This window comes from Nocardia sp. CC213A (assembly GCF_030766805.1).
GTDB lineage: Bacteria > Actinomycetota > Actinomycetes > Mycobacteriales > Mycobacteriaceae > Nocardia > Nocardia otitidiscaviarum.
Genome location: NZ_JASFXA010000005.1, coordinates 112629 through 225851, shown reverse-complemented (window position 1 = coordinate 225851; position 113223 = coordinate 112629). Strand labels below are relative to the sequence as shown.

General features: G+C 69.0%; 107 protein-coding genes, 6 tRNA genes and 3 pseudogenes (2 of these 116 running past the window's edge). 72 read left to right on the top strand and 44 right to left on the bottom strand.

Going from position 1 to position 113223, the window contains the following annotated elements; genetic code table 11:
• From QJS31_RS11860 to QJS31_RS11850, 3 genes are all read left to right on the top strand, one after another.
• Positions 1-813 carry the 3' portion of a TrkH family potassium uptake protein gene (locus QJS31_RS11860; protein ID WP_282779938.1) on the top strand. The gene continues 567 nt to the left of window position 1, outside the view, so only the last 813 of its 1380 coding nucleotides appear in the window; the start codon falls outside the window, past its left edge; the stop codon is at positions 811-813.
• Positions 806-1492 (top strand): TrkA family potassium uptake protein, encoded by a 687-nt coding sequence (locus QJS31_RS11855; protein ID WP_282779940.1) that lies wholly within the window; start codon positions 806-808, stop codon positions 1490-1492. Before QJS31_RS11860 ends, QJS31_RS11855 begins: the two co-directional genes overlap by 8 nt.
• A 65-nt stretch (positions 1493-1557) precedes the next feature.
• Entirely contained in the window at positions 1558-1977 is a 420-nt protein-coding gene (locus QJS31_RS11850; protein WP_306356690.1) for a VOC family protein, read from the top strand.
• Between the two features lie 101 nt (positions 1978-2078).
• Here the strand turns inward: QJS31_RS11850 and QJS31_RS11845 are convergent, their stop codons facing one another.
• The gene (locus QJS31_RS11845; RefSeq protein WP_282779943.1) at positions 2079-3326 is read right to left on the bottom strand and encodes a TMEM143 family protein; all 1248 of its coding nucleotides are present in this window, start codon (positions 3324-3326) and stop codon (positions 2079-2081) included.
• 413 nt (positions 3327-3739) lie between these two features.
• Between QJS31_RS11845 and QJS31_RS11840 the strand changes: the two genes are divergently transcribed.
• Both QJS31_RS11840 and QJS31_RS11835 read left to right on the top strand, forming a co-directional pair.
• Entirely contained in the window at positions 3740-4186 is a 447-nt protein-coding gene (locus QJS31_RS11840) for a hypothetical protein (protein ID WP_282779945.1), read from the top strand.
• 458 nt (positions 4187-4644) lie between these two features.
• On the top strand, positions 4645-5658 hold the full coding sequence (locus QJS31_RS11835; RefSeq protein WP_282779947.1) for a helix-turn-helix transcriptional regulator: 1014 nt from the start codon (positions 4645-4647) through the stop codon (positions 5656-5658).
• Positions 5659-5663: 5 nt separating this feature from the next.
• Here QJS31_RS11835 and QJS31_RS11830 read toward each other — a convergent pair whose 3' ends face one another.
• From QJS31_RS11830 to QJS31_RS11810, 5 genes are all read right to left on the bottom strand, one after another.
• Positions 5664-8045, bottom strand: coding sequence for an excinuclease ABC subunit UvrA (locus tag QJS31_RS11830; protein ID WP_282779949.1), 2382 nt, complete (start codon positions 8043-8045; stop codon positions 5664-5666).
• Between the two features lie 37 nt (positions 8046-8082).
• A complete protein-coding gene (locus QJS31_RS11825; protein WP_282779951.1) occupies positions 8083-8496 on the bottom strand; it encodes a VOC family protein in 414 nt (137 codons plus the stop codon).
• 14 nt (positions 8497-8510) lie between these two features.
• Positions 8511-8948, bottom strand: a complete 438-nt coding sequence (locus QJS31_RS11820) for a helix-turn-helix transcriptional regulator (RefSeq protein WP_282779952.1) — start codon at positions 8946-8948, stop codon at positions 8511-8513.
• Positions 8949-9032: 84 nt separating this feature from the next.
• Positions 9033-9104, bottom strand: a tRNA-Val gene (locus tag QJS31_RS11815).
• Positions 9105-9117: 13 nt separating this feature from the next.
• A tRNA-Gly gene (locus tag QJS31_RS11810) sits at positions 9118-9190 on the bottom strand.
• Positions 9191-9417: 227 nt separating this feature from the next.
• Here QJS31_RS11810 and QJS31_RS11805 point away from each other — a divergent pair.
• Positions 9418-11499, top strand: coding sequence for a hypothetical protein (locus QJS31_RS11805; RefSeq protein WP_306356689.1), 2082 nt, complete (start codon positions 9418-9420; stop codon positions 11497-11499).
• 51 nt (positions 11500-11550) lie between these two features.
• A complete protein-coding gene (locus tag QJS31_RS11800; protein WP_306356688.1) occupies positions 11551-12297 on the top strand; it encodes an SDR family NAD(P)-dependent oxidoreductase in 747 nt (248 codons plus the stop codon).
• Position 12298: 1 nt separating this feature from the next.
• Here QJS31_RS11800 and QJS31_RS11795 read toward each other — a convergent pair whose 3' ends face one another.
• Together QJS31_RS11795 and QJS31_RS11790 are read right to left on the bottom strand one after the other, a co-directional pair.
• Complete coding sequence (locus QJS31_RS11795; protein ID WP_306356687.1) at positions 12299-12496, bottom strand: hypothetical protein; 198 nt, start codon at positions 12494-12496, stop codon at positions 12299-12301.
• Between the two features lie 225 nt (positions 12497-12721).
• Positions 12722-13399, bottom strand: coding sequence for a TetR/AcrR family transcriptional regulator (locus QJS31_RS11790; RefSeq protein WP_306356686.1), 678 nt, complete (start codon positions 13397-13399; stop codon positions 12722-12724).
• Positions 13400-13548: 149 nt separating this feature from the next.
• Between QJS31_RS11790 and QJS31_RS11785 the strand changes: the two genes are divergently transcribed.
• Positions 13549-14634 (top strand): trans-acting enoyl reductase family protein, encoded by a 1086-nt coding sequence (locus QJS31_RS11785; RefSeq protein WP_306356685.1) that lies wholly within the window; start codon positions 13549-13551, stop codon positions 14632-14634.
• A 55-nt stretch (positions 14635-14689) separates the two neighbouring features.
• Here QJS31_RS11785 and QJS31_RS11780 read toward each other — a convergent pair.
• The 3 genes from QJS31_RS11780 to QJS31_RS11770 all read right to left on the bottom strand — a co-directional run bounded on the left by QJS31_RS11780 (position 14690) and on the right by QJS31_RS11770 (position 14955).
• Positions 14690-14764: transfer RNA gene (locus tag QJS31_RS11780), tRNA-Val, on the bottom strand.
• A 24-nt stretch (positions 14765-14788) separates the two neighbouring features.
• Positions 14789-14859 (bottom strand) — tRNA-Cys (locus QJS31_RS11775).
• 23 nt (positions 14860-14882) lie between these two features.
• A tRNA-Gly gene (locus QJS31_RS11770) sits at positions 14883-14955 on the bottom strand.
• 383 nt (positions 14956-15338) lie between these two features.
• On the opposite strand from QJS31_RS11770, the gene QJS31_RS11765 reads away from it, so the two are divergent.
• A tRNA-Val gene (locus QJS31_RS11765) sits at positions 15339-15410 on the top strand.
• A 92-nt stretch (positions 15411-15502) separates the two neighbouring features.
• Positions 15503-15859, top strand: a complete 357-nt coding sequence (locus tag QJS31_RS11760) for a hypothetical protein (protein WP_306356684.1) — start codon at positions 15503-15505, stop codon at positions 15857-15859.
• A 1-nt stretch (position 15860) separates the two neighbouring features.
• Here QJS31_RS11760 and QJS31_RS11755 read toward each other — a convergent pair whose 3' ends face one another.
• Positions 15861-16211, bottom strand: coding sequence for a cupin domain-containing protein (locus QJS31_RS11755; protein ID WP_039819129.1), 351 nt, complete (start codon positions 16209-16211; stop codon positions 15861-15863).
• Between the two features lie 5 nt (positions 16212-16216).
• Positions 16217-16585, bottom strand: a complete 369-nt coding sequence (locus tag QJS31_RS11750) for a nuclear transport factor 2 family protein (RefSeq protein WP_282785158.1) — start codon at positions 16583-16585, stop codon at positions 16217-16219.
• 146 nt (positions 16586-16731) lie between these two features.
• Here QJS31_RS11750 and QJS31_RS11745 point away from each other — a divergent pair, with 146 nt between their 5' ends.
• The 3 genes from QJS31_RS11745 to QJS31_RS11735 are packed head-to-tail and all read left to right on the top strand — an operon-like array spanning position 16732 to position 21061.
• A complete protein-coding gene (locus QJS31_RS11745; protein WP_306356683.1) occupies positions 16732-20148 on the top strand; it encodes an AAA family ATPase in 3417 nt (1138 codons plus the stop codon).
• On the top strand, positions 20132-20563 hold the full coding sequence (locus QJS31_RS11740) for an SRPBCC family protein (RefSeq protein ID WP_282785160.1): 432 nt from the start codon (positions 20132-20134) through the stop codon (positions 20561-20563). The genes QJS31_RS11745 and QJS31_RS11740 overlap by 17 nt, the downstream gene beginning before the upstream one ends.
• Positions 20564-20572: 9 nt before the next feature.
• The gene (locus QJS31_RS11735; protein WP_282785161.1) at positions 20573-21061 is read left to right on the top strand and encodes a hypothetical protein; all 489 of its coding nucleotides are present in this window, start codon (positions 20573-20575) and stop codon (positions 21059-21061) included.
• A 581-nt stretch (positions 21062-21642) separates the two neighbouring features.
• Here QJS31_RS11735 and QJS31_RS11730 read toward each other — a convergent pair.
• On the bottom strand, positions 21643-22539 hold the full coding sequence (locus QJS31_RS11730) for an enoyl-CoA hydratase-related protein (protein ID WP_282785162.1): 897 nt from the start codon (positions 22537-22539) through the stop codon (positions 21643-21645).
• Between the two features lie 235 nt (positions 22540-22774).
• Here QJS31_RS11730 and QJS31_RS11725 point away from each other — a divergent pair, with 235 nt between their 5' ends.
• Entirely contained in the window at positions 22775-24061 is a 1287-nt protein-coding gene (locus QJS31_RS11725; protein WP_306356682.1) for a hypothetical protein, read from the top strand.
• Between the two features lie 19 nt (positions 24062-24080).
• On the opposite strand, the gene QJS31_RS11720 is transcribed toward QJS31_RS11725, so the two are convergent.
• Positions 24081-24977, bottom strand: a complete 897-nt coding sequence (locus QJS31_RS11720) for an alpha/beta fold hydrolase (protein WP_306356681.1) — start codon at positions 24975-24977, stop codon at positions 24081-24083.
• Between the two features lie 168 nt (positions 24978-25145).
• On the opposite strand from QJS31_RS11720, the gene QJS31_RS11715 reads away from it, so the two are divergent.
• The 3 genes from QJS31_RS11715 to QJS31_RS11705 all read left to right on the top strand — a co-directional run bounded on the left by QJS31_RS11715 (position 25146) and on the right by QJS31_RS11705 (position 28829).
• Positions 25146-25685, top strand: a complete 540-nt coding sequence (locus QJS31_RS11715; RefSeq protein WP_282786179.1) for a hypothetical protein — start codon at positions 25146-25148, stop codon at positions 25683-25685.
• Positions 25686-25758: 73 nt separating this feature from the next.
• Positions 25759-27423: a bifunctional 3'-5' exonuclease/DNA polymerase gene (locus QJS31_RS11710; RefSeq protein WP_306356680.1), complete on the top strand. Its 1665-nt coding sequence runs from the start codon at positions 25759-25761 to the stop codon at positions 27421-27423.
• Positions 27424-27527: 104 nt separating this feature from the next.
• Positions 27528-28829, top strand: a complete 1302-nt coding sequence (locus QJS31_RS11705) for a TerD family protein (RefSeq protein WP_282785521.1) — start codon at positions 27528-27530, stop codon at positions 28827-28829.
• 7 nt (positions 28830-28836) lie between these two features.
• Here QJS31_RS11705 and QJS31_RS11700 read toward each other — a convergent pair whose 3' ends face one another.
• Entirely contained in the window at positions 28837-29220 is a 384-nt protein-coding gene (locus QJS31_RS11700; protein ID WP_306356679.1) for a hypothetical protein, read from the bottom strand.
• Positions 29221-29485: 265 nt separating this feature from the next.
• Between QJS31_RS11700 and QJS31_RS11695 the strand changes: the two genes are divergently transcribed.
• On the top strand, positions 29486-30100 hold the full coding sequence (locus tag QJS31_RS11695; protein WP_143981646.1) for a cutinase family protein: 615 nt from the start codon (positions 29486-29488) through the stop codon (positions 30098-30100).
• A 19-nt stretch (positions 30101-30119) separates the two neighbouring features.
• Here the strand turns inward: QJS31_RS11695 and QJS31_RS11690 are convergent, their stop codons facing one another.
• Positions 30120-30587, bottom strand: a complete 468-nt coding sequence (locus QJS31_RS11690; RefSeq protein ID WP_282785519.1) for a hypothetical protein — start codon at positions 30585-30587, stop codon at positions 30120-30122.
• A gap of 263 nt (positions 30588-30850) precedes the next feature.
• On the opposite strand from QJS31_RS11690, the gene QJS31_RS11685 reads away from it, so the two are divergent.
• Both QJS31_RS11685 and QJS31_RS11680 read left to right on the top strand, forming a co-directional pair.
• Complete coding sequence (locus QJS31_RS11685) at positions 30851-32092, top strand: cytochrome P450 (protein ID WP_306356678.1); 1242 nt, start codon at positions 30851-30853, stop codon at positions 32090-32092.
• Positions 32093-32169: 77 nt separating this feature from the next.
• Positions 32170-32652 (top strand): GtrA family protein, encoded by a 483-nt coding sequence (locus tag QJS31_RS11680; RefSeq protein ID WP_282785517.1) that lies wholly within the window; start codon positions 32170-32172, stop codon positions 32650-32652.
• A gap of 5 nt (positions 32653-32657) precedes the next feature.
• Here the strand turns inward: QJS31_RS11680 and QJS31_RS11675 are convergent, their stop codons facing one another.
• From QJS31_RS11675 to QJS31_RS11665, 3 genes are read right to left on the bottom strand one after another with little or no spacing between them, the layout of a single operon-like run.
• Positions 32658-35003, bottom strand: a complete 2346-nt coding sequence (locus QJS31_RS11675) for an FtsX-like permease family protein (protein WP_306356677.1) — start codon at positions 35001-35003, stop codon at positions 32658-32660.
• Between the two features lie 6 nt (positions 35004-35009).
• Positions 35010-35756 (bottom strand): ABC transporter ATP-binding protein, encoded by a 747-nt coding sequence (locus QJS31_RS11670; protein ID WP_306356676.1) that lies wholly within the window; start codon positions 35754-35756, stop codon positions 35010-35012.
• On the bottom strand, positions 35722-36336 hold the full coding sequence (locus QJS31_RS11665) for a TetR/AcrR family transcriptional regulator (protein ID WP_306356675.1): 615 nt from the start codon (positions 36334-36336) through the stop codon (positions 35722-35724). Before QJS31_RS11665 ends, QJS31_RS11670 begins: the two co-directional genes overlap by 35 nt.
• Before the next feature lie 159 nt (positions 36337-36495).
• Between QJS31_RS11665 and ligD the strand changes: the two genes are divergently transcribed.
• Positions 36496-37458, top strand: coding sequence for a non-homologous end-joining DNA ligase (gene ligD / locus QJS31_RS11660; protein ID WP_306356674.1), 963 nt, complete (start codon positions 36496-36498; stop codon positions 37456-37458).
• A gap of 33 nt (positions 37459-37491) precedes the next feature.
• Here the strand turns inward: ligD and QJS31_RS11655 are convergent, their stop codons facing one another.
• Complete coding sequence (locus QJS31_RS11655) at positions 37492-37800, bottom strand: MerR family transcriptional regulator (protein ID WP_282786136.1); 309 nt, start codon at positions 37798-37800, stop codon at positions 37492-37494.
• A 163-nt stretch (positions 37801-37963) separates the two neighbouring features.
• On the opposite strand from QJS31_RS11655, the gene QJS31_RS11650 reads away from it, so the two are divergent.
• The gene (locus QJS31_RS11650; protein ID WP_029924201.1) at positions 37964-38386 is read left to right on the top strand and encodes an Hsp20/alpha crystallin family protein; all 423 of its coding nucleotides are present in this window, start codon (positions 37964-37966) and stop codon (positions 38384-38386) included.
• Positions 38387-38601: 215 nt separating this feature from the next.
• Here QJS31_RS11650 and QJS31_RS11645 read toward each other — a convergent pair whose 3' ends face one another.
• Entirely contained in the window at positions 38602-39813 is a 1212-nt protein-coding gene (locus QJS31_RS11645; protein WP_372341544.1) for an Ig-like domain-containing protein, read from the bottom strand.
• A gap of 239 nt (positions 39814-40052) precedes the next feature.
• On the opposite strand from QJS31_RS11645, the gene QJS31_RS11640 reads away from it, so the two are divergent.
• The 3 genes from QJS31_RS11640 to QJS31_RS11630 are packed head-to-tail and all read left to right on the top strand — an operon-like array spanning position 40053 to position 46111.
• Positions 40053-44405, top strand: a complete 4353-nt coding sequence (locus QJS31_RS11640; RefSeq protein WP_306356672.1) for an amino acid adenylation domain-containing protein — start codon at positions 40053-40055, stop codon at positions 44403-44405.
• Positions 44402-45100: a DUF6875 domain-containing protein gene (locus tag QJS31_RS11635; protein WP_282782737.1), complete on the top strand. Its 699-nt coding sequence runs from the start codon at positions 44402-44404 to the stop codon at positions 45098-45100. The genes QJS31_RS11640 and QJS31_RS11635 overlap by 4 nt, the downstream gene beginning before the upstream one ends.
• A 39-nt stretch (positions 45101-45139) precedes the next feature.
• Positions 45140-46111, top strand: a complete 972-nt coding sequence (locus tag QJS31_RS11630) for an alpha/beta hydrolase family protein (RefSeq protein ID WP_029924209.1) — start codon at positions 45140-45142, stop codon at positions 46109-46111.
• Positions 46112-46124: 13 nt separating this feature from the next.
• Here QJS31_RS11630 and QJS31_RS11625 read toward each other — a convergent pair whose 3' ends face one another.
• The gene (locus QJS31_RS11625) at positions 46125-47639 is read right to left on the bottom strand and encodes an MFS transporter (protein WP_306356671.1); all 1515 of its coding nucleotides are present in this window, start codon (positions 47637-47639) and stop codon (positions 46125-46127) included.
• Between the two features lie 171 nt (positions 47640-47810).
• Between QJS31_RS11625 and QJS31_RS11620 the strand changes: the two are divergent.
• From QJS31_RS11620 to trpA, 4 genes and pseudogenes are all read left to right on the top strand, one after another.
• Positions 47811-48533 (top strand): annotated as a pseudogene (locus tag QJS31_RS11620) (M23 family metallopeptidase); the annotation flags it as partial.
• Positions 48534-48576: 43 nt separating this feature from the next.
• Positions 48577-48741 (top strand): tryptophan biosynthesis modulator TrpM, encoded by a 165-nt coding sequence (gene trpM, locus QJS31_RS11615; RefSeq protein WP_186000522.1) that lies wholly within the window; start codon positions 48577-48579, stop codon positions 48739-48741.
• Between the two features lie 134 nt (positions 48742-48875).
• Positions 48876-50114, top strand: coding sequence for a tryptophan synthase subunit beta (gene trpB, locus QJS31_RS11610; protein ID WP_282782731.1), 1239 nt, complete (start codon positions 48876-48878; stop codon positions 50112-50114).
• A complete protein-coding gene (trpA, locus tag QJS31_RS11605) occupies positions 50111-50920 on the top strand; it encodes a tryptophan synthase subunit alpha (RefSeq protein WP_306356669.1) in 810 nt (269 codons plus the stop codon). The genes trpB and trpA overlap by 4 nt, the downstream gene beginning before the upstream one ends.
• A 468-nt stretch (positions 50921-51388) precedes the next feature.
• On the opposite strand, the gene QJS31_RS11600 is transcribed toward trpA, so the two are convergent.
• Positions 51389-52213 (bottom strand): universal stress protein, encoded by an 825-nt coding sequence (locus QJS31_RS11600; RefSeq protein ID WP_306356668.1) that lies wholly within the window; start codon positions 52211-52213, stop codon positions 51389-51391.
• Positions 52214-52425: 212 nt separating this feature from the next.
• On the opposite strand from QJS31_RS11600, the gene QJS31_RS11595 reads away from it, so the two are divergent.
• Entirely contained in the window at positions 52426-52797 is a 372-nt protein-coding gene (locus QJS31_RS11595) for a hypothetical protein (protein WP_282782725.1), read from the top strand.
• Between the two features lie 97 nt (positions 52798-52894).
• Here the strand turns inward: QJS31_RS11595 and QJS31_RS11590 are convergent.
• A pseudogene (locus tag QJS31_RS11590) lies at positions 52895-53548 on the bottom strand (DUF4389 domain-containing protein); the annotation flags it as partial.
• A gap of 101 nt (positions 53549-53649) precedes the next feature.
• Positions 53650-54579 carry a ribose-phosphate pyrophosphokinase gene (locus QJS31_RS11585; protein ID WP_282782723.1) on the bottom strand — a complete coding sequence of 310 codons (930 nt, stop codon included), beginning with the start codon at positions 54577-54579 and terminating at the stop codon, positions 53650-53652.
• Between the two features lie 385 nt (positions 54580-54964).
• Here QJS31_RS11585 and QJS31_RS11580 point away from each other — a divergent pair, with 385 nt between their 5' ends.
• From QJS31_RS11580 to QJS31_RS11570, 3 genes are all read left to right on the top strand, one after another.
• Entirely contained in the window at positions 54965-57175 is a 2211-nt protein-coding gene (locus QJS31_RS11580) for a SulP family inorganic anion transporter (RefSeq protein ID WP_306356667.1), read from the top strand.
• 202 nt (positions 57176-57377) lie between these two features.
• A complete protein-coding gene (locus tag QJS31_RS11575; protein ID WP_282786355.1) occupies positions 57378-59579 on the top strand; it encodes a bifunctional SulP family inorganic anion transporter/carbonic anhydrase in 2202 nt (733 codons plus the stop codon).
• 138 nt (positions 59580-59717) lie between these two features.
• Positions 59718-61337 carry an HNH endonuclease signature motif containing protein gene (locus QJS31_RS11570; RefSeq protein ID WP_306356666.1) on the top strand — a complete coding sequence of 540 codons (1620 nt, stop codon included), beginning with the start codon at positions 59718-59720 and terminating at the stop codon, positions 61335-61337.
• A gap of 434 nt (positions 61338-61771) precedes the next feature.
• On the opposite strand, the gene eutC is transcribed toward QJS31_RS11570, so the two are convergent.
• The 6 genes from eutC to QJS31_RS11540 all read right to left on the bottom strand — a co-directional run bounded on the left by eutC (position 61772) and on the right by QJS31_RS11540 (position 69025).
• Positions 61772-62596 (bottom strand): ethanolamine ammonia-lyase subunit EutC, encoded by an 825-nt coding sequence (gene eutC / locus QJS31_RS11565; protein ID WP_372341548.1) that lies wholly within the window; start codon positions 62594-62596, stop codon positions 61772-61774.
• A 158-nt stretch (positions 62597-62754) separates the two neighbouring features.
• Positions 62755-64167 (bottom strand): ethanolamine ammonia-lyase subunit EutB, encoded by a 1413-nt coding sequence (locus QJS31_RS11560; protein WP_282781488.1) that lies wholly within the window; start codon positions 64165-64167, stop codon positions 62755-62757.
• Positions 64164-65606: an ethanolamine permease gene (eat, locus tag QJS31_RS11555; RefSeq protein WP_306356664.1), complete on the bottom strand. Its 1443-nt coding sequence runs from the start codon at positions 65604-65606 to the stop codon at positions 64164-64166. Before eat ends, QJS31_RS11560 begins: the two co-directional genes overlap by 4 nt.
• A 37-nt stretch (positions 65607-65643) precedes the next feature.
• Positions 65644-66177: a DUF779 domain-containing protein gene (locus tag QJS31_RS11550; protein ID WP_282781485.1), complete on the bottom strand. Its 534-nt coding sequence runs from the start codon at positions 66175-66177 to the stop codon at positions 65644-65646.
• Entirely contained in the window at positions 66177-67700 is a 1524-nt protein-coding gene (gene adh, locus QJS31_RS11545) for an aldehyde dehydrogenase (RefSeq protein ID WP_282781484.1), read from the bottom strand. The genes QJS31_RS11550 and adh overlap by 1 nt, the downstream gene beginning before the upstream one ends.
• Before the next feature lie 92 nt (positions 67701-67792).
• On the bottom strand, positions 67793-69025 hold the full coding sequence (locus QJS31_RS11540; RefSeq protein ID WP_306356785.1) for a helix-turn-helix domain-containing protein: 1233 nt from the start codon (positions 69023-69025) through the stop codon (positions 67793-67795).
• A 290-nt stretch (positions 69026-69315) separates the two neighbouring features.
• Between QJS31_RS11540 and QJS31_RS11535 the strand changes: the two genes are divergently transcribed.
• From QJS31_RS11535 to QJS31_RS11500, 8 genes and pseudogenes are all read left to right on the top strand, one after another.
• On the top strand, positions 69316-69744 hold the full coding sequence (locus tag QJS31_RS11535; protein ID WP_306356663.1) for a TIGR02611 family protein: 429 nt from the start codon (positions 69316-69318) through the stop codon (positions 69742-69744).
• On the top strand, positions 69711-70535 hold the full coding sequence (locus QJS31_RS11530; protein ID WP_306356662.1) for a (2Fe-2S)-binding protein: 825 nt from the start codon (positions 69711-69713) through the stop codon (positions 70533-70535). Before QJS31_RS11535 ends, QJS31_RS11530 begins: the two co-directional genes overlap by 34 nt.
• A gap of 600 nt (positions 70536-71135) precedes the next feature.
• A complete protein-coding gene (gene thrS / locus QJS31_RS11525) occupies positions 71136-73193 on the top strand; it encodes a threonine--tRNA ligase (RefSeq protein ID WP_306356661.1) in 2058 nt (685 codons plus the stop codon).
• A gap of 26 nt (positions 73194-73219) precedes the next feature.
• On the top strand, positions 73220-73813 hold the full coding sequence (locus QJS31_RS11520; protein ID WP_029924231.1) for an HIT domain-containing protein: 594 nt from the start codon (positions 73220-73222) through the stop codon (positions 73811-73813).
• 1 nt (position 73814) lies between these two features.
• On the top strand, positions 73815-74486 hold the full coding sequence (pgsA, locus tag QJS31_RS11515; RefSeq protein ID WP_282781476.1) for a phosphatidylinositol phosphate synthase: 672 nt from the start codon (positions 73815-73817) through the stop codon (positions 74484-74486).
• A pseudogene (locus tag QJS31_RS11510) lies at positions 74483-75418 on the top strand (phosphatidylinositol mannoside acyltransferase); the annotation flags it as partial. The gene pgsA and the pseudogene QJS31_RS11510, both read left to right, overlap by 4 nt.
• Before the next feature lie 287 nt (positions 75419-75705).
• Complete coding sequence (locus tag QJS31_RS11505) at positions 75706-76830, top strand: glycosyltransferase family 4 protein (RefSeq protein WP_029924234.1); 1125 nt, start codon at positions 75706-75708, stop codon at positions 76828-76830.
• Positions 76830-77873: an NUDIX hydrolase gene (locus QJS31_RS11500; RefSeq protein ID WP_306356784.1), complete on the top strand. Its 1044-nt coding sequence runs from the start codon at positions 76830-76832 to the stop codon at positions 77871-77873. Before QJS31_RS11505 ends, QJS31_RS11500 begins: the two co-directional genes overlap by 1 nt.
• A gap of 66 nt (positions 77874-77939) precedes the next feature.
• On the opposite strand, the gene QJS31_RS11495 is transcribed toward QJS31_RS11500, so the two are convergent.
• Positions 77940-79217, bottom strand: coding sequence for a hypothetical protein (locus tag QJS31_RS11495; RefSeq protein WP_306356660.1), 1278 nt, complete (start codon positions 79215-79217; stop codon positions 77940-77942).
• 189 nt (positions 79218-79406) lie between these two features.
• Here QJS31_RS11495 and QJS31_RS11490 point away from each other — a divergent pair, with 189 nt between their 5' ends.
• On the top strand, positions 79407-80114 hold the full coding sequence (locus QJS31_RS11490) for an EthD domain-containing protein (protein ID WP_282782788.1): 708 nt from the start codon (positions 79407-79409) through the stop codon (positions 80112-80114).
• A gap of 241 nt (positions 80115-80355) precedes the next feature.
• Positions 80356-80823, top strand: coding sequence for a transglycosylase SLT domain-containing protein (locus QJS31_RS11485; RefSeq protein ID WP_221937838.1), 468 nt, complete (start codon positions 80356-80358; stop codon positions 80821-80823).
• A 170-nt stretch (positions 80824-80993) separates the two neighbouring features.
• Here QJS31_RS11485 and QJS31_RS11480 read toward each other — a convergent pair whose 3' ends face one another.
• Entirely contained in the window at positions 80994-82133 is a 1140-nt protein-coding gene (locus QJS31_RS11480; protein ID WP_306356659.1) for an acyl-CoA dehydrogenase family protein, read from the bottom strand.
• Between the two features lie 80 nt (positions 82134-82213).
• Here QJS31_RS11480 and QJS31_RS11475 point away from each other — a divergent pair, with 80 nt between their 5' ends.
• The 4 genes from QJS31_RS11475 to QJS31_RS11460 all read left to right on the top strand — a co-directional run bounded on the left by QJS31_RS11475 (position 82214) and on the right by QJS31_RS11460 (position 85018).
• On the top strand, positions 82214-82663 hold the full coding sequence (locus QJS31_RS11475; protein WP_306356658.1) for a helix-turn-helix domain-containing protein: 450 nt from the start codon (positions 82214-82216) through the stop codon (positions 82661-82663).
• 32 nt (positions 82664-82695) lie between these two features.
• Positions 82696-82893: an SCP2 sterol-binding domain-containing protein gene (locus QJS31_RS11470; RefSeq protein ID WP_306356657.1), complete on the top strand. Its 198-nt coding sequence runs from the start codon at positions 82696-82698 to the stop codon at positions 82891-82893.
• 131 nt (positions 82894-83024) lie between these two features.
• Positions 83025-83942 carry a pyridoxal 5'-phosphate synthase lyase subunit PdxS gene (gene pdxS, locus QJS31_RS11465; RefSeq protein ID WP_029924241.1) on the top strand — a complete coding sequence of 306 codons (918 nt, stop codon included), beginning with the start codon at positions 83025-83027 and terminating at the stop codon, positions 83940-83942.
• 227 nt (positions 83943-84169) lie between these two features.
• On the top strand, positions 84170-85018 hold the full coding sequence (locus QJS31_RS11460; protein WP_306356656.1) for an MHYT domain-containing protein: 849 nt from the start codon (positions 84170-84172) through the stop codon (positions 85016-85018).
• A gap of 18 nt (positions 85019-85036) precedes the next feature.
• Here the strand turns inward: QJS31_RS11460 and QJS31_RS11455 are convergent, their stop codons facing one another.
• The 3 genes from QJS31_RS11455 to QJS31_RS11445 form a co-directional block, all read right to left on the bottom strand.
• Positions 85037-85894, bottom strand: coding sequence for a hypothetical protein (locus QJS31_RS11455; RefSeq protein ID WP_306356655.1), 858 nt, complete (start codon positions 85892-85894; stop codon positions 85037-85039).
• Between the two features lie 113 nt (positions 85895-86007).
• Positions 86008-86568 (bottom strand): hypothetical protein, encoded by a 561-nt coding sequence (locus QJS31_RS11450; protein ID WP_306356654.1) that lies wholly within the window; start codon positions 86566-86568, stop codon positions 86008-86010.
• Positions 86532-86837 carry a helix-turn-helix domain-containing protein gene (locus QJS31_RS11445; RefSeq protein ID WP_306356653.1) on the bottom strand — a complete coding sequence of 102 codons (306 nt, stop codon included), beginning with the start codon at positions 86835-86837 and terminating at the stop codon, positions 86532-86534. Before QJS31_RS11445 ends, QJS31_RS11450 begins: the two co-directional genes overlap by 37 nt.
• A gap of 88 nt (positions 86838-86925) precedes the next feature.
• Between QJS31_RS11445 and QJS31_RS11440 the strand changes: the two genes are divergently transcribed.
• Positions 86926-87357 (top strand): SgcJ/EcaC family oxidoreductase, encoded by a 432-nt coding sequence (locus QJS31_RS11440; RefSeq protein ID WP_306356652.1) that lies wholly within the window; start codon positions 86926-86928, stop codon positions 87355-87357.
• 44 nt (positions 87358-87401) lie between these two features.
• A complete protein-coding gene (locus QJS31_RS11435) occupies positions 87402-87812 on the top strand; it encodes a hypothetical protein (protein WP_282782772.1) in 411 nt (136 codons plus the stop codon).
• A 30-nt stretch (positions 87813-87842) separates the two neighbouring features.
• On the opposite strand, the gene QJS31_RS11430 is transcribed toward QJS31_RS11435, so the two are convergent.
• Together QJS31_RS11430 and QJS31_RS11425 are read right to left on the bottom strand one after the other, a co-directional pair.
• Positions 87843-88673: a methyltransferase domain-containing protein gene (locus QJS31_RS11430; RefSeq protein ID WP_306356651.1), complete on the bottom strand. Its 831-nt coding sequence runs from the start codon at positions 88671-88673 to the stop codon at positions 87843-87845.
• Positions 88670-88894 (bottom strand): hypothetical protein, encoded by a 225-nt coding sequence (locus QJS31_RS11425; protein WP_306356650.1) that lies wholly within the window; start codon positions 88892-88894, stop codon positions 88670-88672. The genes QJS31_RS11430 and QJS31_RS11425 overlap by 4 nt, the downstream gene beginning before the upstream one ends.
• Before the next feature lie 82 nt (positions 88895-88976).
• On the opposite strand from QJS31_RS11425, the gene QJS31_RS11420 reads away from it, so the two are divergent.
• Together QJS31_RS11420 and QJS31_RS11415 are read left to right on the top strand one after the other, a co-directional pair.
• Entirely contained in the window at positions 88977-89537 is a 561-nt protein-coding gene (locus QJS31_RS11420; protein WP_306356649.1) for a class I SAM-dependent methyltransferase, read from the top strand.
• A gap of 44 nt (positions 89538-89581) precedes the next feature.
• Positions 89582-90720 (top strand): IS3 family transposase gene (locus QJS31_RS11415; protein ID WP_306356648.1). Its coding sequence is split into 2 segments (ribosomal slippage): positions 89582-89866 and positions 89869-90720, totalling 1137 coding nucleotides; the frame shifts between segments, so codons are not numbered across the junction.
• Positions 90721-91090: 370 nt separating this feature from the next.
• Here the strand turns inward: QJS31_RS11415 and QJS31_RS11410 are convergent.
• A complete protein-coding gene (locus QJS31_RS11410; RefSeq protein WP_306356647.1) occupies positions 91091-91675 on the bottom strand; it encodes a hypothetical protein in 585 nt (194 codons plus the stop codon).
• 241 nt (positions 91676-91916) lie between these two features.
• Here QJS31_RS11410 and QJS31_RS11405 point away from each other — a divergent pair, with 241 nt between their 5' ends.
• The 6 genes from QJS31_RS11405 (at position 91917) to QJS31_RS11380 (ending at position 97548) form a co-directional block, all read left to right on the top strand.
• Positions 91917-93710 carry a hypothetical protein gene (locus QJS31_RS11405; RefSeq protein ID WP_306356646.1) on the top strand — a complete coding sequence of 598 codons (1794 nt, stop codon included), beginning with the start codon at positions 91917-91919 and terminating at the stop codon, positions 93708-93710.
• On the top strand, positions 93707-94639 hold the full coding sequence (locus QJS31_RS11400) for a hypothetical protein (RefSeq protein WP_306356645.1): 933 nt from the start codon (positions 93707-93709) through the stop codon (positions 94637-94639). Before QJS31_RS11405 ends, QJS31_RS11400 begins: the two co-directional genes overlap by 4 nt.
• 84 nt (positions 94640-94723) lie before the next feature.
• Entirely contained in the window at positions 94724-95308 is a 585-nt protein-coding gene (locus QJS31_RS11395) for a hypothetical protein (RefSeq protein ID WP_306356644.1), read from the top strand.
• Entirely contained in the window at positions 95292-96185 is an 894-nt protein-coding gene (locus tag QJS31_RS11390) for a hypothetical protein (RefSeq protein ID WP_306356643.1), read from the top strand. The genes QJS31_RS11395 and QJS31_RS11390 overlap by 17 nt, the downstream gene beginning before the upstream one ends.
• 10 nt (positions 96186-96195) lie before the next feature.
• The gene (locus tag QJS31_RS11385) at positions 96196-96693 is read left to right on the top strand and encodes a hypothetical protein (protein ID WP_306356642.1); all 498 of its coding nucleotides are present in this window, start codon (positions 96196-96198) and stop codon (positions 96691-96693) included.
• Positions 96694-96885: 192 nt separating this feature from the next.
• Positions 96886-97548: a hypothetical protein gene (locus QJS31_RS11380; RefSeq protein ID WP_306356641.1), complete on the top strand. Its 663-nt coding sequence runs from the start codon at positions 96886-96888 to the stop codon at positions 97546-97548.
• A gap of 28 nt (positions 97549-97576) precedes the next feature.
• Here QJS31_RS11380 and QJS31_RS11375 read toward each other — a convergent pair whose 3' ends face one another.
• Positions 97577-98668: a hypothetical protein gene (locus QJS31_RS11375; RefSeq protein WP_306356640.1), complete on the bottom strand. Its 1092-nt coding sequence runs from the start codon at positions 98666-98668 to the stop codon at positions 97577-97579.
• Positions 98669-98987: 319 nt separating this feature from the next.
• On the opposite strand from QJS31_RS11375, the gene QJS31_RS11370 reads away from it, so the two are divergent.
• A complete protein-coding gene (locus QJS31_RS11370; RefSeq protein ID WP_306356639.1) occupies positions 98988-99593 on the top strand; it encodes a hypothetical protein in 606 nt (201 codons plus the stop codon).
• Positions 99594-99739: 146 nt separating this feature from the next.
• Entirely contained in the window at positions 99740-100588 is an 849-nt protein-coding gene (locus QJS31_RS11365; RefSeq protein WP_306356638.1) for a hypothetical protein, read from the top strand.
• Positions 100589-100736: 148 nt separating this feature from the next.
• Here QJS31_RS11365 and QJS31_RS11360 read toward each other — a convergent pair whose 3' ends face one another.
• Positions 100737-101573: a class I SAM-dependent methyltransferase gene (locus QJS31_RS11360; protein WP_306356637.1), complete on the bottom strand. Its 837-nt coding sequence runs from the start codon at positions 101571-101573 to the stop codon at positions 100737-100739.
• A 602-nt stretch (positions 101574-102175) separates the two neighbouring features.
• On the opposite strand from QJS31_RS11360, the gene QJS31_RS11355 reads away from it, so the two are divergent.
• From QJS31_RS11355 to QJS31_RS11310, 10 genes are all read left to right on the top strand, one after another.
• Positions 102176-102808, top strand: coding sequence for an MspA family porin (locus QJS31_RS11355; protein ID WP_306356636.1), 633 nt, complete (start codon positions 102176-102178; stop codon positions 102806-102808).
• Positions 102809-102879: 71 nt separating this feature from the next.
• Entirely contained in the window at positions 102880-103167 is a 288-nt protein-coding gene (locus QJS31_RS11350) for a hypothetical protein (RefSeq protein WP_306356635.1), read from the top strand.
• 977 nt (positions 103168-104144) lie between these two features.
• Positions 104145-104927 carry a hypothetical protein gene (locus QJS31_RS11345; RefSeq protein ID WP_306356634.1) on the top strand — a complete coding sequence of 261 codons (783 nt, stop codon included), beginning with the start codon at positions 104145-104147 and terminating at the stop codon, positions 104925-104927.
• A 77-nt stretch (positions 104928-105004) separates the two neighbouring features.
• On the top strand, positions 105005-105523 hold the full coding sequence (locus QJS31_RS11340; protein WP_306356633.1) for a hypothetical protein: 519 nt from the start codon (positions 105005-105007) through the stop codon (positions 105521-105523).
• 37 nt (positions 105524-105560) lie between these two features.
• Positions 105561-106352 (top strand): hypothetical protein, encoded by a 792-nt coding sequence (locus QJS31_RS11335; RefSeq protein ID WP_306356632.1) that lies wholly within the window; start codon positions 105561-105563, stop codon positions 106350-106352.
• A gap of 26 nt (positions 106353-106378) precedes the next feature.
• Positions 106379-106747, top strand: a complete 369-nt coding sequence (locus tag QJS31_RS11330) for a hypothetical protein (RefSeq protein ID WP_306356631.1) — start codon at positions 106379-106381, stop codon at positions 106745-106747.
• 189 nt (positions 106748-106936) lie between these two features.
• On the top strand, positions 106937-107845 hold the full coding sequence (locus QJS31_RS11325) for an IS5 family transposase (RefSeq protein ID WP_306356630.1): 909 nt from the start codon (positions 106937-106939) through the stop codon (positions 107843-107845).
• 527 nt (positions 107846-108372) lie between these two features.
• Positions 108373-108594, top strand: coding sequence for a hypothetical protein (locus QJS31_RS11320; RefSeq protein ID WP_306356629.1), 222 nt, complete (start codon positions 108373-108375; stop codon positions 108592-108594).
• A 159-nt stretch (positions 108595-108753) separates the two neighbouring features.
• A complete protein-coding gene (locus QJS31_RS11315) occupies positions 108754-108912 on the top strand; it encodes a hypothetical protein (protein WP_306356628.1) in 159 nt (52 codons plus the stop codon).
• Between the two features lie 257 nt (positions 108913-109169).
• On the top strand, positions 109170-109778 hold the full coding sequence (locus QJS31_RS11310) for a hypothetical protein (RefSeq protein WP_306356627.1): 609 nt from the start codon (positions 109170-109172) through the stop codon (positions 109776-109778).
• 366 nt (positions 109779-110144) lie between these two features.
• Here the strand turns inward: QJS31_RS11310 and QJS31_RS11305 are convergent, their stop codons facing one another.
• Both QJS31_RS11305 and QJS31_RS11300 read right to left on the bottom strand, forming a co-directional pair.
• Positions 110145-110366, bottom strand: coding sequence for a hypothetical protein (locus QJS31_RS11305; RefSeq protein ID WP_306356626.1), 222 nt, complete (start codon positions 110364-110366; stop codon positions 110145-110147).
• A 252-nt stretch (positions 110367-110618) separates the two neighbouring features.
• A complete protein-coding gene (locus QJS31_RS11300) occupies positions 110619-111230 on the bottom strand; it encodes a hypothetical protein (protein ID WP_306356625.1) in 612 nt (203 codons plus the stop codon).
• Positions 111231-111315: 85 nt separating this feature from the next.
• On the opposite strand from QJS31_RS11300, the gene QJS31_RS11295 reads away from it, so the two are divergent.
• The 3 genes in view from QJS31_RS11295 to QJS31_RS11285 are tightly spaced (at most 53 nt apart) and all read left to right on the top strand, a layout consistent with a single transcriptional unit that may run on beyond the window.
• Positions 111316-112164: an acyl-CoA thioesterase II gene (locus QJS31_RS11295; protein WP_029924251.1), complete on the top strand. Its 849-nt coding sequence runs from the start codon at positions 111316-111318 to the stop codon at positions 112162-112164.
• 46 nt (positions 112165-112210) lie between these two features.
• Positions 112211-112834, top strand: a complete 624-nt coding sequence (gene pdxT / locus QJS31_RS11290; protein ID WP_029924252.1) for a pyridoxal 5'-phosphate synthase glutaminase subunit PdxT — start codon at positions 112211-112213, stop codon at positions 112832-112834.
• Positions 112835-112887: 53 nt separating this feature from the next.
• Positions 112888-113223: the beginning of a YebC/PmpR family DNA-binding transcriptional regulator gene (locus tag QJS31_RS11285; protein ID WP_306356624.1), read on the top strand. Its footprint extends 420 nt past the window's final position; the window shows 336 of its 756 coding nt (coding positions 1-336); it begins with the start codon at positions 112888-112890; its stop codon lies beyond the right edge, outside the window.

Sequence of the window (113223 nt, the reverse complement as noted above, 5' to 3'; positions counted from 1 at the left end):
AATCTCGTCGGCCAGGCCACGGACTTCTGGATCATCGGGCCGATCATGATCGCGTTCGTGCTCGGCGGCATCGGCTTCCCGGTGGTGTTCGAGGTGTCGCGGGCGATGCGCTCGCGGCTGCGGGGCGTCCGAGTTCCGGGATGGTCGCTGCACACCAAGATCACCGTGCTGACCTATGCCGGTCTGCTCGCCGTCGGTGTCGTGCTGGTGACAGCACTGGAATGGACCAACCCTCGAACCCTCGGTCCACTGGCGCTGCCGGGCAAACTGCTCGCGGGGGTGTTTCACGGCGCATCCCCGCGTACCGCGGGCTTCAACTCCGTGGATGTCGGTGCGCTGCACCCCACCACGCTGCTTGTCAATGACGCGCTGATGTTCATCGGCGGCGGCAGCGCGGGCACGGCGGGCGGAATCAAGGTGACCACCTTCGCGCTGCTGGCGTTCGTGGTGTACGCCGAGGTGCGCGGCCAGCCGACCGTGCACGTGATGGGACGGCGGCTGGCCGCCACCGTGCAGCGGCAGGCGATCACGGTCGCGCTGCTGAGCCTCGGCGTCGTGCTGATCTCGACCATGACGCTGCTGCGGCTGTCGCATCTGCCGCTCGACGACGTACTGTTCGAGGTCACCTCGGCGTTCGGCACCGTGGGGTTGTCCACCGGCATCACCGCCGACCTGCCGACCACCGGGCATCTGCTACTGATCGGCCTGATGTTCATCGGCCGTGTCGGTCCGATCACCCTGGCGTCCGCCCTCGCGCTGCGCGAGCACGAACGCCGCTACGAGCTACCGGAGGAGCGACCCATCGTTGGCTAGGACACCATTCACCAAGGCCCCCAAACACCCCGGCACCAGGGTCGTCGTCATCGGACTGGGACGGTTCGGCGGCTCACTGGCTCGCGAACTGGTCGTACACGGCTCCGAGGTGCTGGCCATCGACTCCGATCCGCGCCTGGTGCAGAACTACTCCGACGAACTCACCCACGTCGCGGTCGCCGACACCACCGATATCGGTGCACTGGAACAGCTCGGCGTCCCGGACTTCCCGCACGCGGTGGTCGGCATCGGCACCGATCTGGAAGCGAGCATTCTCACCACCTCGCTGCTCGTCGATTTCAAGATCCCGCGCATCTGGGCCAAGGCCACCAGCCGCCAGCACGGCCGCATCCTCGAGCGCATCGGCGCGCATCACGTGGTGCTGCCGGAATTCGATATGGGCGAACGCATCGCGCACCTGGTGACCGGGCGCATGCTCGACTACATCGAATTCGACGAGGACTACGCCATGGTGCGCACCACCGCTCCGCGCGCGGCGATCGGGATGACGCTCACCGAGAGCGGTCTGCGGCAGCAGTTCGACGTGACGGTCGTCGCCATCAAGCGTCGCGGCGGCGAATTCACCTATGCCACGCCGGATACCGTGGTGATGGACGGCGATCAGCTCATCGTGTCCGGCAGTATCGCCGATGTCGAATCGTTCGCGGATCTCGTCTGAGCGCTCCCACGGCCGAGCCGTCCGAAGAAGCGAGGCTGTCGGTGCCCGGCGCTAGGGTACGGCCCATGGGATACGAATTTCAGGTGGTCGTCGATTGCGCCGATCCGCACACCCAGGCCGACTGGTGGGCGGAGGCGCTGGGGTGGGAGGTCGAACCCCAGGACGAGGACTTCATTCGCACCATGGTCGCGCAGGGGCATGCCTCGGCGGACGACACCACGACGCATCGGGGAAAGCTGGTCTGGAAGATCGGGACGGCCATTCGGCATCCGGAGCGGCCCCGGGTGCTGTTCCAGCTCGTACCCGAGGCCAAGACGGTGAAGAACCGACTACACCTCGATATCCGGGTGGGGGACGAGCGGCGAGCGGCCGAGGTGGAGCGGCTGACCGAACTCGGCGCGAAGCCGCTGCACGAGGGGCGGCAGGGGCCGTTCGCCTGGGTCACCATGGCCGACCCCGAGGACAACGAGTTCTGCGTGGCCTGAACTCCGCGGCCCGGGCCTCCGGGGCCTGAATTCTGGGCTGCCCGGGAGATCCGGGCTGCCCGACCGATGTCGGAAGGCCCGACCGAGACCCGCTCGTTCACCTATCGGTTCTGTGTGCCCGGTGTGCCCGACGCTGGCGTGTGGAAGCGAAACAGATTGTCCCAGCGATGATCCAACCGCTGTTTCGCCTCCGGCAGTGACACCACCCCGAGGGCTCCACCCTCGCCCTCGGTGAGCAACTCCAGCTCCCGCAGTTTGCGCAGCCCGTCGGAGACCTCGTAGTCGAAGGTGGTCCGCCAGTGCTTGCGGAACCACTCCTCGATGCGCCGGTCCAGTTCCGCCGCGGTCAGCGGGCGCTCGGCGGTGCTCAGGAAGTGATAGGCGAGCAGCGCCTCCTTGACCTCCGAATCCTCCGCCGCCCCCAGCAGGTGGTGGAAGACGCCCGCGTCATTGTCCAGATTGCGGAAGTAGAGGTGCTCCGACAGCGTCTTCATGAGCTTGATCTTGCGGTTCTTGAACTTGGAGAATTGGCGCACCAGATATCCGCCGAAGGCCGCCAGTCCGGCCCCGAGCGTGACCAGCGCGGTCTGATCGAGCGTGACCGATTCGTCGCGGAGTCCGAGCCAGAAGGCCAGCAGCAGCACCAGCAGTCCCATCGAGGCGATCAGCTTGGTGACCACGACGATGATCCCGGAGACCACCGCGGGCACCCCGATGAGCAGTTTGTCCAGCGGTCGCATACGTACGCGCACGCTCGGATACAGCATCTCCAGATCATTGCGCGGCACATCCTGGAACAGTTTCAACAGCACACCGCCGGAGGGCTGCCCGTCGTCGGCCTGCTCGCGCTCGGTGAACGCGATATACACCAGCACCTTGGCGTAGCTGGTGAATTCGACCGTGCGCCGCCGCAACCCGTACAGCGACTTCACCCGTTCGGTTTTGCGTGCCTCGCCGCGCCGGAAGAACAGCACCGTGTCGATATTCTCGTCCTCCACCTCCAGCCGCACCTTCACCAGCGACTGTTCGGCGAAGGCCCGCTCGATCTCGGCCTCGTCGATGCGCGTGAAATTGGCCGCCTCCGCCAGTGCGATGAGCTCCCGCTCCACCCGCTGCCGCGCCGCCGCCCGCTCCGGCGGGGTCGCGGTCCGAATCACCCGCATATCCTCGGCCGGATCGACCAGCTGATACGCGTCCAGCACCGCATCGCCGCGCTCGTGGAACGAGTAGTGGACCAGGGCCGCCAGTAATCGGGCGAACTCCAGGAAGGACTCCCGCTCGGTCTCGGGCACCTCGTCGGCGCACAGCGAGATGACCGCGCTCTTGCGAAACGGCAGAAAGTGTTCCATCGGCAACTCCTCTCGGCGGGCGCACCCGTCGGCTTCAACCCTAGGGGGCGGCCCCCGCCTCCCGTGCGGGACCGGTGACCGCGAAACGGCTTCGAGCGCACCGGTGTGCGCACCGGTCGGGTCCGTCTGGGGTGCGGGCGGTTTGCCGCGTCGCGGCCCGTTTTGCGGAATCTCCGGCGCGCCGGTGCCCGAATAGCTGTCGTGGACGCCCGCGGTGCCCGTTCTCGGCGGCGAACCCGCTCGGCTCGCGCCCGATCCCGCGCCGCGACGGCGCCGACGACCTGCGCCGCGACGGCCGCCGCAATCGGTCAGGAATCGAGAAGCGCTGCTCTCCGGGCCATAGCTAGCGTCGACTTCGGAACATCCGCCCGCGAGTGCCGCGGCGGCGTGGCTCGAACGGAGAGGAGACCACCATGACCAGGAGTATCCGGATCAGGCAGGCACACCGGTGGCTAGCCGTCACCTTCGTGGCGACCACCGTCGTCACCGTGATCGGATTGGCGGTGGGCGGCCCCGAATGGCTGTCCTACCTGCCGCTGCCGCCGCTCGCCGTACTGGCGTTCTCCGGTCTGTACCTGCTGGTGTCGTCGTATACGAGCGCCCGTCGCGGTGCCGCGCCGCGCCCGGTCGGCTGGGTGCGGGGACAGCGGGTGCGGCAGGCGCACCGCTGGTCGGCGGTCGTTTTCACGGTGACCGTGCTCGCCACCTTCGTCGCCCTCGCGCCGGAGGAACCCATCGTATGGGTCTCCTACCTGCCGCTGATCCCGCTGGCAGCCCTGCTCGTCACCGGGTCCACCATGCTGGTGCGATGGTGGCGCGCCCGCTCGGTCCCGCTCCAGAACGCGAACCGACAGACGTAGCACGACCTCCCGGAGATCGAATCCGAGTTCGGCGGCGCGTAGCGTGGCCGTCTCCATGGCGAGCTCGGCGTCCACCGCCGTGGGATCGCTGAGTGTCTCGTCGACAACCATGGCGCTGATCGCCTGTTCGCGTGACAGGGCGAAGCCTGGCAGCCAACTCACCGTCCACCTACCCGGCTCGGTCTCCCGGGCGAACTCGGGTGTTCGGTCACTGCTTATCAGCGGCCCGATTATCCGGAGTGTCATCGTATTTCACCTCTCGCGTAGGTGCTCGATTCGACGGTACGAGCGATGAATTACCCCGATCAATCGAAATGACTGCTGTCACTTGCCATTTGCCCGACCAGTTCGACCCCGCCCGGGCATCGGTGTGAATCATGGGATGTCTGGTGGCATTTCGTGGCACGAACTAGGCTGACATGACACACCCTGGGCGGCACGGGCAGGGGAGGGGCGCGATGCTGGCGAATCCGGAGGGCGACGCCATCGGCGACGTGGTCCGCCGTCTGCGCAAGGACCGGGGTTTCACCCAGGCGACCCTGGCGGCCAAGGTCGGATGTTCGCGCAGCCTCATCCAGCAGATCGAGAACGGTTCCCGGATACCGCAGCTGTCGCTGCGCGAACGGCTCAGCCTGGCGCTGGGTGCGGCGCTGCCCGCACCCGGACGCGCAGCCACCGCCCGGGCCGTCGACAATCGGCACGACGCGCTGCGTATGCGCTTCAACGTGCTCCTCGGCGAGGATGTCGAAGCCGTCGAACGGGGTCTGCGCCTGACTCGGAGCCTGATCGAGGCCGCTCGCGCGGGGGCGGCCTGTCAGCCCCTGCGCGAGATCGCCGAACGTCAACTCGAACGCGCGGAAGACGTGCTCGCGCAGGTGCCCTCGCACAGCGCCATGGTGTGGGAGTGGAATACGGTGAGCGACTGGAGCGCCATCGTCACCCACGCCACCCGTTCGGTGCGTATCATCCACTCCGCGACACTCGGTTCCATCGGCGGTGACGTCGGCGAGGACTACCACGACGTCCTGCTGCACCTGGCGAGCCGCACCGGTTCCGCCCGGGTGGACATCCGGCGCATGTACGTCCTGGACGATGTCGCCGACGTCTGGCCCTACGCGGACAAGCTCTGGCGGCTGGTGCGTGCCGGGGTCGAGAATGTCGTGGTCAAGCGCGAGCACGCCAGCAATGCCTCCGGCCTGCTGCTGGTCGACGACCGCTACGTGGTGGCGGGCGAATACGACTATGCCCGCGAAACCCGGGTCGCCAGCCGCATTTCGGGCCTCGAACACGATGTGCGCTTCGCCGAGCGCCGGTTCGAACGGCTCTACCGGCTCAAGGGCACCCGCTCGGCCTTCGTGGTGAACGCGCTGATGCTGCGACCACCGCTCGCCGACTTCGAGGACCTCGACGACGGGAACTGTCGCACCCTGTTCCGTGAGGTCCTCGAAGCTGCATGGGAGCAGCTGCCCTGACGGGGTCAGGCTCCCACGTACTCCGCGAGGTGCTGACCGGTCAGTGTGGAGCGGTTGGCCACCAGATCGGCGGGCGTGCCCTCGAAGACGATCGTGCCGCCGTCGTGGCCCGCGCCCGGTCCGAGGTCGATGATCCAGTCGGCGTGCGCCATCACCGCTTGGTGATGCTCGATGACGATCACCGACTTGCCGGATTCCACCAGCTTGTCGAGCAGTCCGAGCAGCTGCTCCACATCGGCGAGATGCAGGCCGGTGGTGGGCTCGTCGAGGACGTACACCCCACCCTTGTCGGCCATGTGGGTGGCCAGCTTGAGCCGCTGCCGCTCACCGCCGGACAGTGTGGTCAGCGGCTGCCCGATGGTCAGATAACCGAGCCCGACATCGGCGAGCCGCCGCAGGATCGCATGCGCGGCAGGGGTTTTGGCCTCGCCGTCGCCGAAGAATTCCACGGCCTCGGTCACCGGCATGGCCAGCACCTCGCTGATGTCCTTGCCGCCCAGGGTGTATTCGAGCACCTCCGCCATGAACCGCTTGCCCTCGCACACCTCACAGGTGGTGGCGACCCCGGCCATGATGCCCAGATCGGAGTAGACCACGCCCGCGCCGTTGCAATTCGGGCACGCGCCTTCGGAATTGGAGCTGAACAGTGCGGGCTTGACGCCGTTGGCCTTCGCGAACGCCTTGCGGATCGGCTCCAGCAGCCCGGTGTAGGTCGCCGGATTGCTGCGCCGCGAACCGCGAATGGGCGTCTGGTCCACCGCCACCACGCCGTCGGAGCCGGGAATGGAGCCGTGGATCAGCGAACTCTTGCCGGATCCGGCCACGCCGGTGACTACACAGAGCACGCCGAGCGGGACATCGACGGAGACATCGCGCAGATTGTTGGTCTTGGCATGGCGAATCTTCCACGCCCCGTTCGGTTCCCGTACCTCGCTCTTGAGCGTGGCGCGGTCGTCGAAGTGCCGCCCGGTAATGGTCCCGCTGGTGCGCAGCTTGTCGACGGTGCCCTCGAAGCAGATGGCGCCGCCCGCCGCACCCGCGCCCGGACCGAGGTCCACCACATGGTCGCCGATGGCGATGGTCTCCGGCTTGTGCTCGACGACCAGGACCGTATTGCCCTTGTCCCGCAGTCGCAGCAGCAGATCGTTCATGCGCTGGATGTCGTGCGGATGCAGTCCGGCGGTGGGTTCGTCGAACACATAGGTGACATCGGTGAGCGAGGAGCCGAGGTGGCGAATCATCTTGACGCGCTGCGCCTCACCGCCCGACAGCGTGCCCGAGGGCCGGTTCAGCGACAGATAGCCGAGCCCGATCTCCACGAACGAGTCGAGCGTGTGCCGCAGCGCGTCCAGCAGCGGCTGCACCGACGGTTCCCGCAGTCCGCCGACCCATTCGGCGAGATCGCTGATCTGCATGGCGCACGCGTCGGCGATATTGACCTTGCCGATCTTCGACGAGCGCGCCTCGGCGCTGAGCCGGGTGCCGTCGCAGTCCGGACAGGTCTGGAAGGTCACCGCCCGTTCCACGAACGCGCGCACATGCGACTGCAAGGAGTCGACGTCCTTGGCCAGCATGGTCTTGCGCATTTTGGTGATGATGCCCTCGTAGGTGAGGTTGATGCCCTCGACCTTGATCTTGGTGGGCTCCTTGTAGAGCAGATCGTTGAGTTCACGCTTGGTGAACTTCCTGATCGGTTTGTCCATATCGAAGAATCCGGAGCCGCTGAAGATGCGGCCGTACCAGCCGTCCATGCTGTAGCCCGGGACGGTCAGCGCGCCCCCGTTGAGCGATTTGCTGTCGTCGTAGAGCTGGGTCAGGTCGATGTCGTTGACCGACCCGCGCCCCTCGCAGCGCGGGCACATCCCGCCGGTGATGCTGAAGCTGCGCCGCTCCCGGACCTGCTGGCCGCCCTTCTCCACCGTGACCGCGCCCGCCCCGCTGATGGAGGCCACATTGAAGGAGAACGCCTGCGGGGAACCGATATGCGGTTTGCCGAGTCGGCTGAACAGAATGCGCAGCATGGCATTGGCGTCGGTGGCGGTACCGACCGTGGAGCGGGGGTCGGAGCCCATCCGCTCCTGGTCGACGATGATGGCGGTGGTCAGACCGTCCAGCACGTCCACGTCAGGTCGCGCCTGGGTCGGCATGAAGCCCTGGATGAAGGTGCTGTAGGTCTCGTTGATGAGCCGCCGCGACTCCGCGGCGATGGTGTCGAACACCAGCGAGCTCTTGCCCGAGCCCGATACGCCGGTGAACACGGTCAACCGGCGCTTGGGGATCTCGACGCTGACGTCCTTCAGGTTGTTCTCCCGCGCGCCGACCACCCGGATCAGATCGTGGGTGTCGGCCGCGTGCGCGGGCGACCGCGTGTCCGTCTTCTTGGCCATAGCTCGTGGTGTCTTCCTCTTGTTCGTCGGACGGCTCTCAGTCCAGCTGCTTGATGCGGACCATATTGCCCGCGGGGTCGCGGAAGGCGCAGTCCCGAACCCCGTACGGCTGGTCGGTCGGTTCCTGCACCACCTCGGCGGCGTCGCTGGCCTGCAATTTCTCGAAGACGCCGTCGAGGTCGCGGGTGGCCAGATTGATCCCGGCGTAGGTGCCCTTGGCCATCATCTCGGCGATGACGCGCCGCTCGTCGTCGGTGATGCCGGGATCGGCGGCCGGGGGATGCAGCACGATCGCGACATCGGGCTGACCGGCCGGGCCGACGGTGATCCAGCGCATGCCCTCGTAGCCGACGTCGTTGCGGACCTCGAAGCCGAGGGTGTCCCGGTAGAACGCCAGCGCGGCGTCCGGATCGTCCTGGGGCAGATAGGAGGCATTGATGCTGATGTCCATGCTGATCACGGTAGTTACCGGCCGCCGGTCGAGGCTTCTCGATTCCTGATCGGTCTGGTGATCTGCTTGGCCACGCAGGCCGGGATGCCGGCCGCCTCGTTCGCGGCCTCCCGCTTGTACACGCTGGGCGGCATTCCGACCAGTTCGGTGAACCGGGTGCTGAACGTGCCCAGCGAGGAGCACCCCACCTCGAAGCAGACCTCGGTGACGCTCAGATCGCCGCGCCGCAGCAGCGCCATGGCGCGTTCGATCCGCCGCGTCATCAGATACGAGTAGGGCGACTCGCCGTAGGCGGCCCGGAACCGGCGGCTGAGATGTCCCGCCGACATGTGCGCGTCCCGGGCGAGTCGTTCGACATCCAGGGGTTGGGCGTACTCCCGGTCGATCCGGTCCCGGACGCGCCGCAATACCGCGAGGTCGCGTAGCCGCTGCTGCTCGGGTCTGCTGGTCACTCCGCAGATCGTCCCATATCGCCGGATCGGCGGGGTGCGCTGGCGTGGCGCGTGTTGCGGCAGCGACGTCCGTGACCACTTCGGTGCGCGATACTGGGATTGAACCAGTGACCTCTTCCGTGTCAGGGAAGCGCTCTCCCGCTGAGCTAATCGCGCGGGACCCCCACAGAGCGGATGACGGGATTCGAACCCGCGACCCTCACCTTGGCAAGGTGATGCGCTACCAGCTGCGCTACATCCGCACGTCCGGTGGCTTTCGGCTCCGGCTCGCGAGGAAGAACCATAGCCACAACACCGTGAAGACTCCAAATCGGGCTGGTCTGCGGCCCCTCGACCGGGTATTTCGTGCGTTTGTGCCCGTTTGTCCGTTGTGGCACAGTCGGTTCCCGAAGCAGGGTGGTGTGAAGGGAGGGGCGGCTCGGGGATGGCATCGGACCCGTCGCAGCCAACAGGGCAGGGATTCTTCTCGGTGACCGGCACGTCCGGTGACGTCTACTTCGTCGCGGGTGACCCGTACGGCACGGCGGGCGGGCGGTCGCGGCTGTTCCGGTGCCGCGACCGACACGGCCGCGAACGCGTCTACAAGCTGTACGGTACGGCCGTCACCGATGCGCACGCCATCGGATGGGCGGCCCGCGCAGCGCATTTCGGCCGCGAGATCGTGCTCCCGGCGGAACGACGCGGGGGAGTGGCGGCCACCCCCGAGAGCTCGATCGGCTGGCCGCTCGACCTGGTCCGACGCGACGGGGACCTGCTGGGCGCGATCCTGCCGCTGACCCCCGGCGAATTCCTCGAACCCGACGGATCGCCGCTGACCCTGCACCGGCTGTGCCTGGCCGGACAACAACCGCCGGACGCGTATTACCGTGTCGCCGTGGCGATTCGGATCTGCGAGATCGCCACCGCGCTCGAGGAGCGCGATCTCGTCCACGGTGCGCTGTTCCCGCGGAATCTGCTCTGGAGCCGTTTTCAGCCGCACGTCTACCTGCTCGAATGCGATGGCCTGCGGTACGGGCGGGTGTCCGCCCCCGAGGGTATCCTGCTCGAGAAGTGGTGCGATCCAAGGCTTCTCACCGGCACGATCGCGGGACCCGACCGCTTCAGCGACCGGTTCGGTGTGGCCGCGCTGCTGTACCGCTGCCTCTTTCTCGCCACGGACGCTCCCGCTCGCGTCCGCGGCGGCTGGCGGGGGCCGTCGAGCTTCCCGTCCGAACTCGACCCCCGCCTGCGCTCGCTGTTCGACCGAGCCTTCATCGACCCCGCCGCCTCCGACGACCGTCCCCGCGCCAGTGAGTGGCTGGACGCACTCCAGGACACCTATCTGCTGGGCGACGGCTCGTTCTACAACCAAGCCGCGGTGGCGGTGCTCGACCGGCACACCCAGCGCTGTCGCACGGAGGATGCCGTGGGCACGGTCGACGCGGGATCGTCCGCGGGGGAGGTTTCCGATCGGACCGCCCGTGCCGGACGATCCGACGGGTCCGCCGCTCGCGATGTGGGCGCGGGCGCTGACCCGATGGCCGGCACGACCGCCACCGCTGCTGTCACCACGACCGCACGGCAGGCCGGGGCGGGCGCGGCCACCACGCGGGTCGTGGATTCCCCGAGGATCGATGCGACGCGTGGCCCGGCCGCGTCCGATGAGTCGCACGATCCGGGCGCGGTCGATGGTCCGCACGATCCGACTACGCCTGCCGCGCCACGCGTTCCAGCCGCGCCACGCGATCCGTTCGCGGCCGACGAGCCATACGGTTCGTCCGCGGCGCGCTCACCGCTGGAACCCGCCTGGCCGGTGGACCCGCATCGGCCCGCGCCGACACCCGCTGTGGCCCCGATGAATACCGGCTCTCGCCTCGCGGCGGTGCTGGCCGTGGTCGCACTGGCCGTCGCGGGCATCGCGCTCGTCGCCGTCACCCTGCGCGATACCACCGCGCCCGACCTGGCATCATCGGCCACCAGTCAGCAGGCCCTCGCCCCCGAGGCCCGCGCTTCGGCCACCACGGCCCCGGCGTTCGACTGGGGCACGCTGCACTCGGCCACCACCGACACCACCCCGTTCACGTCGGAAGCGCTCCTGCCGCACTCCTTCCGCGACGCCATGAACGTCGAGTACACGTTGCGCGCGGGCGGTGTCCAGGACTGCATCACCACGGAGATGTCGCAGAATGTCAAAGACATTCTGGCGCAGTACAACTGCACCCACATGGTCGCGGGCTCCTACGTCGACCACTCCAATCAGATCCTGGTCTCGGTGAACGTGCTCGCCCTGCCCACCAGCTCCGCCGCCGACAGCCTCTACGAGACCATGAAGGGCCAGATCCAGGACTGGGCGGTCTGGTGCCCGCAGCAGGGCCCCGGCGCATCGGTCTGCGACAGCTACATCGGTGCCGCCACCCGCAGTGGCTGGGGCTCCAAGAGCTACCGTTACGTCTACAAATCCACGGCCCTCTACATCAACCTGACCGAGGACACCGATATCACCGACTGGCTCGACGCCGCCGCCGAGGCCGCTGTCTCCGAGGCGGGGCCGGAGAACTACTGGCCCCGCTGACCCGAGCGCACCGTATTGGCTGACGGTCCGCCCGCCTGACAGGGTGGGGCCATGGTGAACGAGAGTCGTGGCGTGTTGGTGACGGGTGCTTCGCGGGGGATCGGCCGGGCGGTGGCGTCGGCCTTCGCCGCGCAGGGCGACCAGGTGGCGGTGCACTACTCCGCGCGTCGCGAGGACGCGGAGGCGACGCTGCGGCACCTGCCCGGGGAGGGACACACGCTGATCGGCGGTGACCTCGGCACGGCCGACGGCGCCGAGGCGATCGTGACGGCGGCGGTCGAGGCGCTCGGCACGGTGCACGTGCTGGTCAACAATGCGGCCGTGAATATCGCCCACCCGCTGGCGGAGACGGATTACGCGGACTGGCAGCGGATCTGGCGGCAGACCGTGGACGTGAACCTGCTCGGCACCGCGAATGTGTCGTACCAGGTGGCTCGGCACATGATCGATCGCGGTATCGCCGGGACCATTGTGAACATCGGTTCCCGCGGGGCCTTCCGCGGCGAACCCGACCACCCGGCCTACGGTGCCAGCAAGGCGGCCGTGCACGCGCTCGGACAGTCGCTGGCGGTGTCACTGGCCCCGCACGGTATCCGCGTGGCCTCGGTCGCTCCGGGTTTCGTCGCCACCGAGCGCGTCGCCGACCGGGTCACCGACGCGGTACGGGCGCAGAGCCCCTTCGGCCGCGTCGGCACCCCGGATGAAATCGCTTCCGCTGTCCGCTATCTCGCCTCGCCGGATGCCGCGTGGACCTCCGGCGCGGTACTGGACGTCAACGGAGCGTCCTACCTGCGCTGAGCTAGCGCTTGTCCCGCAGTCCCAGGTCATGCGCCTTCGCCCGCACCGCCCCGAGGACGAGATGTCCGCTCTCGGTGATCAGTTCCTGCACCTCGGCGGCGGTCCGGCTCGCGGCGTCGGCCCCGACCCTGGACAGCCGCCGACCGCTGCGCCGCCCCACCCGGGACAGCTCCCGCGCCAACTCCCCGAACCCGCTCATCGAATCCGCACCTCCATTATCGAGCTGGTGAACGAGTGTTCCCTCACGGCTGATGGCCGCATGATCGAACAACCTCCACCAGTAGAAACATTCGCCATGTCAACGCATGTTGAGAGTACGTCTGTTCACTGCTCGGTGCCAACCAGGCGATGAGTGGCGGGGCAACCGGAGTCGCGTGGGCAGCCGGGGCGGCGGCCGGTCATTCGTGCGACGGGTCCGCCGGAATCAGTTCGCGGCCTCGCGATGTCGTATCAGCGGCACTCCCGACAGGCCCTGTGCGCACAGTTTCGCCGTCAGGTCGATCGCGTGGGACTTGGGAATCGGCCGGTCGGTGTCGAGCCACTGCCGCGCGGTGAACCGGCAGATTCCCACCAGGCCGGCCGCCAGCACGCGGACCCGAGCCACATCCGCCCCGAGGTCGCGGGTCAACAGCCCCGCGACCGCCATGACACAGTTGTCGATGGCGTGGTCGACGCGCACGCGCACCTCCGGCTCGCTCGGCACCTCGGTTTCGAACACCATGCGGAACCCGTCGGGGTCGCTGTCGATGAAATCGAAGTAGACCGCGACCGCGGACCGGGTGCGGGTCCGATTGTCGCCGGGAGCGGTCAGCGCGGAGCGAATGTCGTCGACCAATCGGTCCAGTCGCGACTGGATCACCGCGAGGTACAGGTCGATCTTGCTCGGAAAGTGTTTGTACACGGTGGGTTTGCTTATCCCCGCGTCGTCGGCGATCTCGTCCATCTGGGCCGCGTGGTACCCGCGACGGCCGAAGATCCCGGACGCCGCCGCCAGCACCCGCAGGCGCTGCGCCGCCCGCTCCGCCCGCTGATCCGCACCGAGGCGCGGACGGTCCTGCCCGTGCGGCGGCCCAGCGCACTCCCTGCTCACCGACTGTGTCATCTCACCTCCGCAAACGCACCGACCTCGCCTATCGGCATCCGTGAGAGCCTGGCGGCATTGTTGGCGACATGTCAACAAGATGTGAGCAATCTGTCGCAGCGTGCTAGACATGCACCCTGGACGCCGAACGGAAAAGCAGGTGGCAGCCGATGCCGAAGATCGTCGTGTTCGGGGCGACCGGGTACACCGGACGCCTGACCGCCGAAGCCCTGATCGCACAGGGTGATTCACCGGTGCTGGCCGGACGTGATGCTGCCGCGCTGGCGACGCTCGCCGCAGAACTCGGCGGCGCGGCGACCGCCGTCGCCGATGTCGCCGACCCCGCCGCGGTGACCGCCCTGCTCGAGCGTGGCGACGTGCTCGTGACGACGGTCGGGCCGTTCCTGCGCTACGGCAGTCCGGCCCTGGCCGCCGCGCTGGCCGCCGGAGCCCACTACCTCGACTCCACCGGCGAGGGCCCGTTCGTCCGCACCGTGTTCGACCACGACGAGCAGGCCCGCGCCGCGGGGGTGGCACTGCTGACCGCGCTCGGATTCGATTACGTCCCAGGCAATCTGGCCGCCGGACTGGCGCTGCGTGATGCCCCCTCGGCGGTGCGCGTCGACGTCGGCTACTTCATGGACGGCCCCGTCACCAGCGGTGGCACTCGCGCCTCGGTGGCCGGGATGCTCTTCGAGCGCGCCTTCGCCCTGCGCGACGGCAAGGTCGTCACCGAACCCGCCGCCGCGCACCTGCGCGACTTCGACGTCGCTGGAAAACCCCGCACCGCCGTCTCCATTCCCGGCTCCGAGCACTTCGCCCTGCCGCGCACCCACCCGAACCTGCGCTCGATCGACGTCTTCCTCGGCCTGCCGCCGGTCGCCGCCCACGGCCTGCGGATCGGTTCGAGACTCGCCGCCACCGCGGCGCGACTACCGCCGCTGAAACACGGACTCGAATCCGCACTGGCGCGAATCGTCAAGGGCTCCACCGGAGGCCCCGACGCCCGCACCCGCGCCCGCACCCGCGGCTGGGCCGTCGCCGAAGCCTACGACGCCTCCGACCACCTCCTGGCCTCGGTCACCCTCACCGGCGGCGACCCCTACGAATTCACCGCCCACCTGCTGGCCTGGGCCGCACACGCGGCCCTGAACGGCGGCCTGCTCACCACCGGCGCTCTGGGCCCGGTCGAGGCATTCGGCCTGGACGCCTTGCACGCCGCCGTCGACGAAGCCGGTTGGACCCGCATGGGCTGATGGGTGCACGACAGCAGAAAGGCCCGGTGAAAACCGGGCCTGATCTGGTATTTCTTGGTGCGCGATACTGGGATTGAACCAGTGACCTCTTCCGTGTCAGGGAAGCGCTCTCCCGCTGAGCTAATCGCGCGAGTCTTGTCTCTTCACGAAGAAGAGGCGGCGACGGGAATCGAACCCGTGTGCACGGCTTTGCAGGCCGTTGCCTCACCACTCGGCCACACCGCCAAGCAGGCCGTGTTGGCCTCTCGAGCGGATGACGGGATTCGAACCCGCGACCCTCACCTTGGCAAGGTGATGCGCTACCAGCTGCGCTACATCCGCATGTCACCTCGGGCGCCTCTCGGCTGTCCCGCTGACGAGAGAGAACATTAGCCGACAATCGGCGTCGGCAACAAATCGCCTGGTAGGAGGGGGTGAAACCGAACTACACAGGTGTAGTTCACACGCCCGCAAACGCGCCGCCACACGGTGCTCGCCCACCCGGTGTCCGGCGGTCACCGAACCATGCGAGGCTCCCCCCATCGCACCGCCGGTCGCCCTACCGGCGACACCCCGGGCGAGTCCCCTGCCGCCCCGGTCGAACCCACCTTTTATGCCCATATGCACGCGATTTGGTGTGACGCCGGGGGAGCGTGTTAATGTTCTGTCTCGTTCGGAGCGGCACGAAAAAGCCGAGACGAACAGCCGCTCCGGCGGCGAGCTACGGTTCTATAGCTCAGTGGGAGAGCACTCGCCTCACACGCGAGGGGTCGCTGGTTCGAACCCAGCTAGAACCACCCTAGAAGAAGCCGCAGGTCACTGACCTGCGGCTTCTTCTGTTCTCTGGCGGCGATGCGAAGCCGGTGTCCTCGCGCTGTACCGCACCCGCGTGGCGGAGGCGGGGCAGTGGAACGCGCTGGCGCCGTGGGACGGGTCGCGCACCGCGAGCGGTTCGCATCCGCGCCCCGGCCCGATCGCCGGTACCGGCCGGATTCGCGTCGCCACCTATGGGATGCACGGCAGGCCGACGAACTCGGACCGCGTAGCGACGCGGGCGCGCCCGCCGAACGGTGGGCAGCCGAGGCGCGCATTCTGCTCGATCGGCCAGACCCCGTGGCCGACGGCCAAGCCCTCGTGCCGGACCGTGGTATGCCTGTTCCGGCGTGACACCGCCCGGCGGTCCAATGACTCCGACAATGCTCCCGGCGGCCCGCCCGCCTGGGCGCGGGTCGTCGAGATCGGTTGAGCTACTTGGCGTAATCGCTCGCGCCCCACCAGTCGACGAGGATCACCTCCTCGTCGCCGACCACCCAGGCGTCGTGCCCGGAGGGCAGTGCGGTGACCTGTCCGGGCCCGGCGTCGAATTCGGTGCCGTCGGCCATCTGAATGTGGATCGTGCCCGCCACGTGGTATTGGAAGTGCGGGGCCAGGCACCAGTCCGTGCCCGCGACCGGCTTGACATGCTCGGACCACCGCCAGCCGGGTCGCAGGACGAGCCTGCCGATTTCCCGGCCGCCGACCTTCAGGATCTCGGCCCGGCCGTATTCGAAGGCGCGCACCTCGTCGGGTGCGGCGAAATCACGATGTTCGGTGTTCATCACGCTCACTGATCCCATGCTTGGACGCCGGTCTCCCGGATGATGTGGCCGTCGGCGAGATCCAGGGTGGCCGCGCACAGCACCCGGGTGCCGTCCGGGTACCGGCAGGACTCGAAGAAGTTCACCGTCACCCCGTCGGTGACGGCGTGCTGGATCTCATGTGTCATCTCCCGCCCGCACACATCGTCCAGATAGGCCCCGATCTGGTCGCGGCCGCGCAGGACGAGCGGGTGGCTCGGCGGATTGTTCTGGTCGATGAGCCGGATCTCCGCGTCCTCGGCGTAGAGCGCGCGCAATCCCGCCGCATCGCGCTCCTCGATGCTGCGGCGGAATTCGTCGAGATCGAATCCCCGGGCGGCTTCGGTGCTGCTCATGATGCCCCTCTTCTTGGTGTTATCGCTGGCGGAGAAAGTGTGCGCGGCTTCCGTCAAATGCCCGTCAACCCCGGTCCGGCAGCACGTCGGGGGTTGCCAGCGCGGTGCCGGGAGCAGAGACTGAAGTCTCGCGGAGAGGCTGCGCGATGCTGCGGATACAGGTCCTCGGCCCACTGCGGGTCGAACTCGACGGAAGATCGGTGGAACTGCCGGATCGGCGGCAACGCGTGTGTGCCCTGCTGGCCTGGCTCGCCGTCCACCCCGGCCCGCATCACCGTTCGCGCCTGGCGGGCGAGTTCTGGCCGGAGGTCCCGGAAGCCAATGCGCGAGCCAGCCTCCGCAGCGCGGTGTGGGCGTTGCGAGCCGCCCTGGGTCCGGCGGGCGTTTGCCTCGAAGCGGACCGCGACACCGTGCGCCTCGGCGGCGACCCATGGGTTGACCTCGCGGAGTTCGATCGTTTGGCTGCCTCCGGTGATTGCGTCGCGGCTGTGGACCTGTGCCGTGGCGAACTGCTGGCCGGATGGCACGAGGACTGGGTCCTCGAGCTGCGCACCGAGCACGCTCGTCGGCTGGCCGCGGCGCTGGGCGACCTGGCCGCTCGCGCCGAGGCCGGTATCAGGACCGGGCCTGTGACCGGGACCAGGGATGAATCCGGGACCGAGACAGAGCCCGGGGCCGAGGGAAGTGTGCGAGCCGCCATCGGCTGGGCCCGTCGGCGTGTCGACCTCGACCCGGCGAACGAATGCGCCGGACGGGAGCTGATCCGGCTCCTCTGCCTCGCCGGGGACGAGCAGGGTGCGATAGCGGCCTACGCACGTCTGCGACGGGCATTGAGCACGGAACTGGACTTGCGCCCCTCCGCCGAGACGACAGCCCTCATCCACCGGCTCCGTCCACACGAACCGGTGCTCGCCCCGTGGACCACGCCTGTGCAGCCTCGGCCGGAGTTCATCGGCCGCGCTCGTGAACTGGAGCGACTGCGAAAGTGTCTGGCACGCACCGAAACCGGCCTCGGCCTAGTCGCCACCATCACGGGCGAGGGCGGCATAGGCAAGACAGCGCTGACCGAGGAGATACTGGACGCCGCAGCACATCACGGCGCCCGGACCGCGGGCGGTGCGGCCGGTGGCCCCGGCGGAATGCCCTTCGAGGTGTGGTCGGGACTGTTGACCGACCTGCTCGCCGCTACCGGCCCGCTACCGTCGGACGCACCCTGGGCCGCCGATCTGGCCCGCTTGGTCCCCGCCGTAGCACCCCGAGCTCCCGCCGTCGGACCGGAGCACGATCGCATCCGCCTGTTCGAAGCGGTGATCGCCCTGCTGGGCACCCTGTCCGCGCGCCACCCGCTGGCGCTCGCCCTGGAGGACCTGCACCTCGCCGACCCCTCCAGTCTGGACCTCCTGGGCTACGTGACCCGTCGAATCACCCGCCTGCCAATTCTTTTCGTCCTCACTCGCCGTCGTCTCCCGCCGAGCCCGCGCGCCGAGGCAGTACTGGGCGCACTCCGCGCGAAGGGCGCCCTGGCGGCCGAAATAGAGCTGGGACCAATGGATTCCGCTGAGATCCGCGCCCTAGCGCAGCTCACCGCGGCCCGGACCGCGACCGGGATGCCCGCCGCCCACACTCGGGTCGAATCGATCGCCGCGACAGGCCCCGCCGAGACGACGGCCTACCGGACTCCCACCGAGCCGGCCACGGTAATCGCTGTGGCTGAGCTGTCCTCCGCACCTGATCCGGCTGAGCGGGGTGGCGCGCTGAGCCCGGCGCAGCTGGCGGGTGTCGTCGCGGTGGCGGGTGGCAGCCCGCTGCTCGCTGTGGCTGCCGCGCGGCAGTTCGTCCTCGGCAACGAAGGTTTCGCCACGGATCTGCGTGCTGCGACTCGGGCGGAGTTGGCGCGATTGAGCGGGTCCGCTCGGCTGTTCGTGGAGCTGGTGGCGGTGGCCGGGCACGATGTGGGTCGCGCGGAGATCGTGCGCCTGCCCGCGCTGGGCGATGCGGATCGCGCTGCCACCGAGGCCCTGGGGTCGGGGCTGTTACGAATTCGGGAGGGAGCCATCGGGTTTCGGCATGAGCGGCTGCGGGTGGCGGTGTACGAGGATATCGCCGAACCGCTGCGGGCCCGGATGCACGAGGATCTGGCCGCCGCGTTGCGGGTACGGGGCGTGCCGGGCACACGGCGGGCTGCCGAGATCGCGGGACATCTGCGCAAGGCCGGTCGTGATGATCTGGCGGTCGGCCACCTTGTCCACGCGGCCGCCGAAGCCCGTGCGATGGCGGCACTCGCCGAGGCTGCCGGCTTTCTCCGTGAGGCACTCGAGGTGGAGCCAGACAATCCTGACGCGTTGATCGAATTGGGTGAGGTGGAGGCGTGGCGCGGGCGATTGGATGCCTCCGATGCCGCGTTCGACCGGGCGCTGCGGCTTCTCTCGCCGCAGGACACCGGCGCGCTGGTCGCCGCCTGGCTACGGCGCGGAATGTGGTTGCGCGGCGGTATCTGTCATCCGCGTGAGTCGCGGCGTTCCTACCGCGCGGCACTGGATCTGCTCGAGCGCGAACCGGATCCGGATCCCACCATCCGGGCCGCGGTGCTGGCGGGACTGGCGTGGGCCGAATCGGTGGCTGGCGACCCGGGTGCGGTCGCCGAACTGCTCAGGGCGGTGGGCGAGCTCACGGAGGGGAGAGCCATCGGTGACCTGCTCTCCCATGACGTGGAGATCGCACGCGCGCACGCTCTGCTGCGTGCCGGTCGGTTCACCGAGAGTTTCGGCCCGCTGCTGGACGCGGCGGCCGCGGCGGACCGGGCGGGGCGACCCGATCTGGCGTACAGCTGCCTGATCAATGCGGCGGGTGCGGCGGCGTGTGCCGGAAAGTTCGAGCGGGCACTGGATTTCGCCGATCGGTGCCTGTCGCTGGTGGTGCCGAACGACCTGCTGCGACTGGTCGTCTATACCCAGTCCGGTCGCTGCGCGCTGCTGCTACGGCTCGACCGGATGCCTGAAGCCCGTGCGGCGCTGGACGGTGCGGCGGCGGCAGCGGAACGTCTCGGTAGCGCGGACCTGGCGGGACTTGTGCTGCACGATCGGGGACTGCTGGCTCAGGCGTGCGGGGATCCGGACGAGGCCATCGCCCAGTTCCGGCGGGCGCTGAATTCCGACGCGCCGATCAGCCGAGCGCTGACCAGGCTACGCTGCGCCGAAATGCTCACCCGCACGGGAGATCTCACGGCGGCGGAGAAAGAGCTCCGTGAGGTCGCCCTGGAACCCGTGACGGCGGGCGACTTTCCGGACCTCCTGGTGGCGCGGATGCAGCGCATCCAGGGCCTGATCGCCCTCGCCCGTGATGATCGGGGGCTGGCCGTGACGCGCCTGCGGCAGGCGAAGCGTGCCTGGCGGCGGCGCGTGGATGCGGGAAGCCTTACCGGGGAACGCTATTCGGCGGCCATCGTCGATCTGGGCCGTCCACCGCTGGCCGCCTTCGTGGAGCCCGAACGTGAGCTCGCCCTCGTGCTCGCGGACCTGTCATCCTTCGACGCTGCCGGGAGCGACCATGCCGAGCTTCGATGACCACGCGCACAGCGCCGCCGCTCCAGAGGATGTCTGGCAGCTGCTCTACGACCCCGGCCGGTTCCCCGAATGGTGGGCGGGCATCGGATCCGTCGATCCCGCACCGGATACCCAGCCGGACCGATACACCATGTACCCCGACGGCTATCCCGACTTCCCGATGCCCCAGACGCTGCGCACCGACCGGCACGACCGCCGCGTGATCATATCCTGTCTGATCTCGGACCTGCGCTTCGAGTGGCGCCTGGTGCCCGCACCTTCCGGCACCGACATACACGTCCACGTCGAGCTGCCGGACACCGAGGCCGCCCGGCTGGAGACCCAGCGAAGGATCGTCCGGGATTCGGTGTCCGCCTTGGCCGCACTCGCGGCAGGCGGGCACCACTCCGCCGGGTCTGCCTCGCCGCGCGCCTAGCGTTGCGTCGTGGCCGATTCCTGCTTTCTCATCCGGTCGCACCATCCAGTGGAACTCGGTGGCGTCATCCATGGCGTACGCGTTGTCCGGGCACTGCGTCCCCATCCACATGCCGATATCGCACCGAGGCCGTGGATGACGTCGTGGCTCAGCGCGCCCGCGGGACCGATGTACCGGATCGTCCGCTTCGGTGAGCAGGCGTCGGGCGGCACCGAGTGCGGCCGCTTGTCGGCCGCGGGCCAGCCAGGGCAGCGCCAGTCCGGGCTGCGGCTCGTGGCCGCACGCCAGCGCGTCGTGATAGGCGTGGTCGGCCTCGTCGTAGGCGCCGTGCATGCGCATCAGTTGGCCGCGGTGCACGGCGCACTGGCCGGTGAACATCACCAGGCCGGGCTGATCGGCACACCAGGTGGTCAATGCGAGCGTCCACGTCTCGGCCCGGCCGAAGTCCGAGATCTCTTGGCACGCCTCGATCATCGCGCAATAGATGTGGCCGACTAACATCGTCGACACGCCGCCGGTGGTAATGCAGATCATCGCCTCTTCCAGCAGCGCCAGCCCTCTCGAACGCGACCGGAGTACAGGGCCAATCTGCCCTGGCCACAGTCCCATCGCGGTCAGGTCCGGTTCGGCGAAGCGGTGTCCGTAGTCGGTGACCTCGTCGGCGCATCGGGCGGCGGCGAACTCGCCCGCGAAGCGATGGCGGAACATCTCCGCGACCAGGACGTAGCCGTCCTCGACCACATCGTCCGGCACCTCCGCCAGCAGCCGCCGCGCTCTGGTCACCCAACCGCCCCCGATTACGGACTCCCCGGTGAACAACAGGGTCTGTGCCAGCCAGAATGCGGAGCGGACCGCCTCCAGCCGATCGCCCGAATCCAGATTCAGCTGGTAGGCGCGCTGCAACGCGTGGACGCAGTCATCGGTGCGACCCGTCGGATACGCCGCTGTCGCCAGGCGTGCGAAATCGTCGCCGTCGACGCTATGGGTGCACCGCCCCGTCGCACATCGGCCGATCCACCCATTCCCCATCCCACTCGGCATGGGTGGATGTGCGCAGGTGACGTGCTCAGTGGGCCGCGCTACCGGTCCAACCAGGCGGCCAGGTCCGGTAGGTCGGTGGCGGCGACCCCGGTGAATCGGGGTGGGCGCTTCTCCAGGAAGGAGGAGATGCCTTCGGCCAGATCGGGACTGGTGGAGGCGTGCGGGATCGTCTTCTTGTCGAGGTCGAAGGCCGCTTCGGGGCTGCCGTGGGCGGCCATGGCCACCAGGGCCCGGCGGATGACGGCGGCGGAGTTCGGAGCGATGGCGACGGCCAGTTCTCGGGCGAGTGCGTAGGCGGCGGGCAGGAGGTCGTCGGGGGAGTGCACGCTGGTGACCAGGCCGGCGGCGTGCGCCTCCTGGGCGCTGAAGACGCGGCCGGTGAGCATCCACTCCTTGGCTTTGGCCAGGCCGACCAGTTGCGGCAGGAACCAGGTCGAGCCGCCCTCGGGGAAGAGGCCGCGGCGGGCGAAGACGAAGCCGAATCGAGCGTTCTCGCTGGCCAGTCGGAAGTCCGCGGCGAGCGTCATGGAGATGCCGACGCCCACCGCCGGACCCGGGAACGCCACGATCACCGGCTTGTTCGAATTCGTCATGGGCCGCACCACCCGCGTAGCCGGCTCGTCCCAGTCCGGCGCGCTGTGGTCGCCGATCGACGGCTCGGCGAAATCCATTCCGACGCAGAAGTATTCACCCTCCGCGGTGAGAACGACCACCCGCACCGCATCGTCTCGGTCCGCAGCCGTCAGCGCCGCGCCCAGCTCATCGGCCATGGTGAGCGTGAAGCCGTTGCGGGCGTGCGGGCGGGCGAGCGTAATGGTCGCGACGGCCTCCTCGACCGCATAGGTGATCGTCGAATACGTCGTCTCGCCGCCGAAGCGTCGGCCGTCGTCGGCCATATCGAGTTCTCCCGCCGTAGGTGAGTAGATGAAGCTCAAAGATTCTCAATCCGTCACGGCGGGGTCAATACGTGGTCGTGGGTTCCGCTCGACGCCGCGCGTCGGATGCCCGGATGAGTCGTTCGCTCCTGCCCACGGTGCACGGCGTTGGATATCGTGTTGCGGACTGGTTAGCCGTTGAATTGCTGACGCGGTGCAGTGGGATCGTCACAGCAGCGTGAGGGTTCGCGAGACGTAGTCGAGATGAGGGATTGTGCCTTACGGGGGACGAGTGGTGGCGGCCGTTATCGGTGTGCTGTGCGGTGCCTGGGCGGGGTACGGCGTGCAGCGCACGGTGGGTGCCGGGTGGAGATCGGTCGCGGGCGGTCAGGGGAGTGCTGCGATTACCGCGGCCGTGGTCTGTGCCCTGACCGCGCTGGTGGCCGTGTGGTTGTTCGGGTGGGGGCGGGTCCGGTACGCGGTGGTGTTCGGGACGGGGCTGGGCGGGGTAGCCGTGCTGTGCGCCGTGGCGGCGTTGCCGGCTCCGGACGAGTGGGACGAGTTTCCGATCGCGTTCGGGGCGGGGCTCGGGGCGCTGATCGTGCCGGCGGTAGTGCTCGGGTCGGCGCGGATCTGGTTCTTCGGTGCCCTGATAGCGGCCGTGGTGCTGGGTTACCAGGTGGACAATCTCGTCGATTCCGAACGCTATCGGTACCGCGATTTTCCGTCGGCGGTGGGTGCGAACGGACAGTCGTGGCAGTTGCTGGTGGCGCTCGTGCTGGTCGGTGCGTTGCTGGCGGCGATGTGGTGGTGGCGTGGTGAACGCGTCGAACCGCAGGTTTCGGGTCCGTCGGTGGCGGTAGGCGTCGGACTGGCGGTCGCGGCGCTACTGGTCGTGCGGTGGTGGGCCGGAACGGGATGGCTGCCGTGGGCGGCGGCCGCGCTGGCGGTGGCGGTGTGCGTGGCGGGTACCCGGTGGCTGTCGGGGCGGTCGGCCGTGGCGCTGGCGGTCATGACGGCCGCGGCGGCTTTGGTGGTCGTCGATCCCGGATGGGATCGGGGGCCGTCGGCCGCCGGGCTCGCCGTGGGCTGCGCCGCGGTGGTCGTCGGCCTCACCGCTGGCTGGCGGGTGGGGCGACCGGCGCTCGCGATCGGAGTATGCGCCGTGGCGGCCGTGGGCGCCGCGCTGTCCCAGCTCTCCGACCTCGGTTGGGTGCGGCTCGGCGCCGGTGCGCTGGTGCTGTTCGCCATCGCGATGGCCGGTGCGTCCGTCCTACCCGCGGAACCCGCACTGCTCGCGGGCTGGTCCGTGCTGCCGATGCTGGCAGCGCTGACGGCGCGTGAACTGTCGTCGCGAGCAGACGCGGAGTCGATTCCCACGGTGACCGACTGGGCGTACCGGCCGGATGTCTACCCGCCGTCGGGGACCGTGGCGGAGTCGTCGCATACCCTCATCGCTTGGGCGGTTACGCCACCGCCGCCGTTCGTCCCGCGTCCGGGTCTGGTCGTCCCCGGCCTGATCGTCGCGGCCGCGTGTACGGCGTGTGCGGTCTGGCTGGCGCGTCGTGACAGCGTGTCATGAGGCAGTGACCGGTCCCGGCCTACGGTGAGTCGTCGCCGCTCCTGTTCGCCTCGAAATGCTCGACCAGCAGCCGAGTCACGGCCTCGGGTGCCTCATCGGGAATCCAATGGGAGACCCCGGGCAGCACCTCGAGGCGGAAGGGGCCGTCCACGTAGCGGCTCGACAGTTTCGGGCCGGTGGCTAGGACGGCGGTGTCGCCGTCGCTCCAGACCTGGAGGGTGGGGATGGTGACGCGGGCGCGGAGGCGGCCGGGGGCGGAGAAGGGCATGCCGCGGTACCAGTGCAGGCCGCCGCGGGCGATTGTCCTGTCGCGCAGGCGGTTTCCGTCGCGCCGGGCGACATCGGCCGGTTGGCCGGTGCGTTCCAGCATGCGGCGGAACAGGGGGGTGCGGACCATCAGTTCCGGGAGCAGGGGGAGCTGGAAGACGTACATGTACCAGGAGGCCAGGGCTTGGCGGCTGGTGAGCATGGCGCGCAGGAAAGCGGTCGGGTGCGGGACGGAAAGGGCGGTGAGAGAACGCATTCGGTGTTGCCCGTCGGTGGCTGCGGCCCAGGCGGCGGCCGCGCCCCAGTCGTGGCCGACCACGTGCACCGGCCGTCCGATCGCGTCGGCCATGGTCAGCACGTCCCGGGCCAGTTCGTCGAGTCGATAGGACCAGCGCCAGCGGGGTGCGGCGGTGGGGCTGGCGCCGCGCATGTTCGGCGAGAAGGTGCGGTAGCCATGCCGATTCAGGGCGGCGGCCACCGCGTCCCAGCTGCGGGAGTCCTGCGGCCAGCCGTGCAGCAGCAGGACCGGGTCGCCGTCGAGCGGACCGGAATCGGTGACGGGAAAGGTCAGGCCGTCGCGGTGGAAGGCGGTGATGCGGCGCGGGCTGTCGTCCTGGTCGCGTGCGGATGGGTCGGCGGCGGTCGACATGTGCACCTCCTCGTGCTCACGGTATTGACGTAACAGCGTGTCACATCAATTGGGATCGCACTACCCGTACCCCGATTGCGCGCCGGATCGTCGCTGCCTAATCTCGAATCAGACGATGTTGAAGCCGCTCTTGTTCGATCAACGATGATCTCCAGAGAGGTGTGGGACATGTCGACTCTTCGAGGTTCGCTCATCGCCGCGCTCGCGGCGGGTTTCTCGGTCGCCGGGGTGTGCGCCGGCGGCATCGCATCGGCCCAGCCGGAACTCGACAGCGGCGGCTGCACGGCGGGCTCGATCGCCTGGCAGGCGAACGGACCGGGGATCACGGGCAGCTCCCAGGCACCGGTGGCCAGCAATGTCGGCGGCCACCTGGTGGGCTGCTACGGGGCTCCCGACGATATCGGTGTCGGAACCATCATCGGCACCACGTTCGAACCGGCCGCGACCTGTTACGGCAGTCGCGGTGGACGTGCCGATCTGCTCGTCATCTGGGACAACGGAGTGAACAGCCATGTGATCGGCTCCTGGGAGTGGACGCTTGGTCAGCAGGCGACCAATCATCTGAAGATCGTCGGCGGCCTGGGGTCGGGCAAGATGCTGCAGGTCGTGACCGCGCCTCCGGAGGTGAGTCCGGCGGCCGTCACCGGCTGCATCATGGGCGGCTATCGCGGCGGCAGCTACCAGGTGCTCAGCGTGAAGGTGCTCTGAACCGACGCGCCGCCGAGCCCGTCCCCACGGTGGACGGGTGAAGGATGTCCGTGCCCGGTGCGAGACTCTGACCATGCGATGGGCGGTGGCGGAGTCCGGTGACGGCGGGGCGCGTCTGTGTCCGCTGGGTCCGGATGGCCGACCCGCGGGTCCGGTGGTACACGAGCCCGCACTGGCCGATGCGGTGCGCTCGCGCCCGGAGGTACAGCGCTGGGTATGGCGATCCACCGGCGAGATCTATCGGCGTCTGCTCGCTGCGGGCGTGCGTGTCGAACGCTGCTACGACGTGGAGGCCGCCGAGGCGGTGCTGATCGGGCACGAGGAGGGGCAGTCGGGTCAGGCGCGCTCCCTGGCGGCCGCCTGGGCGCGGTTGCACGGGCTGCCGGTGCCGCCGGACGCGCCCGCCCGCGCCGCCGACACCGAGCCCACCCTGTTCGACTCGGGTCCGGTGCCGCTCCCGCCCGGCGCCGACGAGTTGACGGCGTTGCTGGAGGTCTACGCGGGGCAGGTGGCCCGGGTGGCGCGGACCGAGCACCCGGAACGGATGTGGCTGCTGCTCGCCGCCGAATCGGCGGGCATGCTGGTGGCCGCGGAGATGTCCCGCGCGGGCATACCGTGGCGGGCCGATATCCACCGTGAACTACTCGATTCGATGCTGGGCGAACGCATCTCGGGCGGGACGGAACCGCGGCGCATGGCCGAGCTGGCCGATGCCGTGTCGCGGGCCTTCGGCGCGCGGGTCCGGCCGGACCTGCCCCAGGACATCATCCGGGCCTTCGGCCGTGCCGGAATCTCACTGTCCTCCACCAGGAAATGGGAGCTCCAGGAGATCGACCATCCGGCGGTCGCGCCGCTACTGGCCTACAAATCGCTGTATCGCCTGTACACCGCGCACGGCTGGTCCTGGATCGACCAGTGGGTGCGTGACGGCCGCTTCCGGCCCGAATATCTGCCCGGCGGCACGGTGACCGGTCGCTGGACCACCAATGGCGGTGGTGCGCTGCAGATTCCGAAGGTGATCCGGCCCGCCATCCGCGCCGATCCGGGCTGGCGGCTGGTGGTCGCCGACGTGGATCAGATGGAACCGCGGGTGCTCGCCGCGATCTCGCGCGATCCGGGACTGATGGAGGTGGCCGGTCGCGACGAGGACATGTACGCGGATCTGGCGGCCCGCGCCTTCGGCGGCGACCGCGCCCAGGCGAAACTCGCCATGCTGGGCGCGCTCTACGGCCAGACCTCCGGGGACGCCCTCACCCATATCGCCGAACTCCGCCGCCGCTATCCGGCCGCCATGGCGTACGTCGACAATGCGGCCCATGCCGGTGTGGAGGGCCGCCTGGTGCGCACCTGGCTCGGCCGCACCTGCCCGCCCGCCGCCGCCATCGACCACGAGACCGACGCCGAGCGGGACCGGTCCGGCGGATACGGCGGTAGCGCCGCCGCCCGCGCCCGCGGCCGCTTCACCCGCAATTTCGTCGTGCAGGGCAGTGCCGCCGACTGGACGCTGCTCGTCCTCGCGGGTCTGCGGCACAGCATGCACCGCGCGGGGCTGCGCGCGGAACTGGTCTTCTTCCAGCACGACGAGGTGATCGTGCACTGTCCGGAGGAGGAGGCGGCGACGGTCGCCACGGCGATCACCGAGGCGGCGGACACCGCGGGCCGGATCGCGTTCGGCCGCACCCCGGTGCGCTTTCCGTTCACCACGGCGGTGGTGGAGTGCTACGGCGACGCCAAATGAGGGGGAGGGACCTCCTCGTGGGCGACGGCCGGCGTCGCGTCGGTGGTACTCCACGGTGCCGGGGGCGATGGGCGGCCGGATCGTATATGTTGACTGCCGTGGGGATGATGAAGGGGGCCAATGTAGCGGTCCCGGCGAACACGGTGCGGGTCGAACTGGGATGGCAAGCGGGCCAGGGTGTTCCGGATGCCGACGCGTCAGCGCTGCTGCTGGTGGGCGGAAAGGTCCGCTCCGACGCCGATTTCGTGTTCTACAACCAGCCCGCGCACCCGTCCGGGGCGGTTCGGCACGAGGGCAAGCAGCAGGGGCCGACGGTGCTGGATGTGCTGTCGGTGCGGCTGGCGCAGGTCGAGCCGCAGATCGAGACCATCGTGCTCGCGGCTTCCACGACCGGCGGGACCTTCCGGCAGTTCCGCGGCCTGTACGTGCGGGTGCTCGATGCCGCGAACGGCGCGGAACTGGCGCGTTTCGACAGCGCGGACGCCACCACCGAGACCGCCTTCGTACTCGGTGAGCTGTACCGGCGGCAGGGTGCCTGGAAATTCCGGGCGGTCGGACAGGGGTACGACTCCGGATTGGCGGGATTGGCAACGGATTTCGGCATCTCCGTCGATGACGAACCCGCCCCCGCGCCGCCGCATACGCCGCAGCGGCACACACCGCCGCAGCCTCCGCAGCAGTACGTGCCACCGCCGCCCGCGCCCCATCAGCCCACGCCGCCGCCCCAGCAGCAGTTCGCGCCGCCCCCACGCCAACACACCCCGCCACCGGTTCCGGTCAACCTGACCAAAATATCCCTGACCAAGGAAGCCCCCAGCGTCTCGCTCACCAAATCGGGTGTCACCGGCGGCACCATGCGGGTCAACCTGAACTGGACCACCGCCCGTGGCGCTGGCCTGTTCGGCCGCAAACGCAACAGCCTGGACCTGGATCTGTGCTGCTTCTACGAATTGATCAACGGCGCGATCGGTTCCGTGCGCGCGCTGGACCGACGCTTCGGCGACCTGCACAACCCGCCGTTCATCCGACTTGACCAGGACGACCGCACCGGTTCCAGCGCCACCGGTGAAAACCTCGACATCAACCTGGATTTCACCAAATTCTTCCGCCGCATCCTGGTGTTCACCTCGATCTACGAGGGCGCCAGGGATTTTCGGGGCGTGCAGGCGACCGCGACCCTGTACCCGGTCAACAGCGCCCCGATCGAGATGACCTTGGACGGCTGCGTCGACGATTCCCGCGACGCGGTCCTCGCGGTCATCGAGAACATGAACGGCGAACTGGTGGTCCGTCGCGAGTGCGCCTTCATCCGCCCGCCGGCCGGGCAGCCGGGGGCGGGTGTCGCCGAGATCGCCCGACTCTACAACTGGGGCTTCGACATCCGGGCCGGACGCGGCAAGGACTGAACGACCATCACGGGGTGTCGAGCACGCTGGCGGGCACCCCGTAGGGCAGGAAGCGCACCCGGCGGCGAGCGTCGGTGTTGTCGCGGTGCGCGCGCAGGGCCTCGAGTTCATTGGGGAACACCTGGTCCACCCGTGCCCCGCCGTCTTCCTCGATGGTGTAGATGGCCCACACTCCGCTGCCGGTCTCGCCGGTGGTCTCGCCCTCCGGCTGCGGCGGCCGGTGCCGCTGTGGCGCGACGAACTGGCCCAGCAGGGATGTCAGCGGATTCGCGCTGGTGCGGTCGAGGTACTCCGACGCCTTGTCGAGCAGGTCGCGGATTTCGATGCCCGCCTCCCGCAGGGCGCGTTCGAAGTCTTCCGGATCGACCCCGAAGGGCCCGTTGTTCGCCATCGCATCTACTCCTGGGGGACGAATTCGGCGCTACGCCCTCAGTGTCCTCGCGCGGCGCGGTCCGCGCCAGGGAGCCCGGCCCGGAAAATGTCCGGCAAGTCCGGACCCGGATGGGGCCGACGGCCCGCGACATCGCGTAATGGCATCGGAGCGCGCGGCCTGTGTAACCGTTGTGCCAGGAATCAAGAACACCAGCAATTTCCGGGTACCCGGGGCTGAAGCCGGGCCGGACCCGGAGACCTGACAATTTCAGAAAGTTACGACCATGCGTAGAGCAACGGCGCTCTTCGCCGCATTACTGCTGGCATTTTTCCTTTCCATCGCACACCCGATGAGCCCGACCGCGCACGCCGATCCCTGCGGCGGCGACTGGGCCATCGGAATCGGCGGCCTCGGGGACAACACATCGTCGGTGTTCGTCCCGTTCGTGAATCAGCCCGTCGGTTACAACTCGCTCGACCCGATGTCGGGGTTGAACGAACTCGACCGGCTGTTCTGGTCGCATCGCAATCAGTGCCCGGGTGACCACATCCGGCTCATCGGACACAGCGAGGGCGCGGGCATCCTGCACGCCTGGGTCACCGCGCATCAGGATGTCGGCAATGCCAATGCCATTCTGCTGTCCGATCCGAAACGGGCTCCCGGCCCCGGGTGGGGCGGATTGTCGTCGACTCCCGGCAGCGGCATCGTCGGATATCCGCTGGCCGGTGTCGACGATTGGTTCGGCGGCTTCCCGGTGCTGACGGTGTGCAACCGTGACGACCAGATCTGCGATACCTCCGCGGGTTGGTGGGGCTACCTCTTCGGTGGCGCGCACAGTCGTTACGATTTCAACGTGTGGAATTACGGCCCTTGGGATTCCGGCGTCTGGTACCGGTAATCGGTAGCGGTCATGGGGATCAGTAGCCATGCGGCACCGGTCCCCATTGACTGAATCCATGCCCCATCGAGGTGCACACGGCCGCACCCGTGAAAGTGATTTGGCAGGTCGCCCCGGCATGGGTGACCGACATCCTCGGGTCGTGAAAGTTCACCGCCGCGAGTCGCGGCAGCGGCGGATTCCCGCCGGGCAGCGTATGACTGCCATGGGAGTTCCATTGGGGATGCGCGGGCCACATGACGGAATCGATGACGATGGCGGGCACATGGGGCAGCGGAATCTGCATACCGGCGAAGAGCACGTTCATCGACGCGGCCGGAACCTCCAGGTCACAGCCCACGGCGCCGGTCGAGCGGATCGAACAGTGCCACCCGCCCATGGCGAAATACGCGGTGTCCCCGACCAGTATCGGGCCGGGCGCGCGCTCGGCGTGGGCCGCGCCCGCGCCGAACACGCAGACGACGAGTCCGAGAATTACTCCGCACATTCGTGCGGCGGCAACCTTCGCAGCCGTGCACACCGGCTTCTCCCTGTGATGCGCAGTGGATATCAGGCCCGTTCGACCATAGCCAGAAACTATCACTATACGGCGGAAAGGCGGGTTTTCCGCCTAGGGGGCTTGCACGAAAAATCCTCGCCGATTTCGGCACATTCGGGCAACCGCGTCGGTAGGGTGGCCCCGGTCCGCGTCCAGGATATGCGGTGTTCGGCAGCAGTGAGGTGTCGTGCGCCACAGGGAGCCACTTGTCGATGTCAGATTCGCTGCCCGTCCATCCGTCGCATACCGCGCCGTTCGAGGTGGTCGGCCCGCGTGTACCGCTATACGCTCCGGAATTCGCCGCCGACCCGCATCGGGCCTACCGGGAGATGCGACAGCAGTTCGGGGCGATGGCGCCCGTCGAATTGGCCCCGGGCATACCCGCCACCCTGGTGCTCGGATATCGCACGGCGGTGCGGATTTTCAATGATCCGGACCGTTTTCCGGCCGATCCGCGGATATGGCAGGAGCGCGTGCCCGCCGACTGTCCGGTACTGCCGATGATGCAGTGGCGGCCCAATGCCCTGCGCAATGCCGGTGTCGCGCACGCGCGCTACCGGCAGGCCAATACAGCGGGCCTGGCCGGTATCGACCAGTTCGCGCTGCCGGGCATCGTGGAGCAGATCGCGGTACCGCTCATCAATGAGATCTGCGTGGCGGGTGCGGCGGATCTGGTGCGCGACTATGCCTTCCCGCTGGCATTCGACGTGCTCAACCATCTGCTCGGCTGTCCGGTCGATATCGCCGCACAGGCGGCCGAGGGTCTGCGCGCCATCTTCGAGGGCATCGGCGCGGACCGCGGCAACGGCATGCTCGTGGACGCCCTGTCGCGCCTGGCCCGGCAGAAGCGGGCGCAGCCCGGCGACGACATCACCACCCGGCTGCTGCGCCACCCCGCCGACCTCAGCGATATCGAGATGGTGCATCAACTGGCCACGCTCTACGGCGCGGGCATCGAGCCGCAGCAGAATCTGATCGTCAACGCGCTCTTGCTGATTCTGCTCGACGGCCGATTCGGCGGGGACGTGCTCGGCGGCAGTCTGTCCACCCGCGACGCCCTGGACGAGGTGCTGTTCGACGATCCGCCGATGGCCAACTTCTGCATCAGCTTTCCGCGGCAGCCCGTTGTACTCGACAATGTCTGGCTGCCCGCGCATCAGCCGGTCGTCATCAGCATGGCGGCCTGCAACACCGATCCGGAGATCCGCTCCGGGCAGCTCGCGGGCAACCGCTCCCATCTGGCCTTCGGTGCGGGTCCGCACGCCTGCCCCGCCAGCTCGCTGGCGTACCTGATCGCCCAGGAGGCCATCGACCAGCTCCTCGACGCCCTCCCGGACATCCGCTTGGCGGTGCCGTCGGATGAACTGTCCTGGCGGCCCGGCCCGTTCCACCGCGCCCTGACCGCTCTCCCGGTCACCTTCACGCCCGCCCCGCCGCTGCCGGAGCCCTGGTAGTCGGGCACCACCGAGCGCACAACCGCTGTTGGCCTCGTGATCACCCGGTCGCCACCTGCCGCTGACACCGTGAACGGGTGCGGATCGACATCCCGGCGGCGCGGCCCAGCGACTCGGCCCCGGTGCGGTGGTTTCACCGGGTGAGCTGGGGTGTGGCCGCCCGCCTGCCGTTCGGGCTGGCCCGCGTGGTGCCCCCGACCTTCGTCGGCTACCTGCTGGTGAGCGCCTGCACCTTCACCCTCGACCTGCTGCTGATCACCGCCCTGCACACGGGCTGGGGCCTGCCGCTGCCGATCTCGGTCACCCTCGGGTACGTTACGGCGTTCGCCACCAGCTTCTTGTTGAACCGGGTGCTCAACTTCTCCTCGCACGCCCCCGTCGGCCCCCAGCTGGCCGTCTACATCGTGGTGGTCACGGTGAACTATCTGGTCTTCATCCTGGGCGTGACCAGCGGTCTGGCGGCCCTCGGCGTGGAATACCACCTGGCCCGCATGGTCGGCGGCCTCGGCGAGGGCCTCTACCTGTACGCCTGCATGCGCTGGTTGGTCTTTCGCCGGTGACGCGGCTACTGGGCGCGTTCGCGCACGACGCGCGCGACGTCGATGCCGCGCACCATGCGGGTGCCCGGTAGCTGGGACAGTGCCGACGCGGCCAGCACCGCCGCGATCGCGAGCAGCGGAGCCGTCCAGCCCATGGCGAGTTCGATATCGAACATGTCGCTGTCGAAGGAGTTCAGGAAGGCCCGGGCGGACAGCAGACCGGCGGCCAGGCCGAGGGGGACGGCGAGGGCCGTGGCGGCCAGATTCTCCAGGGCGAGCATGGCGGTGATGCGGCGGGCGGGGACGCCGGTGGCGCGCAGGGTGGCGAGTTCGGTGGTGCGCTCGGTGAAGCTGACCGTCATGGTCACGTAGATGACGGTGAAGGCCAGCACGGCACCCAGGACCAGCATGACGATGACGAAAATCCAGAACAGGCCCAGGAATTGGTCGAACTGGGCTTGCAGGGCGTGGGTGTCGGTATAGGCCGTGACGCCGGGCATGCCGGTGACGGCCGCGCGCACCGCGTCGCGATCGGCGTCGGGGGCGAAGCGCAGCAGATACCCCTGCATGCCGGTGCCACCGATCCGTTCCGCGGTGTCGGTGCCGGCATAGGCGAAGGTGCCCAGCGGCTCGTCGACCAGCCCGGCCAGCCGGATATCCTGTGGTGCGCCGAAAGCCGGTGTGACGGTGAGGGTGTCGCCCACCGCGACGTCCAGGCGGTCGGCGAGCGCGCTCCCGGCGACCAGGCCGTCGGCGGGCAGGCCGGGAGCACCCGCGGCGGTGCGGAAGCCGTGCATGGTGGTGTCGGGCGGCAGACCGTTGAGTGCGGTCGAGTACGAATTCCCGTGGGCCGACAGCGTTACCGGCGTGACGCTGCCAGCCTCCACCGCGACGACGCCGGGTACTGCCGCCAGTTCGTCCGCCAGCCGCGGGTCGCGGCCGTCCACCAGTACGGTGGCGTCCTGCAATTCGATGACATCGAATTGCAGGTGCAGCACATTGCGCATGCTGGTGATCATCCCGACGGAGGTCAGGATCAGTACCAGCGCCAGCACGGTGCCGGTCATGGTGGCCAGGGTGCGGCGGCGGCCACGCGCCATGGAGCGCACGGCCATCCGGACGACCACGGGTATCCGGGTCCATCGGGCCGACAGTCGCGCGACCGCCCCCGGACGCGTGGGCACGCCGCCGTCACCGCGCATGGCCTGCGCGGGTGCGGTGCGCGCCGCCGCGACGGCGGGTGCGAGCGCCGCGAGCAGCCCGGCCAGCAACCCCAGCGCCAATCCGATGGCGGCCGTGCCGATCCGGTGCTCGACCACGGTGTCCGGAATGCCGATGGTGGAGGTGTAGGCCGAGGTCACCGCCGAGGTGGCCACGAATCCGCCGAGCACGCCGAGCACCGCGCCCGCGACCGTGATGGCGACGCCGTAGGTGACGTAGTGGCCGACGACGGTGCGCCGCCGCGCGCCCATGGCCAGCATGGTGCCGATGATCGGGCGCTCGGTCTGCACCAGCCGGGTGACGAGGATGTACTCCGCGATGGCGGCGGCGGTCAGGAACAGCGCGGGAAAGCCGACAGCGATGCTGGAGAAGCCGGAAAGATCTTCGCGCAGAGCGGCATTGGAGGGCTGCTCGGATTGCGGTTCGATCGCCGTGGCCCCGGCCGCACGCAGTGCGGCGGTGACCCGGTCCCGCTCGGCCTCGGTCGCGGAGTCCGACATCTCCACCAGGACCTGGTTCGGGCCCGGCTGTCCGGTCAGGGCGAGGGCCCGGGATTGCGGTGCGAAGGCGACGGCGAACGAGTGCGGATCGGCCAGCACCTCCTGGCGGCTGCGGGCGGGCCACAGGTATTCCGCCGAGCGGGCGACTCCGCTGACGGTGACCGACTGCCAGGAGTCGCCGTCGAAGATCCGGAAGCTGTCGCCCGCAGCGAGCCCGAAGGTGTCGGCGGCGTGGTGTTCGATGACCACCTCGGGACGGTCGGGGTTCGGCAGGGTGCCGCTGGTCAGGTCGATCTCGTCGACCGCCGGTGCGCCGGGTGCGGCCAAGCCGGTGACGCGGCCGAGCAGTTTGGTGTCGCCGATGGTGAACGGCACGTCGGCCTGGGTGCGGACCATCACCCGGTCGACGCCGTCCAGGCCGCGTACGGCCGCCGCCAGCGCCTCCGGATCACCCCCGCTGGCGGTGTAATCGGCCAGGTGCAGCCGGTCGTAGGTGTGGTTGTAGGAGGTTTCCAGGTTGCGGAACGAGTCGTAGCTGGCGATGAACAGCAGCACGCCCAGCAGCACCGTGATGGCGATGGCGACGACCTGCGCGGGCCGCCGCCGCAACTCGCGACGAATCTTTTTGAACAGCACCGGATGTCGCAGCATGAGCGGTCACCACCGAATCGTCGCGGCGTCGGCGGGCTCGGGATTGGGGTCGCTGGCGACCACCCGCCCGTCCCGCATGCGCACGATCCGGTCCGCGATGGCGGCGGCGGCCTCGTTGTGCGTCACCATGACCACGCCGCGGCCCGCTCGGCTGGTCTGCTGTAGGACCGCCAGCACCTCGCGGCCGGTGGCGACATCCAGTGCGCCCGTAGGCTCGTCGGCCAGCAGCAGGTCCGGATCGGTGGCCAGGGCGCGGGCGACCGACACCCGCTGCTGCTGTCCGCCCGACAGCTGCGCCGGGAAGTGGTCGGCGCGCTCGCCCAGTCCGACCGACGCCAGCAGATCCGGAACCGCACGGCGGTCGCCGCGCCCGGTCAGTTCGATGATGACTTCGACGTTCTCGCGGGCGGTGAGGCTCGGGATGAGGTTGAAGAACTGGAACACGAATCCGATGTGGTCGCGCCGGAATTCGCCCAGCGAGGCGGGGTGGTGTCGCGAGATGTCCTGTCCGGCAACCTCGATGGTGCCGGTATCGGCGGTCTCGATTCCGCCCGCGATATTGAGCAGGGTGGTCTTGCCGGAGCCGCTGGCCCCGAGCACCGCCACCAGTTCGCCGGGTGCGATGTCGAGGTCGACATCGGTCAGGGCGTGTACGGCGGCCTCGCCGCTGCCGTAGGTCTTGCCGACCCCGCGCAGACGGATGCCGCCGCGCCGAGCATCAGTCGTCGGGTGCGCTGTCGTGTTGTCGGACATGGGAAGTCCCCTCGTCGTCGGTGAGTCCCGCGGCGCGCAGCAGCGGACCCGTCAGATCCACGGCGGCCAGCGTGGGGTCGATCAGGCGGTGCAGCACCAGGCCGTCGAGCAGCGCCAGCACCACGGCGGCGGTGGCTTCCGGATCGCCGGTGCCGGGCTGGGTGCGGAACCAGTTCGTGAGCCCGGCGCGGGCCTGCGCGACGAAGCGGCCGAGTTCGTCGCGCAGGCGCGGGTGCCGGGTGGCGGCCAGCATCATCTCGCTCAGGGCCACCATCGAGGGATCGGTCGCCGAATACGTGCCGACCGCGGCGAGCACGCGCCGCATCCCCGCCGGGCCGTCCGCCTCGGCCAATCGTGCCATCACGCCGTCGTATTCGGCGCGGGCCACGTCCAGGGCCGATTCGATCAGCAGATCGGTGACCGACGGGAAGTGGTAGTGCACCAGGCCGGGGCGTACGCCCGCGCGGTCGGCCACCATCCGGGTGGTCACCGCGCCCCAGCCGCGTTCGACGATCAGTTCCACCGCGGCCGTCATCAGCCGAGCGCGCGTCTGCCGGCCCTGTTCGATCGCCGTTGCCATGTATCCCCGAGACGTTGTCGAGTTTGGTCGTTTGCCTTGGGCGTTCGCCCAAATTACCACATCCCCGTGTCGTCCGGGAAATACCCGATCGTCGCGCCGGAATGCCGAGCGGCCGTGTTACGGCACGCGGCGGGGCGATTCGCCCGTTATGGTCGGACGGTGGCCAGCAAGTCGACACCCGCCGTGGAGTTGACGGTGGGCGCGCACACGGTGCGCGTATCGAATCCGGATCGGGTGTACTTCCCCGAGACCGGCGCGACCAAGCTCGACCTGGTGCGGTACTACCTGAGCGTGGGCGACGGCATCGTCAACGCGCTGCGGGACCGGCCGTGCATGCTGCACCGCTTTCCCAAGGGCCTGCCGGGCGGAAAGGTGCACCAGAAACGGCTGCCGGGCGGCGCCCCGGATTGGATTCCCACCGTGCGGCTGTACTTTCCGCGCTACGGCCGCAGCGCCGACGAACTGTGCGTCGAGAAGCTGGCCGACGTGATCTGGGCGGTGCAGATGTCGACCGTCGAGTTCCATCCCTGGAACTCCCGGCGCTTCGACACCGAACTGCCCGACGAATGGCGGATCGACCTGGATCCCATGCCGGACTGTCCGTGGTCGCGGGTGCGCCGGGTGGCCGGTGTCGTGCACGAGATACTCGACGAACTCAGCGCGGTCGGCTGGCCGAAGACCTCCGGCGGCAAGGGATTGCACGTCTACGTGCGCATCGAGCCGCGCTACGGATTCCAGGAGGTGCGCCGGGCCGCGCTCGCCTTCGCGCGGGAGGTGGAACGCCGCGCCCCCGACGATGTGACCACCGCGTGGTGGCGGCGCGATCGCGACCCGGCCATGCTGTTCGTCGACTACAACCAGAACGCGCGCGACCACACCATCGCGGCCGCGTATTCGGTGCGCGGCGTGGCGGCGGCGACGGTCTCCACGCCGGTCCTCTGGGCGGAGATCCCGGAGCTCGATCCGCGCGATTTCACCATGGCCACGGTGCCCGCCCGCTACGCGGAACTGGGCGATCTGCACGCCGGTATGGACGAGGCGGTCTTCGATATCGCGCCGCTGCTGGAGTGGGCCGACCGCGACCGGGTCGAGGTGGACCTCGACGAGGACGCCGACGGCTGAGCCGGGTCCGGTCCGTATCCCGGGTCCCGCCCGTTACCGCTGGTCGCGCAGCCGGTCGCGTTCGGCGGTGAGGGCGGAGTTGGCGTCCTCCAAATCGAGGATGCGTCCGATCCCGGCCAGGTTGATGCCCTCGCCGGCCAGGGCGATGATGCGGGCCAGCCGGGCGAGATCGTCACCGCTGTAGCGGCGCGTGCCCCCGGCACTGCGAGCGGGGGCGATCAGTCCGTGCTGCTCGTACAGGCGCAAGGTCTGCACCCCGACGCCGGAGAGTTCGGCGGCCACCGAGATCGCGTACACCGCCTGTCCCGACGGCGGAAAGTGGCCCTGCTCGCGCCCCAGCATCCTGTTCGTCTCCCCGTTCTCCCGCATGATCACCTGCCTCGAGATTACCTCTCCACCCGTCTTGCACTCTCATGGCCGGAGTGCTAAATAATATCTCTGTCAGATGACAGAGATTATCTGATAACTCTTCGATCGAGAATGGAGTGAGTTGGAGGTGGCGACCATGCTGATGCGTACCGATCCCTTCCGTGACCTGGATCGACTGACGCAGCAGGTATTCGGCACATCAGCCCGACCGGCCGTGATGCCGATGGATGCCTGGCGCGACGGTGACGAGTTCTTCGTGGAGTTCGACCTGCCCGGCATCGACCCGGACTCCCTCGACCTGGACGTCGAGCGCAATGTGATCACCGTGCGCGCCTCCCGTCCGGAACTGGACGCGGGCCGCTCGATGATCGCAGCCGAACGCACCCGCGGCGTCTTCAGCCGCCAGCTGTTCCTGGGGGAGAACCTCGACACCGACCGCATCCAGGCCGACTACCGCGACGGCGTGCTGCGGCTGACCATCCCGGTCGCCGAACAGGCCAAGCCCCGCAAGATCGAGGTCACCCGCCACGATCGCGAGCACCAGGCCATCAACGCCTGATCAGCGAGGCGCCATGACAGCGATGCCTGGTGCCCGCGGTCGTCTCGACCGTTCGCCCTGGACCGCGGCCGTGCGCCGAACAGGCACGGCCGCAACCGATTCCGGAGAGGTGGTGCACTGGCCCGAACCCAGCCCCCTGGACTCGTGGTGGGCCACTGTCATGAATCCGATCCGCCGACCGGAGCCCGCCGCCTGACGACCCGGCTGCCCGACTCTCAGGCGCTCGCGCCGCCGCGTAGCCAGTGCGGCCACGGGATGGTCCAGTCGCCGCCCTGCCAGATGTCGAGGGGGTCGCCGCCGGTGTTGCGGACCTCCACGACATCGCCGGGGACGACGAAGTCGTAGAACCAGGCGGCGTCTGCGGGGGAGAGGTTCAGGCAGCCGTGGGAGACATTGGTATTGCCCTGTGCCCACATGCTGTCGGCGAGGGCGTGGACGAAGATGCCGTCGTGGCTGATGCGGACCGCGTGGTCGATGGTCGAGCGGTAGCCGAGTCGGGAGTTGACGGGCAGGCCGTAGCTGGAGGAGTCCATGGTCACCGGGTGGTGGCGGTCCAGCACGGTATAGGTGCCGGGACGGGTCCAGAAGGACAGCACCGTACCGCCGACCACCGCGGTGCCGCCCATGCCCATGGAGGTCGGCATGGTGCGCACCAGGGCGCCGTTGTCGAAGACCTCGATCTGTTTGGTGACATCGTCGGCGATGGCGACGTGGGCGGGGCCGATGTGCACCGACACCCGCTGATCGCGCAGGCCGTACGCGCCGTCGCCGAGCGGTGCGCCGAAGAGGTCGGCGGCGACGGTGATCCGGGTGCCGGGCGCGTGGTAGTGCTCGGGCCGCCAGTGCGCGTTGCGGTCGTCGAGCCAGTACCAGGCGCCGGTGACGGCCGGTTCGGTGACCACGCGCAGGTGGCGTTCGGCGGCCGCGCGGTCCACGGGCTCGTCGAAACGTGCGGCGAGGACGAAACCGACACCGTAGACGTCGTTCTCGGTGAGCTCGACCAGATTCCCGGAGCGCAGCGACACGTCCACCAGTCGATCGGGCACCACCGTGGCGCACGTCGCGGTGGCGGTGACCGCGCCGGTGGCGCCGTCGGCCACCGCCCGCACGGTGTAGGTGTGGCCGTAGCCGAGCGGTTCCGTGCTCGTCCAGGAACGGTTGTCGGGTGCCGGTGCGCCCGGCAGTGGGCGGCCCGTCTCGTCGACCCACTCCACCGAGCGCACGGTGCCGTCGGTGACCGTGACCCGGCCGGGGGAGCGGGCGTCGACATCGCGGGCATCCGGTGGCGGATCGAAGCCGACGGCGGCGGGCACCGGCGGCGGTGCCGGTTCCGGCGGGCGGGCACACCCCGCGAGGGCGAGCCCGCCCGCACCGGCCAGCCCGACCAGCAGTTCACGCCGTCGCACTCCCACCGCGCACCTCCCCATCGTCGGGTCCGTCTCCGCGCCAGCATCGAGCACGGCGCGCCCGCCGACGTGCCGACGTGCGGTGACTCCACCGTTCCGTCGCGCAACCGACACCGTTCCTCGACCGCCAGGTCACCTGACCCACGCGACTCCACCCGAACCGGGGCGGCACGGCGGTTCCTCCCCGGTCGCGGCCGGTCCATGCCGTAGGTTGCCAGCGGGACGGTTCGAACACTGCTGCTCGGGGGTGAGGAGGCACGTTGGCGCGAGCCGATGGAGACGTGGAGCTGTCACGGTCCGCCGCGGCGACACCCCGGGTCGCGCCGACCGACCTGCCGCTGTCGGTGGCCCAATTGCGCTGGTGGGTGGCACAGCAGCTGTATCCGGAGGTGCCCAATACCGTCGCCATGTACCTGGAGCTGCGCGGACCGCTGCGGGAACAGCGGCTGCGCGAGTGCGCGGCGCGGGCGGCGTGGGAGTTGCAGTCCCCGCACGTGCGGTTCCGGATCGTGGACGGTCATCCCCGGCAGTTCCTGGATCCGGACGCCTTCGCGCCGATGGGCTACGCGGACCTCACCGCGGACGCCGACCCGGTCGTGGTCGCCCGGGAGCGGATGGAGCGCGACCACACCGCGCCGCTGAATCTGCACACCGATGCGCTGACCGTCGCCACGCTGTTGCGGGTGCAGCCCGATACGCATCTGCTGTATCTGCGCAGCCATCACATCGTGCTGGACGGTATCGGCGCGGCGGTGCTGCTGCGCCGGACCGTCGAGCTGTACGCCGCCGACGATGCCGAGGACGTGTCCGCGCCGTCGGCGCATTCGCCGCACGGCCCGCTGACCATCGCCGAGCTACTGGAAGCGGAGCGGTCCTACGCGGATTCCCCCCGTGCCCGCGCCGACCGGGAGTACTGGTCCGAACAGGTGGCGGGCCTGGGCGAACCGGTGCGGCTGGCGGGCCGCGCGGCCACCCGGCCGCGACCGCCGCACCGGGTGGCGGCCACGCTGCCACCGTCCACGGCGGATCGGCTCACCGTCTTCCGGGAGGGCGGTTACACCTTCCCCGAACTGGCCATCGCGGCCTTCGCCTGCTACCTGGCCGCCATGACCGGGTCGGACCAGGTGTTGCTCTCGCTGCCGGTGGCGGCCCGGCCGACCGCAGCGCTGCGCCGCTCGGCCGGATCGGTATCCAATGTGGTTCCGCTGCGAATCGGCGACTTTCGCGACGCCACCGTGGCGGAGGCGGTCGAGCGGGTGCGGGCGCGGCTGGTGGGGGCGCTGCGGCATCAGCGCTACCGGTACGAGGACATCCAGCGCGACCGCGGCGAGAACCACACCGTACGAGGCGGTTTCGGCCCCGTGGTGAACATGCTCGGCGCCACCGAACCCCTGCGCATGGGCGCGCTCACCGCGCACGTGCACCTGCTGGCGCTCGGACCGGTGGAGGATCTGCTGGTCAACGGCTATCAGCTGGGCCCTGACGACCGCTCCATCACCATTGGCATGCAGGGTAATCCGGAGCTGTACTCCGCCGACGCCCTGGCCGCGCACCATCGGGGTTTCCTGGACTATCTCGACCGCTTCCTCACCGACCCGGAACGGCCGGTACGAAGCCTGGATCCCGCGCACGCGCGCCCGGAACCGGCAGCGGTGCGCGCCGATCGCCTGCTGCCGGACCTGCTGCGCGCCGGCCTGATCGATGACGATGCGGGAGGGGACGCGATTCCCGGCGCAGCCGCGGCGGGGCATGCTCGGGGTGTCGAAGGCGTGCGCGGCTCTGTCGGGGGCGGCGTGGGTAAGCGCGGGCCGGCCGGGGGTGTCGAAGGCGTGCGCGGCTCTGTCGGGGGCGGCGTGGGTGAGCGCGGGTCGGCCGGGGGTGTCGAAGGCGTGCGCGGCTCTGTCGGGGGCGGCGTGGGTGAGCGCGGGCCGGCCGGGGGCGGAGGGGATGGGCAGAGCCGTGTGGGCGGCGCGGTGGCGCGCGGTCCGGTCGGAGGTGACCGGGATGCGGGTGGTTTCCTCGGTGCTGAAGGAGCGGCGTGTGTCCCTGCCGACGGTGCTGGGGACATGCCGCGCCGCGCCGGTGCTGAGGCGGCCCACCGGGCTGTGTCTCTACGGTGCGATCCGGTCGCGGTCGAGGACGGTGACCGTGCGTGGACGTATCGCGAGTTGGACCGGCTGTCGTCGTGCTGGGCGCGGGAACTCATCGAATCCGGCGCGGGGCCGGGCACTGTCGTCGTCGTGGCGATTCCGCGATCGGCCGAGTCGGTGCTCGCCCTGTGGGCGGTGGCGAAGACCGGAGCGGCGTTCGCACCCGTAGACCCGAACGATCCGGCGCGACGGCTGGCGACCGTAGTGGCGGATTCCGTTGCGCGCCAAGGGCTGACGGTGGCATCCGCGCGCGATGTGCTGCCGTCGGGACCGGCTTGGCTGGTTCTCGACGATGCGGATACGGTCGCGCGGGTGCGGCGGCGATCCGGCGCGCCCGTCACCGACGCCGACCGGATCCGGCCGCTGCGCCGGGATCATCCGGCGTACCTCATCTACACCTCGGGCACCACCGGCACCCCGAAAGGGGTGCTCGTCACCCACCGCGGGCTCGGTCCACTCACCGACCACATTGTCGAACACTATGGGGTGGAGCGGGATTCGCGCATTCTGCACGCGCATGCCCCGTCGTTCGACGCGCATCTGCTGGAGTTGCTGGCCGCCTTCGCCGCCGGTGCCCGGCTGGTGATCGAACCGCCCGCCGTGGTGGCCGGGGCCGATCTGGCCGCACTGTTGCACCGGGCCGCCATCACCCACTTCCTCACCACCCCGGCGGTTTTGGCGACCATCACTCCGGAACAGGTTCCGCTACTGCGGGTGGCGGTGGTGGGCGGCGAAGCCTGCCCGGCCGAGCTGGTGCGGCGCTGGGGTCCGGCGCTGCGACTGTTCAACGGCTACGGCCCCACCGAAACCACGGTCATGGCAACTCAATCGGGGGCGCTCACCGCCGACGGTCCGGTGCCGATCGGGCCGCCGCTGCCGGGAGTGCGGGCACTGATTCTCGACGAGCGGGTGCGTCCGGCACCGCCGTGCGGGCGCGGTGAGCTGTACCTGGGCGGACCCGGCGTGGCGCAGGGGTATCTCGGCCGTCCGGGAGCGACGGCCGAGCGTTTCGTCGCCGATCCGTTCGGCGACGGGGACCGCGTCTACCGCACCGGCGACCTGGTGCGGGTGGCGGCCGACGGTGCGCTCGAATTCCTCGGTCGCGTCGACGATCAGCTGAGTGTGCGCGGCCGCCGCGCGGAACCGGCGGAGGTGGCGGCCGCGCTCACCGCCCTGCCCGACATCGCGCAGGCGGCGGTCACCGCGCACGACGGGCCGGGCGGTATCCGACTGATCGGCTATATCGTGGCCGCTCCCGGACTCCGGCTCGACCACGCCGACATTCTCGGGCGGCTGCGCGAACTGCTGCCCGCCGCACTGATTCCCGCGCAACTGGTCGAACTCGACGAGCTGCCGGTGACCGCGCACGGCAAGGTGGACCGCTCCGCGCTGCCCCCACCGCCGACGCCGCAGCGGCCCTACCGCACACCGGAATCGGAGTCCCAGCGACTCGTCGCCGAACGGTTCGCGGCGATCACCGGGGCCGCGCGCGTCGGTCTCGACGACGACTTCTTCGAGCTGGGCGGCGATTCCCTGCTGGGCGTGGCACTCTCGGCCGATCTGGCCGCCGCCACCGGCCTGCCGGTCACCGTGCGCTGGCTCTACACCGCCCCCACCGTACGGGAACTGGCCGCCCGCCTGGACGAGCACGAGGGCGGCGCCGCCACCGACGACGCGCTCGGCGCGGTGCTCACCCTGCGTCGCGGCGGCACCCGGCCGCCGCTGTTCTGCGTGCATTCCGCGGTCCCCCTGGCCTGGTGCTATTCCGGTCTGGCCCGGCAGCTTCCCGACCGCCCCGTCTACGGGTTGCAGGCGCTGACCCTGTCGGGTGAACCGCGCGCCGGAGCGACCGTCGACGAACTGGCCGACGGGTATGCGGCCGAGATCGTGCGGGTGTCGCCGGACGGCCCCTACCACCTGCTGGGCTGGTCGCTGGGTGGGCAGATCGCGCACGCGGTCGCCGTGCGGCTGCGGGCGCGCGGGGCGGACGTCGCCACCCTCGCCATGCTCGACAGCATCGACTTCCCCGACGACATGCCGCCACCACCGGCGCCGCGCATGCGCGATCTGCTCACCCATCTGCTCGGCGACGAACCCGAGGACGCCGACGAACTCCCCGATCTCACCGCCGCCGAAGCGGCTGCCGAATTAGCCTCCGCCGCTGCTTCTTTCGGCACCGGCCTGACCGCCGAGCAGCTGACCCGCCTGCATCGCGGCTATGTCGACGGCGTCCGCCTGTCGCACGGCTACCGTCCCGGTGTCTTCGACGGCGACCTGCTGTACTTCTCGGCGACCCGCGGCATGACCGCCGGACTCGACGCGCGGATGTGGCGTCCGCACGTCACCGGCGCTCTCGTCGAACACCCCGTGGACGCCACCCACGCGCAACTGTGCAATGCCGACGTCGTCGCCGCCATCGGTCCGATACTGGCCGCTCACCTCGACGGTGCGGACTCCCGATGAGGAGCGGGCCACGCTCGGGCGTGCACTGGTGGAATGTGTACGCCGATCCCGAGGCATGGGAGCGGCAGGGTCCGGCCGCCGCCGCGCTGGTCGGCTGGATGGCCGATCATCTGGCCCAGCCGCATCCCGAACTGGGTCGTCCCGGACCGGTGTGCCCCTTCGTGCGGCACAGTGCCGATCGGCAGGTGGTGTGGGCCGGTTGCGCATCCGGCGGGGACGGACTGACCGAGGAGCGGATGCACCGTGTGCTCGACGACGCCTTCGAGGTGTATCGCGCGCTGCGGCAGGAGAATCCGTCCGAGCCGGCGCGTTCGACCCTCATCACGCTCTTTCCGGACCTGACCCGCTACGACCTGATCGACGCCGTGCACGCGGCACGCAAGACCGAGATCGTCGGGCAGGGGCTGATGCTGGGACAGTTCTATCCCGGCTGCCCGGTACCGGGACTGTGGAATCGCGATTTCCATCCACTCGACGCCCCGGTGCCCATGCTGGTGCTGCGTCCGATGATGAGCACCGACTTTCCCTTCCTGGTGGCCCGAACCGACTGGCTCTACGCGTACTTCACCCGATTCGCCCCGGATCTGCCGCGCACACTGCGGTGGGCGGTCGCTGAGCGAATGCTGGTGTCCGGCCGGGCGGCGGGCGATATCACCGATCTGCGCGTGCATTCCGCCGACGAACATGCCCGTTGATCACACACAATCGGTCTTGAACAAGGGATAATCCCAGTCATGCACCGGCTCACGCGCTGTCTGGTTGTCCTGTTCGCCGTATTCGCTGTGCTATTGCCGATACCCGCCACCGCGGATCCCGGATCCGTGATCGTCGAGGTGCGTCCCCTCGGCGGGCGGCAATTCGAAGTCGTCGTCTATTCGGCCGCCATGAATCGGACCATTCCGGTGTGGGTATCGCATCCGGGTCATCCCGCGCCCGCGCTGTATCTGCTCAATGCCGTCGACGGCGGCGAAACGGGCGGTCCGTGGACCAATCGCACCGATGTCGCGCAGTTCTTCGCCGACAAACCGGTCAATGTGATTCAGCCGATCGGCGGACACGCCTCCTACTATTCGGATTGGGTCGCCGACGATCCGGTCCTGGGCCGCAACAAGTGGTCGACCTTCCTCATCGACGAACTGCCGCCGCTGCTGGAGAACCACTTCGATATGACCGGCCGCAATGCCGTCGCGGGCACATCCATGTCGGCGACCTCGGCGTTGAACCTGGCCATCGAGGCCCCGGGCCGGTACCAGGCCGTGGGTTCCTACAGCGGATGCCCGCGCACCAGTGACCCGCTGGCCCGCGCGTATGTGCACTCGCAGCTGCGGCTGTTCGGCGCGAATGCCGACAATATGTGGGGTGGCGGCGACCATCCGGCCTGGGCGGCGCACGATCCGGTGGTCAATGCCGAGCGGTTGCGCGGTGTGGCGCTCTACATCTCGTCGGGCAATGGCGGGGCCGGGGTGCACGACACCCTGACCGATCCGTCCATCGGCGGCGACGCCGGTCGGCTCGCGGACCGGCTGCTGGTCGGCGGCGGCATGGAATCGGTGGTGCGCAGCTGCACCAACTCCCTGACCGATCGCCTGGCCGCCCTGGGCATTCCGGCCACCGTGGTGCGCCGCAACGGCACCCACGCCTGGCCGTACTGGCAGGACGATCTGCACGATTCCTGGCCGCTGTTCGCCGCGGCGCTCGGCGTGTAGCGGGCGTGGCGGCCTAGCGTCGGTCCGGAGGTTCGGGCAGCGCGAGGGTCGCCACCCCCGTGGCCACCGCCACCACCGCGATGGCGGTGAACATGGAGACACTGCCCGACAGCGTGTGCGCGCGGAAGAACACCGCGCTCAGCAGCGCGAGCCCGAGCGCATTGCCGATCTGCTCGATGGTCGGCAGCAGACCCGAGGCCGAATCCAGCTGCCGCTGCGCCAGCCGGGACAGCATGACCGGTTGCAGCGGTACACAGAACACGCCCACGCCCAAGCCCGCCAGGAGGACCGGGCCGATCACCAGCGGGACGGAGACCGCCCCGGCGGTCAGCCACAGGTAGACCGCACCGACCGCCACGCACACCCCGAAGCCGATGATCCCCGCCGCCAGCACGCGAACTCCCCAGCGCCGCACCAGCATCGGCGAGGCCAGCGCGCCCGCGCAGGCGCCCACCGCGAACGGCGTCATCAGCACCCCGGTGCGCCACGGCGTGAACCGCAGCACCTCCTGCAGCGTGATCGACACCGCGAAGACGAAGGCCGTGAACAGGCCGAAGAACACGGTCACCAGTCCGGAACCCAGGCGGAAGCCGCGATCGGCGAACAGGTCGAAGCGCACCAGCGGATTCCCGCGTGCGGCCGCCCGCCGCTGCTGTACGAGGAAGGCGGCCACACCGCCCACGGCCACCGCGATCAGCGCCAGCGGCGCCGGCCGCCACCCGTGCTGCTGGATATCGGTGAGCGCCCAGAGCAAAGCGAACAGGCTCGCGGTGGACAGCGCCGCCCCGCCCGGGTCGAGCCGTTCGCGCTGCGGTGGGCGGCCCAGCCGCAGATATCGCAGCGCCAGCGCGAAGGTGACGAGCCCCAGCGGCAGGTTGATCAGGAAGATGGCATGCCAGCCCAGTCCGAACGGATCGGCGGTGACCAGCGCCCCGCCCAAGATCGGCCCGAGCATTCCGGCGAATCCGGCCACCGCGCCGTATACGGCGAAGACCTGCGGAAGCCGGGCCCGCGGGAAGCTGGCGGTGGCGATGGCGATGGTCTGGGCCGCCATCCCGGCCGCGGCGATGCCCTGCACCACCCGGGCCGCGACGAGTTCGGCCGCGCTGCCCGAGATTCCGCACCACACCGAGGCCGCCGTGAACGCCGCCGTGGCTGCGAGGAACAGCCTGCGCCGTCCCAGCAGCTCACCCAGTCGCGCGGCGGTGAGCAGGGTGCATGCGAAGGCCAGCGCGTACCCCGACACCACCAGTAGCTGCGCCCGAGGTGAGGCCGACAGGTCCGCGGTGATGCTGGGCAGGGCGGTGGTGACGATGGTGCCGTCGACCATCTGCATGAACACCGCGATCAGACAGCCGGTGAAGGACAGCCACGCCGCGGTGTCGCCGTCAGCCCGCTCGCCGATGGCGAATTTCTGGTAACCCTGCGGAGTGTCGATGGGGCCAGCATAGTGGCAGTCAGGGCTGTTATCCGTGCGTCGGAGTCGAATTGCGGCCAGGTAGCTGTTTTTCGTGGTCCCGGGCTTCACAGGTTCGGGTGGTAGGGTCTCGCACCCGAATCAAGGTCAGGCGTGACCGGTGGCGGGAAGGGGCGGGGGCGCTGCGGTAACGCCTACGTGGAGCGGGTCGGGTAGGAGGGTTCGGTTTCGTTGCGGGACAGCGCTTTCAGGGATTCCCAGGACCATGCCCGAACGCCGCGGCGGCCGGGCCGACATCGCAAACCCTCGCCCATCGGCGTGCTGAAGGGCCGGGCCGTGGTGGTGGCGGTGGCGCTCGGTGCGGCGGTCGCGGCCGCGCAGGCCGGTATGCAGGAGGCCGCGGCCCGCGAACGCCTCGACACCGGCGTGCACGCCCAGGAGATCGCCGGACTGCCGCCCGCCCAGCACACCGGCACCGATGCGCACTTCCCGGAAGTCCTGAACGACCCGCCGGTGGAAGACCTCTCGCAATTCCAGGCGATTCTGGAGCACGGGCGGCACTTCGCCGCCGACGCCGAGGCGCGGGCCACGGCGGGTCTGCGGCCGCTGTTCGTGAAATTCGCCGACGGCGTGTTCACCTCGGGCTTCGGGATGCGCTGGGGCGCACAGCACCTGGGCGTGGATGTGGCCGCGCCGATCGGAACGCCCATCTACGCCGTCGAGGACGGGGTGGTGATCAGCGCCGGACCCGCCTCCGGTTTCGGCATGTGGGTGCGCCTGCTGCACGACGACGGCACCATCACCGTCTACGGCCACGTCGATACGACCACCGTATCGGTAGGGCAGCCGGTGCTGGCCGGTGACCAGATCGCCACGGTCGGCAACCGCGGCTTCTCCACCGGACCGCACTGCCATTTCGAGGTGTGGCTCAACGGCTCCGACAAGGTGGACCCCCTGCCGTGGTTGGCCAGTCGCGGCATCTCCCTCGGACCCGAGCGCGACTGAGTCCGCATACCGGGCCGCTCTCGCATGGGTTAGGCTCAGAACCATGTCCATTGCCGTCCGCCTCGCCCCCGGATGCCGCCCGCGCGGCTGCCGGGCGCCCGCGCGGCGGGTGCACGGACGGCGGGTGCGGTTCGTGATCGGCGCCGAGCCCGGCCAGGTCGACGGGATGCGATGGCTCGGCGCGCCGCGCATCGGACGGGGTATCTGAGGGCAGCCATCCGCTGCCCGGCCCCGTCGGCTCTCCCTATGTCATCGGGTGTGCTTTCGCCGTGCGCGGCGCGTTCTCGTGACCCTTCCGCCACGGACACCGGGACGCCGCTCCCGGCTCAGGAGCATGCCGATATGGACAGCCAGTACTTCTTTCCGGCACCGCCGGACCAATTCCCCGGCCCCACAGGATATTTCGGTGGGTACGGAGGTATCTTCGTTCCGGAGGCGCTGGTCGCCGCCGTCGACGAGGTCGCCGTCGAATACGACAAGGCCAAGGCCGACCCCGCCTTCGTCGACGAACTGGAGCGCCTGCTCGCCGACTACGCGGGACGACCAACGGCCCTCACCGAGGCACGCCGGTTCGCCGAATACGCGGGCGGGGCACGGATTTTCCTCAAACGCGAGGATCTCAACCACACCGGTTCGCACAAGGTGACCAATGTGCTCGGGCAAGCGCTGCTCGCGCGCCGCATGGGCAAGACCCGCGTCATCGCCGAGACCGGTGCCGGATCGCACGGGGTGGCCACCGCCACCGCCGGTGCGCTGTTCGGCCTCGACTGCACCGTCTACATGGGTGAGGTCGACATGCGGCGGCAGGCGCTCAATGTGGCGCGGATGCGCATGCTGGGCGCGCGGGTCGTTCCGGTCGCCACCGGGTCGCGCACCCTGAAGGACGCCATCAACGAGACCTTCCGGGACTGGGTCGCGAACGTCGACAGCACGCACTACATCTTCGGCACGGTCGCCGGGCCGCATCCCTTCCCCGCCATGATCCGCGACTTCCAGCGGGTGATCGGGGTGGAGGCGCGGCGTCAGCTGCTCCAGCGGACCGGACGGCTGCCCGACGCGGCCGTCGCGTGCGTGGGCGGCGGCTCCAACGCGATCGGGCTCTTCCACCCCTTCCTCGCCGACGCTGTGCGTCTGATCGGTTGTGAGGCAGCGGGTCACGGTGTCGAATCCGGGCGGCACGCGGCCACCCTGACGGCCGGTGAGCCCGGCGTCCTGCACGGCTCGCGCTCCTATGTCCTCCAGGACGACGAAGGGCAGATCGCCGAGGCGCATTCCATCTCCGCCGGACTCGACTATCCGGGCGTCGGCCCCGAACACGCGCACCTGCACGACAGCGGCCGTGTCGAATATCGCCCGATCACCGACGCCGCCGCCATGCACGCCTTCCGGCTGCTGTCCGCGACCGAGGGCATCATTCCGGCGATCGAGAGTGCGCACGCCCTCGCCGGAGCGCTCGAGGTGGGGCGGGAACTCGGTCCGGACGGCGTGCTGCTGGTGAGCCTGTCCGGACGCGGCGACAAGGATATGGACAGCGCCGCAAGTTATTTCGGCATGCACCAGGTGGGGGAGGAGCGGCGATGAGCGGGAACATCCAGCTGTTGACCGATACGCTCGCCCGGGCGAAACGGGAGCGCCGGGCCGCGCTTGTCACCTACCTGCCCGCCGGATTCCCGACCGTCGACGGTGGTATCGCCGCGATCACGGCGGCCTTGGACAGCGGGGCCGACATCATGGAAATCGGCCTGCCGCACAGTGATCCGGTGCTGGACGGCCCGACCATCCAGACCGCCGCCGAGATCGCCCGGCGCGGCGGCACCCGCATCCGCGACGTCCTGCGCACCGTACGCGAGACCCACCGCGCCACCGGCAAACCCGTGCTGGTGATGTCCTACTGGAATCCGATCTCCCGCTATGGGATCGAGCGCTTCGCCGCCGAACTGGCCGCGGCGGGCGGTGCGGGCTGCGTGCTGCCCGACCTGCCCGTCCAGGAATCCGCCCGGTGGCGTGCCCACGCGGCCGCCCACGACCTCGCCACCGTCTTCGTGGTCGCACCCAGCACCACCACCGAGCGGTTGCGTGAGATCGCGGCCGTGGGAACGGGTTTCGTCTACGCCGCCGGGCTCATGGGCGTCACCGGCTCCGGCGGATCCCTCGGCGACACCGCCGCCGAGCTGGTGCGCCGCATCAGAACCACCACCGACCTGCCCGTCTGCGTCGGCATCGGCATCACGAACGCCGCGCGTGCCACCGCGGTCGCGTCCTACGCCGACGGTGTGGTCGTCGGAGCCGTCCTGGTGCGCGCTGCCCTCGACGCGCCCGACGCGAGCGCCGGACGCGCGGCCGTCCGGGAGCTCGTGCGCGAACTCGCGGTGGGTATGCGTGGTTGACCACATCGCCTCCGTGCATGGTGCCGCAACCGTGCGCGGAGGCGATGCCCCGGGACGTGCGTCCACCACCGGCCGGGCGGGGGATGCGGCGGGCCGAGAAGCATGCGGCGGAGGCGTCGGTAAAGCGACGCGGCGGAGGCGTCGGTAAAGCGATGCGGGGGAGGCGGCCTACCGAGCGACGTGTGGGTGTGGCGGCGGTTGAGCGGTGTGTGGGTGTGGTGGCGATGCGGGTGACGTGTGGGTGTGGTGGCGGTCGAACGACGCGCGGGTGTGTACTTGCGGCGCGCGGGGGAGGCCAGGGCCGGGCGCAGGCGCGAGATGAGGATGAACGGGGCCACCGAGTTGCACAGCTGCACCTCGAGCAGTTCGGTGGCGTCGACCTCGCGAGGCGAGCGGCCTGTGGCGGCGGGGCGAGCGTGTGGGCGCGGTGGCGTGCCTCGCGACGAGTGCGGTCGGGAAACAGTTCGGTCAGCGGCAGAGCAGTACCGGGCAGGCGGAGTGGTGCAGGAGGTCGCGGCTGGTCGATCCGAACAGGGCGGCGGCGGTGGTGGAGCGGGCTCGGGTGCCGAGGACCAGGAGTTGGGCGTTGTGGCTCAGTTCGGTCAGGGCGGGGCCGGGGACGGCGGGCAGGGCCAGTTCGGTGACCGGCACTTCGGGGTGGGTGATGCGGGGTGCGGCCAGCGCCTGGGTCAGGACGGCGCGTTCGGCGGGTGCACGATCGGGGGCGGTCCCGAGCGGTGCGATGCGCTCGGGCGGCCAGCAGTGGACGGCGGTGAGCGGTACGTGGAAGGCGGCGGCCAGGTCGAAGCCCAGTGCGACGGCGGCGGCGCTGAGCGCGGTGCCGTCCACGCCCAGCGCGACCGGTTTGTCCCGCGGGATGGGGCGACCGGCGACGCCGCGCCAGATCGCGACGGGGCAGTGCGCGTGCCGGGCCACCGCCATCGTGGTCGAGCCGACCACATGGTCGTCCCAAGCGGTCTGCGCGCCCACCACCAGCATTCGCGCACCGCGACTGCGGTCGACCAGGACGCGGTGCGCGGTGTCCGCGCTGACCTCGGTGGTGATCGGCAGATCCGGATCGCAGCGGCGGACCAGGCGCAGCGCGTACTCGGCGGCGCCGCGTGCCTGCTCGGCACCGTGCGGGGATCCGTGTCGATGCGGACCCGCGGCGGCGATCACGAGCGGTGCGTCCAGCGCCTCGGCGAGGTAGGCCGCCCACCGCGCGGCATTGAGTGCGGTGCCGGAGCCGTCGACACCGACGACGATGCTTCCGGAATCACCATGGGTATCCATCGGGCCTCGATTTCCGCTCGACCGGTTTGAGTGAACGCTGGTGCGGCACTACCAGGATGACCGTTGGGCTGCGGTCCGGCGTGATGCGTGAGACCTCGAAACAGGTGACCTTCGTCGATGCGGCGGGGACCGGATTCCACTGCCGCGCGGTGTCGGCGGCGGCGCACACTCACTCCCATCACGACCGCGATCGACGGTTGGGAGGAGTGAGGATGATTGTCACAGGCATCGCACTGGTCGCCGTCAGCGCACTCGTGGTGGCGTTCGGGTGGTGGAAATGGGTGGAGCCCCGGTGGAGACGGTACTCGGGTGCCGATGACCGCCGCTCCACGACGCGAATCGCCCGCTCTCCGTTCTCCGAGAATTCTTCGACGCTGGAGCAGGTCATGGAAATCCCCCCGGAACTCACCGCCGACTGGGCCGACCGCGGGCAGGTCTGGCCCGCCCTCAAGGTCGAGAACGCCCTCCTCGCCGAGCGTTTGGCCGGTCGCCTCGGTGCGGCGGACTACCGCAGCCGCCTCGCCGAACTGGCCTGGCGCTGCGAGCCCGCCTCCGACGAGCCCGCCTCCGACGACCGTCGCTAGCTCTCGCGGCGGATGTCCCGGTCACCGATGAGGCGACCGGGACATCCGTCTGCCGTCGCGCCCGCAGGCCCGCCGGTTGTGTTCCGCGACAGTCCCGCTAGGCGGTTTCGCGTGCGCCCTGGTCGAGACGGAACGGGGGATACTCGTCGCGCATGAGCGCCGCGTACGCGAGCACACGGTAGAACCAGCGGTTCACGCCCATGATGAAGTCGAACAGGCCGCGCGGGTAGCGGGCGGTGAACAACAGGGCGATGGCGGCGATCAGGACGAGGATGCCGATGAGGGGGATGACGGTGGTGCCGTTGCCGTTCTCGGCGGCGGTGTCGCCCAGCGTGACGCCGCCGCCGTACAGGGCGGCGATCACCAGGTAGTGGGGGATGGCGAGCAGCCACCACTTCACCAGAACCAGTCCGCGAGAAAGGTTTTCGGGGTACTCGACCTCGAGTTCGGCCGGATAGCCGGTGGGGCGCAGAGTGAACGGGGGATAGCGGTCGGTGCCGAGGGCGGCGTAGGTGTAGAACTGGACGCGCCAGGACCAGCGCATGACGCCGACCGTGAAGTCGAACAGCGGGCGCGGGTAGCGGCCGGTGAACAGGATCGCGAACCCCGCCACCACGGTGACCAGCCAGAACGCGATCCACAGGAACAGCAGGACGATGTAGTGCGGGATGGCCAGCAGCCATTTCACCAGCCACAGCCACCGGGAGAGCGGTTCGTCGAGGTCGCCGCGTAGGTGGACGGGGTAGGCGGACGCACCGTCCGGGGGCGCGGCGGCGGGGCGATCCGGCACGGTCTGTTCGGGATTCATCGGGACTTCTCCTTCGTCGATGGCGGATGGGAAGATCGGGGGGCTCACCGGTGTGCGGCCAGTTCGGCCAGCGGTCGGTCCTGGTGCAGGCGTGCGATGGCGTCGGCCAGCAGCGGGCCGACCGAGCACACGTCCAGCGGGGCGGCGCTATCGCGGTGCGCCACCGTGTCGGTGACCAGCACCCGGCGCAGGCCCAGTGCCCGCAGCCGTTCGGTGGCGGCGGGCAGCAGCGGGCCGTGCGTGGCGGCCACGACCACATCGCGGGCGTGATAGTGCAGGATGCGTAATGCCGCCTCGATGGTCGCGCCGGTGGCGATCATGTCGTCCACGATCACCGTGGGCCGACCCTCGATATCGCCGATGAGTTCCACGGCGCTGACCTCGGTGCCGCTCTGCCGGAACTTGCGCACGATGGCGACCGAGGTGCCGAGTGCGGCCGCGTACCGTTCGGCCAGCGGACCGGCCCCCAGATCCGGGGCGACGACCACCGTGCGGTCGGTGCGGCCCGCGGTGAGCCGCGACGCCAGCAGCGGTACCGCCGACAGCGTCTCGACCGGAATCGGGGACATGGCCTCCAGGGTCGGCGTATGCGGATCGACCACCACCAGCCGTTCCGCTCCCGCCTGGGCGATGGCCTCGCACACCAGCCGCGCGCCGAGCGACTCCCCGGTGTGGGTGCGCCGATCCTGCCGCACGTAGCCGAGGTAGGGGACCACCGCCGTCACCCGCCGTGCCCGCGCCCGCCGACACGCGTCCAGCAACAGCAGCAATTCCATGAGCGAGTCGTTGGCGGGCGGCGCGGTCGGCTGCACGACGTACACGTCGTGGCCGCCGACATGCTCCACCCGGGGCCGCAACTCCCCGTCGGGGAATCGCTCCACCGCCGATGCCTCGGAGGTGACGTCGAGAGCGTCGGCGATCGATTCGGCCAATCGCGGGTTGGCACTACCGGAAACAATGCGCAGCGAGGACATGGGTCCGCCTCCTAACCACCGGATGCGCGCCGGGTGCGTGGAGCCGCGCCCGTCGTCTCACTGTCCGTCCCGGCCGGTGCCGTGGAGCAGTGCCGATCGCCACCGGATGCGATGACCTAGGCCATGTGTGCGCGGCGCGAAAATTCGGAACCGGGTCGTGGCCGCAGTCCGTTTGATGGTGGCGCAGGTCACAGTTTGATAGCGGTTCGGGCAAAGCCTTTTCGCCGTCTTTGCTCAGTCTTTACGATTAGCGCGACCTTCGATCGGGCCGCGTTTCCAGCGGCCCACGATCGGTCGGCTCTACAGCTTCGCCCGCCCGCGCTCGATGCCAGTACATGTTGACCGATGAACCGGATCGGCCGAGCCGATTCGGCGAAGGAGAGATATGTCGACCGACACCGAACCAGCCGTCCGGACGTCGCTACCCGGTTTCGCCGCCGTACTCCGCCACGATGTGCCCGCTTCCCTCGTGGTTTTCCTGGTCTCCCTGCCGCTGTCCATCGGGATCGCCGTCGCCGCGGGCGCGCCGGTGGCCGCCGGACTCATCGCCGCCGTGGTGGGCGGCGTCGTCGCGGGCATGCTGGGCCGGTCGGCGTTGCAGGTGAGCGGGCCGACGGCGGCGCTCACCGTGGTGGTCGCCGAGTCGATCAACCAATTCGGCTGGGCAGCAACCTGTTTCATCACGATGCTGGCAGGGCTGCTGCAGATCGGCTTCGGGTTGAGCCGGATCGCGCGCGCCGCGCTGGCCATCGCGCCGGTGGTGGTGCACGCCATGCTGGCGGGCATCGGCGTGGTGATCGCACTTCAGCAGCTGCACGTACTGCTCGGCGGCGGCTCGCTCAGCTCCTCCTGGGACAGCATCACCGGACTGCCGCACCAGCTGCGCACCGCCGACGGCGGCGACCTGTTCATCGGCGTGCTCGTGATCGCCATCCTGATCGGCTGGAAGTACATGCCCCGGCCGCTGCGCCCCGTCCCGGGTCCGCTGGTGGCGGTCCTGGTGGCCGCGCTGCTGGCCGCCGTGTTGCCGATCGACGCGGAGCGCATCGTGCTGAACGGCTCACTGCTCGATGAGCTGCGCATTCCCGAACTGCCGCAGGGCAATTGGACCGCCATCGCCTTCACCGCCGTGAGTGTCGCGCTCATCGCCAGCGTGGAGACCCTGCTCTCCGCGGTCGCCGTGGACCGGATGCGGCCCAGCCATCGTACCGACCTGGACCGGGAACTGATCGGGCAGGGCGGCGCCAACATGGTGTCCGGACTCATCGGCGGCCTGCCCATCGCCGCCGTCATCGTCCGCAGCATCACCAATGTGAAAGCCGGTGCGCGCACCAAGGTTTCGACCATGCTGCACGGGCTGTGGATCCTGATCTTCTCGGTGCTGCTGGTCGGGGTGGTGCAGCAGATCCCCAAGGCGGCGCTGGCCGGGCTGCTCATCGTGGTGGGTGTGCAGCTCATCAAGCTCGCGCACATCCGCCGCGCACAGCGCACCGGCGACCTGGTGGTGTACGCGGCCACCGTGGTGGGGGTGGTCTTCTGGAATCTGTTGCTGGGCATGGTTGTCGGCCTGGTGCTCGCCTTCGCGCTGCTGCTGGTGCGGGTGGTGCGGGTGAGCGTCACCGCCGCCCCCGACGACGGCGGTCGGTGGCGAGTGGTGGTGGACGGCACCTGCACCTTCCTGGCGCTGCCCAAGCTCACCAGCGAGCTGGCCAAGGTGCCCGCCGGTGTGGACGTGACGGTGGAGTCGACCGTCGACTTCCTCGACCACGCCGCCTACGACGCCATCGAGGAATGGGCGAGGCAGCATCGAAGTGGCGGCGGCACCGTGGAATTCGTCGATATCGGGACGGTGCGCATGGCCGCGGCCGTGGACGGGCCACCCGCGCGCGGACAGTCCCGGCTGCTGCTGGACGAGGTGCTCGGCCCGTGGCGGCGTACCGCGGTGTCGGCCGATCCGATCGTCGCGGGCGTGGCCGCCTACCACCGCCGCAACGCCCACGTCATGCGCACGCACCTGGATGTGCTGCGCAACGGCCAGGAACCGGACTCGCTCTTCCTGGCCTGCGCGGATTCGCGGATCGTGCCGAATGTGATCACCAACAGCGGTCCGGGTGACCTGTTCACCGTGCGCAATGTCGGAAATCTGGTGCCCGCCGACGGCTGTGACGCCTCCATGGAGGCGGCACTCATCTACGCGCTGGACAAACTCGACGTGCGCTCGGTGGTGGTGTGCGGACACTCCGGCTGCGGGGCCATGGAGGCGCTGTGCGCCGAATCGGTCACCGGTTCCGGGTTGGACGACTGGCTGGCGCACGCGCGGCCGAGCCTGCTGCGCTACCGGCTCGGGCATCCGGTGGCGGCGGCCGCCGCGGCGGCCGGGTTCGGTCCGGTGGATCAGCTGGGCATGGTGAATGTGGCGGTGCAGCTCGAGACGCTGCACGCGCACCCCGTCGTCCGGCGCGGGGTGGAGGAGCGCGGCGTGGTCGTGTCGGGCCTGTTCTTCGACATCGCCACGGCGCGCGTGGTGGAGATCACGGTCGACGGCATCGCCGAGATAGATGACGTCGGACGTCGGGTTTCGGCGCAGCCGGTGTGAGCGGGGCGGGCGTGGATACAGGGCGTTCACGCACCATTTTCATTGGTGGACAGGTTTTCTCAGGCTTTGCTAAGTCTTTACCCTTAGCCTTGCCTTCACTTCCCGGCGATCTTGTGGTCAACGTCGCCCGCAAACCGCTTTCCTCGATGCCCTTGTTCGACATCGTCCGGGTCACCCTCGTCAGACCTGGTGAAGGAGAAGTATGTCCCTCGACACTGCCTCGCAGCAGAGTTCCGGAGAATCCCGCTGGCAATCCCTGCTGCGCCACGATCTGCCCGCGTCACTCGTGGTATTCCTGGTCGCCCTACCACTCTCGCTCGGCATTGCCGTCGCCTCCGACGCGCCCATCGCCGCCGGACTCATCGCCGCCGTGGTCGGCGGCGTGGTGGTGGGCCTGCTCGGCGGCTCCGCCCTACAGGTCAGCGGCCCGGCCGCGGGCCTCACCGTGGTGGTCGCCGAGACCATCAACCAATTCGGCTGGAAGACAGCCTGTTTCATCACCGCTGCGGCGGGGGTGCTGCAAATCCTGTTCGGCCTCAGCCGGATTGCCCGCGCCGCCCTCGCTATCGCGCCCGTGGTGGTGCACGCCATGCTCGCCGGTATCGGCATCACCATCGCCCTCCAGCAGGTGCACGTGCTGCTGGGCGGATCGTCGCAGAGTTCGGCCCTGGCCAATATCACCGGGCTGCCCGCCCAGCTGCTCAACCTGCACGGCGTCGACGTCCTGATCGGCGGCGTGGTCATCGCCATCATGCTGGGTTGGAAGTACCTACCCGCCAAGATCCGCGTGGTGCCCGGACCGCTGGTGGCCGTGCTGGTCGGCACCCTGCTGTCGCTGGTGGTGCCCGCCGATGTGGAGCGTATCGCGCTGAGCGGCTCGCTCTTCGACGCCATCGGCCTGCCCGAGATGCCCAGCGGGAACTGGGGTGCGGTGGTGCTCGCCGTGCTGACCATCGCGCTCATCGCGAGCGTGGAGAGCCTGCTGTGCGCGGTGGCCGTGGACAAGATGCACACCGGCCCGCGCACCAACTTCGACCGTGAACTGGTGGCCCAGGGCGTGGCCAACACCACCTCCGGCCTGCTCGGCGGGCTGCCGGTGACCGGGGTGATCGTGCGCTCGGCCAGCAATGTGCAGGCCGGTGCGCGCACCCGGGCCTCGGCCCTGCTGCACGGCATCTGGGTGCTGGTCTTCTCGGTGGCCCTGGTCGGCGTCGTGGAGCAGATCCCCAAATCCGTGCTGGCGGGCCTCCTCATCGTGGTCGGCATCCAGCTCGTCAAACTCGCGCACATCCGACTCGCCAAGCGCACCGGTGACCTGCTGGTCTACCTGGTCACCGTCACGGGCGTGGTGTTCCTGAACCTGCTCGAGGGCGTGCTGATCGGTCTGGGCCTGGCCTTCGCACTGCTGCTGTGGCGCGTGGTGCGGGTCGTGGTGTCGGCCGAACACGTGGACGCCGACCGCTGGGTGGTCCGGGTCGAGGGCACCTGCACCTTCCTGGCGCTGCCCCGACTCTCCTCGGAGCTGGCCACGGTGCCCGCCGGAGCCGACGTACTGCTGGAACTGAGCGTCGACTTCCTCGACCACGCCGCCTACGAAGCCATCCACGACTGGGCGCACCAGCACGAAAGCACCGGCGGCACCGTGGAATTCGTGGAACTGGGCACCGTGGACATGGCCCGTGCCCTGGCCGGTCCGCCCGAACGCGGACATGCGCGCGGTCTGCTGAACGATGTGCTGCGGCCGTGGCGCGACACCGAAGGCAACCCCATCACCGCGGGCGTCGCCGCCTACCACCGTCGCAACGCCCACGTGGTGCGCCCGCACCTGGACGAGCTGCGCGACGGCCAGGCTCCGCATTCGCTCTTCCTCACCTGCGCCGACTCGCGCATCGTCCCGAACGTCATCACCAACACCGGTCCGGGTGACCTGTTCACCGTCCGCAATGTCGGCAACCTGGTGCCCGGCCACGGCCGCGACACCTCCCTGGAGGCCGCCCTCACCTTCGCCCTCCAGGAACTGCGCGTCGAGCACCTGGTGGTGTGCGGGCACTCCGGGTGCGGCGCCATGAAGGCGCTGCGCGCGGGCGTACCCGACGGCCCCGGCCTCGGCGACTGGCTCCGCCACGCCCTGCCCAGCCTGGACCGCTACCGCCTCGGCCACCCCGTCGCCCGCGCGGCCGCTGCCGCCGGTTTCGACGAGACCGACCAGCTGAGCATGGTGAATGTCGCGGTCCAGGTGGAAACCCTGCTCACCCACCCGGAAGTCCGACGCGCCGTCCTCGAGCGCGGTATCACGGTGTCGGGCTTGTTCTTCGACATCGCCACCGCCCGCGTCCTCCAGGTCACCGCCGAGGACATCGCCGATATCGACGACCCTGAACTAGCGGAGCTAGCCGGGGTGTAGACGACAACCGCACAGCGGCCGTCAGGGCGCGGATTCGAACCGAATCCGCGCCCTCGGCCTGGTTATGTCATGTGAAGACGTGCAGTTCAGTTGATGTTTTCTGTTCTGCCGCAATAGGTTTCGCGGTAGAATAACTGTATGAATTCGGAGGGGGAAATCCAGCAGCGCGATCCCGCGCTCGCCACACTGGCGACCGCGATCGACACGCTGTTGGCCGAGGACCTGACCGGGTTCACCGACACCGAATTCACCGCCCGCGTGCAAGGACTGGAAGCGTGCCGGCGTCGGTTGGAGGCGGTGGGGCATCGGCACGTGATCGAGATCAACGACCGACAGTTGTGGACCACCACCGGATCGGTGGGGTTGTACCGGTATCTGGTGGAGACTCTGCGCCTGGCCAAGGCCGACGCCGTCGCCCGGGTGAAGGGTGCCGCGCAACTGGGGGCCATGACCAGTGCCTACGGCGAGTCGTGCGAACCGCGCCTGCCCGCCACGGCGTCGGCGCAGGCCGAGGGGGCGATCTCGGGGGATCACGCACGCGCGGTGATGCGGGTGATGGACCGGATACCTGACGCGGTCGACACCGAACACCGCGCCATCGCCGAGGAGCATCTGGCCGACGCCGCCCGCACCGGCACCCCGGAAATGGTCGGCAAGGTCGGCGACCGCATCCTCGGCTACCTCGACCCCGACGGCACGCTGACCACCGCGAAGGACCGGGCCCGGCTTCGGGCGGCCACCTTCGGCGAACAACGCGTGGATGGGATGAGCCCGTTCGGGGGGTGTTTCGATCCGGAGTTGCGGGCGATGGTCGATACCGTGTTCGCGAAGTGGGCACGACCGGGCGTGTGTATGCCCGACGACCCTGACAGTCCCCAGTTGGGGGTGCACGACCCCGACGGGTTCGACCCGAACCGGTTGGCGGCGGCGGTCGGGCGAGATGGGCGTACTCCGGCGCAGCGGCGGCACGACGCGTTGAAAGCGTTCCTGTCCGCCAGCGGCCCCGCGAAGTTGGGTGCACATCGCGGCCTGCCGGTGTCGATCGTGTTGACGATGTCGGTCACCGACCTACTGCGCGGTGCGGGAGTCGCCCGCGCCGCGACGGGGACGGCGATCCCGGTGCGGGAAGCGTGGCGGATGGCGCAGGGCTCGATCCCGCTGTTGCTGCTCTTCGACGAAACCCGAGGCAAACCCCTGTATTTGGGAGAAGGTGCAAGGATCGCGTCGCAGTGGCAGCGGTTGGCCGCCATCGCTCGTGACCGCGGCTGCACCCACCCCGACTGCTCCGCACCAGCCACCATGTGCGCGATGCACCACCTCATCCCGTGGGCCGCGCACGGTCCCACCGATATCGACAACCTCACCTTGGTCTGCGACGCCCATCATGCGCAGATCGCCGCCGATCCCGACGACCCGACCGGGTGGGCCACCTATCGCGTTCCGCCGGGGAGCGCGGATGCGGGGAGGACGGCGTTCTGTCCACCGGTCACGGTGGATCCGCAGCGTCGACCACGAGTGAATCGGTTCCATCACCCCGAACAGGTGCTGGCAGAGAGTGTGCAGCGTCGCCGCGCCCGGCTACTGGCCGAGCGCACGAGCGCATCCCGCCGCAACCAAGAATCCCGCCCCGCGCGCGAGCCTCACCGCCACGAATCGCACCACAGCGGATCCCGCCACGGCCGCGAGTCCCAGCACCGCGAATCCGGCCACAGTCACGAAGCCCGTTGTCCGCGCGAACCCCACCGCGCCCGCGAATAGCACCGCCCCGCACGACCCGGTTCGACAATCACACCCGGCATCAACCCCCGCACGGTGAAAACCCGTGCCGCACGGGGGCATTCGCCGTGACCCGAGCGAGGTCCCGCTACACCGGCATCGACACAGTCTCCGAGGCCCTCATCGCACCGAAACCATTCCACCGCCCTCGACACCCACCCACCGCACCCGGCACCACTCCACTCGTCCCGAAACTGGACCACAGCCAGTCCGCCGGCTGGAACCGAGCTCACGGCACCCCACCCGGCGTCAGCGAAAGCCAGGTAAGGCACACGACGCCACCACACCTCTCATCTTTTGATCTCTTCCACTACCTTTCGCAACGCACGCGCCACTCCGAAAAGGTGCCTGAACAGGTCAGAGGACAGCCTTCACGCATCAAGTGCCGTGCTCCCGGCCGACGGGGACTGGTTGTCTCACGGCACGGCGGCACCGTTCCGGGGCGCGGATTCGAGCGTCTTCGCGTCGTGTGCCGGGCCTGTGAGGGGATCGGCGCGGGAGGTGTCCTTCAGGTCGACGCCGGAGCGGCCGAGGCGGTGGGCTCCGGCGACGAGGCCGGCGACCACGCGGGCCGCTTGTTCGTAGCCGAGGCCCTCCGGGGGATGGATGTTGGAGACGCAGTTGCGGTCGGCGTCGGTGCGGCCCGGGCGGGGGTGGTGGGTGAGGTAGATGCCGAGGCTGTCGGCTACCGAGAGGCCGGGGCGTTCACCGATGAGGACGATCAGGGTGCGGACGCCCTGGGCCGATGCGATGTGGTCGCCGAGGGCCACCCGGGCCTGGGTGGCGATGACCGGTGGGGCGAGCGAATAGTGTTCGGCGAGTTCGGAAGCCAGCGCGGCCAGTAGGGGAGCGCCGTGGTCCATGAGGGCGCGGGGAGACAGGCCGTCGGCGAGAACGAAGCCGATATCGGCACCGCTGTGCGGGACGGGGGTCAGGTCGTGCGGAAGGCGGCCCAGGTCGGGGCGGCGCAGGTACTCGGGTCGGTCGGCGGCGCGACTGCGCACTACCGCCGGGGTGCCGAGGCCGACCGCTTCGATGTGGGGCACCAGGGCCGCGGTGTCCATGGGCAGGTGGACCGCGTCGCGGGCCGCGGCATGGGCCGCCCGGAATTCCAGGACGCGGGCGGTCGGCAGCGCGTCACCCGCGCGGCCGAGACCGATGCGGGACTGAGTTGCCGAGCGCAAGGTGTTCCAGAAGTCCTGCGTCCCTTGTGCATTGCTCGCCGTTTGTGCGGTGCCCACCGTGCGCTCGGTTCCTACCGTGTGCTCGGTGTCTGCTGTGAGTTCGGTTCCTACCGCGTGCTTGGTGTTTGCTGTGCGTTCGGTGCCCACGGCGTGCTCGGTGCCCACGGCGTGCTCGGTGCTTGCCGTATGTTCGATGTTTGCCGTGTGTTCGATGCTCATAGCGCTCCCGTGAGGGCGCGCAGCGGGGAGGCGGTGATCTCCACCGGCAGCACCCGGCCGGAATCGTCGGCCATGCCGAGCCCCCGCAACCACGTCTCGAATTCCGGTGCGGCGCGCAACCCCAGCACTCGGCGGGCGTAGAGCGCGTCGTGGAAGCTGAGACTCTGATAGCCGAGCATGACGTCGTCGGCTCCCGGCACCGCGATGACGAAGGCCGCACCGGCCGCGCCGAGCAGGGTGAGCAGGGTGTCCATATCGTCCTGGTCGGCCTCGGCGTGGTTGGTGTAGCAGACGTCCACGCCCATGGGCAGGCCCAGCAGTTTCCCGCAGAAGTGGTCCTCGAGTCCGGCGCGGATGATCTGCTTGCCGTCGTAGAGGTATTCGGGTCCGATGAACCCGACCACGGTGTTCACCAGCAGCGGCCGCAGTTCCCGCGCCACCGCGTACGCCCGCGTCTCCAGGGTCTGCTGGTCCACCGGCTTCCCGCCGGTGCCGAGGTGCGCGCCCGCCGAAAGCGCCGACCCCTGTCCGGTCTCCAGGTACATGACATTGTCGCCGACCGTCCCGCGCCGCAGCGACCGTGCCGCCTCCTCGGCCTCCCGCAGCAGCGAGATGTTCACGCCGAACCCGGAATTCGCGCCCTCGGTGCCCGCGATGGACTGGAACACCAGATCCACCGGCACACCCTGCTCGATCAATTCGATGGTCGTGGTGACATGGGACAGCACACACGACTGGGTGGGGATGGCGAACCGCTGCCGGATGTCGTCGAGCAGATACAGCAGTTCGGCGGTGGCGTGCGGCGAGTCGGTGGCCGGGTTGATGCCGATCACGGCGTCCCCGCAGCCGAGCAGCAGTCCGTCCAGCGTCGCGGCCGCGATACCGCGTGCGTCATCGGTGGGATGGTTGGGTTGCAGGCGGGTGCCCAGCCGCCCCGGCAGCCCGATGGTGGTGCGGAAGGCCGCCGTCACCTCGATGGCGCGGGCGACCGCGATGAGGTCCTGATTGCGCATGAGCTTGCTGACCGCCGCCACCATCTCCGGCGTGAGCCCGGGGGAGACCGCCGCCAGGCGCGCGGCGGCATCCGGGCGTGCGGCGGTCTCCAGCAGCCAGTCCCGCAGCCCGCCCACGGTGAGATGTGAGATCGCTTGGAAGGCAAGACGATCGTGGCTGTCGATGATCAGCCTGGTGACCTCGTCGGTCTCGTAGGGCACCAGCGGTTCGAGCAGGAACCGCTGCAACGGCACCTCGGCGAGTGCCCACTGCGCGGCGGCCCGCTCGGCATCGGATTCCGCCGCGCACCCGGCCAATTCGTCGCCGCCGCGGCGCGGTGTCGCCTTGGCCATCAGCTCGACCAGTCCGTCGAAGCTGTAGCCGACACCGCGAATTCGCTGGTGATAGCGCGTCACCGCAATTCCTCCTCGGCCTCGGCCAGGGCCGCGAACTCCTCATCGGGTGAGTTGGCGACCAGGTGATGGCGGCTGTAGAGCCCGAAGTAGGCCATGAAGCCCGCGAAAGCGACCAGGGTCCAGGCCGCCGCGGTGCGGTCGACCAGGAAGGTGGCGATCACCGCGGCACAGGCGACGACCAGGGCGAATCCGGTGGTCACCACGCCGCCCGGGGTGCGGTAGGGCCGCCGCATGCCGGGCTCGCGCACTCGCAGCACGATATGGCTGACCATCATGAGCACGTAGCTGACCGCCGCGCCGAAGACGGCCATGTTCAGCAGCATCGCCCCTTCGCCGGTCAGCGAGAGCCCGAAGCCGATCACGCCGGGCACGATGAGCGCGAGCATCGGCGCTTTGCGGGAGTTGGTGACCGACAGGCTGGTCGGCAGGTATCCGGCCCGGGACAGCGCGAAGGTCTGCCGGGAGTAGGCGTAGACGATGGAGAAGAAGCTGGCCACCAGTCCGGCCAAGCCGATGTAGTTGACCACCCGCGCCGTCGAGGAATCGCCCAGCGCCTCGACGAGCGGATTGCCCGAGGCCGACAGTGCGTCCGCCCCCTGGGCTCCGGTGGCCAGGAACAGCACCGACGCGCCGGTGACGATGAGCACCAGCATGCTGATGATGATGCCCTTGGGCACGTTCTTCTCCGGCTCACGCGCTTCCTCCGCGGCCAGCGGCACACCCTCCACCGCCAGGAAGAACCAGATGGCGAACGGCACCGCCGCCCAGATGCCGAAGTACCCGAACGGCAGGAACGACGAACTGCCCACGGCGTCCGGATCGGCCGGAATATCGGTCAGATTGGCGGTGTCGAACAGGCCCCACGCCGACACCGCGAACACCAGCAGACCGACCAGCGCGATGGCGGTGATGACGAACATGGCCTTGAGCGCCTCACCCGCCCCGGTCAGATGAATGCCGATGAACAGTGCGTACACCGCCAGATACACCCACCACCCGTCGGTGATCCCGAACAGGTTCAGCGATTCCACGTACGCGCCGATGAACGTGGCGATGGCCGCGGGCGCGATGGCGTATTCGATGAGAATGGCGGTGCCGGTGGCGAATCCGCCCCACGGCCCGAGCGCCCGGCGGGCGAAGGTGTAGCCGCCGCCCGCCGCGGGCAGGGCCGAGGACAGTTCCGCCATACCGAGCACCATGGCCAGGTACATGCCCGCGATCACCACGGTCGCGATGAGCAATCCGCCGAATCCGCCCTGGGCCAGACCGTTGTTCCATCCGGCGTAGTCGCCGGATATCACATAGCTGACGCCGAGGCCCGCGAGCAGCACCCAGCCGGCGCTCCCGGATTTCAGGGAGCGCTTGGCGAGATAGGCGCTGTCCTCGAGATGAGTCTCCACATGCCGGTGATGGTGGGGCTCATTGGTGGGGATCGCCATCGCGACCTCCTTCATGCTGAACGAAATACGGTGATTTCTAGACTGTTCCGCGACCGGGAACGGGGCAGGCGTCGGCCGCCTCGGCGACCACCTGTGGTTGGGTGGGAGTGAGCGGGCGTTCGCCACGGTCCCAGCCCGCGCCGGTCACCGGCGCGGAATCGGCCAGGGCGGCCAGTTCGTTGGTATCGAAAACCCGTCCACGACTGAGGAATCGGAAGCCCTCCGGCGATTCGAGGCTGAAACCCGAACCGCGCCCGGGCACCACGTCGAGAACGAGTTGGGTGTGCTGCCAGGCGGCGAACTGCGGACCCGAGATCCACACGGCGGCGGTGTCTTCCGGCTCGGGCGTGGTGGTCGGCAGCTCGTCCACGCCGAGCCGCAGATCGAGCAGTCCGAGCAGCACATCGTGATCGCCGACCACGAATTCGCCCGCCGGATAGCACATCGGGGCCGAGCCGTCGCAGCACCCGCCGGACTGGTGCAGCATGAGCGGGCCGTGCCGCCCGCGGAGGCGACGGAGCAGATCCATCGCCGCCGCGGTGGCGCGCACCCGCGCGGGGCGCGCGGACATCAGAAGAAGCCCTGCGCCTTCGGCGCGTAGCTCACCAGCAGGTTCTTGGTCTGCTGGTAGTGCTCGAGCATCATGTGGTGGTTCTCGCGGCCGATACCGGACTGCTTGTAGCCGCCGAACGCCGCGTGCGCCGGGTACTGGTGGTAGGTGTTGGTCCACACCCGCCCGGCCTGGATGTCGCGACCGGCCCGGTAGGCCACGCCGCCGTCGCGGGACCACACGCCCGCGCCGAGCCCGTACAGGGTGTCGTTGGCGGTCTTGATGGCATCGTCGTAGTCCACGAACCGGGTCACCGAGACCACCGGACCGAAGATCTCCTCCTGGAAGATGCGCATGGCATTGTCGCCCGCGAACACGGTCGGCTGCACGTAGTAGCCGCCGGAGAGATCGCCGCCGAGGTCGGCGCGCTCGCCGCCGGTGAGCAGGGTCGCGCCCTCGCCCTTGCCGATCTCGATGTAGGACAGGATCTTCTCCAGCTGGTCGTTGCTGGCCTGTGCGCCGATCATGGTGTCGGTGTCGAGCGGATCGCCCTGGCGCACCGCCTTGGTGCGCACCACCGCGGCGGCCAGGAACTCGTCGTAGATATCGGACTGGATGAGCGCGCGCGACGGGCAGGTGCAGACCTCGCCCTGGTTCAGCGCGAACATGGTGAAGCCCTCCAGGGCCTTGTCCTGGAAGTCGTCGTTGGCGGCGAGCACGTCGGAGAAGAAGATGTTCGGGCTCTTGCCGCCGAGTTCGAGGGTGACCGGTATCAGGTTCTGCGAGGCGTACTGCATGATCAAGCGGCCGGTGGTGGTCTCACCGGTGAAGGCGATCTTCTTGATGCGCGGGCTCGATGCGAGGGGCTTGCCCGCCTCCACGCCGAAGCCGTTGACGATATTGACCACGCCGGGCGGCAGCAGATCGCCGATGACGCTGATCAGGAACATGATCGAGGCGGGGGTCTGCTCGGCGGGCTTGAGCACCACCGCATTGCCCGCGGCCAGGGCGGGGGCGAGCTTCCAGGTGGCCATGAGGATGGGGAAGTTCCACGGGATGATCTGACCGACCACGCCGAGCGGTTCGTGGAAGTGGTAGGCCACGGTGTCGGCGTCGATCTCCGACAGTGAACCCTCTTGGGCGCGAATGGCTCCGGCGAAGTACCGGAAGTGGTCGATGGCCAGCGGGATGTCGGCATTGAGGGTTTCCCGGATGGGTTTGCCGTTGTCCCAGCTCTCGGCGAGGGCGATGGCCTCGAGGTTCTCCTCGATCCGGTCGGCGATCTTGTTGAGCAGGACCGCGCGTTCGGCCGCGGAGGTCTTGCCCCAGGCGGGGGCGGCGGCGTGGGCGGCGTCGAGGGCGAGTTCGATGTCCTCGGCGGTGCCGCGGGCCACCTCGCAGAAGGTCTGGCCCGTCACGGGGGTGGGGTTCTCGAAGTACTGGCCCTTGACGGGGGCCACCCATTCGCCGCCGATCCAGTTGTCGTAGCGAGCCTGGAACGACATGGCGGCATCGGGGGTGCCGGGGCGGGCGAAGACGGTCATCGAATGCTCCTCGGTCGGCTGACAGTTCGTGCGTCAGGTGTGATTCGGAACACTAGGAGCGGTCATGTTGCATGACGGTTGCAAGTAACTGGTCAAATGCCCAGCTTCTGGTCGAGAACTCCCAACTGCGCCTTGACCTGCGTGTACATCGGCGACTGCCGGTCCAGCACGGCCAGGTAGGCGGTCCACGCCGCCACATCCTCGCGGCCGTCCGCCGACCCGGTCCAGCGGGCGAGCAGGCGGCGATCACCGGACCGCAGCAGGGCCGCGCGCAGCCGCTCCCGCAGCTCGACCCGCAACTCGTCGATGCCGGGAGCCAGCGAGCGCGGCAGGATCGGTCCGGGATAGGCGCGCAGCGCCGCCGCCGTCTCACCCCGGGCGAGTGCGGCGCGCACCTCGTCCACATCGGTGGTGAGGTCGATGAGCAGCCGATACGGCCGCGAGCCGAGGCCGCCCTCACCCAGCAGTTTGCGCACCCGTGACATTTCCGCGCGCACCGTCACCGGATCGAGTTCGGCCTCGTCGAGCAGGATGGCCAGATGGTCGGCGCTGAGTCCCTCCGGATGCTCGGCCAACAGCAGCAGGATCTCGGCGTGGCGCTGGCTCAGGCGGACGCGCTCGCCGCCGTGGCTCAGCGTCGGGCGGTGGGGGCCCAGCACCTCGAGCCGTGCGGCCGTGGCTGCCAGGGGTTTCCGCGACTCCAGCAACAGCAGCCGCAGTTCGGATTCGGCCGCCGCCACCGTCGCCCGCACCAGCGACAGCACCTCCGGCGCGGCCACCCGGGGTCCGCCGGTGATATCGATGGCCCCGATGATCGCGCCGCTGAGCGGATCGTGCACGGGGGCCGCCGAACAGCTCCACTCGTGCACCGCGCGATTGAAATGCTCCGCCCCGAAGATCTGCACATGATGGTCGAGGGCGAGCGCGGTACCCGGGGCATTGGTGCCCACCCGGTCCTCGCTCCAATCCGCGCCCTCCACGAAATTCATGGCCAGCGCGCGGTCCTTGACCCGGGAATCGCCCTCCACCCACAGCAGCCGCCCCTGGGCGTCGCTGACGGCCACCAGCAGACCGGATTCGGCGGCGTCCTCCACCAACAGTTTTCGCACCACGGGCTGGATGAGCGCGGTCGGATGATCGGCTCGGTACTGCCGCAGCTCGGACCCGTGCAGGTCCACCACATCACCGAAGCCGTCCGGATCGACACCGCTGCTGCGGCTGCGCCGCCAGGAATCCAGCACCACCGAGCGCACCGATTCGCCCTCGGGGCGGATCACCGGCAGCGATTCGGCTCCCGCCAGGAACGAACTGTGCGCCGACGACATCCGTCGCGCCAACTGCCCGAGATCATCCCCCGGCCGGAACGCGACCCATGGATTCGCCTGCGCTGCTCTGTTCAATCGGTGTCCTTCGTGCTCTCCCACAAGCACTGTAACACCGGTCACACCCTGGTCAGGGCGGCATCGGCGCCGACCCCGGGATCGGGTGGGCGAGGGCTGGTGCCCACCGCGCCACCGGTCGCTTCCTGACATTCCGGACAGTGCCCGCCCGGTGATTCCACCGGGTGACGCGGCTCGTCCGGGCTCGCCGCCGCCCGGGTCCGTACCCTGGCGGTGTGGTTACCGCACCGGAAGCGACTCCGTCCACGCCGACTCGCTGGCGCGCCTGGCGCGCGGGCGTGGCGCGACGTCCTACGCTGAACCTCGCCTACCGGATCGTGGTGGGCGTGCTGGGTGTCGTGGTCCTGGCGGTGGGGATCCTGGCGATCCCGTACCCGGGTCCGGGCTGGCTGATCGTCTTCGCGGGGCTGGGTATCCTCGCCACCGAATTCGCTTGGGCGCACAGGGCTCTGCTCTGGACGCGGCGGCGGTATCAGTGGGCCATGGGGTGGTACGCCGCCCGCGGGCCGCTGCTGCGCGGACTGGCCGCGATCGCCACGGTGGCGCTGGTGCTGGCGACGCTGTGGCTGCTCGGCACCTTCGGGATGCTCGGCGGCGTGATCGGAGTCGAATGGGAATTCTTGAACAGTCCGCTGTTCCGGTGAACGCGGCCATAGTCCCCGGTGGGGAACTGCTGCGCCGGGAGTGGTTGGCCGAGCGCATCGGCGACATGGGGATCTCCTGGGGCACCGCGGATTCCCGGGTGGCCGGGACGCTGTGGTGGTGTATGGCGGCCTCGTCGCTGGTCACGCCCATCGTCGCCGCCTACGCCGACGGCCGTCCCGCCATGAATCCGGCGCTGGACCGGATCGCCTGCGAGATCCGCCCCGACGGCGGCGTGGAACGGGTGTTATCCATCCCGACGGTGAGCGAGGACCACACCGCGACCGGGGCTGGTGATCGCTGCCGGTGCGCCACGGCGTTCCCGGCCTCCCACGCCGTGCCCGGCAACGCTTCGCCCGATGCCGCGGATCGCGACATCGCCGACCTCGACACCACGGCGGCCGGTGGCACGGCACGCGATGGCGCGCCCGCAGAGCCGTGGTCCGCCACGCCCACCGGCCCGGCCCTGCGCAACACCCTCTCGCGGCTGATTCCGCTGGTCGCCGAGGTCTCGGGCGCGAGCCCGGCCGCGCTGTGGGCGATCGTCGCCGACGCCATCGGCAATCGCGCCCTGGACATCGGCGCGCACGAGGCCGGAGCCCGGCTGGCGCGCGAGGTCGCCGGACGGCTGCCGGTGCCGCGCTTCACCGATATCGGCTCGCGCACCTTCGTCCGCCGCATCTCCTGCTGCCTGGTCTTCGAGGTGCCCGGCTGCGAGATGTGTACGAGTTGCCCGAAACGCCCTGCGGCCCAACGGGAAGCGCTGCTGTCGGAGCTGGCCGCGCGCGGTTGAGAGACCGACTCCGGCGGACGGGACGCCCAGGTGAGTCGCTCGCAGCCACTCCGGCGAATCCGCGAGCTGACTACACCGGCGTAGTGCGGCTGGTCCGATACGTCCGGACGTATGCGCGATGGCTGTCGGACTGTCGCTGCACGGTGGGTGGGCCCGGGGCGTACAGCGATGTGCTGACCTTGGACGGCCTCGGGCAGCGGGACCATTGCGGTGGCTACACCGCCATATCGCGGCCCGGCTCGCTGTATGTGGGACATGTTCAGGCATGCACCCGAGGTCGCGCCGCTCTGGAGGTCGCGGCGCTGTGGACGCCGGGTTCGGAAGGCGCAGCGCTCGGGAGATGGGAGCAGGGCTTACCGGTGCCGTCGTGCTCGCGGTCGAAACAGCACAGATCACGCGCCCGGCCGGGTCCATCGGCGCGGGGCCGGGGTCGTCCCGATAGCATGGTCGCGCCGGAGGAAGTGTCTCGTGCGGGCGCACGGACGCGTCCGGTCGTGGTTGCCGGGGAATCCGTCCCGGGCGACCGAACACCGCGGGGGGTACCCCGCACCGTACGGCGGGCAAACCACCCGCCTCGACAATGCCAAGGAGTGCGCAGCCGTGACCACCTCAGCCCCGAAGAACCCAGCGGCCCTCGTCCGGGTGCCCGCGGGGACTACCGCGGGCGCGGCGGTACGGGAGGCGGAACTGCCGGGCAAGGGACCCAACGCCGTCATCGTCGTCCGCGACCCGGAGGGCAATCTCAAGGATCTGGCCTGGATTCCGGACACCGACGTCGAGGTGGAGGCGGTCACCGCCGACACCGAGGACGGCCGCAGCGTGATCCGGCATTCGGCCGCGCACGTGCTGGCCCAGGCGGTGCAGCAGGAGTTCCCCGAGGCCAAGCTGGGCATCGGTCCGCCGATCAAGGACGGCTTCTACTACGACTTCCAGGTGGACCGCCCCTTCACCCCGGAGGATCTGGCCAAGCTGGAATCCCGGATGAAGAAGATCATCAAAGGCGCGCAGCGGTTTTCGCGCCGGGTGGTCGAGGTGGAGGACGCCCGCGTCGAACTGGCCAAGGAGCCGTTCAAGCTGGAACTCATCTCCGACAAGTCCGGAATCGACGATCCGGAGGTCATGGAGGTCGGCGGCAAGGAGCTGACCATCTACGACAACCTGGACCCGCGCTCGGGGGAGAAGGTGTGGGGCGATCTGTGCCGCGGCCCGCACATCCCCACCACCAAATACATTCCGGCCTTCAAGCTGACCCGCAGCTCCGCCGCCTACTGGCGCGGTGACCAGAGCCGCGAGGACCTGCAGCGCATCTACGGCACCGCCTGGGAGTCCAGCGAGGCCCAGGACGAGTACCTGCGCCTGCTGGCGGAGGCCGAGAAACGTGACCACCGCAAGCTGGGCCTGGAACTGGACCTGTTCTCCTTCCCCGACGAGCTGGGCTCGGGTCTGCCGGTGTTCCACCCCAAGGGCGGCATCGTCCGCAAGGAGCTCGAGGACTACTCGCGCCGCCGCCACATCGCGGCGGGCTACGAGTTCGTCAACACCCCGCACATCACCAAGGGGCACCTGTTCGAGGTCTCCGGCCACCTGGACTGGTACCGCGACGGCATGTTCCCGGCCATGCACCTGGACGCCGAACTCAATGAGGACGGCTCCGTCCGCAAGCCCGGCCAGGACTACTACGTCAAGCCGATGAACTGCCCGATGCACAACCTGATCTTCCGGTCGCGCGGCCGGTCGTACCGGGAACTGCCGCTGCGCATGTTCGAGTTCGGCTCGGTGTACCGCTACGAGAAGTCCGGCGTCATCCACGGCCTGACCCGGGTGCGCGGTATGACCCAGGACGACGCGCACATCTACTGCACCAAGGAGCAGATGCACGCGGAGCTGACCTCCACGCTCCAGTTCGTGCTGTCGCTGCTGCGCGACTACGGCCTCGACGACTTCTACCTGGAGCTGTCCACCAAGGACCCCAAGAAGTTCGTCGGCTCCGACGAGCTGTGGGAGGAGGCCACCGAAACCCTGCGCAAGGTGGCCACCGACTCCGGCCTGGACCTGGTGCCGGATCCGGGCGGCGCGGCCTTCTACGGCCCCAAGATCTCCGTGCAGGCCAAGGACGCGCTGGGGCGCACCTGGCAGATGTCCACCATCCAGCTGGACTTCAATCTGCCCGAACGCTTCGAACTGGAGTACACCGGCAGCGACGGCGCCAAGCATCGCCCGGTCATGATCCACCGCGCGCTGTTCGGCTCCATCGAGCGCTTCTTCGGTGTGCTCACCGAGCACTACGCGGGCGCGTTCCCGGCCTGGCTGTCGCCGGTGCAGGTGGTGGGCATCCCGGTCGCGGAGAACTTCGCCGAACATCTCGACGGGGTGGTCGAGGAGCTGGCGGCGCAGGGAATTCGCGCCGAGGTGGACCGCGGTGACGACCGCATGCAGAAGAAGATCTTCAACCACACCGCGCAGAAGGTGCCGTTCATGCTGCTCGCGGGTGCGCGGGATGTGGAGGCGGGCGCGGTGAGCTTCCGCTTCCGCGACGGCACCCAGGTGAACGGCGTGCCGGTCGCCGACGCGATCGCCACCATCGTGGACTGGGTCCGGCGCCGCGAGAACACCTCTCCGACCGCGGAGGGGTTCGAAATCCGCAAGGGTGGGCAATGAGTGAACGTACGGCGTCCGACGGTCTCATGGATGAGGCTGCCGGACAGCAGGATTCGGCACCGCGCGAGGTGATCATGGATACCGGCGCGGGCGATCCGGACCGCCTGCAGCGGCTGTGGACCCCGTACCGGATGTCCTACATCACCGGTGCGGCCGCCGAGCGCGCGGAGCGGGAGGCGGACGCGCCCAAGAAGTCCGGGCACCCCTTCACCGATATCCCGGAGATGTCGGACGAGGACGGACTGGTCATCGCCCGCGGACAGTGGGTGTACGCGGTGCTGAACCTCTACCCGTACAATCCCGGCCACATGATGGTGGTGCCGTACCGCCGGGTGGCGAATCTGGAGGACCTGACGCCCGAGGAGAGCCTCGAGCTGATGTCGTTCACCCAGCAGGCGATTCGCACCATGAAGAAGGTGTCGCGGCCCGAGGGTTTCAACGTGGGCCTGAATCTCGGTGGCGTGGCGGGTGGTTCGCTCGCCGACCACCTGCATCAGCACATCGTGCCGCGCTGGAGCGGCGACGCGAACTTCATCACCGTCGTCGGCGGAGTCAAGGTCATGCCGCAGCTGTTGCGGGAGACCCGCGCACTGCTGGCGGAGGCATGGAAGGCGGCATAGCGTGCTGAGCTTCTTCGGTCGCGATACGTTCGCCAAGGCGACCGCCCCGCTGGGCAAGGCGCTGGTGAGCACCGGACTCACGCCGGACGCGATGACGCTCATCGGCACCACCGCGTCGATCGCGGCCGCGGTCACCCTGTTCCCCACCGGACATCTGTTCTGGGGAACCATGGTGATCTGGCTGTTCGTCATGTTCGACATGCTCGACGGCGCGATGGCGCGCGCCCGCGGCGGCGGCACGAAATACGGTGCGGTACTGGACGCCACCTGTGACCGGGTGGCGGACGGGGCCATCTTCGGCGGCCTGGCGTGGTGGGCGGTCTACCACGAGAACAGTAGGCACCTGTTCGCCGCCACCCTGGTGGTGCTGGTGACCTCCCAGGTCATCTCGTACGCCAAGGCGCGCGCCGAGGCCAGCGGCCTGTCCGCCGACGGTGGTCTCATCGAGCGGCCGGATCGTCTGGTCATCGTGCTGGTCGGGGCCGGATTCACCGGTATCGGTGGGCATTACGGCATCGAATGGCTGAGTTACGCGGTGTACGCGGCCATGTACGCGCTGGCGGTGCTGAGCATCGTCACCGTCTTCCAGCGGGTGCTGGCGGTGCGCAATTCACCCGGTGCGCGCGAGGTCATCGCGCTCGCTGCCAAGTCCCCGGAGGAACCGCAGCGGTGACGGTCTCCAATTTCACCTCCGCGCTCAGCGACAAGGCGTACGCGGCGGGGTGGCGGCTGGTGCGTGCCCTGCCCGAGCGCACGGTACGCCGCGCGTTCGACGCGGGAGCCGACGCGGCGGCGCGGCGGGCCAACCGGGCCGCGCGTGCCGGACAGCCGAATCAGTTGCGGCTCAACCTGGCTCGCGTGCTGGGGGTACGGCCGGAGCAGGTGCCCGATCAGCTCATCCACAAGAGCATGCGCTCCTACGCCCGCTACTGGCGCGAGGCGTTCCGGCTGCCGTCCATGGATCACGCGGCGCTGGGGTCACGCCTGTCGGTGCAGCAGGTCGAGAACCTGGAGGCCGCGCTCGCCCGGGGCAAGGGCGTGATCCTGGTGCTGCCGCATTCCGGGAACTGGGATATGGCGGGGGTGTGGCTGGTGCAGAACCACGGCCGCTTCGCCACCGTCGCCGAACGTCTGAAGCCGGAATCGTTGTTCGAGCGGTTCGTCGCCTACCGGGAGGGCCTCGGCTTCGAGGTCTTCCCGCTCACCGGCGGTGAGCAGCCGCCCTTCCCGCAACTCGCGCAGCGGCTGCGCGCGGGCGGCGTCATCTGCCTGATGGGGGAGCGCGACCTCACCGGTAAGGGCGTGCCGGTCACGTTCTTCGGGGAGCGCACCTGGATGCCCGCGGGCGCGGCCAAGCTCGCGGTCGAAACCGGGGCGGCGCTGATCCCGGTGCACTGCTGGTTCACCGAGGACGCGGCGGGCAATGAGGGGTGGGGGTTCAAGACCGAACCGGCCCTCGACGTTTCGGGCGGCGTGGCGGCGGCAACCCAGGCATTGGCGGACCGCTTCGCGGCCGATATCGCCGCCCATCCCGCCGATTGGCACATGCTGCAACCGCTGTGGGAGAGCGATCTGTCGGAGGCCCGACTGGACCGTATCGCGGCGGCGCAGCGGGAACTCGGCTACACCCGAGACGAGACGCCGACGACGAGCGCCCCGACGGGCGCGGACATCGGCGCGCGAAGTGCCGGTGCCGCGGAGACCGTCGCGCGCGGTGCCGACGCAGGGGATGCCGGCGCGCGCGGTGCCGACGCAGGGGCTACCGGCGCGGCCGATGTCGGCGCAGCGGGTGCCGACCCTGCCGATGTCGCGGCGACCGTCGACGGCGCGGCGGTCGCGCCGAATGCGGACGGCCGGGTCGACGCCACCGAACACAAGGGGGAAGGCGCGCTATGAGAATCGGCATGGTCTGCCCGTACTCGTTCGACGTTCCCGGTGGAGTGCAGGCGCATGTCGTGGAACTGGCGCAGGTACTCATCGAACGCGGGCACAAGGTGAGCGTGCTCGCGCCCGCCGCCGACGACACCCCGCTGCCCGATTTCGTGGTGTCGGCGGGCCGCGCGGTCGCCATCCCCTACAACGGGTCGGTGGCGCGACTGTCGTTCGGACCCACCGCGTACACCCGCATCCGGCGCTGGATCGCCGAGAACGACTTCGACGTGCTGCACATCCACGAGCCCAACGCGCCGAGCCTGTCCATGCTGGCACTCAAGATCGCCGAGGGGCCGATCGTCGCCACCTTCCACACCTCGACCACGAAATCGTTGGTGCTCAGCACTTTTCAGGGCGTGCTGCGGCCGTATCACGAGAAGATCAGCGGTCGTATCGCGGTGAGCGAGCTGGCGCGGCGCTGGCAGGTGGAGGCGCTCGGCGGCGATGCGGTGGAGATCCCCAATGGCGTCGACGTGCCCGCCTTCGCGCACGCGCCGCTGCTGGACGGCTATCCGCGACCGGGCGGCACCGTGCTGTTCCTGGGCCGCTACGACGAACCGCGCAAGGGGATGGAGGTGCTGCTGGGCGCGCTGCCCGAGCTGGTGCGCCGCCACCCCGACGTGCAGGTGCTGATCGTCGGGCGCGGTGACGAGGAGCGGCTGCGGCGCGAAGCCGGGCGCAACGCCGGTCATCTGCGCTTCCTCGGGCAGGTCAGCGATGCGGAGAAGGCGTCGGCCATGCGCAGCGCCGATGTGTACTGCGCGCCGAATATCGGCGGCGAGAGCTTCGGCATCGTGCTGGTGGAGGCCATGGCCGCCGGGACCGCCGTGGTGGCCAGCGAACTGGACGCCTTCCGCCGGGTGCTGCGTGACGGCACCGCCGGAATGCTGGTGCCCGTCGGCGATTCGGACCGCCTCGCCACCGCCTTGGACACCATGCTCACCGACACCCGGCGGCGCGAGGAATACATCCGCACCGCCAATCAGGTTGTCGGCGAATACGATTGGCCGGTGGTGGCCGAACAGATCCTGCGTGTGTACGAGACCGTCACCGTCGGCGACACCCGGGTGAGGACCGCCGGATGATCACCTTCTCCGCGACCACCATCCTGGTTCTCGCGCTGGTGACGGCGCTGATCCTGGCCGTCGGCGTGTGGGCCTACACCACCGCCAACCGGCTCGACCGGCTGCATGTGCGCGGCGACCAGGCGCGGCACGCCCTCGATGCCGCCCTGGCGCGGCGTGCGGTGGTGGCGCGGTCGGTGGCCACCACCATCGGCCGCCCGGAGGCCGATACCGAGGTCGTAGACCAGGCCCGCCGCCTCATCTCCCTGGCCGACCGTGCCGAGCGGGCCAACTGGCGCGACCGGGAAACCGTCGAAAACCAGCTGGCGGCAGCGCTGTCCGCCGTCGACATCACGAATCTGCCGCCGCAGCTGGTGGCCGAGCTCGCCGACGCCGAGGCCCGGGTGCTCATCGCGCGCCGCTTCCACAACGACGCCGTCCGCGACACCCTGGCGCTGCGCACCCGCCGCCTGGTCCGGCTGCTGCACCTCGGCGGCACCGCGCCGCTGCCCACCTACTTCGAGATCGCCGAACGGGTGACCCCCGCCGCCTCGACCGGTCTGGACGTCGACACGGTGCGCACCTCGGCCCGCGTGGTGCTGCTCGACGAACAGGATCGGGTGCTGCTGTTACGCGGCAACGACCCCAAGGCCCCCGACATCCCGTTCTGGTTCACCATCGGCGGCGGCGTCGACCCCGGCGAATCCCTGCGCGCGGCCGCGGTGCGCGAACTCTACGAGGAAACCGGCTACACCGCCGACTCCTCCCAGCTGCGCGGCCCGCTCTGGCGGCGCGTGGCGGTATTCCCGTTCAACGGCGAGCTCATCCGCTCCGAGGAGCTGTTCTTCGTCCTGCGCGTGCGCACCTTCACCCCCGAACCGGCGAACCTGACCTTCGTCGAGCGCCGCTGCATCTCCGGCAACAAATGGTGCACCCCCGCCGACATCGTCGACCTGGACCGCATGGGCGAAACCGTCTACCCCTACCACCTGGACCAACTCCTCCCCGAAGCCCTCGCGGCCGCGTCCGCCGACACCGACCCCGAGGTCCGCTCCATCCGCTGACCGCGGAGGGGGAACTGGTGGCGGGAGCCACTCGGGCGATGCCGCCACCAGTTCCCCCTCGCGGTTTCAGCCGAAGTGGTTGCTGCGGACGGGGCCGGGGGAGTCGACGGCGAAGCGGGGACCGGTGAGCCAGGCGGGGCGGGTGGTGGTGACGAAGGCGGTCAGGGCGGTGTCCGGATCGGCGGGGGTGTCGCCGTCGCCGGGGTCGGGGGTGCCGTCGGCGGCGACGATATCGGCGGCGATCTCCGCTTCCGGGCGGTCGTCGGCGGGTACGTCGTCACGGACGCCGTCGGGAGTGAAGCGCAGCCGTGCCTCCCACGGCGGCACCACGTGCTGACCCAGCAGACCGGTGATATCCGCGCTCAGCGCGGGCGGGGAGGTCCAGCAGGAGGCGTGCTCGAACAGGATGCGGCCGTCGGCGCGGTCCCGCAGCGTCGGCTCCAGGTCATCGTCCAGCTCGCGCAGGTCGTAGGCGACGACAAGGGTGTCGGTGGCGTCCGGGGTGTACGGCAGCGCCGGGAGGCCGAGCAGTTCGGCCGCCGCTAGGCCCAGGATGCGGTCGCTGCGGCCGGGGAGCAGTGAGACCGTGCGCGGACGGCGTTCGGCCGCCGCGAGCATCAGCGCCACCCGATCGAGGGTCTGCCGACACTGGCCGTGGCTGTCCTGGGTGTACGCCCACCGGCCGGTCATTCCGGCGGCGAAACCGAAGGGCGACATGGTCGCCAGATAGCCGCCGGTGATGACGAAATGCCAGCCGCGCAGGTCCTGCCCATCCAGCGGACCGGCCGTCGCCGCCATCTCCGCGCGCCGCAGCATATTTCGCAGCCGATCGTAGGCGGGCCACCAGTCCCGGTCCTCGGGTGCGGGCAGACGCGCGAACTGCTCGCGCGCCAGCGGCAGATCGTCGGCCAGGACCGCATTGAACACCAGCAGATAGCGGTGCGGCCACGCGCTGAGCACCGCATCGTGTTCGGCCAGCAGCGCCGCCGCCTCCCCGTGGCGGTACTCGCGTTCCAGAGCATCGGACAGGCTGCCCAGGATGGCGAGCTGGCCGGGCGCCAGGCGAAGTGCGGCCCGCAGCGCCGGAATCGCGCAGAAGGCGATTCCGCGTTCCTTGCAGCCGACGGCGAAGTGGAACAGGGCCACCGGATCGCCGGGTGTTCCGCTCGCCGCGCGGGCCGCCTCGGTCAGGTCGTCGAAACCGATGGCGGCCGCGGCCTGCGCCACCACGTCGGCGAGTTCGGGAAGGGGAGCGGTCTCGGCCGCCGGACGCAATGCGCGCACGGCACCGGGCACATCGCCCGCGGCCAACAGGCCGCGGGCCGATTCGAGTACATCAGTCATCGCCGACAATCCTGTGCGACAGCCGACCTCGGAGCAATCGGATATTCGGCCCGGCACGATACGGTTGTTCGTTGGGCGTGGCGGCACATACGCCCGATGGGTGGGACAGGTTCGCGATTGCGCGCTCGATGTGGGGGTGGCCCGCTTACCGTGGCTTCGGATACTGCCGAGCGGCCACGGGGGATCGATATGAAGCTGATGTACGCGCTGTGGGGCGCGGGTCTGGACGAACTTCTGCACGGTGCGCAGTTGCGGCGGCGGCTGGCCGAGTGCGGCGCCACCGAGTTGCAGGTGAACGTGCGGGACGCGGCGGTGGCGGCGGCGCAGGTACGGCACAGCACCTATGCGGAGCCGATCGCCGCCATCGTCGGTGTGCGTACCGAGGGCGGGCACGAATCCGTCACCACCGCACTGCGTTCCGTGGCCGACGAGGTGAACGGATGGATCGTGGACGAGCGGGTGCCCATCGTCGCGCCGGCGACCGGGGACGGGGTGCGGGCCGAGGCGCTGGCCAATGTGGCGCTGTTGCGCATTCCCGCTGACCTCACCCGGGAGGAGTGGTTGCGGCACTGGCACGGTACGCACACCACGGTCGCCATCGAAACGCAGGCCACGTTCGGGTACGTCCAGAACACCGTCGTCGAGCCGATCACCGACGGTAAACGGGTCGACGCGCTGGTCGAGGAACTGTTTCCGATGGCGGCCATGACCGACCCGCACGCCTTCTACGGCACCGGCGGCGACGAGGCCGAGTTGCAGCGCCGGATCACCCGCATGATGGAGAGCGTGGTGGCCTTCGGAGCGCATCTGGATCTCGATGTGGTGCCCACCAGTCGCTACGTGTACGCGCTGAGTCCGGTACCGGGAGCGGCTGTGCCGGGCGGCGATCTCCACTAGGGTCGGACGCGGCGCGCCGTGACGGATGCGGTGCGCTCGTTGGAGGTGAATGGTTTCGTGTCTTATCTGCTCTACGACTTCCTGTTGCCCTATATGGGCCCGTCGGCGGCCGAATACTGGGCGACGCTACTCGTCATCGGACCCATCGCGGGGTAACGGCGCAGATCCCGCGGTATTTTCCGCGCGGACACGCCGATAGCGAATACCGGCATTTCGGATAACTAGTGGTTTGCTCTCCGGAATGCGATATGTCGCGAAATTCATCGTGGCCGCGCTGGCGGCCGGTGCGATGACGATCGGCAGCGCAGCGACGGCGAAGGCGGAGTGCACGGCGCACTGCGCGGAGGACGCCGCGCCCGTGGCCGGTGGCCTGGTGCCGAATCTGCTGGGTCTGGGCCTGAGCGCGGGCGCGGCCCTGTACGGGCTCACGCCCAAGGCCATCGCCCTGATCATCGTTCCGGCGCACGAGTTTCCGGCCTTCGACAACATCATCACCCGCGAAAGCGGTTGGGATATCTTCGCGCTCAACCCGACCAGCGGCGCCTACGGTCTGCCGCAGGCGCTTCCGGCGCACAAGATGGCCAGCCACGGGCCGGACTGGATGTTCAACCCGGTCACCCAGATCCGTTGGGCCTACGACTATATGAACGCGCGCTACGGCAGCCCCACCGCCGCCTGGGCGTTCTGGCAGGCCAACGGCTGGTACTGATCGCGGTGGTACCAGCCTCCCGCAGGTCGGGGCGTCAACGCCATCGGAGCAGCCGAAGCGCTCGGTGATCTCCTCGGTGGTCAGACCACGGCCGTCAGCGGCACGGTGACCGGCTGGTGCAGCGCCCGGTCCCGGGTCCGCGTCTACGCCGCCATCGCCTCGTGGTACGGCTACCCCAGCGGTCCGCGGCCGAGCAGCACGTTGCCGCTGAACCGCAGCTGCTTGGCGCGCGGCAGCGGGTGGAACAGGCAGCCGTGGATATCCCGGTACCACATTTCGAGCGGGCTGGTGCGTGAATAGCCCACGCCGCCAACGGTTTCGATGGCCAGCCGCACCGTCGCGACGAGATTGTCGGCGGCCACCGTCTTGCGGCTGAGCGTACGGGCCGCATGCTCGTCGGTATTGGCGAAGGCCAGATCGTCGGCGGCGGTGAACATGGCGTCGATGAGATCGGCGGCCGTGGTGTGGGCGTTCGCCATCTCGCCCACCAGCGCCACGGTGTGCTCCTCGGCGCGTCGCGCCACCAGTCCGGTCGCGAATTCCACCGCCCGGTCCGCGATGCCGAGATAGGCCGACAGCACCAGCGGCATGGCCGCTCCGGCCACCACGTTCAGAATCGGCGGCCAGACGCCCGCCGGGCGCACCAGCGAGATCGCCACGTCCGGGACGAAGACCTCCTCGAAAACGATGGTGTGTGAGCCGCTGGCCCGCAAACCCACAGTGTCCCAGGTCTTCTCGATCCGCACCCCCGGCGCGGACAGCGGGATGGCGCAGTGCAGCACCTGCGGTCCCTCCGGTGCGTCGTCCCAGCGGACGCTGGTCACCGCGATGGTGCCCACCTCGCATCCGCTGGCGGGCAGCTTGTGGGCGCTCACCCGGTAGCCGCCGTCCACCCTCCGGGCACGGCCATTGGATTCCACCCAGTCCGACGCGCCGGTGCTGACCAGGATCGCCCCGGCCGCCACCTTCTCGAAGACAGCGGCGGCGTCCATGCCGTGCTTGTGCCGCCACACCTGGGCGGCCACCAGGTGGGTATGCATGGCGAAGGCCACGGCGGTGGACGGATCGTGGCGGCCCAACTCGCGCAGGACCGCGCCCAGATCGCGGTGGGTGGCACCGCCACCGCCGAATTCGACGGGGACCAGCGCCCGGGACAGGCCGGAGGAACGGAGTAGATCGACCGCGTCGGTGGCGATCTCGCCGCTGCGGTCGCGGTCGGCGACACCGTCGCGCACGGCGGTGCCGACGCCGGTCGCCGCGGCGACCCAGGTGGCGGTGGAGGTGGGGAGGTGCACGTCGGTAGAGGTCATGTTTCGAAAGTTAGGGATGCCTGCGATAACCGGATAGTCCAGAAAATGGACTCCCCGATCGCACCCCCGGCGAGGTCTCCATGCGCGCACCTGGCGAAGGCTCATCCAGTGAAAGCTACGGCCAGTACTGTCCGATTTCCCGTGCCCTGGATGTGCTCGGCGAACGCTGGTCGCTGCTCATCCTGCGCGATCTGCTCACCGGCACCAGCCGGTTCAACGATCTCGCCCGCGGGCTGCCCGGCCTGTCGCGCAGCCTGCTCGCCAAACGGCTGCGGCAGTTCGAACGCGCCGGACTGGTCGTGAAGTCCGAACAGCGCTACCGGCTCACCGCCGCCGGGCGGGACCTCGAACCCATCCTGTTCGGACTCGGCCACTGGGGTGCGCGCTGGACCTTCGGCGAGCCGCAGCCGGAGGAACTCGATGCCGATCTGCTGGTGTGGTGGATGCACACCCGCCTGGACACCTCGTCGTTCCCGGGCAAGCGTCAGGTGCTCGGCGTGCGGTTCACCGATGATCCGCGCCGCTACTGATCGTGGTGGAGGCGGGCGTGCCGTCGGTGTGCGTGACCGATCCAGGCTTCGCGGTGGATGTGACCATCACCTCGGACGTGAGCTCTCTGTACCAGGTGTGGCTGCGTCGCCTGCCCATCGACCATGCCATCCGCACCGGTCGCCTGGAGTTCACCGGTCCGCGCATGCTGACCCGCCGGATGCCGTCGGTGCTGCGGTTGACCCCGCTGCCGCCCGTAGCGGCGGGATAGCCGGTAAACGTGATCTGCGCTACTGGGCTGGCGGGTAGGCGGTCCAGTCGTACTCGACTGGCTATCTAGTGGCCCGGGGGAGGGGCCTAGAATCGGGGTGTTCGATTCCGAGCGAGATCCGATAGGCCCAGATGACACAGGAGTTTGCCGTGACCACGTCCGACACCACCACCATCGGCACCGCCCGCGTGAAGCGCGGCATGGCCGAGATGCTGAAGGGCGGTGTGATCATGGATGTCGTCACGCCGGAGCAGGCCAAGATCGCCGAGGACGCGGGCGCCGTCGCCGTCATGGCGCTCGAGCGCGTGCCCGCCGACATCCGCGCCCAGGGCGGCGTCTCCCGCATGAGCGACCCGGACATGATCGACGGCATCATCAACGCCGTCTCCATCCCGGTCATGGCCAAGGCCCGGATCGGCCACTTCGTGGAGGCTCAGATTCTGCAGTCCCTCGGCGTCGACTACATCGACGAGTCCGAGGTGCTGACCCCGGCGGACTACTCCAACCACATCGACAAGTTCGCCTTCACCGTGCCGTTCGTCTGCGGCGCGACCAACCTGGGCGAGGCGCTGCGCCGAATCACCGAGGGCGCGGCCATGATTCGCTCCAAGGGTGAGGCGGGCACCGGTGACGTCTCCAACGCCACCACCCACATGCGCAAGATCCGCGACGAGATCCGCCGCCTGACCTCGCTGCCGGAGGACGAGCTGTACGTCGCCGCCAAGGAGCTGCAGGCCCCCTACGAGCTGGTGCGCGAGGTGGCCCAGACCGGCAAGCTGCCGGTGGTGCTGTTCACCGCCGGTGGTATCGCCACCCCGGCCGACGCCGCCATGATGATGCAGCTCGGGGCCGAGGGCGTGTTCGTCGGTTCCGGCATCTTCAAGTCCGGCAATCCGGAGCAGCGCGCCGCCGCCATCGTCAAGGCCACCACCTTCTACGACGATCCGGACGTGCTCGCCAAGGTCTCGCGTGGCCTGGGTGAGGCCATGGTCGGCATCAATGTCGAGGAGATCCCGCAGCCGCACCGCCTCGCCGAGCGCGGCTGGTAAGCCACGGCGGTAGCGGGCCGTGCGCTGAGTCAAGGCCGGGAGACAGGAATCCGTCGTCCCGGCTCGACCCGGCCGCGCGCCCGCTACCTGCGCGCATACCCTCCAGCAAACGCGGCAACATTTCGCGGACTATGCTGCGGCAAATTTACGACCTGCTGATTCCTCGCTAGCCTTCGAGCCAGTCGCCGGTGAACTGTCGAAGTGAAGCATTCTGGCAAGGAGTCCGCATGCTGGAGATCGATCAATTCACCTATGGCTGGCTGACGCCGGTCCTCGCCTACGTCATGTCGGTCACCGGCTCGTTGCTGGCGCTGCGCTGCATGGTGCGGGCCCGTGCGCGGGGTGGGCACGGCGGATGGGTGGCCATCGGGGCCGTCGCCCTCGGCGGCACCGGCATCTGGGTCATGCACTTCATCGCCATGCTCGGGTTCTCGGTGCGGGACACCACCATTCGCTACGACGTACCGGTCACGCTGTTCAGCGCCGCCGTCGCCATGGGGGTGGTGTGGGTCGGACTGTCCATCGTGGTTCATCAGCACGCCGAGGCGTTCGCCCTGATCACCGGCGGCGCGATCACCGGGCTCGGGGTGGGGGCCATGCACTACTCGGGCATGTACGCCATGAAGACCGACGCGGTGGTGCGCTACGACCCCTGGATCGTCCTGCTGTCCCTGGTGATCGCCATTGTCGCCGCCACCGCCGCACTGTGGTTCACCCTGCACGTGCGCGGGTTCGGCTCCACGGTCGGCGCGGCCCTCATCATGGGGGTGGCGGTATCCGGAATGCATTACACCGGAATGTTCTCCATGAGCGCGCACGCCGCCGAACACGTGCACCCGCCGTCGGGTGCGCAGGCGGGCCAACTGCTCGCGCCGCTCATCGTGGCGGTCAGCATGGTGACCATGCTGACCCTGCTCCAGGTGGGCATCACCGAGATCGACGAACCCGACCTGAGCCGGATCCGCGGGCAGCGCGCGAGTCGGTTCTGGCCCAGCCGAGACGGAGGGGGCGCGGTGGCCGATCCCGCCGACGACTTCCCCACCCAGTCGCTGCGGTCACGGCACCGCCGCTATTGAGTTCTCCGTAGTCGAGTTCTACGAACTACTGGACGAACTGCTCGACGAACTGCTTGGTGAACTGCTCGACGAACTCGACGCTGTGGCCCCGGACTCCGGCTCGGCGGGGGAGAAGTGGAAGTACATGTTGAGCGCGGCGTCGAGCTCGATGGCGGAGATTCCCGCGACACCCAGCTCCCGAGCCCAGTCGATGACCAGAAACGCGGGGGCCGTGCCGTTCATGGTGCCGAGCAGGGCGTAGTACTTCGCCGTACCGGCCGGGTAGACGGCCGCGGGCAGGGCGCCGTCCCCGGCGGGGTCGTGGAGGTAGCGCAGATAGTCGTAGACGGGCTGCGTCGTCCGCGCGTACGCCTGCTGTCTGCGCACGTAGCGCAGCGGCGGCAGAGGGTGCGTGGTGGAGGCGCGGTAGTACTGGAAGTAGTAGATGTCGGAGTTGCGCAACGGCTCCCGCGCCGAGCACCGCTGATTCTGCCAGGACAGAATGCGTCCCGCGCTGGGCTGCGGCGTGTTCTCGTAATAGGACGTGCTGTCGGTCGCCGCCCGCCACGTGGTGCGCAATGCCCAGCCGAGCTTGGTGTAGGTATCGCTGTGGCCGACCCGCTGGGTGCGATAGGCGGTATCGAAGACGGCGAGTTTGTCGTCCTTGATTCGCTCCTGCTGGGTGGTGTCCGGCGTGGAGAGCGCGTCCGCGGCGGCCCGCATCAGCTTCTCCCGCTTCATCCCCGCCGTTCGGCACTCCTCGTAGGCCGCCGCCCAGGATTTCCAGTGCGTCGTCGCGGCCGCGGCGAAGGCGGATATCGCGTCGTCCGCGTCGAGCGGCGGTGCCTCCGGCACATCGAGATGATCCGTGGCGAGATGGTCTTCGGCGGAGGTCATGCCACTCACCGTCCTTCATGAGTCGTGCGCATGCCGAGCGCCCACCCGTGCTGTCCAGTGTGCGCCGGAACCGCAGCCCGAACCGCAGGGTCTGGTGAGGTTGGCACCGGAAGTCAGCCGCGCCGGTCTGCTTCGACCCGGGGCTCGGCCAGCGCGCGCAGCGCCGCCGCGGTGGCATCGTCCAGGGGGTAGAACAATTCGACGGCCAGTTCGGCGAGCGTCACGTCGGCGGGCGCGCCGAAGGTGACCATGGTGCTGAACAGGCGCAGTTCGCCGTGCGGGGTGCGAATGCGCAGCGGTACCGAGAACGGGCTCGAAGGCAGTGCGGCGCTGTCGGATTCGTCCTCGGGCTGCATCGGGTAGGCGGACACCTCGTCGTAGAGGTCGCGCAGCGCCGGGTCGCCCGTCGCGCGGACCTGCCGCAGCAGCCGGTCCAGCAGGTACGCCCGGACCTGGGCGCAGTTCACCATGTAGGCGGCGGAGGGGTCGCCGGGATACAGGGCGAGTCGGTACACGTTCAATGGCTCGGTGGCCAGGTGGGCGGGGATCTCGTCCTCGAACAGGCCCATGGTGCGATTGGTGGCGACCACATTCCAATAGCGGTCCACCGCGACGGCCGGATAGGGCTCGTGGGCGGTCAGCATGGCCGACAGGGCCGCCCGCGCGGCGGCCATATCCGCGTTCCCGAGATCGCCTCCCGGTACTCGGGTGCGAAACCGCCCGCCAGCAGCACCGTATTGCGTTCGCGCAGCGGGACATCCAGTGCTTCGCACAGGGTGAGCACCATCGCCCGACTGGGGCGTGCCCGGCCGGTCTCGATACAGGACAGATGCCGCGCGGAGGAGCCCGCGGCGAGCGCCAGGTCCAGCTGGCTCAGTCGCCGTCGCTGCCGCCACTCCCGCAGCAGCGTGCCGACCGGGGAGTGCTGCGGGGGCCGGGTCACGCGACCAGGCTAACCGGGCGCGGATGCTGTCCGCGATGACCTGTGAGGTCATTGAGCGCATGACCCGACCGCTGGCAGCGTGACGGCCATGACGACACCCACCGACGCAGCACCCACCGACACCGTGGCCGCGCGCGCCGCCGTGCTCGACCTCCTGCACGCCCAGATGGAGGCCTGGGCGGCCGGGGACGGCACCGCCTTCGCGGCGACGTTCACCGACGACGCCGTGTTCATCTCCGTGATCGGCGAATACATCTGCGGCCGTGCCGAACTCGCGGCCGTCATGCAGCAGGGACTCGACGGTTTCATGCGTGGCACCCGCATGTCGGAGCCCACCACGCGCACCATCGACTTCCCCGTTCCCGACCTCGCCGTCATGGTCACCATCACCCCGCGCCCGTCCCCATCCGGCGTGCGCACCGCCGAAGAGTCGATCCAGACCCGAATCGTGACGCGCGTGAACGGTGCGTGGCGGTTCACGAACTTCCACAACACGCACCGGCAGATAGATGCGGGTTGAGTCCTGACTCCCAATGAATCGCGAAGCGAGAAAGGCTGTTCCACATGGTGATGACGACACCCGCCGAGACGGATCACGGACCCGGTTTCCTGCGGAGCGCGCTGCGCGTGGACGGGTGGAGTACGGGTGCCTTCGGTGCGCTCCTGCTGGCCACCGCACCGGTACTGCGAAAACCGCTGGGACTGCCGCTCGCCTGGTCGATTCCGTTCGGGGTGATCATGGTGGTCGGGGCGGCGGCACTGCTGCTGTTGGCCGGGCGCGCCGAGATTCCGGTCCGTGCCGTGCGCGCGGTGGTGGCGGTCAATGCATTGTCGGCGGTGGGCATGATCGCGCTGACCGCCACCGCTGCGCTGCCGCTCACCGGATGGGGACAGGTGTTTCTGTGCACCGGCGCGCTTTTCGTGGCGGTGTTCGCTGGACTCGAATGCGTCGGCCTGCGCCGGATGCGGCGGTGACTGCGGTGCCCCACGCGGGGACCGCAGTCGTCAGGGTAGGCGGGCGACCACCGCGAACATGGTGACCGAGCAGTGGTAGTCGCCCGTCTCGGCGCCGCGGATGAGGTCGGTCAGGAAGCGGTCGCGCTGGTCGGGAGTGACGGCACCGGCGCGCACGGCCTGGTCCAGGCCCGCGGTCAGCATGGTGTCGATGAAGGAGCGGTCCCAGACCACGGCATCGGCCCCGATGTCGTCGACGGTCAGCCCCGCCGCGGAGAGCAGCCCGGGCAGGCGGCGGCCGGAATGGCGGTTCGCGGTGTGGGAAAGCCATGACTCCAGCAGTGCCGCAACGACATCCGGATCACCCGGGTGGATGATGGCGGTCGACCAGTCACTGTCGATCAGGGCCACCCGGCCACCGGGCCGCAGCACCCGGGCGATCTCCGCGCATGCCCGCTCCGGATGGTCGAGATGCTGGAAGACCCGCTCGCATCGCACGGCATCGAAGCTGTCGTCGGGAAACGGCAGCGCGTACCCGCTGCCCTCGACGAACTCCGCCGCGATTCCCGCCGCCGCGATTCCCGCCGCCGCGGCCCGTGCCCGCGCTTCCGCCAGCATGCCGGGATTCGGGTCCACCCCGACGGCCGCGCCGCCGGGCCCCGCCAGCCGCGCCATGGCCAGCACCTCCGACCCGGTCCCCGACCCGATATCCAGGGCTCGACCCCCGGCCGCGATCCGCAGGGCAGCCCTGGTCCACTCCCGTAACCGCCGCACCCCCGGCAGCGCGGCCTGCGCGTCGAGGACCTCCACGAGAAATTCCTGCTGCTCGTCGTCCCCGATCCGATCGGCGTGGAACGACGGCCCGGCGGTGTGCTCGGTCATGATGCCGTTGTACCGGAAGTTCGGCGGGCGAGGGCCGCGAACGCCGCCTCGGGTTCCCAGCGCCGGGGCGCGGTGCGCCGCGCCGGGTCGTGCACCTTCACCACACCGTTGCTGGCCAGGTCCAGGTCGGTGCGGGGATCGTCGCGGTGGGGCAGATGGTACGACGCGAACGTGTACCAGAACGCGATGTCCATGCCGTCGGCATCGAAGATGTCGAGCACCTCCGCTCCTACCGCGCCCCCGAGGAAGCCACAGCGGATGCGCCGGCCTAGCCGGACCACCATCTGGGAGGGAAACCGCACCATGGTTCAGGACAACGAACATGCCCGCCAGCAAGCCCAACTGTGGGACCAGTGGGCCGACGTCTACGACGACTGGCACGCCTCCAACCCCGCGCACGACGCAGCGGAGTTCTTGATCAAGCACCTCCCCGAATCCGGGCGGATACTGGAGCTTGGGGGCGGAACCGGACGAGTCGCGGTGGAAGTCGCCCGCCGCGGCTATCCGGTCGAGGGTCTCGACATCTCCGAGGCCATGCTCGCCCAACTGGTCGCAAAGGCCGCCGATCTCCCACTCACCGCTTCATTGGGCGACATGGCCGATATCCCTGTCCCCGGCCCTTTCGACCTCATCTACTGCACCTCGAGTTCGTTCTTCCACCTCGCAGACCAGCAACGTCAAGTTGCGTGCTTCCGCAGCATCAGCGAACACCTTGCCCCGCACGGGCGGTTCATCCTGGAGGCATTCATCCCCTCACCGGAACTGCTCAGCCCGGCCCGCACCATGACACTGCGGAACTTCACACCCACTACCCTGCAGTTCTCCGCGACCATCGTGAAACGGGACTGCTGCATAGATAGGTGACACCTGATTTGGCTTGCCTTCGGGTGGGCTGGAAGGATGTCGCTGTGCCCAAGCCCTACCCTCGTGAGTTCCGTGACGATGTCGTGCGCGTCGCGCGTAACCGCGACGACGGGGTGACCCTCGAGCAGGTCGCCGCCGATTTCGGGGTGCATCCGATGACGTTGTCGAAATGGATGCGCCAGACCGATATCGACGAGGGAACCAAACCGGGCAAGACCTCGAGCGAGTCGGCCGAGCTGCGAGCGGCGAAGCGCCGAATCCGGCTGCTGGAGCAGGAGAACGAGGTCCTCAAACGTGCGGCAGCGTACTTCGCCCAGGCGAGCCTGCCGGGAAAATGATCTACCCGCTCGTCCGCGAGCTGGCCGTCGACGGAATCCCTGTCGCGGTGACGTGTCGGGTGCTGAAGCTGGCCCGTCAGCCGTTTTACCGCTGGCTGGCCGAGCCGGTCACCGACGCCGAGCTCGAGGCGGCGTATCGGGCCAACGCGTTGTTCGACGCCCACCGCGACGATCCCGAGTTCGGCTACCGATACCTTGCCGACGAGGCTCGCGCTGCGGGCGAGCCGATGGCCGAGCGGACTGCGTGGCGGATCTGCTCGGACCACGGCTGGTGGAGCGTGTTCGGCAAGAAGCGCAGCGGCAAGGGCAAGGTCGGGCCGCCGGTCCACGACGACCTGGTCCAACGCAACTTCCGTGCCGAAGCCCCGAATCGTGTGTGGGTGGCCGACATTTCCGAGCATCGCACCGCGGAAGGCAAGCTCTACATTTGCGCGGTCAAGGACCTCTACTCCAACCGGATCGTCGGCTACTCGATCGACTCGCGGATGAAGTCGGGGCTGGCCGTGCGTGCGCTCAACAATGCGGTGGGCCGCCGCGGTGAGGTGGCCGGCTGCATTCTGCACACCGACCGACGACCGATTGAATACGGCCAATTTCGCAGCCGAAAGTTCGTGCGCGCCTTGGCTCGTCACGGCATGGCCGGGTCGATGGGCCGTGTCGGGGCGGCCGGGGACAACGCCGCCATGGAGAGCTTCTTCGCGCTCTTGCAGCGCAACGTCCTCGACCGCCGATCCTGGAGAAGCCGCGAGGAATTACGCATCGCGATCGTCACCTGGATCGAACGGACCTACCACCGCCGCCGACGTCAAGCCGCCCTCGGCCGTTTGACGCCGGTCGAATACTGATCCTGCAGCAGTCCCAACCGATACACCCAACGGATCCGATTCCAGGAAGCAACTCTCCGCTCGGACGGTGTCGAGTTCCTGCCCGTCGAGGAACGCTACTGCTGGCCCTCCGAACTCGACCTCATGGCCCAATTGGCCGACCTGGAGCTCGAGACTCGCTACGCCAGCTACACCTACGAACCGATGAACCACAAAGCCAACCAGCACATATCGATCTACCACAGGCGCGAGAAGAGCTGATCGTTTCCGGAACGGAAGCCATTCCGCGCACATGGGAAGGCGCCGCTGCCCCACCACTCCCTTGCACATCGAATGCCCGTCATGGGTCGCGACCATGACGGACATTGCGTGCGAGCCCTCCGAGTGGGACTCAACACAGCTCATTGGGCGTTCTTGAGGGCTTTCTCGATTCGGCGGGCGTGCTGCATGAGCGATGCCGCGAGCGCGCGGGCCTCGTCGGGATGCTGTTGGGCGCGCTTGGCGACCTTGTCGGCCAGGGTCGCGACCTTGTTTCCTCGGTGGCGAACCACGTCGGTGTGTCATCCGCGTCGGCCTGGTCCTCGTCGGAGGGGTCATCGGCCAGGCCAAGGACGGTGCGCACGATCTGGCTGACGGTCTCGCGGTCCCACTCGGTACCCGGGGGCAGCGCGGCGATGGTGGCGGTGGTGGTCTTCTTCACCAGTTCCGCGGTGACCTTCGGGCGGGAGCCGTTGCCGGCGGCGGCGACCTCGTGGGCCAGCGACATGTACAGCTCCACCGCGGCGGCGGTGCAGTGACTCTTGGCGACGGGCAGCAGCTCCCGGGTCTGCCGCTCGTTGATTTTGTTGCCCATGGGCAACATCACGATCGGCTCGGCGATCGCGGCGGCGTCCATGAGCCGGTAGGCGTAGGTGCGTTCCATCTGCCAGCGGTCGGCGATGTAGTCCTCGAACGTCGCGTGAGTCTCCCGGTACAACCGGCCCCGCGGAGATCACTTTGAGTGCCTTGCCGGCCCCCAGACGGATGGCATCGGTGGTCGCGGGTCCTCGCATCGGCACGATCGCCGTTGAGGGCCGCGGTGGTGCGTGCCGGCTCACCTGCTGCCGTGGCAGGCCGGACGGCTGTGCGCTGGATCGGCTTGTAATCTACGGGCCGGGCAGTGGGAGCGCGTTGTCGCGGTCGCTGTGCGTTCGGAGGGTGAAGGACCGGGGGAGACAGTGGATTTCGTGTATCGGCTGACGCGGGCCGTGGCCATCATCGTGCTACCGGCCGCGGTGATGTCGGCGGTGCTGGTGATTTTGACCTGGATCCCGATCACGGACCCGCACATGGTTCGTGTCGATACCGGCTTCGAGTCGCTGCGCTGGCCTGCCGCGAATGCCGTTGTCGGTGTTTTGTTGGCCGTGTTGACGCTGGGGGCGGTGGTCGTGGCCGCGATGGTGGATATCGGCGACAGCGTGGGCGGCGGCGATGTCGACAGGTCGATGCGGGACCGGGTGCTCGGCTGTCTCGTGGTGACTGTGAAGCTGTGCGCCGTACTGGCGGGGCTGGGTGGGGTCGCGTGGCTGGTGATGCGGTGGACCGAGGTGTCGGAGCGGCTGATCCTCACGGCCGCGGCGCTGATCGGGCTGTTTCTGTGGGCCCGTTGGTCTCCGGCGATTCCGGAGCGGCTGGCGCGTACTGCGGTGGTCGATCGCGCGTTGGACGGACCGGAGCGGGAGGTGCTGGTGCGCTGCGCGCCGGTGGCGACTGCCGCCGGCGCGGTGTACTGGTTGATCGGTATCCAGACGGTCCGGCCGTGGATCCTGCTCGCAGTCGTCGCGGTAGCGGCGGCGTTGGCGGTGTTGGTCATGAATCATCTGTGGCGGCGGGAGGTCGGCCTGACTACCGCGCCACGTCCCACCGCCCAGCACGCGGCTGCCGTAGTGGTTGTGGTCGTGACCGCGGGCGTGGTCGTCGTCGCCGCTACCGTCAGCGGTGTCGCGACAACGACGCAGCGGGTTGGCCATGGACTGTGGTATCCGTTCGACGCCCCGGTGAGCGACGGTATGCCCGGTCGTGCTGTCGCGATCACGCGGGCGGGCACAGTTTTCGGGCTCGACGAGGAGCGTTCCCGCCGCGCCGTGCGGATCACGGCGTGGTACTGCCACGGCGACGACGCGCACTGCGAGAAGACCGAGATTCGCCGCTACGACGAGGACAGTGGCCAGGTCGACGGGCTCATCCAGATGTATGCCTCGGTGACCGAGACCGCTACGGGTTTCGCCGCGGCGCTGCTCGACGGGCCCGGTGAAGACAGCTTCTCCGTGTTCGACTGCACCCCCAGCGACTGCGCGATGCCGGTGACGGTGCCCTATGAGCGGAGGAGCGTGTTCGGTGGGGCACCGCGGCTGACCCAGCATCCGGACGGGTCGCTGGTGCTGGCCTACACCGCCGATCGTGTGCTGAAGCTGACTGCGCTGATGTCGGGCACGGTGGCCGAGACGGTCACCATAGTTCCCGAATCGGTTCACAACCCCGGTCCGCCACAGGTCGTAGTGACATCCGACGGGCAGATCGTCCTCGCCTACCAGGACGTGCACGATGGGTCGATCCACACCACGGTCTGCGCCGATATCATCTGCCGCGCACCGCGAACCGCTCGGATCACCGCCCCAGGCCATGGACACGCGCCCCCGGCGCTGAGCATCGGTCCGGACGGGATGCCGATGCTGGCCACGGTCGATCCCGCCTACGCCGAGGTGGTGCTCTACGACTGTGAAGATGTCGATTGCACCAGGCAGCGGGTGCGCAGGCTGGCGAAATGGGACTGGTATGAGAACCGCTTCGCGGTGTCCGGTGACACGCTGCTGGGCCGTTCTTGGCTGCAACTCGTCGTCTCCCCTGAGGGGTTTCCCACTGTCGCGGTGTGGCGGTATTTCATTCATCGAGGGTTCCTGAGCAGGAGTGACTACTCCGTCGATACCACAGCGACACTGTTCACCTGCGCCGAAAAGCGGTGTGACGCATGAGAATTCTACCGACAGCCGCCATCGCGGGCGCGCTGCTCGTAGCGGGCGCTGGCTGCGGGCAGGACGGGACCGACGCAGGATCGCGCGACCGCGTGCCGGTGTTCTGTGACGCCGGTAGCTGCGGCACGCGTGGTGAGGTCCGGTGGCAGATCCCGCTGTCGGGTCCATACCAGCTGTCGGGGTACCAGATTGTTTCCGCGGCCGTCGACGCCGGCGGGACGCCGGTGAGCCTCGTCGAGGACGACACCTCGGTGTATCTGGTCCTGGCCGACCGTCTCATCGCCCTCGACGCGGCGTCCGGTCGACAGCGATGGGAGGTGACCCGGCCGAATGCGACCCTGGGCAAATGGGTGCGGGCCGGACGCTACCTGGTGACCCGGTGGGATCAGTGGCAGCCGGCGGGGCCGCATCGGTGGATTGTCGTCGACACCGCGACCGGGACCACCTTTGACCTGCCGAGTGACCTGCCCGAACCCAAGTTCGGAATTCGGGACGCCGGAGCACGGTACATTGCCGCCTACACCTCCCGTAAGAACGAGCCCTCACTGGCGACCGTGGTCGACGTGGAGACCTTTCAGATCGACCACTACCCGCAATCCACCACGAACGACTACCCGCTGAGCCCGCACCCCGATCAGGGGCCACGCAGGCCGCAAACCGTCGTGTCCTCGGCGTTGGACGGCAAGCCCGACATTGACACGTCTTTCCCCGACAAGAACGACCCCCACCGGCACGAACTGCTCTTTCGGGGCAGCCGTATCGGTCCGGACTACGCACGCATCGACGAGCCGTCGGCTGTACTGGTCCAGGATTCCCACGTCGTCGCCGTCGTCTGCGCGTTCGGGTCGCAACGCACCAGCACGCCCACCGACCCGATTGGCGCGAACATGTGCGACCGGCCCGCGGTCGTCGCCATCAACATCCGCTGACCCGGGGGGATGGCGTGTGGTGAAATTCGGTACTGGCCGGTCTACTGGTCGAGGAGCGTTGGTTGTCGATGTTGAGGGGGACGGGTGCGGTATTCCACTGCGCTGATGGTCATGGTGGCGATAGCGCCGGGACTGCTGGGATATTCGGTCATCGCGGACCCACCGGAGATCGGTCGCGAGCCGGTTTCGACCAGTACGGTGGCTGCGACCACCACCCGGGCGCATACCGTGCGCGAGTTGTGTGACCCGGTGCGCGACTTGCTCGCTGGGTTGGGCGCGGTCGGGTTGCGTGTCGAGCAATCCACCTGGCCACTGGATAGTGAGCTGCTCGATCGCCCCGGCACAGATGTCATGTGCCACGTCGAATCGGATTCGGGGTTGTCCGGCTTCATCAGCCTGAAGCGGGCCAGCGATTCGGTCGAGGGTGTCGATCTCACCTATCTGTACCCGGAATCCGGGTACAGCGCGCCCGTGCGACTGCGCGACAAGCGCCCCATGGGCCGGCTCAGCGTCAGCACCTTCATCAACTGTTGGACCGGGCAGTTGGATATCCGCCATCAGGAGGGTTCGATGGACAGGCCGACAATGCGAGAGCTCAAGATGTCCGACGACCAGGTCACGGCCGCGGTAGAGCTGGTGGTCGGGGTGACTCGTGGCCTCAACGAGTAGCGGTCGCCGGTCGGTGCGCACGTACTACCCGTTCCCGGAAGGCTGGGGTGGTGAGGGGCTGACCGGCATGGAGTGGGTGGGGCTGGTGGTGTTCAGCCCGGTCGGGGTGTACCTGGTCGTGTCCGGTATCCGGACCATCGAGCAGTATCGGTGGCCGACAACGGCGTTCCTGATCTCCTCCGGCGTCCTGTTTCTGTGCCTGTGCGCGCTCGCGCCCACCCGCCAGCGCACCCGAGGCCGCCTGCATGTCGACGGTGACGAGATCGCGGCCACGGCCGGACGGACCGTGATCGCCCAGTCGGCGGCGACGACGCTGGCGATGACCGGACTTCTCGGGTGCACGATCGTGGCGGGCTCGACGGCGCTGGCAGGCGATGTGCTCGCGGAGTTGCCGGCATCGGCCAGCGCCCGAGCTCCGGCACCGATCGTCCTCGCGGTGATCGTCGCGGTCACGGCCCTGTATCTGCCGTGCTATGTGCTCAACAAATCGATCCGACGTCTCACCCTGACCTCTCGCGCGGTGACCGTGCCGCGCGGACTACACCTCTTCCCGACCTCGATCGCCTGGGCCGACATCGTCGCGATCACGCCCCTGCCCCTACACGAAAGTGGAACGCTGAGGCTGGACGTGCGCTCGTACCGACATCCCACCCCGCGTGTCCTGCGCGTGGACGTCCGATTCATGAAGATCGGTGCACCCGCGACCTATTGGTTGCTGCGCTTCTACCACGAGCACCCCGAGCACCGCGGCGAGTTGAACGACCACCGGGCCGCGGAACGCGTCCGCACCTACCGGCTGCTCGATGTCGGCCGGGACCAAGATCCGCCCGGGCCGCACAGGCCCGCGCAGCACGACCACCTCTCCCACGACTCATAGGTTGGTGCCCATGTCAGAACAGTGGATGGCATCCGCGTCCACCCGCGCCGGTGAACGTTTGTCGCTTCAGTTGGTGAGCGCGATCGGTGCCCTGGCCGTGTGCGGCGGCATGTTCGCGCCGCTGTTCAGTGTGAACCGCGACCGCGACACGCTGTCGCTGTGGTCGCTGCACGACCGCGGCGTGCCGGGCATCACCGCGCTGCTGCTGGTCATCATCGCCATCGTGATCACCACTCTGTTACCGGGGCGCTACCAAGCACGGGTCTTGGGCCAATGGATACTCGGTGCCGCGGTGGTGGTGGCCATCGGCGTACCGCTGGCGTTGTGCGTCGGGTACGTCAACACCAGCTCGGACTTCCCCCGCCGCTACGTTGAATTCCGGTGGGGCCTACCCCTTCTCGTGCTCGGGTTGGCGACCATGCTCGTCGGTGTCGTGGAGTGGCGGCATCGGATGCCCGCCACAACCCAACCCGATGACCACGACGGGCATCCACCGCTGGTGCGGTGAGAGGGCGCGCCACAACGGCGCTGTGCGTGCAGACCACGGCCGTCATGGCACGGCGGTCCCAGACGTGCCCAGTGCACCCGTGACCTCACCCGATCCGAGCACCCGGCTGGCGGCCGCTGCCCGATGTCGCGATAGCGTGATCGTGTGGTGCGCGGATGGGTGCGGTGTTCGGTAGTGGCCGTGGGGGTTTCGATGTCGGCCGCAGTCCTTGCCTGCTCGACACCGCAGGTACCCGCTGAAGGCTCGGACGCAGCCGACCGGCGGGCGGCCGAGTCGGTGTTGCTGTCCCTGGACGATCTTCCCTGGGGGTTTCGGGTGAGCCGGGAGGTGGAGTCTGGTGAGTCGCGCGCAGGCGACGAGGAACATCCGTGGACTCCGGAGCTTGTGGCGTGTCTGGGTATCGAGCCGACGCGGGTGGGCCGGACCGGGCCGTGGGCGCAGACTCGATTCGCCTCGAAGAACAACAACCCGGAGGTGCTGATCTCGTCGGAGGTCGACGTCATGGCCTCGGCCGAGGAGGCGGCCGCCGACCTCGAGACGCCCCGGCATCCGCGGTTTCGGTCATGTATGAGCGAGGTATCGAGGTCGGGACCTGAAGACCTCGACGGTGATTCGGTCGAGGCGGAGGTCTCGCTACTGGGCTACCGCACGGTAGGAGACGACAGTGTCGCGCTGCGGACGACGAGCACGATCGTGATAGATGGGCGGACGACCGTAGCGGTGGTGGACTCGATCATGGCCCGGATCGGTCGCACGATGGTGACCGTGCAGGTCGGGGCCACCGACGAGCCCGCATCGGGGATCGATGTCGCGCAGCTGGCCGATCGTATGGTGGCACGCGCGAGCGCGCACTGACGGAGCGCGACCGGCGAGCCCGAACGCCTCAGTGGGAGCTGCTGTCGTGCGCGATGTCTCGCGGCACACGGTCGCTGCCGGGGGTGGTGTCGAATTCGGGCAGGTCGAGCCGCAGCACTCGCTGCCGGGCGGTGATGTGGCCGTGGTACTCCAGCTCGCAGGGATCCACCTCGAGGTTCGACAGTGCGTGCACCATCTTCTCGGCAGCGGCGGCGACCTCCGCAGCGCGAAATCTGGCGGTGTAGAAGAACTGGAACCACTGATCACACTGCTGCGTCCACCCGTGGGTGATCCAGTCCGCTCGAGTGCTGGAGACTGTCGCCGGTGCTCCGATCCCGAGAGCGTCGCCTTGGTTGCGAGCGCTCACGCCACGCGCGGGGTCGGTAGCCGATCGCAGGCGCAGCTCGAATTGGCCGGGGAGAGTGGGTATATCGGTACACAGGGCGCACAACACGGCGGTCAGGCGTGTGCGAACCTCGGCCCAGCTGGCACCCGGCACGCGCCGGGCAGGTGTCGGAGAGTCCGCGGGTTCGACGGCGCGCCATACCGGGCTCGGCTCCTGGCGCTCGCTGCTGGTTGTGCCGGTCTTCATCAGCTCCAGCACGACCTGGTCCTCGTCGAGCCCCAGCGCCCAGCTCGTCGCGGGACGGTCCCACAGCATGCGCACACCCGGTCCACTCCGAACCGACGGGCGCACACGGGGTCCCCTCCACACCGGTGGAGCGCCCCCGAGACGGTCGGTGAGCACCGACCACGCCGACTGAATGAACGCGACCTCCGGGTAGCCGGGGCCGTCGCTGTAGTCCTTATCGAAGGCGATGCCGTGTGAAAGGTTCACCGTCAATTTGACCGCCTGGGTCGGATCGGTGCTCGACACCATCACCGTCGCGAACCCGGCACGCGGTCCCGGCCCCAATTCCCAGGCGACGATCTGCTTGCGCCACAGCGCGCGATCGCGTGCCTGAGGCGGGTCCACGGGAATCAGTTTCCATCCCAATGTTGACAGCGCTTCCTCCACCTCGCCGACGGTCCAGCCACCGAGATCCAGCGAGGTGAGCTGATCGATAAGGTGCCCGAATCGCTTGTCCGAGGACCAATACCGGTATTCGTCGCGTAGCACGACGCTCAGCGTAAAGATCACCTCCGACACGCACGGAAAGCCCCGAGAGACAGCCCGAACGCCGCGGCGGGGTGACAAGCGGGGTGCTGGATGTGCGGTGCGGGCGGCGGCGACGGCAGCGCGGGTGATGACGGCGGCCGGGTGGGCGCGGGTGGCGGGCATGAGGGCAGGTGCGCGGCCGTGGCGATGATCCATTCGGCCCGAGGGTCACTGTCGCGGCGCGGACCACAGCACCGAACGCTCGCACCTGCGGTCACGAATCCCGGTGCAGTCCAGTCCGATCCGGCGGACATGTCGGACACCGGTGGGAAATCGGGCGATGGTTGATTGGGATGACGAACTCGACAAACGTGATGCCGCCGCGCGTGACGCGGCGGCAGCCGCCGCCAGCGACCGCCGCCAGCGCGCCAGGCTGATCGCGGAGTTCCTGGCACTGCTCGAGCGACGCGGCTGTACGCCCGAGCCGGTGTGCCGGGTGGTCGGTGCGAAGGCGGTGACGGAGAAGACCGGATTCCTCCGCTCGCGGCAATGGTGTCTGCACGCGGTGGAGATCATCGCGCACGGGTGGTGGCTGCGCCCTCCCGGCAGCAGTTGGGCCACCAAGGCCAACGGGCAGATGCTACTCACCGATGGGCGCTACGCACTGGTGCTGGTGCACGATCTGGACCAGGCGCTGTTCGACGTCGGTATTCGCCAGCACGCCAAGTGGATCGAGGACGAGCCCACCTATCCGCCGTTTCCCCGCCATCAGGTGAAGACGGTCGACGGCGAGGACTTCGACTACCGGCCGGTCCTGACGTTGAGCCCGCCCAGCCCGCCCACACCGTTTCTGGCCCACGCTGATCGGTTCCCGATCACCACCTTGGAAGGGATGCTCCTCCAGGCCGCCCACGCGTACACGCGAGGTGCCCGCACTGCGGAATGAACGTCCCACGCCGACCTCGACACCGGACGGACAAGTGGTCAGCAAACCCCGGAACCGATCTCCTCGCAGCGGCGTTCATCAGTCGGCCGGTCTTCCCCGGACCCGGGTGCGACCGACCCGATACATCGACGACACGAGGGAAGTGGATGATCACCTTTCGCGCGCTGCGGGCGTTGTACTGGCTCTACGAGCATCGAGATGAGTCGGTGGCCGAGCTTCCCGCCGCCGTCGTACCATCCGAGGACGCGCGGACTGTGTTCGATGAGCTGGTCGACCAACGTGCCATCGTGAACAGTCTGAGCCTGGGCGGCAGCTACGACTTCTGCCTGACCTCCACCGGGCGGGTCCTGGCCCGCCACGCCCGCGATACCTACCGCCACGAACTCGCGCTGCGCCGCACCCTCGAATGGTACAGTGCCGCACACGATCTGGACCCGGCGCAATTGGTGCGGAACCGCGCGGCCGACGACTTCAGTGGTCGACTGTCCGACCGCGAGATTCGCGACGCAACCCATCACCTCGTCGCCCTCGGCCTGTGTGAGGGCCGCCCACGCGCGGACGGAGAGTTCTACCACGTGGAGATCACCGCCAGGGGGCGCGCCGCAGCACGTCGGCCGTATCTGATCGACGAGACATCGGCTCCGAGCGCGCCGATCACCACTATCTCGGCCGACAACTACGGGACGGTGAACGGCAACCAGGTCATCGGCGGGCAGGGGCACACCGTGACCGCGAACGTCACCCAAGGAGCGTCCCTCGACGAGGTCCTGGCCGCGCTCGGCCAGCTGCGCAATGCCGTGCAGGACGCTCCCGACATCGCCGGCGCCGACCGCGACGAACTGCTCGAGGAGATCGACAGCCTGACCGGGAAGGCCGCCAAGCACGGGCGCGGGTGGCTGAAGGCGCGCTTGATGGCGTTGAGCGTGTCGGTGTCCGAGATGGCCGATCAGGCGCTCGCGGAACGGGTACAGAGCATCGTCTCGCTCATCACCTAGGCGGCCAGGGACGCGCGCAAGCTGCTATCGGTGGACGGCGGCGCGGCTGAGGACGGCGCGGATCTCGTTGCGGCCACAGCGAAATTGTGCAGGGATTCAAGGGGCAGAGCTCGTGCCCTGATCTTCTCGGGATCCGGTGGGCGATCGTCTACGAGCGGCGGCCCAAGATGTAGTAGTGCGCGACACATTCGTGCAATCGGCCGGACTTTTCGCACGCCGCCAGCCGTTCCCGCAGATCCGCTTCGAATCGCCGCGCTGTATTCGGATGCCGCCGCAGCGCAACCGTCCGCGACGTGGACCACAAGAACCCGAGCAACTCATCCACGGTCCAGGTGTGCGGCGTGGGGAACGCGTACTGGGCGACCCCGACGAAGCCGGCACCGCGCAACACCTCGTCGTGGGTGGCGCGATGCGTCGACGCATCCGATCCGCCCGGCGCAGCGGGCGACTCCGCTCCCACAGCGTTGGCCCAGTGCTCGAGGCAATCGACTACCACTGCCTGCCAGCGTTCGGACCCACTCCGTGGGGTGCTGCTCCCCAGAATCGCGATGAAGCCCCCCGGCTCCAACCATTCCAGAGCACGCGCGGCGACCAGCGGCCGGTCCACCCAGTGGAACGCGTTGCCCAAGCTCACCAACCGAATCGACCCAGCCTCGCTCACCGCGACATCCTCGGCCCGCGTACACGTCCACTCGATATTGCTCGCGCCGACCGCGGCCGCTTTCTCGCGGCCGACCGCGACCATGTCCGGTTCGATATCACTGGCCAGCACCCGTGAGAACCGAGCGTGCAGCGGTATGGCGATCTCACCGGTACCGCATGCGATATCCATCAGAACCCCACCCTGTCCGACGCGGGCTCGCCTCACCAGATCGTCGAAAAGCGACTGCGGGTAGGGCGGCCGAAACCGGGCGTAGAACTGCGCTGCGCCGCGAAACAACTCCTCACGGTCGTCAGGCCAGCACGGCGGCGAACCAGGGATCATCCATCCATCATCGCGGACTGAGTTCGAATGTCCTCTTCTCCGCTGCGACTCGCCGGCCATGCGGATCGACGGCCTCCGTTACACCGACGACGGCCGGGGCTCGTGCCATGGTCGTTCCGCCGCTATCTGAGCGAACTGGCGCGGAAAGCCGAGCGAGACGGCGACCTCGCTGGTGCAGCGATTTGCTGCTCAAGTCGGTGTCGGGAAGTCCGACACCCCGCTCTCACTCGGGGTTCCGGACTGGTAGGGGCGGGGCCAGCGGCGATGGCGTTCGCGACATCCTCTTCTGAGGTCGTCCGCCGAACAGAATGTCGCGAAGCATGGAAAGGGCGTGTGACCAGCCTCTCCGCACCGATAACGATATGAATACGCGACCAGGCTCGTGGTTGTTTCCCGGCGGGTGTGGTCGTGGTGAATCATGCTGCCCTGGAACGGGTTTCATACTGGGTCTCCGTCGAATGTGACCTGTGTCCAGCGATGCGCGCGCCGGTGTCGGCCGTCTCATTTGCCTGGTGTCCGGCATCGCCAGCGTGCCAACCTAACGCCCAGTTTGCTGAAAGTTGTCTGGATGTGGTGGGGATGGCGTGGGAACGACGCGACGAATGGTCACAGCCGGTGCCGGGCTGCTGGCAGCCGTGTTGCTGTCGGGAGTGTGGGTGTCGGGTTCGGCGGGTGCCGATCCGGTGGCCGACAAGTATCGCCAGACCGTCACCGACGACGGCTGGACCCTGGCCGTGACGAAAACCGGTGAGAACCTCGACCGCTGGCCCGCGCTCAGTAGCTCCCCGGTCAGCCGCGAGGGCTTCGTCAGCCTCAAGGCCGTCGCCGAGGTCACCGGCACCGGCGGTGCGCCGATCACGTCCGGCACCGTCACTCTCGGCTACCAGATCGGTTGCGCCGTGGACGTCTCCACCGGCGTGACCCTGGGTTTGGGGTTGTCGATCGGCCCGAACGCCAGCGTGACCATCTCCCAGTTCCCGGGTGTGAACATCGGCGGCCAAGCCGCGGTGACCCCGAACATCTCCACCACCCTCAAGCCCGGCGCGATCGCCACCATCGCCTTCGGATCAAAATCCCTCGCGGGGCCGCGGGCCTCGATCACCGCCGAACAGGTCGAGATCAAAGTCGACGCGTGTGCTGGGCCTGTGACCATCCGGAGTTTCGCGACCGCGGCGATCTCCACCCCGGCCGCGGACAACACCATCTCCGTCTACGGCGACCCCATCTGGCTGTGAGACCCGCAGCATCCCAACGTTTTTGGTGCATCACTGGTGTGCACCGCAAGTCCAGGAAGGCGTACCCACCGATGAACGACACCGACTCCTCTCCTCAGCCTTTGGCGGCTACTCGCGCCGCTACGCCGCCGCAGCCGTTGAACCCGGCCGTGGTCGCGTTCGGTGCGTTGGCACTGGGCTTGCTCTTGCTGATCGTGGCGTTCGTCAACCTGAACCGGATGCCGAGCTGGGCCGACGACCACGGTGCGGTACTGGTGTACCTGGCGTTCTTCCTCTATATGTCGATCGCCGGACGACTCACCTGGTGGGGCATCGATGCTCTGCGTGAACAGTTCGCGAACCGGCGGAGTCGCCGATGAGGACCCGCCGCGCGCACCGCACCGCGCTTCTGCTCGCCGTCTCGGCCACATGCTTGGGCGTTGGCGCGGCAGTTGTGTCCGGCTCTCCGGCGGCAACCGCGCAGGGGTATATCCCGTGCGAGCAGTGGCAGGCCATGCACCCGGGTTGGCCGTGTATCGATACCCCCCAGCCCCCGCCGACCGGGCCGCCGACCGTCTCGACGCCACCGCCCTTGCCGACGCAGACCCCGGGCATACCCAGCCAACCCGGCAATGGCGGCGGAATAGGGGCGGGGGCGCTCACTCCGCCACCCATCGCGCCCGGCAACGGCACACCGATCGTGCCCGTACCCGGAGCCGAACCGCCGGTGCTGCCCGGAAACGAGCGCCCGGCACCGCAGCAGCCGGTTCCGGCCGGCCCCACCGCAGGGCCCACCAATCCCGTCGCGGTCCCGCCGACCGTCGATACCGGTGGTTCACCCGCACCGGAACCGCCACCCTCGCAGGTCACGACACTACCTCCGGCGCCGAGGACCACTGATCGTCCCGCTCCGGTCTCACCGACCCCGCCGGAGGTGCGGGAACCGTCCGGACCGGGCTCGGACCCGCGGATTCCGTTCCTGCTCATCCTGGCAACGGTCGCTTTCGGCGTGGGCGCCTGGTCGGTGAACCGGCAGTCGGGCGGTGTCCTCCGCCCGACTGCCGGCGTCCTCCCTCCGCCACCGGACATCGATGGCCCATCGAAGCCGATGAGTCCGCGCCCCGAACAACCACAACAAACGCCCTCGACACCGCCCCCGGCACAAGATCCTGAACCCGAACTCCGGCCCGTCCAGCCGCCGGCGATCACGGCACCGCCGGGTGGTGGCAGCGGCCCCGGTACCGGCGGCTCCGGCCCGGGCGCGGGCACCGGCGGCGGGGGAGGAAGCGGCGGGGAAGGAGGCGCAGGCACCGGGGGTGGCGACGACGGAGACGGCGACTCCGGTTCGGACACCGAGATGGCCAACGACGGCGATGCCATACCGATCCCGATCATCGGACCGCTGCTCGAGGTCTTCGGTGCGCTGCTGGCACTGATCGCCGCGTTGGTGCTGTTTCTGCTCGGCCTCGTTCAAGCGTTGATCGATCTATTCAAACGTCTCGGCGAATTGCCCGATGACATCCTGGAGAAGCTCGGCCCGTTGATGCAATCACTGCTCGGGGCGCTCGGCGGTCTCCAGGGGAGTCTGGAGGGGCTGCCTGACGAAGCGCAGCAGCGGTTCCTGCAAGGGTTCAGCGACATGTACCTGCGGCTTTCCCCGGGTGATCAGGACAGCCTGCGGGAGCAGTTGCGTCAACAAACCGAGTCCACCGACCCGGCGATCCGTGACTTGGCCAAGAAGCTCGAGGAGATGTTGCCCTCGACGCCGGGCAGGCCCGGTCCCACAGGGCCGAATCCGCAGCGTCCGCCGTGGCCGCCGGTACCGCCGTGGAATCCAGAGAAGCCGGACACACCCGAGATCCCCGGTCGCCCCGAACCGGAGATCCCCTGGACACCCCGTCGCCTGATCCTGTCCCGGGCGATCCGCAACCAGTCGAGCCCGAACCGTTCGAGCCGATTCCGACCGAACCACCATCGACGGAGCCGAGGCCAGTTCAACCCGCGCCGGTGCTACCCGAACCCGCGCCGGGACCTACAGAACCCGAACCGGCCGACCCGACCACGCCCGAGGAGATCCCGTTTCCGTCGCCACCAGAGCCCTGGCAGTATCCCTGGCCGACGCCGGAACCACCGCCGGTAGAAGGTCCCGGCCCGGAAGCACCTCCACTCCCCGGTCCCGCACCCGAGGTTCCCGGACCCGACCAGCCGCCGTGGGGCGTGCCACTGCCGTGGCTGCCGCCCCAAGCCAACATCGAACCCGGCCCCGGCGGCGATCCCGACGATCCGGTCCCGGTACCGGAGGAGGCCCAGGAAGCAGTCGAAGCCGCTGAGGAAATGCTGAACGCCGCCGCGGCGCTGGCCTGGTGGACGATGGCCGACATCTACGGCAGGGTCCCGCCCTGGCTGGCCGGAACCTTCACTCACAGTATTCTGGAAGGACTCGTGAACGGGCCGCTGTCCAGCGGATTCAAGGCACTGTTCCCGAATTTCACACTGTGGGCCGAGCAGTCGTTCGACCTCAAAGGCAACGAAGTCCCGCGTGGCAGCGACGGTTCTATCCGCCCGGATGTCGGTTTGACGATGCTCATCACCGACCTCGACGGCAGCGTCGAAGAGCTCGTAGTCGCCATCTGGGACCTGAAGACGGGCAAGGCCACCATCGCGCTGAATTGGGCTATGAAGGTTGCCAATGCTTTCGGGATTCCACTCGACTGGATCAAGATCCTGCGCCCGTGACGCCACATCGACACCACACCAGTAAGGACCTCGACCGATGAACGAACCAGACACGCCGAACAGCGAACTCATCGCAGGGCTCGCCACCTACCTGACCAAACAGCGGGCCCAAGAACTCATCGCGGCAGAGTCGCACCCGCCCGAAGGCCGTGGCGCGGCATGGGTGGCGGTGCTGCACGAAGCCGCCCGGCTGATGGGTGACGGGTGGACCGTCGTGGGGTCCGGGATGCGCGCGAAGCTGCTGCACACCCCCGTCGCCTGGTGGATCGACGCGATCGGTAACGACGGCAACACCACACCCTGGCTGACTCTGACACACCGTGCGTTGACCACTCCGCTGCACCCGGACCCGTACACCATCCGTCAGGACCGCTTCGCCATCAGGCAAGAAGCCGAATTCCCGCCGATACCGCGTGGCCGCCCCGACATTTTCGACACCACCACATCCGCCGCCATGGTGCGATGGTTCGCCGAGGGTCCCCTGACCGACGATATGACCCGCAACAGCGATCGTGATATCGCCGAGATCGCCGAGCGCTGGTACACCGAGAAGTTCAACGCCCGCCCACGCAAATGGCCGATGCTGGCGGGCTGGCGAGCCATCTTCGGCACCGGGTCCCCGATCCCGGTCATCGACGACATGCTCGGGCTCATCGAGCAGGGCATCTACACCGATGAAAAACCGTTCTGGGAAGCATTTCGAGCGGTCGCCGGACAGGGAGACCGCTCGACGATGCTGGCCTTCCTCGATACCGAGCGCCGTCGCGGGCTACGCGAGCACTACAACCTCGCAGACGACCTGATCGCCGATGTCCTCACCGAGAACTGATTCGCTCACCGAAAGGCTGGAAACCCATGGACTACTGGGTGTATCGATCCCGCCCTGTCGGGCACCGCGACGGTGCCGGCGGGTTCGTCTTCGACCACGAACCCGAGGACGCGCTCATCGGTGCGGAGGGGATGTATCTGGTCAGCGAGGACTTCGCCGAGCAACTCGACGATTTCGGTTACACCACCATCGCGGTCCCGCTGTCGGTCAGCGCACTCTCCGAGATGACCACACCACCACCGTATCGGGCATTAGAGGTTACCGGTCGCACACCCGGCATCGACGATGCCGCCCTCACCGCCAACGGTGAATTGATCGTCTCGGGAGCGTTCCTGGGCTGGGCACTGCCCTACGGACTCGACATCAACGCCGATCTACCCGAATGGAACGGGTGAGTCCACCTGCGCCCGGGCGGCCAGCCCCTCTGCTCACGATTCACAGCGGTAGCACCGCCTGAGTGCCTGTCCGGCATCTGATCGTCTGAGGAACAGACCACGCGGAAGGTTGCCTGAACAGCCCCGATAGAGCGGAACCTCCTGGTAGCACGGGATTACCAGTCACCGTTTGCGCCAAGAGGTTCCGTCATGTCGTTCTACCCCTCCGTAGCTGCTGCTGTCACCGGTATCGCCGAAAACGGGTGTCGTTGTGTCGCCTGCCGATTCGGCCTCGGCACCCGCCATCCGGCGCGCCCGCGCCGCTACACCTGCGACACCACCGACGCCCAATGGGAGATCCTCGCCCCGCTGCTGCCGTGGCCGATCTGGCTCGACGGCGTCGGCGGCCATCCCGAAGAGCATTGCCGCCGCGATATCGTCGACGCGGTCTTCTACCTCGCCGACAACGGCTGCAAGTGGCGCAACCTTCCCGCGGACTTTCCGCCTTGGAAGACGGTGCACGCCGCGTTCACCCGATGGTGGGCCAGCGGCGATGTCACCGCCGTCCACAACGACCTGCGCGATCTGGTCCGCCGCGCCGAAGGCCGCGACGTCGACCCGACCGCTGCGGTGATCGATTCACAATCGGTGCGCGCCGCGGAAACCGTTGGGGCACAGAGCCGCGGCTGGGACGCGGGGAAGAAAGTGGGTGGGCGCAAGCGCCATATCATCGTCGACTGCCTCGGCCTGCTGCTGGTCGTCTACGTGACCGCCGCCAGCGTCCAGGACCGCGACGCCGCCCGCACCGCACTGGGCCGCCTGCGTCAGATCTTCGACACCATCACCCTGGTCTGGGCCGACGGCATCTACACCGGCAAACTCGTCGCCTGGGCCAAAACCGCGCTCGCGCTCACTCTCGAGATCGTCAAACGCAGCGACGACGTCGCCGGTTTCGTCGTACTTCCCCGCCGCTGGGTGGTAGAACGAACATTTTCCTGGATCAGCCGACGTCGCCGCTGCGTTCGTGACTACGAACGCCGCCCCGACCACCACGAAGCCATGGTCACCTGGTCGATGATCATGCTCATGTCCCGACGCCTCGCCCGCCAGCGGAAATGATCAACGGAAAGCGATCAGATGCCGGACAGGCACTCAGCTTGCGCGCCGCGCCACCAACCCCCTCGCGACGCCGGGCCACGCCTGCATCCGCCGCTCGGCGGATGCAGGCGTGGAGCATGTTCAAGGCGCATGGTCTGGAGATGACCGGCGCGGTCGGTGGAGTGCTGGCGAATTCCTGGATATCTGCTTGGTGCGGTAGCGGGTATGTCCTGACATTCTGTGCCGACGACCGTGTTTTGCCATGAGAACGGCGGTGTTCGTTTTAGCCTGTGGTCGGCAGTCCGATCGCGAGATACGCATCCGTGTGACTCCACATACCGAACCGCAACCGGCCGGCAGTCTCGTGCTCGGGGTGTTTCGGGGGTCGTTGCGCCCAATGCGGCCCCTTCGTGCTGTACCCGGCAGTGCCCCGCCGGTGGGTGCTACCCCTATCCGCCCGTCGGCGGGCACAGCCTTCTCCCCTCCCCGCCAGCGCCGCCGCTGGCGGGGAGGGAGAGAGAACCCCTGTCGATGACCTGCGGAGGACGATGACGGCGAGCACCCCGGCCAGCGCCACCCTGCGGCTGCTGGAAGAGATCTTGGCCCGCTACGGCAGTCTCGAGGCGTTCTTGATCCAGCTCTACCGCGAACTCGACGCTCCCACGCAGGAACTCCCCACGGCCGTCGACACCCCCAGCTGGCGCAACCCGCACTGGCCGATCAGCCCCGCCCGTGCCGGTCAGGGCCGCCACGCCCGCCACGAGCGCTGAGTCGGCGTGACCGGTCAACCGACCGTGCCCGCCGACCGGGCCGGAGAGTTCGACAATCGCTCACCGACCCGCTGCCGTAGCTGCCACACTGCTGTGGCTCACCGGTCACCACCCCCGGCGGCAGGCCGCGCCGTCGACGTCTCGGGGAGGTCAGTGGGTATGTCGATGCTGCTGGTGTATCCGGCTCTGGCCGGGCTGGTCGTGGCCGTGGTGGTCGTGGTGAAGTGCGCCATCGCGTACCGGCTTCCACGCGGGGTCAGCGGCGGCGTGTGGGGCGCGCCCTGGCCGGAGGCGTTCTGGGTGCGGCCGTGGGCATGACGGTGGCCGGGTTGTTGTGCATCGTCCCGCGCCGCTCCCGCCGCTGAACGACGGCGACCACACGGGCCGCTGCGGCGACGCTCATCGCCTTGGCTGCGCACCGCCGAACTCGACATCGACTGCGCCACCGCCCGGTGGTCTCTTCGGTTGAGTCTCGAACGGTCGGGTGTGCGAGGCAACGGTTCTGGGCACGGCTGGTGTGGAGGTGGTCCGCGCGTGTCGCTGGGGGTAGTTGTGCGGCTGGTAGCGTCCCGGCGGTGGAAACCGTGGGGGAGTTCGTCGTCGATGTCGATACTGCGGCCGTGCACGTCGTACGCCGCCGATTGATCCGGCTCCGTGCGTTCACCGTGGGGGTCGATCTGGTGTCGGCAGCGCTCATTCTGGTCTGCGCGGTCGCGATGGCGCGCTCCGGTGGCGGACCGTCCGCGTTCCTGCTGTTCTTCGCTGTGTCGGCGTTCGGCTACATCGGTGTGCAGGATTGGCGTCGGTTGTCCCGGCTGCGCGCCGGGTGGAAGGATGCCGGAATCCCGGCAGTGGCGATGCGGTTGTCCGACAGCGGGATTCACATGGCCGTCGATGTGGCACCGGATGCGGTGTTCGTACCGTGGGGTGTGGTGCAGGCGATGCGGCTGATTCGACGGAAGGACGGGCGTACATCGCTGGCGGTGGAACTGACGCCGGGTGTCCACGCGGCTACCGCCGGTGTCGTGGGATTCGACCAGCACGAGATCCGCCGACTGCTACGCAATCGGGTCTACCGGAGGACCGGTCTACGGCTGGGAACGTGGGTCGCCGAACGGCCGTTGGACGACATCGATCGGGCCGTCGACCGATTCAGCGCTGGGCGCGTCCCGCTGTTGAGTTGAAGGCCGACATCGACACGCGAACTCAGCGTGGAGGTCGCTGGTATTCGCGTCCGTCTCGGTGCTCGAACACGTGCTTCATCGCGATGCGGGCCGCGGACCTCCGATTCGGCCCGCGTGTGGATGACGAAGGGAAACTGAGCTCGGCGACGCGGTGTGCTGGAATGTACGCAGCACCGCGTTGTCGCGGGAGTTGGAGCCACCAGCACTAGATCCGGGCCCAGCGACGACGGCGCGGTACGGCCTGCGATCGGGGTGAATGCTCATACCTCGCCCTGCCGCGGCGTCGCGGCATCAGGGTGTGTGGAGGTCACCGGGCGTATGCGTCGAGTTCGGCGAACGCGGCCACGTCTTCGGCGGTGGGCTCGGTCATGATGCCGTTGTACCCGATTCCGGCTGGCTAGGGCCGCGAACGCGGCTCTTGGCCCAGCGCCGGGCCGAGGTGCGGCGCGGCAGATCGTGCACCTTCACCATGCCCGTGCTGGCCAGGTCCAGATCGGTGCGGGGATCGTCGCGGTGGGGCAGATGGTAGGAGGCGAAGGTGTACCAGAACGCGATGTCCAGGCCCTCGGCGTCGAAGATGTCGAACATTCGAGTAGGTGCGCGGCCTGACCGCTCATCGCGCGCGTGTCGCCGTCGAGTCGCAGGGGATGAGCGGTCCCGGAATCCCATACCACGATGTCGCCGCCGCGCGACCGGCATCGGGCGCGCCACGGTAAGTGGCACAACCGAATTCGGTGATCGCCAGCGGTGTGGGCCCGGGGCCGCGGCCCGGATGCGGTCGCGGTAGCCGTCGGCGAGTTCGGCGGAACCGTACCCGGCGTCGGTGGCGACAGCGTGCCGCTACCGCAGGCGGAGGGCGGGGCGGGTGGGGTGGTCCCAGGCCACGGTGAAGTCGGGTTCGTCGGGGTGCTCGCGTTCGTGTGTGCGCAGGGCGGCGACCGTGAACAGGTCCGCTTCGGAGGTGGTGCGGTGCAGGGCGGCGTCGGACATGCGCAGCGATACCGTGAGATCGAAGGGGAGGTTGCGGCCGAGCAGCATCGGACCCGCGACGAGCAGGACGGTGTTGGGTGGGGTTTCGCGGGTGGTGGCGCGGGCGGAGCGGTCGGTGCGTTCGTCCCACAGGGCGGGGAGGTAGCGGTGGTGGGTGCGGAGTGGTTGCAGGACTTCGCGATTCAGGGCCGAATAGTCGAACCAGGCGGTGCGGTAGGACAGTTCGTCGGTGCGGCCGAATTCGTAGCGCAGGGAGGCGGGGCGGACGAAGTCGTGCAGGGCGATCACGGCGGCGGTGCGGCCGTGGCCGACGGCCCGGTCGGCGACGGTGCGGGCGAAGCGGACGGGATCGGCGGCGTCCGCGCCGTCCACGGCCACCACGGCGGGTTCGGGGAGGGCGAAGGCGCGGTCGGCGATGCGGTCGGCGAGAGCCTCCGGGGTGAGGGCGGCGAACTCGGGCACCCCACCATCTATACCCGGCACCATTCGCTCGAACGTCGCCGCCAGGTTGTTAGCCTGAGCCGGACAATCCGGAAAGGGACGGTGCATGGCGACGATCGAAGAGGCCCTCGAGATAGAGCACATCGAGCGCGACATCTTCCGCGGCGCGTCCACCAAGACGCAGCTGCCGCGCACATTCGGAGGGCAGGTCGCCGGGCAGGCGCTGGTCGCGGCGGTGCGCACCGTGGAACCTCGCTTCCAGGTGCATTCGCTGCACGGTTACTTCCTGCGCCCCGGCAATCCGGTGGAGCCGACCGTGTACCTGGTCGATCGGATTCGCGACGGACGCTCCTTCTGCACCCGCCGGGTGACCGGCGTGCAGAACGGCGAGGCCATCTTCACCATGTCGGCGTCGTTCCATGTGGGCGACGAGGGGCCGCAGCACCAGGACACCATGCCCGTCGTGCCGCCGCCGCACGACATGCCCGACGCCAAGACCACCATGAGCCCGGAGCGGCTGTGGGCCATGCGCGAATGGGAGCACTGGGATATCCGCACCATCCCGCAGGAGCAGGTGTCGCGCCGCGACGGACTGGCCGCCCAGCAGCAGGTGTGGTTCCGCTACCGGCACCCGCTGCCCGATGATCCGCTGTTCCACGTGTGCACCCTGGCCTATATGAGCGATATGACGCTGCTGGGGTCCTCGAAGGTCATCCACCCCGACGAACCCACCCAGAACGCGTCGCTCGACCACGCCATGTGGTTCCTGCGCCCGTTCCGCGCCGACGACTGGCTGCTCTACGACCAGCAGTCGCCGTCCGCCGGGCTGGGCCGGGCACTGACCGCCGGGCGGATCTGGAATCAGCGCGGCGAGCTGGTGGCGGTCGTGCTGCAGGAGGGGCTCATCCGCACCCTGCGCGAGCCGGGCGCGTCGTTCCCTCCCGGCACCAACTGATCCGCGCCGCCCGTGGGTGTGCCGGGTCACCAGGACCGCGCTCCGTATGCTCGAAGCCGTGAATCCGACCATTGGTGTGCTGGCTCTGCAGGGCGACGTCCGCGAGCATATGCGCGCGCTCGCCGAATGCGGGGCCGAGCCGGTCCCGGTGCGGCGGGCCGCCGAACTCGCCGCGGTGGACGCGCTGGTGCTGCCCGGCGGGGAATCGACCACCATCAGCAAACTGCTCGAGGTCTTCGACCTGCTGGAGCCGCTGCGGCAGCGGCTGCGCGACGGGATGCCCGCGTACGGCTCCTGTGCGGGCATGATCCTGCTGGCCTCGGAGGTGCTCGACACCCGGCCGGATATGCAGCCGCTGTACGGCATTGATATGACGGTGCGGCGCAACGCTTTCGGTCGTCAGGTGGATAGTTTCGAAACCGATCTCGACTACACCGGGCTCGACGACGGCCAGGTGCGCGCGGTGTTCATCCGCGCCCCGTGGGTGGAGAAGATCGGCGACGGGGTCGAGGTGCTGGCGACCGTGCCCTCCGGCCCCGCGGCGGGCCGCATGGTGGCCGTTCGGCAGGGCAATGTCATGGCGACCTCGTTCCATCCGGAGGTCACCGGCGATCTGCGGGTTCACCGGCTGTTCGTCGACACCATGGTGCGCCCACGCGCCGGTGTGTGAACGCGCGATAGTCTCTATCGGGAAACACGTCCCCTGAAAAGAGGAAGTAGGGAATGAGCGGCCACTCCAAATGGGCCACCACCAAGCACAAGAAGGCTGCCCTCGACGCCAAGCGGGGCAAGCTCTTCGCGAAGCTGATCAAGAATATCGAGGTGGCGGCGCGGACCGGTGGTGGTGACCCGGATGGCAACCCGACGCTCTACGACGCCATCCAGAAGGCCCGCAAGAATTCGGTGCCGCTGGACAATATCGAGCGCGCCCGCAAGCGCGGCGGCGGCGAAGAGGCCGGCGGTGCCGACTGGCAGACCATCATGTACGAGGGCTACGGCCCCAGCGGTGTCGCGGTGCTGGTGGAATGCCTCACCGACAACCGCAACCGCGCCGCGGGC

Excerpts from the sequence above, each read along its gene's own strand:
- QJS31_RS11830 (WP_282779949.1), bottom strand. The coding sequence starts at position 8,045 with ATGGCCAAGAAGACGGACACGCGGTCGCCCGCGCACGCGGCCGACACC.
- QJS31_RS11430 (WP_306356651.1), bottom strand. The coding sequence starts at position 88,673 with ATGACCGAGCACACCGCCGGGCCGTCGTTCCACGCCGATCGGATCGGG.
- QJS31_RS11350 (WP_306356635.1), top strand. The coding sequence starts at position 102,880 with ATGAACGACACCGACTCCTCTCCTCAGCCTTTGGCGGCTACTCGCGCC.
- QJS31_RS11400 (WP_306356645.1), top strand. The coding sequence starts at position 93,707 with ATGAGAATTCTACCGACAGCCGCCATCGCGGGCGCGCTGCTCGTAGCG.
- QJS31_RS11330 (WP_306356631.1), top strand. The coding sequence starts at position 106,379 with ATGGACTACTGGGTGTATCGATCCCGCCCTGTCGGGCACCGCGACGGT.
- QJS31_RS11335 (WP_306356632.1), top strand. The coding sequence starts at position 105,561 with ATGAACGAACCAGACACGCCGAACAGCGAACTCATCGCAGGGCTCGCC.
- QJS31_RS11670 (WP_306356676.1), bottom strand. The coding sequence starts at position 35,756 with ATGTCCGACAACACGACAGCGCACCCGACGACTGATGCTCGGCGCGGC.
- QJS31_RS11550 (WP_282781485.1), bottom strand. The coding sequence starts at position 66,177 with ATGTCCGCGCGCCCCGCGCGGGTGCGCGCCACCGCGGCGGCGATGGAT.
- QJS31_RS11480 (WP_306356659.1), bottom strand. The coding sequence starts at position 82,133 with ATGACCTCTACCGACGTGCACCTCCCCACCTCCACCGCCACCTGGGTC.
- QJS31_RS11475 (WP_306356658.1), top strand. The coding sequence starts at position 82,214 with ATGCGCGCACCTGGCGAAGGCTCATCCAGTGAAAGCTACGGCCAGTAC.
- QJS31_RS11630 (WP_029924209.1), top strand. The coding sequence starts at position 45,140 with ATGCACCGGCTCACGCGCTGTCTGGTTGTCCTGTTCGCCGTATTCGCT.
- QJS31_RS11580 (WP_306356667.1), top strand. The coding sequence starts at position 54,965 with ATGTCGACCGACACCGAACCAGCCGTCCGGACGTCGCTACCCGGTTTC.
- QJS31_RS11490 (WP_282782788.1), top strand. The coding sequence starts at position 79,407 with ATGAAGCTGATGTACGCGCTGTGGGGCGCGGGTCTGGACGAACTTCTG.
- QJS31_RS11845 (WP_282779943.1), bottom strand. The coding sequence starts at position 3,326 with ATGGAACACTTTCTGCCGTTTCGCAAGAGCGCGGTCATCTCGCTGTGC.
- QJS31_RS11320 (WP_306356629.1), top strand. The coding sequence starts at position 108,373 with ATGACGGCGAGCACCCCGGCCAGCGCCACCCTGCGGCTGCTGGAAGAG.
- QJS31_RS11740 (WP_282785160.1), top strand. The coding sequence starts at position 20,132 with ATGCCGAGCTTCGATGACCACGCGCACAGCGCCGCCGCTCCAGAGGAT.
- QJS31_RS11295 (WP_029924251.1), top strand. The coding sequence starts at position 111,316 with ATGGCGACGATCGAAGAGGCCCTCGAGATAGAGCACATCGAGCGCGAC.
- QJS31_RS11835 (WP_282779947.1), top strand. The coding sequence starts at position 4,645 with ATGCTGGCGAATCCGGAGGGCGACGCCATCGGCGACGTGGTCCGCCGT.
- QJS31_RS11505 (WP_029924234.1), top strand. The coding sequence starts at position 75,706 with ATGAGAATCGGCATGGTCTGCCCGTACTCGTTCGACGTTCCCGGTGGA.
- QJS31_RS11495 (WP_306356660.1), bottom strand. The coding sequence starts at position 79,217 with ATGACTGATGTACTCGAATCGGCCCGCGGCCTGTTGGCCGCGGGCGAT.
- QJS31_RS11675 (WP_306356677.1), bottom strand. The coding sequence starts at position 35,003 with ATGCTGCGACATCCGGTGCTGTTCAAAAAGATTCGTCGCGAGTTGCGG.
- QJS31_RS11365 (WP_306356638.1), top strand. The coding sequence starts at position 99,740 with ATGATCACCTTTCGCGCGCTGCGGGCGTTGTACTGGCTCTACGAGCAT.
- QJS31_RS11720 (WP_306356681.1), bottom strand. The coding sequence starts at position 24,977 with ATGTCGACCGCCGCCGACCCATCCGCACGCGACCAGGACGACAGCCCG.
- QJS31_RS11690 (WP_282785519.1), bottom strand. The coding sequence starts at position 30,587 with ATGTGCGGAGTAATTCTCGGACTCGTCGTCTGCGTGTTCGGCGCGGGC.
- QJS31_RS11575 (WP_282786355.1), top strand. The coding sequence starts at position 57,378 with ATGTCCCTCGACACTGCCTCGCAGCAGAGTTCCGGAGAATCCCGCTGG.
- QJS31_RS11685 (WP_306356678.1), top strand. The coding sequence starts at position 30,851 with ATGTCAGATTCGCTGCCCGTCCATCCGTCGCATACCGCGCCGTTCGAG.
- trpA (WP_306356669.1), top strand. The coding sequence starts at position 50,111 with ATGAGCGGGAACATCCAGCTGTTGACCGATACGCTCGCCCGGGCGAAA.
- QJS31_RS11745 (WP_306356683.1), top strand. The coding sequence starts at position 16,732 with ATGCTGCGGATACAGGTCCTCGGCCCACTGCGGGTCGAACTCGACGGA.
- QJS31_RS11370 (WP_306356639.1), top strand. The coding sequence starts at position 98,988 with ATGGTTGATTGGGATGACGAACTCGACAAACGTGATGCCGCCGCGCGT.
- QJS31_RS11595 (WP_282782725.1), top strand. The coding sequence starts at position 52,426 with ATGATTGTCACAGGCATCGCACTGGTCGCCGTCAGCGCACTCGTGGTG.
- QJS31_RS11600 (WP_306356668.1), bottom strand. The coding sequence starts at position 52,213 with ATGGATACCCATGGTGATTCCGGAAGCATCGTCGTCGGTGTCGACGGC.
- QJS31_RS11325 (WP_306356630.1), top strand. The coding sequence starts at position 106,937 with ATGTCGTTCTACCCCTCCGTAGCTGCTGCTGTCACCGGTATCGCCGAA.
- QJS31_RS11650 (WP_029924201.1), top strand. The coding sequence starts at position 37,964 with ATGCTGATGCGTACCGATCCCTTCCGTGACCTGGATCGACTGACGCAG.
- eat (WP_306356664.1), bottom strand. The coding sequence starts at position 65,606 with ATGGCGATCCCCACCAATGAGCCCCACCATCACCGGCATGTGGAGACT.
- QJS31_RS11420 (WP_306356649.1), top strand. The coding sequence starts at position 88,977 with ATGGTTCAGGACAACGAACATGCCCGCCAGCAAGCCCAACTGTGGGAC.
- QJS31_RS11655 (WP_282786136.1), bottom strand. The coding sequence starts at position 37,800 with ATGCTGGGGCGCGAGCAGGGCCACTTTCCGCCGTCGGGACAGGCGGTG.
- QJS31_RS11800 (WP_306356688.1), top strand. The coding sequence starts at position 11,551 with ATGGTGAACGAGAGTCGTGGCGTGTTGGTGACGGGTGCTTCGCGGGGG.
- QJS31_RS11435 (WP_282782772.1), top strand. The coding sequence starts at position 87,402 with ATGGTGATGACGACACCCGCCGAGACGGATCACGGACCCGGTTTCCTG.
- QJS31_RS11700 (WP_306356679.1), bottom strand. The coding sequence starts at position 29,220 with ATGGCGAACAACGGGCCCTTCGGGGTCGATCCGGAAGACTTCGAACGC.
- QJS31_RS11785 (WP_306356685.1), top strand. The coding sequence starts at position 13,549 with ATGCCGAAGATCGTCGTGTTCGGGGCGACCGGGTACACCGGACGCCTG.
- QJS31_RS11450 (WP_306356654.1), bottom strand. The coding sequence starts at position 86,568 with ATGGCCGCCGCGCGGGCGGCCCTGTCGGCCATGCTGACCGCCCACGAG.
- QJS31_RS11755 (WP_039819129.1), bottom strand. The coding sequence starts at position 16,211 with ATGAACACCGAACATCGTGATTTCGCCGCACCCGACGAGGTGCGCGCC.
- QJS31_RS11360 (WP_306356637.1), bottom strand. The coding sequence starts at position 101,573 with ATGATCCCTGGTTCGCCGCCGTGCTGGCCTGACGACCGTGAGGAGTTG.
- trpM (WP_186000522.1), top strand. The coding sequence starts at position 48,577 with ATGTCCATTGCCGTCCGCCTCGCCCCCGGATGCCGCCCGCGCGGCTGC.
- QJS31_RS11645 (WP_372341544.1), bottom strand. The coding sequence starts at position 39,813 with ATGGGGAGGTGCGCGGTGGGAGTGCGACGGCGTGAACTGCTGGTCGGG.
- QJS31_RS11635 (WP_282782737.1), top strand. The coding sequence starts at position 44,402 with ATGAGGAGCGGGCCACGCTCGGGCGTGCACTGGTGGAATGTGTACGCC.
- QJS31_RS11750 (WP_282785158.1), bottom strand. The coding sequence starts at position 16,585 with ATGAGCAGCACCGAAGCCGCCCGGGGATTCGATCTCGACGAATTCCGC.
- QJS31_RS11305 (WP_306356626.1), bottom strand. The coding sequence starts at position 110,366 with ATGTTCGACATCTTCGACGCCGAGGGCCTGGACATCGCGTTCTGGTAC.
- QJS31_RS11585 (WP_282782723.1), bottom strand. The coding sequence starts at position 54,579 with ATGTCCTCGCTGCGCATTGTTTCCGGTAGTGCCAACCCGCGATTGGCC.
- QJS31_RS11840 (WP_282779945.1), top strand. The coding sequence starts at position 3,740 with ATGACCAGGAGTATCCGGATCAGGCAGGCACACCGGTGGCTAGCCGTC.
- QJS31_RS11850 (WP_306356690.1), top strand. The coding sequence starts at position 1,558 with ATGGGATACGAATTTCAGGTGGTCGTCGATTGCGCCGATCCGCACACC.
- QJS31_RS11520 (WP_029924231.1), top strand. The coding sequence starts at position 73,220 with ATGGATGAGGCTGCCGGACAGCAGGATTCGGCACCGCGCGAGGTGATC.
- pdxS (WP_029924241.1), top strand. The coding sequence starts at position 83,025 with ATGACACAGGAGTTTGCCGTGACCACGTCCGACACCACCACCATCGGC.
- QJS31_RS11715 (WP_282786179.1), top strand. The coding sequence starts at position 25,146 with ATGTCGACTCTTCGAGGTTCGCTCATCGCCGCGCTCGCGGCGGGTTTC.
- pdxT (WP_029924252.1), top strand. The coding sequence starts at position 112,211 with ATGCTCGAAGCCGTGAATCCGACCATTGGTGTGCTGGCTCTGCAGGGC.
- QJS31_RS11790 (WP_306356686.1), bottom strand. The coding sequence starts at position 13,399 with ATGACACAGTCGGTGAGCAGGGAGTGCGCTGGGCCGCCGCACGGGCAG.
- QJS31_RS11380 (WP_306356641.1), top strand. The coding sequence starts at position 96,886 with ATGTCGGCCGCAGTCCTTGCCTGCTCGACACCGCAGGTACCCGCTGAA.
- QJS31_RS11705 (WP_282785521.1), top strand. The coding sequence starts at position 27,528 with ATGATGAAGGGGGCCAATGTAGCGGTCCCGGCGAACACGGTGCGGGTC.
- QJS31_RS11710 (WP_306356680.1), top strand. The coding sequence starts at position 25,759 with ATGCGATGGGCGGTGGCGGAGTCCGGTGACGGCGGGGCGCGTCTGTGT.
- QJS31_RS11455 (WP_306356655.1), bottom strand. The coding sequence starts at position 85,894 with ATGACCTCCGCCGAAGACCATCTCGCCACGGATCATCTCGATGTGCCG.
- QJS31_RS11665 (WP_306356675.1), bottom strand. The coding sequence starts at position 36,336 with ATGGCAACGGCGATCGAACAGGGCCGGCAGACGCGCGCTCGGCTGATG.
- QJS31_RS11315 (WP_306356628.1), top strand. The coding sequence starts at position 108,754 with ATGTCGATGCTGCTGGTGTATCCGGCTCTGGCCGGGCTGGTCGTGGCC.
- trpB (WP_282782731.1), top strand. The coding sequence starts at position 48,876 with ATGGACAGCCAGTACTTCTTTCCGGCACCGCCGGACCAATTCCCCGGC.
- QJS31_RS11540 (WP_306356785.1), bottom strand. The coding sequence starts at position 69,025 with ATGTCGTCGGCGCACAGTTCGTTCCTGGCGGGAGCCGAATCGCTGCCG.
- QJS31_RS11385 (WP_306356642.1), top strand. The coding sequence starts at position 96,196 with ATGTCAGAACAGTGGATGGCATCCGCGTCCACCCGCGCCGGTGAACGT.
- QJS31_RS11355 (WP_306356636.1), top strand. The coding sequence starts at position 102,176 with ATGGTCACAGCCGGTGCCGGGCTGCTGGCAGCCGTGTTGCTGTCGGGA.
- QJS31_RS11530 (WP_306356662.1), top strand. The coding sequence starts at position 69,711 with ATGGGAATTCTTGAACAGTCCGCTGTTCCGGTGAACGCGGCCATAGTC.
- QJS31_RS11345 (WP_306356634.1), top strand. The coding sequence starts at position 104,145 with ATGGCCAACGACGGCGATGCCATACCGATCCCGATCATCGGACCGCTG.
- QJS31_RS11460 (WP_306356656.1), top strand. The coding sequence starts at position 84,170 with ATGCTGGAGATCGATCAATTCACCTATGGCTGGCTGACGCCGGTCCTC.
- adh (WP_282781484.1), bottom strand. The coding sequence starts at position 67,700 with ATGACCGTCTTCGCCCGCCCCGGCACCCCCGATGCCGCCATGTCGTTC.
- QJS31_RS11570 (WP_306356666.1), top strand. The coding sequence starts at position 59,718 with ATGAATTCGGAGGGGGAAATCCAGCAGCGCGATCCCGCGCTCGCCACA.
- QJS31_RS11825 (WP_282779951.1), bottom strand. The coding sequence starts at position 8,496 with ATGGACATCAGCATCAATGCCTCCTATCTGCCCCAGGACGATCCGGAC.
- QJS31_RS11695 (WP_143981646.1), top strand. The coding sequence starts at position 29,486 with ATGCGTAGAGCAACGGCGCTCTTCGCCGCATTACTGCTGGCATTTTTC.
- QJS31_RS11485 (WP_221937838.1), top strand. The coding sequence starts at position 80,356 with ATGCGATATGTCGCGAAATTCATCGTGGCCGCGCTGGCGGCCGGTGCG.
- QJS31_RS11795 (WP_306356687.1), bottom strand. The coding sequence starts at position 12,496 with ATGAGCGGGTTCGGGGAGTTGGCGCGGGAGCTGTCCCGGGTGGGGCGG.
- QJS31_RS11440 (WP_306356652.1), top strand. The coding sequence starts at position 86,926 with ATGACGACACCCACCGACGCAGCACCCACCGACACCGTGGCCGCGCGC.